General features: G+C 57.4%; 109 protein-coding genes and 1 tRNA gene (2 of these 110 running past the window's edge). 55 read left to right on the forward strand and 55 right to left on the reverse strand.

All coding sequences use genetic code 11. The annotated features are described in order from the left end of the window. The 3 genes from PJL69_RS02200 to PJL69_RS02210 form a co-directional block, all read left to right on the forward strand. A protein-coding gene (locus PJL69_RS02200) for a DsbE family thiol:disulfide interchange protein (RefSeq protein WP_271308194.1) crosses the window boundary here: on the forward strand, positions 1-173 show its final stretch. 367 nt of this gene lie to the left of the window's left edge; 173 of the gene's 540 nt are visible here — the last part of the coding sequence; the start codon falls outside the window, past its left edge; the stop codon is at positions 171-173. A gap of 138 nt (positions 174-311) precedes the next feature. Next, positions 312-1,346 (forward strand): endonuclease/exonuclease/phosphatase family protein, encoded by a 1,035-nt coding sequence (locus PJL69_RS02205; RefSeq protein ID WP_271308195.1) that lies wholly within the window; start codon positions 312-314, stop codon positions 1,344-1,346. A gap of 195 nt (positions 1,347-1,541) precedes the next feature. Then, positions 1,542-2,237, forward strand: a complete 696-nt coding sequence (locus tag PJL69_RS02210) for a DUF1223 domain-containing protein (protein ID WP_271308196.1) — start codon at positions 1,542-1,544, stop codon at positions 2,235-2,237. A gap of 43 nt (positions 2,238-2,280) precedes the next feature. Here the strand turns inward: PJL69_RS02210 and PJL69_RS02215 are convergent, their stop codons facing one another. The 3 genes from PJL69_RS02215 to purB form a co-directional block, all read right to left on the reverse strand. Then, entirely contained in the window at positions 2,281-3,360 is a 1,080-nt protein-coding gene (locus tag PJL69_RS02215; RefSeq protein WP_271308197.1) for a flagellar motor switch protein FliG, read from the reverse strand. A gap of 185 nt (positions 3,361-3,545) precedes the next feature. Further along, positions 3,546-4,082, reverse strand: a complete 537-nt coding sequence (locus tag PJL69_RS02220) for a tetratricopeptide repeat protein (protein WP_271308198.1) — start codon at positions 4,080-4,082, stop codon at positions 3,546-3,548. Positions 4,083-4,233: 151 nt separating this feature from the next. After that, positions 4,234-5,538 carry an adenylosuccinate lyase gene (purB, locus tag PJL69_RS02225; protein WP_209095346.1) on the reverse strand — a complete coding sequence of 435 codons (1,305 nt, stop codon included), beginning with the start codon at positions 5,536-5,538 and terminating at the stop codon, positions 4,234-4,236. Between the two features lie 147 nt (positions 5,539-5,685). Between purB and PJL69_RS02230 the strand changes: the two genes are divergently transcribed. Continuing rightward, complete coding sequence (locus PJL69_RS02230; protein WP_271308199.1) at positions 5,686-6,243, forward strand: hypothetical protein; 558 nt, start codon at positions 5,686-5,688, stop codon at positions 6,241-6,243. A 311-nt stretch (positions 6,244-6,554) separates the two neighbouring features. Here the strand turns inward: PJL69_RS02230 and PJL69_RS02235 are convergent, their stop codons facing one another. After that, a complete protein-coding gene (locus tag PJL69_RS02235) occupies positions 6,555-7,790 on the reverse strand; it encodes a bifunctional alpha/beta hydrolase/OsmC family protein (protein WP_271308200.1) in 1,236 nt (411 codons plus the stop codon). A gap of 169 nt (positions 7,791-7,959) precedes the next feature. Here PJL69_RS02235 and PJL69_RS02240 point away from each other — a divergent pair, with 169 nt between their 5' ends. Continuing rightward, a complete protein-coding gene (locus tag PJL69_RS02240) occupies positions 7,960-8,721 on the forward strand; it encodes a heme-dependent oxidative N-demethylase family protein (protein ID WP_271308201.1) in 762 nt (253 codons plus the stop codon). 53 nt (positions 8,722-8,774) lie between these two features. Here the strand turns inward: PJL69_RS02240 and PJL69_RS02245 are convergent, their stop codons facing one another. Next, positions 8,775-9,821, reverse strand: a complete 1,047-nt coding sequence (locus PJL69_RS02245; RefSeq protein WP_271308202.1) for an ornithine cyclodeaminase — start codon at positions 9,819-9,821, stop codon at positions 8,775-8,777. A 60-nt stretch (positions 9,822-9,881) separates the two neighbouring features. Continuing rightward, the gene (gene rocF, locus PJL69_RS02250) at positions 9,882-10,808 is read right to left on the reverse strand and encodes an arginase (protein WP_271308203.1); all 927 of its coding nucleotides are present in this window, start codon (positions 10,806-10,808) and stop codon (positions 9,882-9,884) included. Positions 10,809-10,925: 117 nt separating this feature from the next. Between rocF and PJL69_RS02255 the strand changes: the two genes are divergently transcribed. Next, positions 10,926-11,351 carry an Lrp/AsnC family transcriptional regulator gene (locus tag PJL69_RS02255; RefSeq protein WP_209095359.1) on the forward strand — a complete coding sequence of 142 codons (426 nt, stop codon included), beginning with the start codon at positions 10,926-10,928 and terminating at the stop codon, positions 11,349-11,351. A gap of 17 nt (positions 11,352-11,368) precedes the next feature. On the opposite strand, the gene PJL69_RS02260 is transcribed toward PJL69_RS02255, so the two are convergent. Beyond that, positions 11,369-11,830 carry a disulfide bond formation protein B gene (locus PJL69_RS02260; protein ID WP_271308204.1) on the reverse strand — a complete coding sequence of 154 codons (462 nt, stop codon included), beginning with the start codon at positions 11,828-11,830 and terminating at the stop codon, positions 11,369-11,371. Between the two features lie 3 nt (positions 11,831-11,833). After that, entirely contained in the window at positions 11,834-12,412 is a 579-nt protein-coding gene (locus tag PJL69_RS02265) for a YqaA family protein (protein WP_209095362.1), read from the reverse strand. Positions 12,413-12,592: 180 nt separating this feature from the next. Between PJL69_RS02265 and PJL69_RS02270 the strand changes: the two genes are divergently transcribed. Further along, positions 12,593-12,678, forward strand: a tRNA-Leu gene (locus PJL69_RS02270). A 108-nt stretch (positions 12,679-12,786) separates the two neighbouring features. On the opposite strand, the gene PJL69_RS02275 is transcribed toward PJL69_RS02270, so the two are convergent. After that, positions 12,787-13,428, reverse strand: a complete 642-nt coding sequence (locus PJL69_RS02275; protein ID WP_271308205.1) for a hypothetical protein — start codon at positions 13,426-13,428, stop codon at positions 12,787-12,789. Positions 13,429-13,638: 210 nt separating this feature from the next. Between PJL69_RS02275 and PJL69_RS02280 the strand changes: the two genes are divergently transcribed. Continuing rightward, the gene (locus PJL69_RS02280; protein ID WP_271308206.1) at positions 13,639-14,031 is read left to right on the forward strand and encodes a BlaI/MecI/CopY family transcriptional regulator; all 393 of its coding nucleotides are present in this window, start codon (positions 13,639-13,641) and stop codon (positions 14,029-14,031) included. Next, positions 14,021-15,133 carry a M56 family metallopeptidase gene (locus PJL69_RS02285; RefSeq protein WP_271308207.1) on the forward strand — a complete coding sequence of 371 codons (1,113 nt, stop codon included), beginning with the start codon at positions 14,021-14,023 and terminating at the stop codon, positions 15,131-15,133. The genes PJL69_RS02280 and PJL69_RS02285 overlap by 11 nt, the downstream gene beginning before the upstream one ends. A 692-nt stretch (positions 15,134-15,825) precedes the next feature. On the opposite strand, the gene PJL69_RS02290 is transcribed toward PJL69_RS02285, so the two are convergent. From PJL69_RS02290 to PJL69_RS02315, 6 genes are all read right to left on the reverse strand, one after another. Continuing rightward, complete coding sequence (locus tag PJL69_RS02290) at positions 15,826-16,104, reverse strand: DUF2160 domain-containing protein (RefSeq protein WP_209079048.1); 279 nt, start codon at positions 16,102-16,104, stop codon at positions 15,826-15,828. A 1-nt stretch (position 16,105) separates the two neighbouring features. Further along, entirely contained in the window at positions 16,106-16,903 is a 798-nt protein-coding gene (locus PJL69_RS02295; RefSeq protein WP_209095367.1) for a carbohydrate ABC transporter permease, read from the reverse strand. Between the two features lie 15 nt (positions 16,904-16,918). Further along, a complete protein-coding gene (locus PJL69_RS02300) occupies positions 16,919-17,782 on the reverse strand; it encodes a carbohydrate ABC transporter permease (RefSeq protein ID WP_271308208.1) in 864 nt (287 codons plus the stop codon). Continuing rightward, positions 17,779-18,882, reverse strand: a complete 1,104-nt coding sequence (locus PJL69_RS02305; RefSeq protein WP_271308209.1) for an ABC transporter ATP-binding protein — start codon at positions 18,880-18,882, stop codon at positions 17,779-17,781. Before PJL69_RS02305 ends, PJL69_RS02300 begins: the two co-directional genes overlap by 4 nt. A gap of 11 nt (positions 18,883-18,893) precedes the next feature. Next, a complete protein-coding gene (locus tag PJL69_RS02310) occupies positions 18,894-19,955 on the reverse strand; it encodes an ABC transporter ATP-binding protein (RefSeq protein WP_271308210.1) in 1,062 nt (353 codons plus the stop codon). Between the two features lie 143 nt (positions 19,956-20,098). Further along, positions 20,099-21,835: an ABC transporter substrate-binding protein gene (locus PJL69_RS02315; protein ID WP_271308211.1), complete on the reverse strand. Its 1,737-nt coding sequence runs from the start codon at positions 21,833-21,835 to the stop codon at positions 20,099-20,101. 315 nt (positions 21,836-22,150) lie between these two features. Between PJL69_RS02315 and PJL69_RS02320 the strand changes: the two genes are divergently transcribed. Both PJL69_RS02320 and PJL69_RS02325 read left to right on the forward strand, forming a co-directional pair. Beyond that, entirely contained in the window at positions 22,151-22,852 is a 702-nt protein-coding gene (locus PJL69_RS02320; protein WP_271308212.1) for a fumarylacetoacetate hydrolase family protein, read from the forward strand. 70 nt (positions 22,853-22,922) lie between these two features. Beyond that, on the forward strand, positions 22,923-26,135 hold the full coding sequence (locus tag PJL69_RS02325; protein WP_271308213.1) for a 2Fe-2S iron-sulfur cluster-binding protein: 3,213 nt from the start codon (positions 22,923-22,925) through the stop codon (positions 26,133-26,135). Between the two features lie 68 nt (positions 26,136-26,203). On the opposite strand, the gene PJL69_RS02330 is transcribed toward PJL69_RS02325, so the two are convergent. From PJL69_RS02330 to PJL69_RS02340, 3 genes are all read right to left on the reverse strand, one after another. Next, positions 26,204-27,361 (reverse strand): acetate/propionate family kinase, encoded by a 1,158-nt coding sequence (locus tag PJL69_RS02330; RefSeq protein WP_271308214.1) that lies wholly within the window; start codon positions 27,359-27,361, stop codon positions 26,204-26,206. Then, the gene (locus PJL69_RS02335) at positions 27,358-28,302 is read right to left on the reverse strand and encodes a bifunctional enoyl-CoA hydratase/phosphate acetyltransferase (RefSeq protein WP_271308215.1); all 945 of its coding nucleotides are present in this window, start codon (positions 28,300-28,302) and stop codon (positions 27,358-27,360) included. Before PJL69_RS02335 ends, PJL69_RS02330 begins: the two co-directional genes overlap by 4 nt. 154 nt (positions 28,303-28,456) lie before the next feature. Further along, positions 28,457-28,969, reverse strand: a complete 513-nt coding sequence (locus PJL69_RS02340; protein WP_271308216.1) for a flavin reductase family protein — start codon at positions 28,967-28,969, stop codon at positions 28,457-28,459. A 302-nt stretch (positions 28,970-29,271) separates the two neighbouring features. On the opposite strand from PJL69_RS02340, the gene PJL69_RS02345 reads away from it, so the two are divergent. Further along, on the forward strand, positions 29,272-29,985 hold the full coding sequence (locus tag PJL69_RS02345) for a trypsin-like serine peptidase (protein WP_271308217.1): 714 nt from the start codon (positions 29,272-29,274) through the stop codon (positions 29,983-29,985). A 9-nt stretch (positions 29,986-29,994) separates the two neighbouring features. Here PJL69_RS02345 and PJL69_RS02350 read toward each other — a convergent pair whose 3' ends face one another. From PJL69_RS02350 to PJL69_RS02380, 7 genes are all read right to left on the reverse strand, one after another. Beyond that, positions 29,995-30,417, reverse strand: a complete 423-nt coding sequence (locus PJL69_RS02350; protein ID WP_271308218.1) for a bleomycin resistance protein — start codon at positions 30,415-30,417, stop codon at positions 29,995-29,997. Positions 30,418-30,423: 6 nt separating this feature from the next. Further along, a complete protein-coding gene (locus tag PJL69_RS02355) occupies positions 30,424-31,029 on the reverse strand; it encodes a LysE family translocator (RefSeq protein WP_271308219.1) in 606 nt (201 codons plus the stop codon). A 144-nt stretch (positions 31,030-31,173) separates the two neighbouring features. Further along, the gene (locus tag PJL69_RS02360; protein WP_271308220.1) at positions 31,174-32,367 is read right to left on the reverse strand and encodes an HlyD family type I secretion periplasmic adaptor subunit; all 1,194 of its coding nucleotides are present in this window, start codon (positions 32,365-32,367) and stop codon (positions 31,174-31,176) included. Beyond that, on the reverse strand, positions 32,364-34,640 hold the full coding sequence (locus tag PJL69_RS02365; RefSeq protein WP_271308221.1) for a type I secretion system permease/ATPase: 2,277 nt from the start codon (positions 34,638-34,640) through the stop codon (positions 32,364-32,366). Before PJL69_RS02365 ends, PJL69_RS02360 begins: the two co-directional genes overlap by 4 nt. Beyond that, positions 34,637-35,908, reverse strand: a complete 1,272-nt coding sequence (locus tag PJL69_RS02370; RefSeq protein WP_271308222.1) for a TolC family protein — start codon at positions 35,906-35,908, stop codon at positions 34,637-34,639. Before PJL69_RS02370 ends, PJL69_RS02365 begins: the two co-directional genes overlap by 4 nt. A 132-nt stretch (positions 35,909-36,040) precedes the next feature. Continuing rightward, a complete protein-coding gene (locus tag PJL69_RS02375; protein WP_271308223.1) occupies positions 36,041-38,734 on the reverse strand; it encodes an Ig-like domain-containing protein in 2,694 nt (897 codons plus the stop codon). A gap of 174 nt (positions 38,735-38,908) precedes the next feature. Beyond that, positions 38,909-39,304: a hypothetical protein gene (locus tag PJL69_RS02380; protein WP_271308224.1), complete on the reverse strand. Its 396-nt coding sequence runs from the start codon at positions 39,302-39,304 to the stop codon at positions 38,909-38,911. A 242-nt stretch (positions 39,305-39,546) separates the two neighbouring features. On the opposite strand from PJL69_RS02380, the gene PJL69_RS02385 reads away from it, so the two are divergent. From PJL69_RS02385 to PJL69_RS02400, 4 genes are all read left to right on the forward strand, one after another. Beyond that, the gene (locus tag PJL69_RS02385) at positions 39,547-40,659 is read left to right on the forward strand and encodes a porin (protein WP_271308225.1); all 1,113 of its coding nucleotides are present in this window, start codon (positions 39,547-39,549) and stop codon (positions 40,657-40,659) included. Between the two features lie 342 nt (positions 40,660-41,001). Further along, complete coding sequence (locus PJL69_RS02390) at positions 41,002-42,126, forward strand: porin (RefSeq protein WP_333781861.1); 1,125 nt, start codon at positions 41,002-41,004, stop codon at positions 42,124-42,126. Between the two features lie 171 nt (positions 42,127-42,297). After that, positions 42,298-43,632: a trigger factor gene (gene tig, locus PJL69_RS02395; protein WP_271308227.1), complete on the forward strand. Its 1,335-nt coding sequence runs from the start codon at positions 42,298-42,300 to the stop codon at positions 43,630-43,632. Between the two features lie 184 nt (positions 43,633-43,816). Beyond that, positions 43,817-44,230: a DUF1330 domain-containing protein gene (locus tag PJL69_RS02400; protein ID WP_271308228.1), complete on the forward strand. Its 414-nt coding sequence runs from the start codon at positions 43,817-43,819 to the stop codon at positions 44,228-44,230. Positions 44,231-44,249: 19 nt separating this feature from the next. On the opposite strand, the gene PJL69_RS02405 is transcribed toward PJL69_RS02400, so the two are convergent. The 8 genes from PJL69_RS02405 to rpsF form a co-directional block, all read right to left on the reverse strand. Then, entirely contained in the window at positions 44,250-45,272 is a 1,023-nt protein-coding gene (locus PJL69_RS02405) for a GlxA family transcriptional regulator (RefSeq protein ID WP_271308229.1), read from the reverse strand. 316 nt (positions 45,273-45,588) lie between these two features. Next, positions 45,589-46,824 carry an HlyD family secretion protein gene (locus PJL69_RS02410; RefSeq protein WP_271308230.1) on the reverse strand — a complete coding sequence of 412 codons (1,236 nt, stop codon included), beginning with the start codon at positions 46,822-46,824 and terminating at the stop codon, positions 45,589-45,591. Between the two features lie 3 nt (positions 46,825-46,827). Beyond that, positions 46,828-47,211 carry a hypothetical protein gene (locus PJL69_RS02415; protein WP_271308231.1) on the reverse strand — a complete coding sequence of 128 codons (384 nt, stop codon included), beginning with the start codon at positions 47,209-47,211 and terminating at the stop codon, positions 46,828-46,830. A gap of 157 nt (positions 47,212-47,368) precedes the next feature. After that, positions 47,369-47,845 (reverse strand): lytic transglycosylase domain-containing protein, encoded by a 477-nt coding sequence (locus PJL69_RS02420; RefSeq protein ID WP_271308232.1) that lies wholly within the window; start codon positions 47,843-47,845, stop codon positions 47,369-47,371. A gap of 112 nt (positions 47,846-47,957) precedes the next feature. Beyond that, positions 47,958-48,596 (reverse strand): CatB-related O-acetyltransferase, encoded by a 639-nt coding sequence (locus PJL69_RS02425; protein WP_271308233.1) that lies wholly within the window; start codon positions 48,594-48,596, stop codon positions 47,958-47,960. Between the two features lie 110 nt (positions 48,597-48,706). Next, a complete protein-coding gene (gene rplI / locus PJL69_RS02430; RefSeq protein WP_209095417.1) occupies positions 48,707-49,327 on the reverse strand; it encodes a 50S ribosomal protein L9 in 621 nt (206 codons plus the stop codon). A 12-nt stretch (positions 49,328-49,339) separates the two neighbouring features. After that, on the reverse strand, positions 49,340-49,567 hold the full coding sequence (gene rpsR / locus PJL69_RS02435) for a 30S ribosomal protein S18 (protein WP_009805008.1): 228 nt from the start codon (positions 49,565-49,567) through the stop codon (positions 49,340-49,342). Positions 49,568-49,592: 25 nt separating this feature from the next. Next, complete coding sequence (gene rpsF / locus PJL69_RS02440; RefSeq protein ID WP_271308234.1) at positions 49,593-49,949, reverse strand: 30S ribosomal protein S6; 357 nt, start codon at positions 49,947-49,949, stop codon at positions 49,593-49,595. A 310-nt stretch (positions 49,950-50,259) separates the two neighbouring features. Here rpsF and PJL69_RS02445 point away from each other — a divergent pair, with 310 nt between their 5' ends. Next, the gene (locus PJL69_RS02445) at positions 50,260-50,754 is read left to right on the forward strand and encodes a hypothetical protein (protein WP_271308235.1); all 495 of its coding nucleotides are present in this window, start codon (positions 50,260-50,262) and stop codon (positions 50,752-50,754) included. Between the two features lie 193 nt (positions 50,755-50,947). Then, positions 50,948-51,529, forward strand: coding sequence for a YceI family protein (locus PJL69_RS02450; RefSeq protein ID WP_209095422.1), 582 nt, complete (start codon positions 50,948-50,950; stop codon positions 51,527-51,529). Between the two features lie 318 nt (positions 51,530-51,847). On the opposite strand, the gene PJL69_RS02455 is transcribed toward PJL69_RS02450, so the two are convergent. Next, positions 51,848-53,050: a cytochrome b/b6 domain-containing protein gene (locus PJL69_RS02455; RefSeq protein ID WP_271308236.1), complete on the reverse strand. Its 1,203-nt coding sequence runs from the start codon at positions 53,048-53,050 to the stop codon at positions 51,848-51,850. Between the two features lie 194 nt (positions 53,051-53,244). Between PJL69_RS02455 and fabD the strand changes: the two genes are divergently transcribed. The 24 genes from fabD (at position 53,245) to cysE (ending at position 75,004) form a co-directional block, all read left to right on the forward strand. Then, positions 53,245-54,183: an ACP S-malonyltransferase gene (gene fabD / locus PJL69_RS02460; protein ID WP_271308237.1), complete on the forward strand. Its 939-nt coding sequence runs from the start codon at positions 53,245-53,247 to the stop codon at positions 54,181-54,183. Beyond that, on the forward strand, positions 54,180-54,782 hold the full coding sequence (locus PJL69_RS02465) for an alpha/beta hydrolase (RefSeq protein WP_271308238.1): 603 nt from the start codon (positions 54,180-54,182) through the stop codon (positions 54,780-54,782). The genes fabD and PJL69_RS02465 overlap by 4 nt, the downstream gene beginning before the upstream one ends. 13 nt (positions 54,783-54,795) lie before the next feature. Next, positions 54,796-55,533: a 3-oxoacyl-[acyl-carrier-protein] reductase gene (gene fabG / locus PJL69_RS02470; protein ID WP_271308239.1), complete on the forward strand. Its 738-nt coding sequence runs from the start codon at positions 54,796-54,798 to the stop codon at positions 55,531-55,533. A 236-nt stretch (positions 55,534-55,769) separates the two neighbouring features. Then, a complete protein-coding gene (locus PJL69_RS02475) occupies positions 55,770-56,003 on the forward strand; it encodes an acyl carrier protein (RefSeq protein ID WP_058240599.1) in 234 nt (77 codons plus the stop codon). A gap of 154 nt (positions 56,004-56,157) precedes the next feature. After that, positions 56,158-56,901, forward strand: coding sequence for a 1-(5-phosphoribosyl)-5-[(5-phosphoribosylamino)methylideneamino] imidazole-4-carboxamide isomerase (locus tag PJL69_RS02480; RefSeq protein WP_271308240.1), 744 nt, complete (start codon positions 56,158-56,160; stop codon positions 56,899-56,901). Between the two features lie 227 nt (positions 56,902-57,128). Next, positions 57,129-58,388 carry a beta-ketoacyl-ACP synthase II gene (fabF, locus tag PJL69_RS02485; protein WP_209095429.1) on the forward strand — a complete coding sequence of 420 codons (1,260 nt, stop codon included), beginning with the start codon at positions 57,129-57,131 and terminating at the stop codon, positions 58,386-58,388. Beyond that, on the forward strand, positions 58,388-59,539 hold the full coding sequence (gene mltG, locus PJL69_RS02490) for an endolytic transglycosylase MltG (RefSeq protein WP_271308241.1): 1,152 nt from the start codon (positions 58,388-58,390) through the stop codon (positions 59,537-59,539). The genes fabF and mltG overlap by 1 nt, the downstream gene beginning before the upstream one ends. Before the next feature lie 809 nt (positions 59,540-60,348). After that, positions 60,349-61,704 carry a DNA-packaging protein gene (locus PJL69_RS02495; protein WP_271308964.1) on the forward strand — a complete coding sequence of 452 codons (1,356 nt, stop codon included), beginning with the start codon at positions 60,349-60,351 and terminating at the stop codon, positions 61,702-61,704. Between the two features lie 135 nt (positions 61,705-61,839). After that, on the forward strand, positions 61,840-63,039 hold the full coding sequence (locus PJL69_RS02500) for a phage portal protein (RefSeq protein ID WP_271308242.1): 1,200 nt from the start codon (positions 61,840-61,842) through the stop codon (positions 63,037-63,039). After that, positions 63,032-63,259 (forward strand): GTA head formation protein, RCAP_rcc01685 family, encoded by a 228-nt coding sequence (locus PJL69_RS02505; RefSeq protein WP_209095432.1) that lies wholly within the window; start codon positions 63,032-63,034, stop codon positions 63,257-63,259. The genes PJL69_RS02500 and PJL69_RS02505 overlap by 8 nt, the downstream gene beginning before the upstream one ends. A gap of 30 nt (positions 63,260-63,289) precedes the next feature. After that, positions 63,290-63,841, forward strand: a complete 552-nt coding sequence (locus tag PJL69_RS02510) for an HK97 family phage prohead protease (RefSeq protein ID WP_271308243.1) — start codon at positions 63,290-63,292, stop codon at positions 63,839-63,841. A gap of 102 nt (positions 63,842-63,943) precedes the next feature. Next, positions 63,944-65,056, forward strand: coding sequence for a phage major capsid protein (locus PJL69_RS02515; RefSeq protein ID WP_441347456.1), 1,113 nt, complete (start codon positions 63,944-63,946; stop codon positions 65,054-65,056). A 140-nt stretch (positions 65,057-65,196) separates the two neighbouring features. Next, the gene (locus tag PJL69_RS02520; protein WP_271308245.1) at positions 65,197-65,796 is read left to right on the forward strand and encodes a head-tail connector protein; all 600 of its coding nucleotides are present in this window, start codon (positions 65,197-65,199) and stop codon (positions 65,794-65,796) included. Next, complete coding sequence (locus tag PJL69_RS02525; protein ID WP_271308246.1) at positions 65,793-66,143, forward strand: head-tail adaptor protein; 351 nt, start codon at positions 65,793-65,795, stop codon at positions 66,141-66,143. Before PJL69_RS02520 ends, PJL69_RS02525 begins: the two co-directional genes overlap by 4 nt. Next, positions 66,140-66,556 (forward strand): DUF3168 domain-containing protein, encoded by a 417-nt coding sequence (locus PJL69_RS02530; protein WP_271308247.1) that lies wholly within the window; start codon positions 66,140-66,142, stop codon positions 66,554-66,556. The genes PJL69_RS02525 and PJL69_RS02530 overlap by 4 nt, the downstream gene beginning before the upstream one ends. Positions 66,557-66,572: 16 nt before the next feature. After that, positions 66,573-66,986, forward strand: a complete 414-nt coding sequence (locus PJL69_RS02535) for a phage major tail protein, TP901-1 family (RefSeq protein ID WP_271308248.1) — start codon at positions 66,573-66,575, stop codon at positions 66,984-66,986. A gap of 1 nt (position 66,987) precedes the next feature. Then, positions 66,988-67,335 (forward strand): gene transfer agent family protein, encoded by a 348-nt coding sequence (locus tag PJL69_RS02540; protein WP_271308249.1) that lies wholly within the window; start codon positions 66,988-66,990, stop codon positions 67,333-67,335. Further along, a complete protein-coding gene (locus tag PJL69_RS02545; RefSeq protein WP_441347447.1) occupies positions 67,316-67,525 on the forward strand; it encodes a rcc01693 family protein in 210 nt (69 codons plus the stop codon). The genes PJL69_RS02540 and PJL69_RS02545 overlap by 20 nt, the downstream gene beginning before the upstream one ends. Next, a complete protein-coding gene (locus PJL69_RS02550) occupies positions 67,518-68,171 on the forward strand; it encodes a phage tail tape measure protein (RefSeq protein WP_271308250.1) in 654 nt (217 codons plus the stop codon). Before PJL69_RS02545 ends, PJL69_RS02550 begins: the two co-directional genes overlap by 8 nt. Positions 68,172-68,179: 8 nt before the next feature. Further along, positions 68,180-68,812 (forward strand): DUF2460 domain-containing protein, encoded by a 633-nt coding sequence (locus PJL69_RS02555; RefSeq protein ID WP_271308251.1) that lies wholly within the window; start codon positions 68,180-68,182, stop codon positions 68,810-68,812. Next, a complete protein-coding gene (locus PJL69_RS02560) occupies positions 68,812-69,696 on the forward strand; it encodes a DUF2163 domain-containing protein (RefSeq protein WP_271308252.1) in 885 nt (294 codons plus the stop codon). The genes PJL69_RS02555 and PJL69_RS02560 overlap by 1 nt, the downstream gene beginning before the upstream one ends. After that, positions 69,693-70,160 (forward strand): NlpC/P60 family protein, encoded by a 468-nt coding sequence (locus PJL69_RS02565; RefSeq protein ID WP_271308253.1) that lies wholly within the window; start codon positions 69,693-69,695, stop codon positions 70,158-70,160. The genes PJL69_RS02560 and PJL69_RS02565 overlap by 4 nt, the downstream gene beginning before the upstream one ends. Continuing rightward, positions 70,148-74,074, forward strand: coding sequence for a baseplate multidomain protein megatron (locus PJL69_RS02570; RefSeq protein WP_271308254.1), 3,927 nt, complete (start codon positions 70,148-70,150; stop codon positions 74,072-74,074). Before PJL69_RS02565 ends, PJL69_RS02570 begins: the two co-directional genes overlap by 13 nt. 111 nt (positions 74,075-74,185) lie before the next feature. Next, the gene (gene cysE / locus PJL69_RS02575) at positions 74,186-75,004 is read left to right on the forward strand and encodes a serine O-acetyltransferase (RefSeq protein ID WP_209095459.1); all 819 of its coding nucleotides are present in this window, start codon (positions 74,186-74,188) and stop codon (positions 75,002-75,004) included. A gap of 69 nt (positions 75,005-75,073) precedes the next feature. On the opposite strand, the gene PJL69_RS02580 is transcribed toward cysE, so the two are convergent. From PJL69_RS02580 to PJL69_RS02600, 5 genes are all read right to left on the reverse strand, one after another. Continuing rightward, complete coding sequence (locus PJL69_RS02580) at positions 75,074-76,369, reverse strand: pyruvate dehydrogenase complex dihydrolipoamide acetyltransferase (RefSeq protein ID WP_271308255.1); 1,296 nt, start codon at positions 76,367-76,369, stop codon at positions 75,074-75,076. 1 nt (position 76,370) lies between these two features. Further along, the gene (locus tag PJL69_RS02585; RefSeq protein ID WP_271308256.1) at positions 76,371-76,745 is read right to left on the reverse strand and encodes a hypothetical protein; all 375 of its coding nucleotides are present in this window, start codon (positions 76,743-76,745) and stop codon (positions 76,371-76,373) included. Beyond that, on the reverse strand, positions 76,742-78,115 hold the full coding sequence (locus PJL69_RS02590; RefSeq protein WP_271308257.1) for a pyruvate dehydrogenase complex E1 component subunit beta: 1,374 nt from the start codon (positions 78,113-78,115) through the stop codon (positions 76,742-76,744). The genes PJL69_RS02585 and PJL69_RS02590 overlap by 4 nt, the downstream gene beginning before the upstream one ends. 24 nt (positions 78,116-78,139) lie before the next feature. After that, positions 78,140-79,129: a pyruvate dehydrogenase (acetyl-transferring) E1 component subunit alpha gene (gene pdhA / locus PJL69_RS02595; protein WP_271308258.1), complete on the reverse strand. Its 990-nt coding sequence runs from the start codon at positions 79,127-79,129 to the stop codon at positions 78,140-78,142. 118 nt (positions 79,130-79,247) lie between these two features. Further along, a complete protein-coding gene (locus tag PJL69_RS02600) occupies positions 79,248-79,550 on the reverse strand; it encodes an FtsB family cell division protein (protein ID WP_271308259.1) in 303 nt (100 codons plus the stop codon). 536 nt (positions 79,551-80,086) lie between these two features. Here PJL69_RS02600 and PJL69_RS02605 point away from each other — a divergent pair. Next, the gene (locus PJL69_RS02605; RefSeq protein WP_271308260.1) at positions 80,087-81,496 is read left to right on the forward strand and encodes a DUF1266 domain-containing protein; all 1,410 of its coding nucleotides are present in this window, start codon (positions 80,087-80,089) and stop codon (positions 81,494-81,496) included. Positions 81,497-81,589: 93 nt separating this feature from the next. Here the strand turns inward: PJL69_RS02605 and PJL69_RS02610 are convergent, their stop codons facing one another. Then, positions 81,590-82,483: a fructose bisphosphate aldolase gene (locus tag PJL69_RS02610; protein ID WP_271308261.1), complete on the reverse strand. Its 894-nt coding sequence runs from the start codon at positions 82,481-82,483 to the stop codon at positions 81,590-81,592. Positions 82,484-82,635: 152 nt separating this feature from the next. Then, a complete protein-coding gene (locus PJL69_RS02615; RefSeq protein WP_271308262.1) occupies positions 82,636-83,826 on the reverse strand; it encodes a phosphoglycerate kinase in 1,191 nt (396 codons plus the stop codon). Positions 83,827-83,954: 128 nt separating this feature from the next. Here PJL69_RS02615 and PJL69_RS02620 point away from each other — a divergent pair, with 128 nt between their 5' ends. Further along, positions 83,955-84,467 carry a peptidylprolyl isomerase gene (locus tag PJL69_RS02620; protein WP_271308263.1) on the forward strand — a complete coding sequence of 171 codons (513 nt, stop codon included), beginning with the start codon at positions 83,955-83,957 and terminating at the stop codon, positions 84,465-84,467. Next, entirely contained in the window at positions 84,454-85,014 is a 561-nt protein-coding gene (locus tag PJL69_RS02625; RefSeq protein WP_271308264.1) for a peptidylprolyl isomerase, read from the forward strand. Before PJL69_RS02620 ends, PJL69_RS02625 begins: the two co-directional genes overlap by 14 nt. Positions 85,015-85,090: 76 nt before the next feature. Here PJL69_RS02625 and PJL69_RS02630 read toward each other — a convergent pair whose 3' ends face one another. The 7 genes from PJL69_RS02630 to PJL69_RS02660 all read right to left on the reverse strand — a co-directional run bounded on the left by PJL69_RS02630 (position 85,091) and on the right by PJL69_RS02660 (position 91,439). After that, positions 85,091-85,576, reverse strand: a complete 486-nt coding sequence (locus PJL69_RS02630; protein WP_271308265.1) for a lysozyme inhibitor LprI family protein — start codon at positions 85,574-85,576, stop codon at positions 85,091-85,093. A gap of 163 nt (positions 85,577-85,739) precedes the next feature. After that, positions 85,740-86,888: a 50S ribosomal protein L11 methyltransferase gene (locus PJL69_RS02635; protein ID WP_271308966.1), complete on the reverse strand. Its 1,149-nt coding sequence runs from the start codon at positions 86,886-86,888 to the stop codon at positions 85,740-85,742. 260 nt (positions 86,889-87,148) lie between these two features. Further along, positions 87,149-87,838, reverse strand: coding sequence for an aquaporin Z (aqpZ, locus tag PJL69_RS02640; RefSeq protein WP_271308266.1), 690 nt, complete (start codon positions 87,836-87,838; stop codon positions 87,149-87,151). A gap of 206 nt (positions 87,839-88,044) precedes the next feature. Then, on the reverse strand, positions 88,045-88,560 hold the full coding sequence (locus tag PJL69_RS02645) for a bactofilin family protein (RefSeq protein WP_271308267.1): 516 nt from the start codon (positions 88,558-88,560) through the stop codon (positions 88,045-88,047). Next, the gene (locus PJL69_RS02650) at positions 88,550-89,863 is read right to left on the reverse strand and encodes a M23 family metallopeptidase (RefSeq protein ID WP_271308268.1); all 1,314 of its coding nucleotides are present in this window, start codon (positions 89,861-89,863) and stop codon (positions 88,550-88,552) included. The genes PJL69_RS02645 and PJL69_RS02650 overlap by 11 nt, the downstream gene beginning before the upstream one ends. A 284-nt stretch (positions 89,864-90,147) precedes the next feature. Further along, a complete protein-coding gene (locus tag PJL69_RS02655) occupies positions 90,148-90,978 on the reverse strand; it encodes a ferritin-like domain-containing protein (RefSeq protein ID WP_271308269.1) in 831 nt (276 codons plus the stop codon). Continuing rightward, a complete protein-coding gene (locus PJL69_RS02660; RefSeq protein ID WP_271308270.1) occupies positions 90,978-91,439 on the reverse strand; it encodes a peroxiredoxin in 462 nt (153 codons plus the stop codon). The genes PJL69_RS02655 and PJL69_RS02660 overlap by 1 nt, the downstream gene beginning before the upstream one ends. A gap of 188 nt (positions 91,440-91,627) precedes the next feature. On the opposite strand from PJL69_RS02660, the gene PJL69_RS02665 reads away from it, so the two are divergent. The 4 genes from PJL69_RS02665 (at position 91,628) to PJL69_RS02680 (ending at position 98,309) form a co-directional block, all read left to right on the forward strand. After that, entirely contained in the window at positions 91,628-94,987 is a 3,360-nt protein-coding gene (locus tag PJL69_RS02665; protein WP_271308271.1) for an AsmA-like C-terminal region-containing protein, read from the forward strand. Between the two features lie 43 nt (positions 94,988-95,030). Further along, complete coding sequence (queA, locus tag PJL69_RS02670) at positions 95,031-96,077, forward strand: tRNA preQ1(34) S-adenosylmethionine ribosyltransferase-isomerase QueA (RefSeq protein ID WP_271308272.1); 1,047 nt, start codon at positions 95,031-95,033, stop codon at positions 96,075-96,077. A gap of 241 nt (positions 96,078-96,318) precedes the next feature. Continuing rightward, entirely contained in the window at positions 96,319-97,584 is a 1,266-nt protein-coding gene (locus PJL69_RS02675) for an MFS transporter (RefSeq protein WP_271308273.1), read from the forward strand. A gap of 149 nt (positions 97,585-97,733) precedes the next feature. Further along, positions 97,734-98,309, forward strand: a complete 576-nt coding sequence (locus PJL69_RS02680) for a DUF924 family protein (RefSeq protein ID WP_271308274.1) — start codon at positions 97,734-97,736, stop codon at positions 98,307-98,309. 63 nt (positions 98,310-98,372) lie between these two features. Here PJL69_RS02680 and PJL69_RS02685 read toward each other — a convergent pair whose 3' ends face one another. Further along, positions 98,373-98,846: a hypothetical protein gene (locus PJL69_RS02685; RefSeq protein ID WP_271308275.1), complete on the reverse strand. Its 474-nt coding sequence runs from the start codon at positions 98,844-98,846 to the stop codon at positions 98,373-98,375. A 166-nt stretch (positions 98,847-99,012) separates the two neighbouring features. On the opposite strand from PJL69_RS02685, the gene lpdA reads away from it, so the two are divergent. Continuing rightward, complete coding sequence (gene lpdA, locus PJL69_RS02690) at positions 99,013-100,407, forward strand: dihydrolipoyl dehydrogenase (protein WP_271308276.1); 1,395 nt, start codon at positions 99,013-99,015, stop codon at positions 100,405-100,407. Positions 100,408-100,645: 238 nt separating this feature from the next. Beyond that, the gene (gene uvrA / locus PJL69_RS02695; protein WP_271308277.1) at positions 100,646-103,507 is read left to right on the forward strand and encodes an excinuclease ABC subunit UvrA; all 2,862 of its coding nucleotides are present in this window, start codon (positions 100,646-100,648) and stop codon (positions 103,505-103,507) included. 25 nt (positions 103,508-103,532) lie between these two features. Here the strand turns inward: uvrA and PJL69_RS02700 are convergent, their stop codons facing one another. The 6 genes from PJL69_RS02700 to PJL69_RS02725 all read right to left on the reverse strand — a co-directional run bounded on the left by PJL69_RS02700 (position 103,533) and on the right by PJL69_RS02725 (position 110,640). Beyond that, on the reverse strand, positions 103,533-105,110 hold the full coding sequence (locus PJL69_RS02700) for a Hint domain-containing protein (protein WP_271308278.1): 1,578 nt from the start codon (positions 105,108-105,110) through the stop codon (positions 103,533-103,535). Positions 105,111-105,343: 233 nt separating this feature from the next. Continuing rightward, on the reverse strand, positions 105,344-106,216 hold the full coding sequence (gene mmsB / locus PJL69_RS02705) for a 3-hydroxyisobutyrate dehydrogenase (RefSeq protein ID WP_271308279.1): 873 nt from the start codon (positions 106,214-106,216) through the stop codon (positions 105,344-105,346). After that, complete coding sequence (locus tag PJL69_RS02710; protein ID WP_271308280.1) at positions 106,213-107,262, reverse strand: enoyl-CoA hydratase/isomerase family protein; 1,050 nt, start codon at positions 107,260-107,262, stop codon at positions 106,213-106,215. Before PJL69_RS02710 ends, mmsB begins: the two co-directional genes overlap by 4 nt. A 20-nt stretch (positions 107,263-107,282) precedes the next feature. After that, the gene (locus PJL69_RS02715; RefSeq protein ID WP_271308281.1) at positions 107,283-108,422 is read right to left on the reverse strand and encodes an acyl-CoA dehydrogenase family protein; all 1,140 of its coding nucleotides are present in this window, start codon (positions 108,420-108,422) and stop codon (positions 107,283-107,285) included. Positions 108,423-108,643: 221 nt separating this feature from the next. Then, complete coding sequence (locus tag PJL69_RS02720; protein ID WP_271308282.1) at positions 108,644-108,994, reverse strand: hypothetical protein; 351 nt, start codon at positions 108,992-108,994, stop codon at positions 108,644-108,646. A 146-nt stretch (positions 108,995-109,140) separates the two neighbouring features. Continuing rightward, on the reverse strand, positions 109,141-110,640 hold the full coding sequence (locus PJL69_RS02725; protein ID WP_271308283.1) for a CoA-acylating methylmalonate-semialdehyde dehydrogenase: 1,500 nt from the start codon (positions 110,638-110,640) through the stop codon (positions 109,141-109,143). 102 nt (positions 110,641-110,742) lie between these two features. Here PJL69_RS02725 and PJL69_RS02730 point away from each other — a divergent pair, with 102 nt between their 5' ends. From PJL69_RS02730 to PJL69_RS02745, 4 genes are all read left to right on the forward strand, one after another. Further along, on the forward strand, positions 110,743-111,636 hold the full coding sequence (locus tag PJL69_RS02730) for a LysR family transcriptional regulator (protein ID WP_271308284.1): 894 nt from the start codon (positions 110,743-110,745) through the stop codon (positions 111,634-111,636). A 57-nt stretch (positions 111,637-111,693) separates the two neighbouring features. Then, entirely contained in the window at positions 111,694-112,128 is a 435-nt protein-coding gene (locus PJL69_RS02735) for a CBS domain-containing protein (RefSeq protein WP_209095504.1), read from the forward strand. A 118-nt stretch (positions 112,129-112,246) separates the two neighbouring features. Next, positions 112,247-112,744 (forward strand): pantetheine-phosphate adenylyltransferase, encoded by a 498-nt coding sequence (gene coaD, locus PJL69_RS02740; protein WP_209095505.1) that lies wholly within the window; start codon positions 112,247-112,249, stop codon positions 112,742-112,744. Between the two features lie 268 nt (positions 112,745-113,012). Next, a protein-coding gene (locus PJL69_RS02745) for a DUF808 domain-containing protein (protein WP_271308285.1) crosses the window boundary here: on the forward strand, positions 113,013-113,653 show its 5' portion. 346 nt of this gene lie beyond the right edge of the window; only the first 641 of its 987 coding nucleotides appear in the window; its start codon is at positions 113,013-113,015; its stop codon lies off the right edge, out of view.

A 113,653-nucleotide genomic window follows, 5' to 3' on the forward strand; every position in this document is an offset into this window, starting at 1 on the left:
AGGCCGTGGGCGCTGATAGCGCGGGCCGTATGGCCCTGAACTGGGGTGTCTATGGCGTGCCGGAAACCTATTTGATTGATGGTCAGGGCAATGTGGTGCTGCGTATCGCAGGCCCCGTAACGCAGCGCGAACTTGATGAGCGGCTGCGGCCTGCACTTGAGAGCTTGAAATAGCCTTCCCCACATACGTTCTATGACCAACCCACGCTTCTTGGCGTGGGTTTTTCTTTGTGAGTGCGATTTGGTGATCAGGCCGATTTGGTCTACCACTAAAGGGATTTTACAGAGTGATTATCTTTTGGAGTGAGAGTGATGCGTTTTGCCGCCTACAATATCGAACATTTTGATCGCGCCTTTACCAATCAGAACGCGCTTGAATTGGATCACAAGCGTAAGAGCCGGGATCCTCTGCCGCAAATTGAGGCCGTAGGCGCTGTGCTGTCAGAAATCGATGCAGATCTGATTGGCATCACCGAAGCGCCCAACACAGCCAAAGGGCGCGACGCGGTAAAATCCACAGTGACTTGTTTGGAAAATTTCGCGGCTCATGCGGGGCTGCGCGCACGCAAATGTCTGTTTGGTTTCAACGCAGGTACGCAGGAAATCGCGGTGCTCTATGATCCCGATACGTTGGAAGTCAGCCACAAGCCCAGTGGTGTCTCGGGGAGTGCGAAGAGCCCCAGGTTTGATGAAGCTTTTCTTTATGACGCAGACGAAGATGGTTTGCTTGAGTTACACCGCCATGATCGGCCACCGCTCGAAGCACGTGTTCTGCGCAAGGATGGCGGCGCAGACATCAATCTGTTTGTGGTTCATGCCAAATCCAAGGGGATTTTCAATAGTGTTGATCTGGTAAACTTGGAGCGGACGTCGCGCAAAAACCGACTTCGTTTGTTTGCGCAAGCTGCCTCTATTCGGGAACGCGTCGAACGCTTGCTGCAAGAAGAGGCACATGTTGTTGTAATGGGGGATATCAACGACGGGCCAGGAATGGACGAGCATGAGGCCAAGTTTGGACGCTCTGCTGTTGAAATCATCATGGGAGATCTTTTCGAGCCAGAAAAGATTTTACGCTGTTACGCCGGACGCCCAAAATGGAAACGGTTTGGTTGGGAGCCATCCACCACGCGGTTTTATGACCAGATCACGGAAGATCCGATCAATGCAATGATCGACCTTATACTGACAAGTCAGTCTATACGTCCGTTCGGCGGAGCGGCATATAAGATTTGGAACCCTTATGAAATGTGGACAAAATCCGAACGAGAGACAGACCAAAACCAAATGCTGAGCAAGGCTCTCAAATCTGCAAGTGATCATTTTCCGGTTAGTTTCGACTTTCAATGACACGTTAGGTGTTTGCAGGGCAGGGGCGCTGTGGACCGTTCACGGTCATCCAGTAGACGCCTGTTCATCAAACTTGTGGTTCATATGTCTCATAGACTGTTACTTCACCGATTTCTCGCGAAACCTTGATTGGCAAGTGAGCCGTCGCAGGCATAAAACGATGTCTGGGACACGCTCTAGGGGATGACTGTGACTATGATCCGAACAACAGCTATTTTTGCGACTCTGTGGCTTTCACTTGCTTCAACAGTTGCCGCACAAGAGTCGCCTGTTGTCGTGGAACTATATACATCTCAGGGGTGTTCTTCTTGCCCACCGGCAGATGCTTACTTGCGGGAGCAATTGGCGGGGAGAGAAGATGTTATCGCCCTCGCGCTGCACGTTGATTATTGGGATTACATTGGCTGGAAAGATGAGTTTGCCAACCCTGCTTTCACCCAACGCCAACACAGCTACGCCCGCGCTGCGGGGCATCGCTCAGTATATACGCCTCAGATGATCGTGAATGGACAAGATCACGTGGTTGGAGCGCATCCGAACAAAGTTGAGCGGTTGATTGAGGCGCATAAGGCTGCGCCAGAATTGGTTGACCTGCAAGTCATCCGGAATGGCGCTACAGTGAGTATTGCCGCTTCGACAGAGTTAAGCACGCCGATGAATGTGCATGTCGTCCGATATCGGCCTGCTGAGAAGGTTTCGATCAAGCGCGGAGAGAATGCAGGTAAGGTGTTTTCTTATGCCAATATTGTGGATGATTGGCAAAATGTGCGTCGCTGGACTGGGCGGAGTGATCTTGCCATGGAAGTTTCGATTGATGGCTCCGCGCCGTTGGTTGTGTTGATCCAACGCGAAAACGGCGGCCCCATTGTTGCCGCCGCTCGTTTGAAGTGAGGTTCTCCTAAAGCGAACCCGCATTGGTCACGAGGGTAGGGAATTAATCCTCGTCGTCGTCCTCGTCGCTGATCAGTTCAATCTCGCCAAGTTCAACCAACTCACGCACGCCAGTGGTGATTTCTGACATCGCGGCTTCGGCCTCTTTGGTTTTGACTTCACCGCGGTCTGTGATGCCTTCGCGCAGCTGATCAGCCATACGCGCCGACATGTTGTTGAGAATGAATTCGGTCGCGATCCCAAAGTCACCTTCTGTGGCGTAGGCCATTGCGGTGATCAAAGTGCCTTCATCCAGATCCCGCACAAGCCGCGGAATATCCAGTGGTTTCACACGTGTCGCGATATGGGCGTACGTAAAGATGCGTCGGCGAACGGCAACTGCGAACTCGGCATCTTTCTCATCAAGAGACTCAAGCACATTGTCGCGTGTCGCAGTTGTGGCATTGTTGAGGATGGCGCCAAGGCGATCCTCTGGGCCTTGTTTGAACGCCTTAGGAGGACGGTCTTCGATTTGGCAGGCCAAAGTCAGTCCGATGCGGTCCACGGCCTCTGGTGTGATGCTTTCGGTCATGGACATCGCGTATGTGATCCGGCGCGCCTTCTCACCTGGGAGCTTAGCCAGCACGGTCGCGGCCTTATCGACCGGCAGTTTTGACATCAGAACAGCAGACACCTCGATGCTTTCGCTATCAACCATTTTGACCAGTTCGGGTACAGTCAGATCCTTGATGCGTGACCAAGGGTTCCCAATCATACGAACGCCGGCCTCTTTGCGCAGTCGCGCCTCCGTGAGCGGACTGATTTGCCCCTGCAGAACGCTGAGTGCGCCTGATACTCCATTTGGGAAGAACAGGCCAATAGACTCCAATTCTTGGGCAAACTCCATGAGCACTTCAGCGAGCGTGTCGCGGTCGATATAGCCCATGTCGCCCATCATGTAGGTCAGATCGGCTTGGTGTCCGTCTGACAGCTCTCCCAAAGCCAGTTCTGCGCCTTCGTTGAGAAGAAAGCGCACAATGATCGCAGCCTTTTGTGGACGGGTGAGAGTGGGTTTGCCGAGGTTGCCAAAACTGGGCATATCAGTGGGGCCGCCCAGCGGCGCCAGAGGAATCGGACTGCTCATCAATGTCTCCATAGATCTTGGGCAGCAATCTCTCACCCAACCCTAAATAAACTCTGAACAACTTGCTTAAAGCGTCGTGGTTTTTTCTGACAGTTGCGGGCGACAGCACTGTCCAAAACTGATCGCGTTGCGTGCGCTTAAGGTGCGGTTGGGGCAAACATGGGTGTCACGTTTGCCCCAAAAGATCAGTAATTAAACGTGTCGCCGGTTTGAATTGCCTTGGCAAGAGCAACCTCGGGCCAGCTGCCTTCGCCGCCACGGTCCCTGATTTCTTTCAACTGAACACGCGCAAGATCAAGTCTACCTGCTTCGACATGGGCCTGCCCCATGTAGGATCTCGCCAGAATGTTGTCTGGGTTCTGTACCAGCGCCTTGTTGTAATAGCGCATGCCTTCATCAACATTGCCCAACCGACGGTGTGTGAACCCCCAATAGGTCAGGACGCGATCAGAATTTTGGTCTGACATCATTGCCAGCAGGTTCTGAGCCGCAGCGTTTTCACCAGCATAGGCCAGGCTGCGCAGGCTTTCAAAATAGTCATCGTCGGTCAGTGAGCTGTCTTTTTGCACCACACATTTGCCGGCGCTTTCGCTGTAGACCTTGCCACTGCTGCAATGAACAGTTTTCGGCTTGGGTTCAGACGATCCGCTGCCAGCAGCCCAGACCGGCCCGGATAAAGCAAAAACAGCAACAGACGCGACTGCGAAGGATTTGAATGACATCTTTTTCTTCTCCAAAAACTTTCTGTGCTAAGCATTACGCTAACACGCGGTATTGAGATGTCGTAGTCACAGCCCTGTTAGTTCAAAAAAAGTTTAAAAAAGGCGCAGCCAATGGCCGCGCCCTTCTTAGATTAGTTTCGCAATCCGCGTCTTAGTCTTTGAAAACGCGTGCGAAAATCGTGTCGACATGTTTGGTGTGGTAGCCCATGTCAAACTTTTCGTTGATGCCATCTTCACCAAGTGCAGCCACGACCTCTGCATCGGCGAGAAGCTGCTCTTGGAAATCCACGCGTTCTTCCCAGACTTTCAAGGCGTTGCGTTGTACCATCGCATAGGCATCTTCTCGGCTCACACCAGCTTGGGTTAGAGCGAGAAGCACCCGTTGTGACATCACCAGCCCGGGGAATTTGTTCATGTTGTCAAGCATGTTCTCTGGGAAGATCAGCATTTTGTCGATGACACCGGCCAGACGATTCAACGCGAAGTCCAGCGTGACGGTGGCGTCAGGGCCGATGCCACGCTCCACAGAAGAGTGGGAGATATCGCGCTCATGCCACAAGGCAACGTTTTCCATCGCAGGGATCACAGTCATGCGGACCAGACGGGCCAGACCGGTCAGGTTCTCGGTCAGAACCGGGTTCTTTTTGTGCGGCATCGCAGACGAGCCTTTCTGGCCCATTGAGAAGAATTCCGCTCCTTCCAGCACCTCGGTGCGCTGCATGTGACGGATTTCAACCGCGATGTTCTCTATGGAGCTTGCAATCACACCCAGCGTGGCGAAGAACATGGCGTGACGGTCACGTGGGATCACCTGTGTGGAGATTGGCTCTGGGGACAGGCCAAGCTTTGCGCATACGTGCTCTTCGACCGCCGGATCAATGTTGGCAAAAGTGCCAACTGCGCCGGAAATCGCACCGGTTGCGATCTCTTCGCGCGCTTGTTGCAGGCGTGCTTTGTTGCGGTCCATTTCGGCGTAGAAACGCGCAAAAGTCAGCCCCATGGTGGTGGGTTCCGCGTGGATGCCGTGAGAGCGACCAACGCGCAGAGTGTCTTTGTGCTCGTAAGCGCGCTTTTTCAGGGCTGCGAGGACTTTGTCGAGATCGGCAAGCAGAATGTCAGCTGCGCGCACAAGTTGGACGTTCAGACAGGTGTCCAGAACGTCAGAAGAGGTCATGCCCTGATGCACGAAGCGGGCTTCTTCGGAGCCGACATGCTCTGCCAGGTGGGTCAGGAAGGCGATGACATCGTGTTTGGTGACTGCTTCGATTTCATCGATGCGTGCCACGTCGAATTCCACATCTTTGGCTTTCCAGACGGCATCCGCGTTTTCCTGCGGGATAACGCCCAAATTGGCTTGAGCGTCGCAGGCGTGCGCCTCGATTTCGTACCAGATGCGGAACTTGGTTTCAGGCGACCAAACGGCGACCATCTCGGGGCGGGCATAACGCGGGATCATATCTCAGCCTTGTTTTTAGCGTGGGGTCGAGCGTCGTTTAGACGGCAAAGTGCCAAACAGCAAGGGAAGGTGCGGTATACGGTGTATATTGCTTGTATTTTGCACGCTTTGGGTGTCCTAATGCGCGAAATTTCAATGGAGGCATTTATGAAAGTTTGGTCCAGCCTTGTCGCTTGCGCAGCGGCGGGCGCTCTTTTTGTTATACCGCATGTTGCGCATTCCGAAACGGAAGTGACCTACGCCGATGCGGGGCGCAATGTGTTCGAAGTGACTGTGCCCGACTTTTGGACGCTGCGTGTGGGTGGAGAGCGCGAGATTACACCGCCGTCCGAAGACGCTCTGCGCCCAGTTGCGCGTGTCTTTGGTTTGTCCCCGGAAAGCGCCAATGGCGTTTGGGTCGGCCTGATGTCGCCGCCGCAGTTGAGATCTCTTAAGGATGCACGCGATTATGCCAAAAGCCTGAGTGGGCAACTCGCGAAAACAACCGAGATTGTGCGTACAGAAGAGCGCACGGTTGCGGGATATCCAGCTTTTGTCATCGATGGTAAGGGGCGCCGCAACGGGCGGTCAGTCAACTTTACGGCCGCAGTGCTTGAGTTGCCGCGCAACCGTGTTGTCGTGGGCCTCACCGTGCTTGAGAGAGGCTATGATCCGGATGCCTTGAGTGATGTTAACGCAATTTTGCAATCCATTCAGGCGCGGTAAGGGGCTGATATGTTGAAGAAAAGATCTTTGAAGGCAGTGTCTGGTCTTGGGCTGGCAGCAATGGTTTTGGCCGCTTGTGAAGGGGGTAGCACAAGTGGGTATGTCAGCACTGGTGCTTATTATGACTCGATGATGTGGAATGACTACTATCACCCATATCCGGTCTATCCCGACCGCCCAGATCGTCCGGACAGACCAGACCGCCCAAACAGACCTGTGCACCCAATCGCCCCAGCCCCGCCAGTTGCCCGTCCGCCGGTTGCGCGGCCACCGGTTGCCCGGCCTCCAATCGCAAGACCGGGACCAAGGCGTTAATCTGAGGCGTTCTCTGCAGGGCTGGCGAGGGTTGTGCGCACAAGGGATGACTGTTCCAATGTGCGATGAACCGGGCAACGATCTGCGATTTCGAGCAGTCGTTGCCTTTGCTCCTCGCTAAGGTCGCCCTCTAGGTGGATGTTGCGCAAGAACGTATCCACCTTTTGCCCCGCAGGCGCTTCGGCATCACGGGCGTGCACCTTGTCGTGGCTGACATCGACCCAGACATGTGTAAGCGGCCAGTCTTTGCGCCTTGCGTACATGCGAATTGTCATGGATGTGCAGGCGCCGAGTCCGGCAGCCAGAAAACCGTAGGGCGTCATACCCTGATTTGTACCTCCGTACGCCAGAGGTTCATCGGCCAGGGCGTGATGGGAAGGACCGGCATTTACGTCTTGTAGAAAACCTGCGGGATCGGCTTCTGCGACACGTACGATACCTTCTGGCGCGCCGGGAGGCGGGGCGGGGGGACGCAGATCCAAATACCGGGCGGCCCATGACGCTATTACCTCCGCAGCATATTCTGCATCCCTCGGATTGGAAATCAAATGATCTGCGTCATCCAGTGTCACAAAGCTTTTCGGGTGCTTTGCTGCTTCAAAAATACGTGCGGCGTTCTCTATGCCCACGGTGCTGTCGCGAGGGGCGTGCAGGACCAATAGGGCTTTGTTCAGTCCATTGATACAAGGGGCGAGGTTTTGCGCGGAGATGTCTTCCAGAAACGCCCGCGTGATCTGAAAAGGTCTTCCTGCGAGCTGCACTTCGGCTTGCCCGTTCCTATCGATTTCGGTGATGGCTGTGCCGAATTGATGGCTGACATGCTTCGGATCAAAGGGCGCTCCCAGCGTCACCACGGCTTTAGAGCTGGCAATACGCGTCGCTGCTTTCAACACTGCCGCACCGCCTAAGCTATGTCCGATCAGCAGACTGGGGGCCATTCCACGGCTCTTAAGATAGGCTGCGGCTGCCTCAAGATCTGCAACATTCGAGGAGAAATGCGTATTTGCAAATTCGCCCTCTGAATGCCCAAGGCCCGTGAAATCAAATCGCAGAACGGCGATGCCCATGGCGGCCAATCGCGACGCGACACGGCGAGCGGCTGGAATGTCTTTGGAACAGGTGAAACAATGAGCAAACAAGGCTGTCGCGAGATGGGGACCATCTGGCAAATCAAGGCGTGCGGCCAGCATTTCGCCGCCGTGGCCGGGGAAAGTGATACGTTCGATAGGCATTTTAGATCTCCTGCGCCGATGGTCTCAATGTGTGTTCAAGTGCTGCCAAGGCAAAGGAAGATTTCGCTTGGTCACGCCAAGGTGACTGAATGGGAGGTAGTTCTTTCGAACAATGGCAAGACCTGTTTTTGTGCGTGCCTCAGGCTCGTGCTTTGGATAGGCATGAGGCATGAAGCCGATTTTACAAAGCCACATCCCCTATGATGCGCTTGCCGAGAAGGCGCTCCCAGGTATCGCACCGCTTCCTTTGGAGGAATGGTTGCTCATAGATGAAGCTTATGCCGCGCAAATGGCGTTGCGCCGTGACCTGCTTGCGCAGCGCAAGGACGACGTGACGCGTTTGGATCCGGGCGCTTTGGTCGCTGCCCAGGAGGTGTTGCAAAACGTTTTGGATGTTTTGGCGGGTCGCACCGACTTTGGCGTATCCGCAGGGCAGGTGGTGTGCCCAGATGGACGTGTGGTGATCCTCGACTGGGACAACCCCATGGAGACGCTTGGACAGCTCATCCAAGAAGATATCTGTCTTTTGCAAAAGCAAGGGGATGAGCACGTGCTGACAGGGGCGGTGTTGTGTTTTCCTGCAAGCTGGACGCTGGCTGAGAAAATTGGGAAGCCGCTGATTGGTATTCATACACCCGTACCAGAATATGATGCCAATATCGCCAAACGTGTGCAGCGCCTTTTTGATGGCGTGCGCGTCGGGCGCCCGCTGTGGCGCAAGAACGCGCTTTGGTATGACGATCCGACGTTGTTCACCCCACGTTCTGAAACGGCACCCCGCAGTCCGGTGACAGCCAAAACGGGCGCCTATCTCAGGTCCGAACGCCAGAGCATATTGCGATTGCCAAAGAGCGATGCGGTTGTTTTCGCCATCCACACATTCGTTGTGCGACGCGCAGATGTTTTGGGTGATGACTGCGCGCCCAAGTGAGGGAACGCGCACCTGAAAGGCGCGCGCTTTCCGCGGAATGTTCCGCTGAGACCTTACGCTTTGGCGCGCTGGAGCATGCCAAAGAGGTCACGCGGATCATCGGGATCAGCCAGCATGTCCAGATCCTCATGGAACGGTGTTTCGGCAACTTTGTCGCGCACGTAGCGCAGAGCTGAGAAGTCTTCGATGGCAAAGCCAACACTGTCAAAGAGCGTTGTCTGGCGCGCATCCTGACGGCCTTGTTTGGTGCCGGTGATGACCTGCCAAAGTTCTGTAACGGCAAAGTCTTCGGGCATTTGCTGAATTTCGCCTTCGATGCGGGTTTGTGGTGGAAACTCCACAAATACGTCAGAGCGATCAAGGATGCCTTTGGCCAATTCGGTTTTGCCCGGGCAGTCGCCACCAATCGCGTTGATGTGGACTCCTGCGCCAACCATATTGTCGCTCAGGATGGTCGCGTTCTGTTTATCTGCTGTGCAAGTTGTCAGGATCTGCGCGCCTTCAATCGCCTGTTCAGGAGACGTGCAGCGCACCACAGTCAAACCGCTGTTGGCCAGGTTTGCGGCGCATTTTTCTGTGGCTGCTGGATCTTTGTCATAAAGGCGTACGGTCTTAACTCCCAGAATGGCTTTCATTGCGAGGGATTGAAATTCGGATTGTGCCCCGTTTCCGATCATTGCCATCGTGTCTGAGCCTTTGGGGGCCAGATATTTCGCCGCCATCGCAGAAGTCGCCGCTGTGCGCAGTGCTGTCAGAATGGTCATTTCAGTCAGCAGCACTGGGTAGCCAGTATAGACATCTGCCAGCAAGCCAAAGGCGGTTACGGTTTGCAGACCTTCTGCGGTATTCTTGGGGTGACCGTTTACATATTTGAACCCATAAGCCTCGCCATCGGAGGTCGGCATCAACTCGATCACGCCCACGTCGGAGTGGCTTGCCACCCGTGGTGTTTTGTCAAACAGTTCCCAGCGGCGGAAGTCCTCTTCGACATAGCGGGTCAGATCGATCAGCATCTGCTCGACGCCGATGTGATGGACGAGACGCATCATGTTGTCGACAGACACAAACGGGACAAGGGCTTTTTCTGAAGGTTGGGTCATGCGGGATTGGCTCCTGAGGAGAAATTGGGGATCTGGGCAGCGCGCTGCCCGAATGTATTGTCAAGTGAAGCTACGTGTTGGACGATCAAACACGCGTCGTCCAAGCGCTGAGGCCGCAAGATCGACCATGAGCTTTGCAGTGCGGCCGCGCTCATCCAGAAAGGGGTTCAGCTCTACAAGATCCAAAGAGGTGACGAGTTCACTGTCGTGTAACATTTCCATTGCGAGATGGGCTTCGCGCACGGTTGCGCCGCCGGGAACAGTTGTGCCGACTGCGGGCGCGACAGAGGGGTCGAGGAAGTCAACGTCGAGCGAAACATGCAGCAGTCCTTTGTTTTGGGCGACATGTTCGAGAAATGCGGCCAGCGGGCGTGCGATGCCATTTTCATCAATATCGCGCATGTCATGCCGGCGGATTTGCGTGGCTTGCAGCGTTTCCCGTTCTGCCAGATCCACGGAGCGCAGGCCGATCATACAGATATTTTCCTCTGGCACTGGGTTTTGCATTTTTGGAAATCCGTCAAACCCCTCACGACCAGCGAAGTAGGCGACAGGTGTACCATGTAGATTTCCACTGTCGCTCGTGAGCGGCGTGTGAAAATCTGTATGGGCATCCAGCCAAAGAACATAGAGGGGCCGGTTTACTTTCGCCGCATGGTTGGCAATGCCTGCGACTGTGCCTGCTGATAGGCTGTGATCTCCGCCCAGAAAAATGGGGAACCCTTTGCTGACAGCGGTTTCAGCCACGTCGGCCAGTGCGCGCGTCCAAGCAATGGTTTCGTTTAGGGCGTAGGAGGGTGTGTTTGGCGCGTCAGGTTCAAATCCACGTGGTGCGACATTGCCAAGATCTTCGACCGTGTGGCCAAGATCCTCTAGGCTTTCGCGCAATCCGGCTGTGCGGAAAGCATCCGGGCCCATCAAACACCCACGTCGACGTTTGCCGCTATCCACTGGCGCACCAACCAGCAAACATGTTTTTTCAGTCATGTGTTTATCCATCTGACGATTTTCTTCGCAAGATGTTTCCGAAATGTATTGAATTATACCCAGCAATTTGCACATAACGCCAGAACATTGGTCAATTTGGATAGTGGAGCCGTCAAAATGGATGATGTGGATCGCAAGCTGATTTCTGCGCTGCGCAATGATGCCCGGGCTTCGCTCTCTGATCTTGCGCTGACTTTGGGCGTTTCTCGCACAACCGTGCGGGGGCGGATTGAACGGCTCCGTCAACGAGGCGATATTGTCGGTTTTACGGTGGTTTTACAGGATGATGTAAAAACGGATCCGGTACGCGGTTTGATGTCTATTGAGATCGAGGGCAGGGGGACTGACCGGATTGTGCGCCAGCTCAGTGGATTTACACCCGTGCGTGCAATTCACAGCACCAATGGGCGGTGGGACCTTATTGTGGAACTGGGCACCGACACTCTGGCCACGCTGGATGAAGTGTTGGCGCAAATCCGACGCTTGGATGGGGTGGCAAACAGCGAAACCAGTTTGTTGCTTTCCACCCGGAAATCCGGGTGAAAAGTGCTTTGTCATAATCAGGCCAAACGCTTGATCGCATAGACCCAGAGCAGGGCTGCACCGAGCGACAGCAGCGCGTTGTAATTTGCCATCGAAAGGCCGAGCATCTGCCATGGGATTTCATCGCACCGCACCAATGGGGCATTCATGATCTGATTGAAAAGATCGTCGGCGCTCATGCCAGTGATATCGCCACTTGTGCAAGTGGAAGGTCCTTCCCACCAGCCGCGCTCGACGCCGGAGTGGAACAGGGCCAATGCGCCCGAGATCGCGACACCCAATGCCGCCACATAAGCAAGTAGCGTGACGCCGCTTACAAGTGCAAGCGCACCTGCGCCCGCTGCGACCCAATGGGGATAGCGCTGGTAGTAGCAAAGCTTACAAGGCGGTAATCCACCAATGAATTCAAAAGCCCAAGCTCCAAGGATCATGCTGACCGAAAACCCGGTCAGCAGCAGAAAGAGGTATTTGCGTATCATGTTTTAGAGATATCTCACTACGAGGAAGCCGCCGAAAAGCAGCAACAGAAAGACGGTCGTCACGAGGCCCAGACGGTTTTCAATAAAGTCGCGGATGGGTTCGCCGAAAGCACGCAATAGTCCCGCGACAAGAAAGAAGCGGATTCCGCGCGCCAGGATCGAGGTTGCGATGAACGTACCCAGTGGCATGCCTGTGAAACCGGACATGATGGTGATGACCTTATATGGGAAGGGTGTAATCCCTGCACCAAGCACGGCCCAGAACCCAAAGTCATTAAAGCGTGTCGAGAACTCAGCCACGGCATCTGCCTTGCCAAGCGACATCAAGATCGGCTCGCCAATCTGTTCGAAAGCAAAATGCCCAATGGCATATCCAAGCATGCCGCCCAGAACCGATGAGACGAGCGCCACCAAAGCGATGAGCCATGCGCGCGACGGTGCGGCCAGAATCATCGGAATCATCAAGATATCCGGCGGGATTGGAAACACGGAGCTTTCAATAAAGCTGATAAAGGCGAGCGCCCAGAGGGCCCTGGGATGATCTGCCAGATCCATGGTCCAGCGATAGAGGCGTTGAAGCATACTTCGGTCTCTTAAGCCTTATTTTCCACCTTTCTCTTGCGTAGGGCATTGGCATTTAAGTGCAAGCAAATAATCATGGAATGGGCATAAGTGCGCCGAGAGTGGATCTTTGAAACTCTGTCAGAAAGTTGCGTTTTGTGGGTGGACCTTCCTTTGAAGCTTGGCTAAATGGAGAACGTGGCCCAAGTGGCGGAATGGTAGACGCAGGGGATTCAAAATCCCCCGCCTTCACGGGCGTGAGAGTTCGAGTCTCTCCTTGGGCACCACATTATCTTTCTGCTAAGCGTATGGTTTTTCACTCTTATCAAGAGGGGCTCTAAATCCGCCAAAGCGAAGCATCGAAAGTGTGGATCAGCACTTTACGGGTTTGTCGCTTAGAAGCTGAAGCCGATGCCGACTTTCACAAAGGGCGCGATCGGCAGGTCTTCCAGCGTTTCGTTGATATCAGAAAGCTCTGCATCAATGTCGGACTGAGAGATTGTATTGGTTGGATCGCTGCCTATTGCGGAGGCACTTCCAGTATACACCACTCCCAAATCGCCCGTGAATACAAACCTGCTGTTGCGGATCGGGGTTTGGACTCCCATGGAGATCATCGGCGCGAGGGAGCGATTAAAGCGCGCGTTCACATTTAAGGGTGCAGTGTAGGCAGTGCCATTCACGATTGTGCTGCCAGTTGTTGCCCCGTCAAATCTATGATCCAGAGTTATCGCGCCTGCGCTCAGGCGGAACGCATTGCTGTTCGTGTAGTAATCGAAGATCAGCCCGAAGCCGCCTAGAGCGACGTCTCCGTCGTAGGTGTTGCCTTCAATGCTCGTATCAATTGATGTTGATCCGTTTCCGTACATTCCTCGCATGCCGAAGCGGTTGTTAAAGCGGTAGCCTGCTTCGAGCGTATGGCCCAAGACCGACTCTCCTACGCTGAGAGTGAATGGCCGCGTGACGTCCTCTGCATCGGAAAACGCAGGCAGGCTAAATAACATAGCACTAATGGCGAGGGCGAGGCAGCGGTTCATATCAAGCTCCTGTTGTTCGCTCCGCGTAAAGGGGGCATGGGAACGGCCGAAGTCTGAAAGTTTGATCCGCTAACGTAGCGCAAGTTTCCTTTGGGAATGGTTAATTGCGATTTTGTGAGGCCTTGTGTTGCCTGTGTTGTTAGAAAATCCTTTGAGATGAGAGGCATCTGCGTTACTAATTCCCTAGTAATTTAACCACGGAGTGGCCTATTGGCACGTCGACGCAGTGAAATGCTCACGGATGTTGAGCTTGAGTTTATGATCGCCCTTTGGGACATTGGATCGGGCTCAGTGCGCGATATTATGGCGGTGCTGGATGATCAAAATCCGCGCGCTTACACATCGGTTGCCACCGTGATGAAGATTCTCGACGAGAAGGGATTTGTCACCTCGGCCCGAAAGGATCGAGCGCTGGTGTATACCCCATCTGTTGCGAAGCGCGACTATGAAGGTCGCAGCCTGAAGAACCTGTCAAAAACCTTGTTTGGAGGAACCCCGACAGCGCTGGTTGCGCGACTGGTGGATAATGAGGATCTGACAGATGAAATGATCCAGGAAATCAAAGAGATCATTGAAACGAGGATCAGAAAGGATGACTGTTGATCAAGTCGTAGGGGGGGCGATCTGGATACAGCTTGTGATCCTTTTGGCCGCGTTGGTTTTCGGTGCTTTTGAGGGCATTTTGATACTCTCAGGGCGACGACGGAGCTATTATACGCGGCGTCGGATGGGGATGGCTGTGATCGCTTGTCTTGCGGTGCTGCCTTTGGTGGCGCCTTATCTTGTGTCCTCTCCTTATGCGGCGAACGTTAATGCAACGGACGCTTTGGTTTCGCATGTTCTGAACGGCAATATCGACATCAGCGCCTATCAAATGCAGCAGCTTCTGGTGATGAAAACCGATTGGTTGTCACAGATTGCCAACGCAAGCTCGCTGATTGCCCAAGTGGTGATTGCGGCGTTTCTGGCTGCCTTGATTGCGCGCAGTGGCTACCTGCTGTTGAACGTTGGGCGCATTCGCCATGCGATCCGCGAAGGCTATGTTCTGCATCACACAAAACGCTGCCGCATTGTGGCCAGCCCCACCGTGAGTGTGCCGTTCTCGACCCGTGGATTGTGGCGCTATTATGTGGTGCTGCCACAGGCGATGCTGAAGGATCGCACGGCGGTGCAAATGGCGCTTGGTCATGAGCTGCAGCACATCCGCCAAGGCGATGTGGACGCTGAGGTTTTGCTGTCTCTGATCTCTCCCGTTGCGGTGCTCAATCCAGGTTTCTGGTTTCTTTCCAGTCGCTTGCGCAAGCTTGGTGAACTGGCTTGTGACCGGGCGTATCTGTCGCGCAAAGGTTTCGATGCGCACACTTACGCACTGCGCCTTTTGGAGATTGCGCGGCGCAGCAGCAATGCGACGCAACAACCTGCAGCCTTTGGCGTGCCACTGGTGGGGCGGCGGGTGCCATTTCTGTCGCGTCGTTCGATGCTGAAGGACCGCATTCTGGAGATTGCACAAGATCAGGACGCCCCGGCTAAAGAGGCGGTTCTGTTTGGTGCGCTCCTGTCGGTCGTGATGGCCGTGTGTGTGCTGGTAGGTGCGGTTGCGCTTGCAGAGCCAGAAGACTGGAGCCACGAGCGCATAATGTTGAGTACGGTGGCCAATCTGGATCGGCTGAACCATCTGAACACTTTGGCGCAGCGCACCTGGTAAAACAGACAGCAATTTACGCCAAAAAGTTAACGTAAAACGCCCCGCTGTGAGAGGATCACAGCGGGGCGTTAACCATTTGCAGGCACGTCGGTATTGCGTCGGTATCGCGACTGTATTGCGTAGGTGCCATTTTCCGACATGCCGGCAGCGTTAACTTTTGAGTCGTTTGCTCTTTGCAGCCGTGAAACCGTTGCGTGTTGCGTGAGAAGAAAAACTGTGTCGGCGGGCTGTTCTTTGTTGAGGCGGCTACTGGAAGGATGCAATCTAAGCGTGCGTTTTTGATGTCGCCGAAAGGGGAGTGCCTTGAAACAAAATATGCCTGTAGTTGTCTGGCTTCCAATCGCTACGGCACCGTTGGTGGGCGGCGCATATTACCTTCTGCGCGCATCAAGCGGCAGCAGCCATCCTGTTGGTGAAGCCATTCTGTTTGCTGCGTTGATGATACCGGGGGGGATGTGGGCAATGCGGCGCGTTGACAGACGGATCCGCGCGCTGAAGCGTTAAGGGATCTTCGGTTTGGGTTGAAATGCGTGGCTCTTGCGAGGCGTAATCCGCCTTAAAGGAAAAGGTCAGGCAGGATTTCTGACATTGCTTGCATTGGTTTGCTGTCGCTGAAAACGGCAGGCAACTGTCGGGAAAAGAAAAAGGCAGACGCGGTGAGCGTCTGCCTTTGGTTTTTCTGTGACTTGGGATCAGACCTTCCAGAAGCAGAAGGTGCCCCAGCCGATTGCAAGACCCAGTGGCCACCAGAGCGGTTCGCCCATCAGACCCAGCCACGCAAGGAAGATGAAGCTGCCACCCAAGCAGGTGAGGAACAAGCGGTCACCGCGGGTGGTGACAAGGCCCAGTGCGCCTTTGCGCTCGTCCCCGCCGGGGCGCTTGATCTCCAGCACAATCAGCAGACCGATTGTGGAGAACAACACGATGAAGATTGCGGCCGTGGGCCAGGTCCATGCCATCCAGCTCAGCATATCAAACTCTCCCCATCGCGAAGCCCTTCGCGATGTAGTTGCGGACAAAATAGATCACGATGGCGCCCGGGATGATGGTGAGCGTGCCGGCGGCAGCCAGCAGGCCCAGCTCATACCCCGCAGAAGAGGCGGTTTTGGTCATCGTTGCGGCGATTGGCTTTGCGGCAACAGCGGTCAGGGTTTTGGCCAAGAGCAGCTCCACCCATGAGAACATGAAGCAGAAGAAAGCAGCCACACCCACACCGGCTTTGATCGTCGGGATGAAGATCGTCAGGAAGAAGCGTGGGAAGGAATAGCCATCCACATAAGCGGTTTCATCCAGTTCCTTTGGGACGCCGCCCATGAAGCCTTCCAAGATCCACACAGCGAGCGGGATGTTGAAGAGGCAGTGCGCCAGCGCCACGGCGAGGTGCGTGTCAAACAGGCCCACAGCGGAGTAGAGCTGAAAGAAGGGCAGGGCGAACACGGCCGCTGGTGCCATGCGGTTGGTCAGCAGCCAGAAGAACAGCTGCTTGTCGCCCAGAAAGCGATAGCGGCTGAAGGCATAGGCAGCTGGCAGCGCCACCGCGATGGAGATCAGCGTGTTCAGTGACACATAGATGATCGAGTTGATGTATCCCCAATACCAAGAGGGATCGGTGAAGATCGTGACATAGGCCTCCAGCGTGAAGGTCTGTGGGAAGAGCGAAAACCCAGAGAGAATCTCATTGGTGGTTTTGAAGCTCATCGCCACCAGCCAGTAGATCGGCAGCATCAGGAAGAAGATATACAGGATGGGGACAAGGGATCGTTTTTGCATGATCGTTGCCCTTTCTTAATTCAGGTCATCTTTGGTCATGAGTGTGTAGAACAGCCAGGACACAAAGAGGGTGATTGCAAAGTAGATGAGGCTCATCGCGGCGGCGGGGCCGAGGTCAAACTGACCCAATGCGATTTTCACCAAGTCGATGGACAGGAGCGTGGTCGAGTTGCCGGGGCCACCCCCTGTGAGCACGAAAGGCTCGGTGTAGATGTTGAAGCTGTCCATGAAGCGCAGCAGGATTGCGATGGTCAGAACGCTTTTCATCTTGGGCAACTGGATAAAGCGGAACACTGACCAGTTGGAGGCACCGTCGATCTTGGCAGCCTGATAGTAGGCATCCGGGATCGAAACCAGACCGGCGTAGGCCAGAAGCACCACCAGTGAGGTCCAGTGCCACACATCCATGGTGATGATGGTCACCCATGCGGCCACGGGATCTTGGGTCATGTCATAGTTGATGCCCAGCACGTGGTTGAGGAAATAGCCCAGAAGGCCAATGTCTGGCAGGGCAAAGATGTTCCACATTGCACCAACCACGTTCCATGGGATCAGCATGGGCAGGGCCATCAGCACAAGGCAGACCGGCACCCAGAAGCCTTTGCGGGGCATGGACAGGGCAATTGCGATGCCCAGTGGGATCTCGATGATGAGGATCATGAAGGTGAAGAAGAACTGACGGCCAAGCGCTGCGTGGAACCGCTCTGAACGCAGGATCTGTTCAAACCAGGTCAGGCCTTCCCAGAAGAAGAGGTTGTCGCCAAAGGTTTCCTGTACGGAGTAGTTCACCACGGTCATCATCGGGATGATGGCGTTGAACGCCACAAGGATCAGCACCGGGGCGACGAAGAACCAGGCTTTTTGGTTTTCGGTTTTCATGCTGCGCTCTCCTTTTGCGCGGGCTCAGAAGCGATCCAGCCGTCGGCATAAAGACGGGTGTGCTCTGGGGTGAAATGCAAATGCACCGCGTCACCTTTCTGCGGCGCAGGGCCGTTTTGAATGGCGGCGACTTTGTGGCCGTCAACAGTGGCTTCGACCACGGTGTGGCGGCCCACATCAGCGACACGGGTGACGGTGCCCGGGATTGCGCTGGCGATGCTGCTGTCAACAAGGCTGACAAACTCTGGGCGGATGCCGATTTCAAGCTTGCCTGATGCGCCGGCTTTGATCGGGCCTTCCAGTGCCACGGGGCGGCCCGCAAAATGCGCCTGACCGTCTTTGACTTCCGCAGGCAATACGTTCATGCCGGGGGAGCCGATGAAATGTCCGACAAAGGTGTGGGCGGGGCGTTCAAACAGCTCTTCGGGCGTGCCGATTTGCACCACTTCGCCCAGCTGCATCACCACCACCTGATCGGCGAAGGTGAGCGCTTCGGTCTGGTCGTGGGTGACGTAGATCATGGTCTGGGAGACGCGCTGGTGCAGCTCTTTGAGCTTGGTGCGCAGTTTCCATTTCAGGTGCGGGTCGATCACGGTGAGCGGCTCGTCAAACATGACGACGTTCACATCATCGCGCACAAGGCCACGGCCCATGGAGATCTTCTGCTTGTTGTCTGGCGACAGACCGGCGGCTTTGCGATCCAGCATGTCGGTGACTTCGAGCATCTCGGCAATCTCGGCCACGCGCTTTTCGATGATCGCCGGATCCACGCCGCGGTTCTTCAGCGGGAAGGCGAGGTTGTCGCGCACGGTCATGGTGTCGTAAATCACCGGGAACTGGAACACCTGCGCGATGTTGCGCTGATCGGGGGGCAGGGTGGTGACGTCTTGGCCGTCAAACAGGATCTGGCCCTCAGACGGCACCAAGAGGCCCGAGATGATGTTCAGAAGGGTGGATTTGCCGCAGCCGGAGGGGCCAAGCAGGGCGTAAGCGCCGCCATCTTGCCAATCCAGATCGACTTCTTTCAGGGCAAAGTCCTGTGGCCCCTTGGGATCGGGGTAGTAGCTGTGCCGGAGGTTTTTAAGTGTGATTTTCGCCATTCTGTCTGCCCTCAGCCGACGCGGGCGCCATCGGGCGCGAAGTAAAAACAGGTGGTCGGATCAAGGAAGAAGTCATGTTCTCCGCCAATCCGATAGGGGTGGGTGCCATGGGCAAGACTGACCCAGCTGTTGCCGTCAAAGTCAAAGTGGGCCGAGCTTTCAGAACCTGAGAGTTCGGTCACGCCAACATGGCCTTTGAGCGCAACATCTGAGCCGTCATGGGCATGGGGCAACACGTGGTGTGGGCGCACAGCCATGATGTAGTCGCCATCTGTCAGACCTGCGGCCTCACCGGATGCGGTCCAGCTTAGCGCACCAAGGTGCATGGCATCGCCGCGTTTGGTGACAGGTGCGTGGTTGATCGGCGGATCAGAGAAGATGCGGGCCGCGGTGAGGGAGGCCGGGGCGCGGTAGATGTCAGCGGTGGGGCCAAACTGCGCCACGTTGCCGTCTACCATCAGCGCGGTTTCCCCGCCCAGCAGCAGCGCTTCTTCGGGCTCGGATGTCGCATAGACCACAACCGCGCCACGACCGGCAAACAGCTCTGGCAGCTGCTCGCGCAGCTCTTCGCGTAGTTTGTAATCGAGGTTGGCCAGCGGCTCATCGAGAAACACCGCGCGGCTTTCTTTGGCAATGGCGCGCGCCAGCGCACAGCGCTGTTGCTGACCACCGGAAAGCTCATGCGGGCGGCGGTGCAGCATCGGGCCAAGCTGAAGAATATCGGCGGCTTCGGCCACGCGGTCTGCGATCTCCGACTTTGCCATGCCTGCCACTTTCAGCGGGGAGGCAATGTTTTCAAACACGGTCATGTGCGGGTAGTTCACAAAGAACTGGTGCACGAGGCTGATTTTGCGTTTCTGAGTGGTCAGCGCGGTGACGTCTTCGCCTTCCATGATGATTTGGCCGGCGGCGATTGGGTCGAGCCCGGCCATCATCTTAATCAGAGAGGTTTTGCCAGCGCCGGTTTCACCCAGCAGAACGTTGAAGTGGCCTTTCTTCAACGTCAGGGTCGTTGGCTTGATGTGTGTTACACCCTGCACGACCTTGGAAATGTTCTTTAGTTCAAGTGCCATGGATGCACCTTTGATCCTTATGGAGTCGGCCCAAGAGGTTGGGCAATGGAGGAGGGGAGTGTGTGTAAGGTGGCCGGGGCTTTAAAAGTAAGCCCCGGCCGGTTCGACCATGAACACGGGGAGTGTCAGGTCAGGAGGAACAGTTAGTTCTGGTTCCAGCGGGCAATCAGAGCGTCATAGTTGACGGTCTCGCCCTGTGGTTTTTCGTTGTCCAGCTTTGGCTTTGCGCCGCCGTTGGCGAACCACCACTCTGCGTCTTTTTCCTCATTGAGGCGTGGACCACAGCCGCCATAGACATTCTGAGCTTCGTCTGCGCGCTGCATACGAGCCATGGTGATGTCCATTTCTTCGGCCAGACGGTCCATCGCTTCCTGTGGAGTGAAGGCGCCGGAGTTCACGTCACCGATCTGCTGCCACCAGATTTGAGCCAGCTTCGGATAGTCAGGCACGTTCACGCCAGTTGGGGACCAAGCCACACGATCCGGGGAGCGGTAGAATTCTACCAGACCACCCAGTTTCGGGGCGCGCTCGGTGAAGCTTTCGTGGTTCACAGAGCTGTCACGGGTGAAGGTCAGACCCACGTGGGATTTCTTCACGTCAACCGTTTTGGAGGTCACGAACTGTGCATAGAGCCATGCGGCCTGTGCGCGCTCAGATGGGGTGGACTTCAGGAAGGTCCAGGAGCCAACGTCCTGATAGCCAACCTTCTGACCTTTTTCCCAGTATGGGCCGTGCGGGCTTGGGGCCATGCGCCACAGTGGGTTGCCTTCGGCGTCCACGGTGTTGTTGCCTTCAGACTGAGGCTTCACCATGTCTGCGGTAAACGCGGTGTACCAGAAGATCTGCTGTGCCACGTTGCCCTGTGCCAGTGCTGGCAGAGACTGGTAGAAGTCATAAGATGCCGCACCGGGAGGCGCGTAGTTGCGCAGCCATTCATCCCATTTGCGGATCGCGTAAACCGCCGCTGGGCCGTTTGCTGCACCACCGCGGGTGACGGATGCACCAGCTGGGTTACAGGAACCGGCTTCCATGCGGATGCCCCATTCGTCGATTGGCACACCGTTTGGCTCACCCTTGGAGCCTGCACCTGCCATTGACAGCCAAGCATCGGTCATACGCCAGCCAAGGTCTGGGGCGCGTTTGCCGTAGTCCATGTGGCCGTAGATGTCGACGCCATCGATGTTTTTGACATCTTTGGAGAAGAACTCTGCGATGTCCTCGTAGGCAGACCAGTTTACAGGCACGCCGAGGTCATAGCCGTATTTGGCTTTGAACTGCTCTTGCAGGTCTGCGCGGTCAAACCAGTCTTTGCGGAACCAGTAGAGGTTGGCAAACTGCTGATCTGGCAGCTGGTAAAGGTCGCCATCCGGGCCCGTGGTGAACTGGGTGCCCATGAAGTCATCCAGATCGAGCGTCGGAGAGGTCGTTGCCGCCCAGTCACCCGCCATCATGTCGGTCAGGTTGTAGGCCAGCTGCAGGCGGGAGTGCGTGCCGATCAGGTCGGAGTCATTGACGTAGCCGTCATAGAGGTTCCGCTTGGTCTGCATCTGAGTTTGCACCGCCTGAACCACTTCGCCTTCGCCGAGGATCTGGTGGTTGACTTTGATGCCGGTGATTTCTTCGAACGCTTTGGTCAGAACTTCGGCTTCGTAGCCGTGGGTTGGAATGCCTTCTGACAGAACGTTGATTTCCATGCCCGCGTAGGGCTGTGCCGCAGTGATGAACCACTGCATTTCGCTCATCTGCTCATCTTTGCTGAGCGAAGATGGCTGGAATTCTGCATCGATCCAGCGCTTCGCCGCCGCTTCGTCGGCATAGAGCGATTGAGTGCCCGCAATTACGGCAGAAGCCGCAACGGCGGAGATAAGATACTTCCGCATCTTTTCCTCCCGATTGGTTGTATCCCCGACCGTGAAAGGTCGGATGCCCTACGTTGTCAAAAGAGGATTTTTTAGTCAACTAATAAATTAGTAGGTCAGAAAATTCGGGAAAGGCATTTCCGATAAGTAACTGTAGTTACGACTAATTCACCTAAAATGGCCTGTTTGCACCCGCGCGTCAATTGCAAATAAACCTTGACTTTGAACCATTGTTCAGAGCGGTTTCTGCCAGAAATTGTTGGCGCTATCGTTGCGGGCTTAGCCTCGTTTCATGCTGCTGTGTCATAGATGCGGCCTGCGCCAGAGGGAGGATCCATGGCTGAATATCTGTTTGACGCTCCGGAGGTGTTTTCAATCCCGGTGGCTGGGGAAAGTGCTGGGTACGCCGTGCGGCGCATCTTTTGTGTGGGGCGGAACTATGCCGCTCATGCGGCTGAGATGGGCGGAGAGGTTGATCGCGAGGCGCCGTGGTATTTCACAAAATCCGTGGCGCATGCGGTGCTGAGTGGTGCCGAGGTTGATTTTCCTCCGGGCACCGCGAACTACCATCACGAAATGGAACTGGCCTTTGTGCTGGGGGCATCGGTGTTTGAAGCCACTGAGGCGGAGGCCGCAGCGGCGATCTATGCCTATGGCTGTGCGCTCGACATGACGCGGCGGGATCGGCAGCAGGATGGCAAGGACCATCGCAGACCTTGGTCGCTTGGCAAAGATGTGGAAGGCTCTGCTGTCTTTGCGCCGCTGACACAAGCCGCCGATTTTGGTGCGCCAGCGGCACAGGCGATCCATCTGGAGGTGGACGGGGCGACCCGTCAGGCCGCCGATCTGAGCGAGATGGTCTGGTCGCCCACAGAAATCGTCATGCATCTGTCGCGCTATTACCACCTGACCGCCGGGGATGTGGTCCTGACAGGCACGCCCGCCGGTGTGGGGCCGGTGGCGGCCGGGCAGGTGATCACAGGTGGGATTGAGGGGCTCGCGCCGATCCGACTGACGTTGAAAGTTACAAAAAGCTGAGGCTTATCCAGAGCGCAAGCAGTTAAGCCAGCCAAGAAGGGCAGGCCGAATGGCCTGATATGGGGAGCAGATGGGGATAAAGTTTTTTTCGGATAAGGCGCGGCCGGTGCATCTTGGCTCTTATCCGCTGGAGCGATTGGTGCGCGGCGCGATGCCTGAGGTGGCGGGGATGCCACGGGATCGCGCTCTGAGTTTCCATCGCCCGGAGCGGCCTGAGAGCATCGTCAACGCCATGGGCGAGTTTCAGGCGATGCTGGATGCGTTGCGCGACGGGTTGGTGAACCCGGTGCGCTCTGCCATTCCAGACGACCCAAAAGAGCGCGCCAATCATCTGAAAGCCTTTGGCTATTTCAATGATGCCTCGATGGTTGGGATTGGGCCTGTGCCAGCAGCGGCGCGGCTGGCCACGCCACGGCGCAATCCCGATATTGATCGTCTGTCCGAAGATCTGCGCACGCGCCAGATCAAGTCTCTGGCGGCGGGGATCGACCTCATAATGGCGGATCTCAAGGACAGTATGGAGGCGCCGCCCAGCAGCATTGAGAGCCACGAGAATGCGCTGGTCTTTCTGATCGAGCATCATCGGGATCCGGAGCGGGGCGAGCCGGGCAGCGACTGGATTTTGGACGCACAGGACCAACGCGCCTGTTTGCGGGCCACCGAGGTGGCGGTGGTGATTGCCAATTACATCCGACTTCTGGGCTTTGGCGCAAAGGCGCACACGGCCACCTCTACCGATGTGGATCTGGGACGCGTGGGTGTGGCCGCGGGTCTGCTGGCGCTGGAAAATGGCGACCTGGTCGCGCCCTGGCTTGGCAAACGCTATGGGCTGGCGGTGATCACCACGGATATGGATCTGGCGCATGACGGGGCGCTGGCGCCGATGCGGGCGCAGCCCTGGGCCCAGACGCAGGGTCCGGCGTGGTGGCTGGGCACGGGCTCGGCCAAATCGGCGCTCAATCAGGATCCTTACCGGAACCGGGATTATGTGAACGGCGCACATCCCTTTGAGCGGCTGAAGCGGGTGGACAGCCCGACCACCTATATTGACGAGGCCCATGTGGCGCGGGTGCCCAAACGCGCGGATATGTTTGCGCGGGTGCAGTTTGGCGATATGGGCAAGCCGCTGCAGGATGCGGCCAAGGGGGGCTATTACGTGCGCAAGTCAGCGCCGAGCATGGCGCAGCGCCGTGCGCTTGGCGCGTTTGTTCTGTTGCAGGATGGGGCCAGCGCGCAGGTTGCAAAACCGACTGATGCTGAACGCAACGCAGCCAATTTGAAGGCAGCGAGTTATTTTCTGGGTGTGGATGCCGTCGGGTTGAGCCGGTGTCCGGAGTGGGCCTGGTATTCCCATGATGCTACCGGCACAGAGATCCATCCCGAACATGATCAGGCGGTGAGCATGATCATTGATCAGGGTTATGAAACCATGGAAGGGGCCTCCGGCGATGACTGGATCAGCGTGGCGCAATCCATGCGGGCTTATCTGCGGTTTTCGCTGTTGGGCGGGGTGATCGCGCAACAGATCCGCAACCTTGGCTATAAGGCCAAAGCCCATACGGTGATGGACGGCGAGGTGTTGCAGCCACCTCTGTTGCTGCTCTCGGGGTTGGGCGAGGTGAGCCGGATTGGCGAAGTGATCCTGAACCCTTATCTGGGGCCACGGCTGAAATCCGGTGCGGTCACCACAGATATGCCCATGGCGCATGATCTGCCGATTGATTTTGGCCTGCAGGACTTTTGTGAGAACTGCAACAAATGTGCGCGTGAATGCCCGTCTGGGGCGATCACCGCCGGGCCGAAGCGCATGTTTAACGGCTATGAAATTTGGAAATCGGACAGCCAGAAATGTGCAACCTACCGGATCAGCACGCCGGGTGGTTCGATGTGTGGGCGCTGTATGAAAACCTGCCCGTGGAACCTCGAAGGGCTGTTTTCAGAAGCGCCGTTCCGCTGGGCGGCAAGCAATTTCCCAAGCCTTGCCAAGCCTTTGGCCAAGCTTGATGATGCGGTTGGCAATGGCGGGCTGAATGACGTCAAGAAGTGGTGGTGGGACATCGAGCTTGAGGACGATGGCGCCTATCGGCCCACCAAACACCCGCTCAACCGCCGTGATCTGCAGAAAGATCTGGACCTGAAATATGAGGATCAGACGCTGGCGGTATATCCGGCGGCGCTGGCCCCGCATCCGTGGCCTTATCCGTTCCCGATGGATCGGGAGGCTGGGATCCAAGCCTATGAGGCGATGATTTCAGCGGATGAGTATAAGCTGCGGCTGGCGGCGGGGGATACCTCGGTGATTGATCGTTATGTGGTGCCGGATGCGGCGGATGCGCCGGTGGTGCAGGTGCAGATTTCTCAGGTCGAACCGATGACGGCGGATGTGACCAAATATGAGTTCACCTCGCTGGATGGCGCGCCTTTGCCGGAGTGGACGGCCGGGGGGCATCTGGATGTGCTGGTCGCGCCGGAGTTTCTGCGCCAATACAGCATGTCTGGTGATCCCAAGGACCGCTCCAAATACCAGATTGGCGTGTTGCGTGAGGATCAGGGGCGCGGCGGCAGCGCCTTTCTGCACCGGATTTTCCGCGAAGGGCGCAAGGTGTTTGTCTCCAAGCCGATCAACCACTTTGAACTGGTTGAGGAGGCGACAAAGAGCTTCCTGATGGGCGGCGGGATCGGGATCACGCCGATGATCGCCTTTGCCCATCGGCTGCATGATCTGGGGCGCGATTTTGCGCTGCACTACTCCGCCAGCCGAGAGGACGGAGCAGGCTATATTGCGGATCTCAAGGCGATGCCCTGGGCGGATAAAGTGGTGTTCCATTTCTCTGACAAAGGCACGCGCGCGGATCTGGATGAGATCCTTGGCGGCTATCAGGAGGGTTGGCATGTTTATACCTGCGGGCCGGACCGCTATATGGAAGGGGTCATGGCGGCGGCAGAGCGGCAGGGCTTCCCCGAAGAAGCGCGGCATCTGGAATACTTCAATGTGCCTGAGCAGCCGGAGTATGAGAATTTCGACTTTAAGTTAAAGTTGAAGGATGGGCGGGAACTGTTTGTTCCGGCTGATAAAATCGCGACCGATGTGCTGCTTGAAAACGGTGTGCATGTGGATGTGAAATGCGCCGATGGCATTTGCGGCGTGTGCAAATGCGGGCTGATTTCCGGCGAGGTGGAGCACCGGGATTTTGTGCTCTCCAACAAGCAGCGAGAGACCTCGGTGATTCTGTGCCAGAGCCGGGCCAAAGAGGCGGGCGGTGTTGTGGAGATTGATCTCTGAGGGCGTCAGCCCCCCGGGTAAGGGGGGCTGTGCCGCAGTGTCGGTGGCTCGTTGGTCCGGGGCCGTGTCTAGTTTGCGACCAAGCGCTGTGTTTCGCCCGCGATGATGCCTTCTTCATCGGTGGGGATGACATGGGCTGCGAGGCGGCTGGTTTCGCTTGTGATGCGGCTGGCACCGGAGGTGTTGGCCTCAGCATCCAAGTCTGCCCCAAGCCATGCACATCCTTGCAGGATACGTGCGCGTATGGGCGCTGCGTTTTCGCCAATGCCGCCGGTGAAAACGATGGCGTCAAGCCCGCCAAGGGTGGCGGCCAAGGCGCCAATCTTCTTGCAGGCCTGATAGACAAAGAGATCCACCGCCTCAGCGGCTGCAGGGCTGTCTGAGGCCAAGAGGTCACGCATGTCAGAGCTGAGACCGGAGACCCCAAAGAGGCCGGACTTGGTCCCTAAAGTCGTTTCGATTTCTGCCACGCTCATGCCGCGGTCACGCATCATGTGAAAGATCACACCGGGGTCGAGTTCACCGCAGCGGCGGCCCATCACCAGCCCATCAAGGGCAGTGTATCCCATTGTGGTGGCGACACTTTTCATGTTTTGCATGGCACACATAGAGGCGCCGTTGCCCAGATGCGCAACGATCACCTTGCCGTTGGGCGTGTCCAGATGGTGCGGCAGTTGGGTGGCGATGTAGTGGTAGCTGAGCCCGTGAAAGCCATAGCGCAGCACACCGTCATCTGACAGCGCGCGTGGGATCGCAAAGAGCTGCGCGATGCGGGGCTGGGTGCGATGGAAGGCGGTGTCAAAGCAGGCGATCTGTGGAATTTCGGGCCAGCGACGGGCGACTGCCTCAATGCCTGCGAGGTTGTGGGGTTGATGCCCCGGGGCAAGTGGGGCGAGGGTGCGCAGCTTCTCGATCACCTCATCGGTCACACGCGCAGGCGCGGCAAACTCCTGTCCGCCATGCACCACGCGGTGGCCCGCGCCAATGATGTTGAAACCCCTTTCCAGCCCCATGATGTGGGCCAGCAGCCAGTCAAGAATTTCGGCGTGGGTTGCGTCTTTGGCGACGGGCAGGTCGATGTCGCGTGCGCCGCCATGATAGTGCGGTCCCATGCCGATGCGATCCACCTGGCCTGAGAGTTGCACCGCCAAGTTGGTGTCATAGACCGCATATTTGATCGAAGAGGAACCGGCGTTCAGGATGAGATAGGCGTCTTGGGCGCTCACATCAGATCCTTTCCGAGGCTGTGGTGCACCAAGAGTTGGGCGAGCGCGGCAGAAACGAGGCGCGACAGGGTGCCATCCGCACGGGAGGTCAGCATGATGGGCACACGTGCGCCCAGAACGATGCCGGCGCTGTCGGCTCCTGCCAGATACATCAGCTGTTTGGCGATCATATTGCCGGCCTCAAGGTCTGGCGCGACGAGGATGTCGGCGTCTCCGGGGACTTCGGATTTGATGCCTTTGGCGTCGGCGGCGCGGCGGGAGATGGCATTGTCAAACGCCAGCGGGCCATCGAGCACACCGCCGGTGATCTGGCCACGATCCGCCATTTTGCAGAGCGCTGCGGCCTCAACGGTGGACGGGATCTTGGGATAGATGGTTTCCAGAGCGGAGAGGATGGCCACTTTGGGCGTATCGACTCCGATGGCTTGTGCCAGCCCGATGGCGTTTTGCACGATATCGGCTTTGGCCATCAGATCGGGGAAGATGTTGATCGCGGCGTCGGTGATCAGCAGTGGCTTGGGATAGGCGGGCACGTCGAGCACGAAAACATGGCTCATGCGGCGCTCTGTGCGCAGACCCTGGGTTTTGTGCACAACGGCGCTCATGACCTCATCTGTGTGCAGCGCCCCCTTCATGATCGCCTGCGCACGGCCCTCGCGCACCAGGCGCACCGCTGTTTCGGCGCTGTCATGGCTGTGGGGGGCGTCGACGATCTCGCAGTTGGATATGTCGAGGTTGTTTTCCTCTGCTGCGGCTTTGATGCGTTCGGTTGGGCCCACAAGCAGGGGGGTGATCAGCCCTTTTTCAAGCGCGGCCAAGGCGCCCGCGAGCGAAGCTGCGTCAACAGGGTGGACAACCGCAGTGACGATGGGCGCGAGGGGCGCGGTGGCCTCCAGCATGTCGTCAAAGCTGTTTTTATGGTGAGGGGCAGAAAGATCCACGGCAGACTCCGAGCGTTCGTGTTGTGATGCGCGTCTTGTGGATATCTAGGGTGTCTCGCGGCGCCTTTGCAACAGAAAGCGGATGACAAAGCGAGAAACCCGCTTTGCCGGATATGCAAGGCTGCATTAGGAATTGGTAAGGTTTTTTGGAGGGTTAGACTTCGGGCTGAACGGTGCCGTAGCTGCGCTGTGCAAACAGCAGAGGGCTGCCTGACCCTTCAGCTGCGCGCAAGACATGGCCAACCATAATGTCATGATCGCCTGCTTCATGCACCGCATGGGTGGCGCATTCAAACCGGCTCAGACAGTCGTTGAGGACCGCAACGCCCTCTGCGTTTATTGCATAATCTACCAGGTCGAAGGCATCGCCGCGTTGGGCAAAAGCCTGCGCGAGATCTTTCTGATCGGCGCGCAGCACGTGGATGGCAAAATGGGTTGCGGGCGCAAAATGCGCATAGCGCAGAGAGCTTTTGGCGATGGACCAAAGCACAAGCGCCGGGTCGAGTGACACGGAGGCAAAGGAGTTGGCTGTCATACCTATCTGGCCGTCGGCTGTTTTGGTGGTGATCACGGTCACGCCTGTCGCAAAATTGCCAAGCGCATTGCGATAGGGGCGTTGTGTTTCGACGGAGGGGACGAAACTGGTCAGAGAGGTGTCAGAGGACATAAAAGGCCTGTTCGATTGGTCTTGCGCGTGGGCGCAGAGATGGGCCGAATTTTAACGACTTGCAAGGGTTGAGTAACCTTCAAGGCCAGAATGTGGCGCGTAAGATGTATCATAAATCGTTTGTAAATTACGCGATGTGGCATAAGAATAAGGGCATGTGGCGGATTCTGCCCCGCCATGTGACTGCCGAATTCGATTTAAAATTCAGAAACTTGTATTAATGGGGCGGTAAATAGCTTCGGTTCTGCCCGATTGCTGCCCTGATCGATTGCTCCAATGGGGCATCGGTCAATGGAGGTTCCATGCGGAGCATCAAAGTTCTTGCCTTCGTCGCAGCGTTGCTGCCGTCGGTGGCACTGGGGGAAATAGGAAATAAACCGCTGAGCGGCAGCTTGCCCGGGGAAAGCGCTGTGGGGCGTTTGGTGGTGGCTGGCAAAGCGATGTGCACGGGCGCCCTGATTGCGCCTGATACGGTCTTGACGGCGGCACACTGTCTCTATGATCCGCGCACGGGAAAGCGTGTGTCAGACAGTACCGTCGAGTTTCAGGCGGGGCTAAAGGGGGGCTTGGCCAAAGCCGTGCGTCAGGTGAAACGTGCAACGGTACATCCTGAGTATGTGCATCGCCCGAGGGCAAATGCGCAACTGGGATATGATCTGGCCGTGCTGAAGCTCAGCAAGCCGATTTCCAAGAATACAGTGATTCCGGTAAAATACGGGGCACGGCTTTCGGACGGTGATTTGCTGGGCGTGGTCAGCTATACGATCAACAATCGTAATGATCCGATGATGGAATACCCGTGTCGCGTGTTGGCACGTCAGGATGAAACGCTGGTGATGAATTGCGAAGTCACCTCTGGCGCGTCTGGTGCGCCGGTGCTGGCGCTGAGCAAGAACGGCCGCACGCCTTTGCTTGTCTCTGTGGTCTCTGCCAAGGCTGCAATGGGGGGGCAGAGTGTGTCAGTTGGCACGGTGCTGAGCGCAGATGCCATGCGCTGGATGATCGCGGGCGGCTAAAGGACTGATCTAACCGCCTGGGCGTTCTCCCAAATCCTCGAAGAACCGCAACAGATAGCCATCTGGATCGGCAACCATGAATTGGTGGTTGCCGAATTCGTTTTCCCCGACCCGATACCATTTTTCTTCTAGAGGTAGGAACAGTGGATACTTCGCTGCCTCTAGATTTATCAGAAGCGGCCTAACTTCAGGCACTTCAATCTGAACATTCACCCCACGCCCAAACGGATAGGCTGTCGGCAGATGGCCATCGTCAAATGTCCGCCCGGTCCCAATTTCATCAATCATCAGCTCGGCGCCACCGAGTTTGAGATAGGCGAAGCCTTCTTCTGGACGCGCGTAATCACATTCGAAGCCGAGCAGATCACAATAAAACGCAAGAGACTGCTTGTAGTTGCGAACGGCAAACTCCGGCACCAACGCGTTTGGCATTTCTTGTCACCGACCAAAAAGCAGGCGTAGGCCAAGGGCACCCAGCACCACGGCGGCGACGCGATCGATGTGGGCTTTGGCGCGCAGATAGGCATTGCGCGCGGCTTTGGTGCTCATGCCGAAGGCAAGCGCGCCGTAAAACACAACTTCAAACACCAGTTGATTTGCGGCGATGAAGGCTTTTTGTGCAAGACCCATATCAGGCGGGAAAATCACAACCAGCACAGCGGCGGCAAACAGCACCGATTTCGGGTTCATCATGTTGATCAGAATGCCCTGCAAAAAGGCGTGACGCGCAGGCTTTAGCGTGCCTTCCTCCAGCGGTGTGCGGGCGCCTTTCCACATGCTGTAGGCGATATAGAGCAGATAGAGCGCACCAAGCGTTTTCACCGCGACATAGGCCCACGGGAAAGCTGTGAAAACGATTTGCAGCCCCATGAGCGCGGATAGAGTCCAAATCGACGCCATGACACCCAATCCAATCCCCATCGCTAGGCCCGCGCGCCTGCCGGCGCTGAGGGTGGTTTTCACCGCAATCAGAAAGGCGGGGCCGGGGCTTGCGATGGCCGCGGCAAGCGCGAGGTTGAAGGCGAGGATGTGGGCGAGGTCCATTTGGGGGGCTCCGATTGATGCTTGCGGCGACGCTAGGGCAGATCAGAAGGGGTGTCACCTGTTTGCGCAGTTTGAGACGCGGGGAAACAACCAAATGACAATGTACTAAGCGCTATGGCTCAATGAAATGGGCCGTGAGAGCGCCTACGGCTCCCGGAACGCCTCTTTGCTTTTGTAGAGCGGCTTGAGCAGGTAGCGCAGGATGGTTTTGGAGCCGGTGTGCAATTCCACTGTGGCGCGCATGCCGGGGCGGATTTCGATGGCTTTCTGTCGCTCTGTGAGCGCATCGCCGTCCACGGTGACTGTCACGCGGTAGAAGGGCAGTGCGGCGGGGTCGCGCTCGTCCTCAAAGGTGTCGGCGGAAATGAAATCCACTTTGCCTTTGAGGGTGCCATAGATGGTGTAGTCGTAGGCGGTGAGCTTGATGGAGGCGTCTTGTCCGGGTTCGACATTGGCGATGTTTTCTGGGCGCACGCGGGCCTCGACAAACAGTTCCTCACCCAGAGGGATGATTTCAAAGATTTCCTCGCCAGGGCGCACCACGCCGCCGATGGTGGTGACGGCCAAGTTGTTCACAATGCCGCGCATGGGGGCGGTGATCACGGTGCGGGAGAGCTGATCCTGCGCAAGGCGCATTTCCTGACGCAGCGAGGTGATCTCTTTCAGGGTTTCTGAGTATTCTTCCGCCAGCACCAGCTCGGCTTGGGTGAGGATGTCCATATAGCGGATCTCAGCCTCGGAGGCTTTTTCGCGGGCTTTGTTGACCTCCAGCAGGGCGACAAACTCTTTTTTATAGAGGCTCTCCATGTTGGAGAGTTCGTCCTGCGCCTGTTCGAGCTGCGTGAAAGCACCTTCGCGGCGGCTGTCGATGTCGGTCTGGCGGGCGGCGAGCAGGGCGCGCTCGGAACTTAGAATGCGCGGGGCGCGGGCTGCAAGCTCATCAGACACCGCAAACTCGAACTTGCCGTCTATCTCTGCCTCCAGACGCAGGCGACGGATTTCAAGCGCGTCGATTTGATCTTGCAGGTCATCAAAGGCGGAGCGGAAGCGGGTGTCTGACAGGGTGGCGAGGACTTGACCGGCCTCCACAAGGTCGCCCTGTTTGACGGCGAGATCGGCGAGTATGCCGCCCTCGAGGTTTTGCACCGATTGGGAGCGAGAGGAGGAGACAACTTCGCCATCTGCACGCACGATTTCGTCCACCCAAGCAAAGGCCGCCCAGAGGACAAACAGGCCCACCGCGATGGCGATCAGGCGGATGGTGAGGCGCGAGGCGCGGAGCTGATCATCTAGACCGGCATCATATCCTGCGCCGCTGTCATCGCTTGTGGCGCTCATGTGCGGTCTCCGGCGGCGAGATGGGCGAGCACCTGTTCGCGCGGGCCATCCACCACAAGGCGGCCGTTTTGCAGGATCAGCGTGCGCGTGGACAGCGACAGGATCGGCGTGCGGTGGGTGGCGATCAGGGCGGTGCGGCCCTCAAGCCAAGTGGACAGGCGGCTGACAAGGGTGCGCTCCAGCGTTTGATCCAGCGCGGCTGTGGGTTCATCTAGCAGCACGATCTGCGGGTTTTGCAGCCAGAGGCGGGCCCAGCCGATGGACTGGCGCTGACCAATCGAGAGGCCCTCGCCGCCGTCGCGGATTTGCAGGTCGAGTCCCTGCGGGTGGTTGCGCAGGAAGGGGCCGAGGCCCGCGAAATCCAGCGCTTCCATCAGGCGGTCATCATCGCGTTCAAGCTGGGTCAGATTGAGGTTGTCGCGCAGGCTGCCGGCAAACAGGCGCACGTCTTGGGACAGGTAGCCGATGTTGCGGCGCAGGTCGCGCTGGTCGATCTGGCTCATGTCGGTGCCGTCGAGTAGCAGACGGCCTTTGGTCGGGCCGTAAAGGCCTGCCATGAGCTTCAGAAGCGTGGATTTGCCGGAGCCATTGGCGCCGAGAATGGTGACACGCTGGCCGGGTTTGATCACCACGCCGGGCACGTCGAGTGTGGGCGCGCCTTCTGGATCATAAGCGAATGACAGCTCGCGCAGTTCGAACTGGCCGGAGAGCTTTTCACGGCGCAGGTATTTGCGCTCTCTGTCTTTCTCCTGCTCAGAAAGTGCAATGGCATCAAGGCTTTCCAGCGCGCCTTTGACGTTCGACCAGCGCGCTAGGGTGCCTGCAAACTGGGTGAGTGGCGCAAGGGTGCGGGAGGTCAGAATGCCGGTGGCGATGATGGTGCCGACGGTAAATTCACCCGCAAACACCAGATAAGTGCCGATCACGACGGTGGCGATGTAGGTGGTTTGCTGCACGCCTTGGGACCAGTAGGTCAGCGCGGAGCTGAGGCGGCGCTGTTCCGCGGAGGAGAAAGAGGACACCGCGTTGAGTTCGTCCCACAGACGCAGCACGCGGTCTTCGCCGCGCTGGGTCTTTACCGTGTCGAGTTCGGTGATGACCTCCTGCAGAAGGCGGCCCACTTTGGCGGAGGCGCCTTGGGTTTCGCGCGACAGGGCAATCATGCGCTTTTGCAACACATAGGCGGGCAGAACCATCAGAATGCCGCCAAAGATCAACAGCCATACAAGGTTGCCCGCAATAGAGGCGACCAGTGCGAGGAAAATCACGATGAACGGCATATCCGCCAGCACGGAGATCGTGGTGGAGGTGAAGAAATCTCGCACCGCACCAAAGTCGCGCATCGCAGCAAAGAGGCCTGAGGGCGGTAGGGGGCGGCGGTCAGAGCGCATGCCGAGCAGGCGCTTCATCAGGCGGTGCTGGATCGACAGCTCCATACGGCGGCCAGCGGCGTCGCTCATCTTGGCGCGCGCGAGCTTCAGCATGCCTTCAAGACCGATGGCAAAGATCGCGCCAATGGCGAGCACCCAGAGCGTGGCCTGACTTTGATGCGGGATCACGCGGTCATAGACCTGAAGCGAAAACAGGGCGACGGCCACGGCAAGCAGATTGGCCACCAGAGAGCCAAGCATGATCTCGCCCATATGGCGGCGGTATTTGGTGAACTCGCCCCAGAACCAGTGGCCTGACATGCCATCCGCGACCTGCGGAATGTGGCGTTCGGCCAATTGGCGCAGGGAGACTTTGGCACGCAGGGCTGTGCCCGAAAAGAACGGTGCAAACTCGGAAAGCGGTACTTCTGCGCGGTTGTCTGGCTGACTGTCATCAAAGACGGTGAGCGTCTCTTCTTCCTGTGACAACACCAGCACCGCCTGACCGTTGGTCATCATGGCGATGGCGGGCCATGCGGTCGGCGCAGGAGCAAGCTTGTTGTGCACCTTTGGCTCCACTCCGGCCTGTGCCAGCGCGTTTGCCAACGCTTTGACAGAGACATCGCCCGGGGCAGAGGTCCACATGTGTTCGGCCACGTCGGTGACGGGCACGTCTGACCCATTGAAGGCGGCAAGCGTGGAGATCAGCGTGGCGCGGTGCTGAATTCGGGTGGCAGTTGCTTCGACCAGATCGTGGATTGCATCTGTGGGCTTGGCTGGTTCAGGAGCGTTTGCGTTTTGAGGGGCGTTTGCGGGCGTGGCATGATTGGCAGGCTCCGCCGCTTTGATCGACGCAATGGAGAGCACCACCGGGGCTTTGCCTTGGGGGCTGTCGGCCGTCAAATTTCGTCTCCATCTGCCAGAATGCCAAGATCGCGGGCCAGTTCCAATTGTGCCAGCAGGCGGTCATATTTGGCGTCTACCCGATCCAGATCACGCAGGACCGATTGTTCGTAGACGTCGACAACCTCCAAAACAGAGCGCTGCCCGGCGCGAAATTGCGCTTCAAACAGTTTGTAGGTTTCACGGCCCTCTTTGGCGAGATTCTGCGCCTCTGCTTCTTGACGGGCGAGGCTTTGGATATTGCTTTCGAGCCGTTTGCGCAGGCGTGCGCCATCTTCGCGGGCCTCATCGACCTGTCGTGCGGCGATGTCTTTGGAAGCCTCAATCGCGCGCAGGCGTGCCCCGGTGCCAAGGCCAAGCCCAACATCGTTTCCTACGGTCAGGCTACCTGCATTGCCGTCGGTTGTGAGGCTTGCACCAGCGGTGAGGCCGGGAAGTTGGCGAGCGCGTTCAACCGTGGCCAGAGCGACAGAGCGGTCAGCTTCGGCGCGGGCTTTGACCACTTCTAACGGCTCGACTGCCGGATAGGTCTGATTGGGCAGGGGGCCTGCTGGTGTGAGAGTGAAACGCGTGCCAGTCATGGCCTGCAGTTCGCCCACGGCGGTTGCGGCGTCTTCGCGGGCTGTATCGTTGCGGGTGTCCAGCGTCTGGATCTTGCTGCGCACCATGCGCAGATCCCCTTTGTTGGAGACGCCGCCGTCGATGCGGCCCTGCACAATGCGTTCAAAGTGTTTCAGCTGTTTGTGGCCACGTGCGCCTACTTCGGCGCGTTCCTGACCACGCAAGCCTTTGATATACAGCGCCAAAGCGGTGAAGCTGCGCTCGTTCAAATCTTGGGAGAGCGTCACGGCGGCGACTTCTACATCGGCGGCGGCAAAGGCGCGCTCGGCTTTTTTGCGGCCATGGTCATAGAGCACCTGCTCAAGCACCAGCCCGGCAATCACATCGCCCAGCGATGTCAGCGAAATTTCTGGGCCAATGGTGGGGAGCCAGTTTTTGTCTTCGGCTTCGGCGCGCAGACGGGCGGTTTGCAGTTCTGCCTCTGCGGCGCGGCGAGAGGAGGCCAATGCCACGTCAGAGACTTCGTTCAGCGCGCTGTCTGCTGGAAGAACGGAGCGACGGGCCAGCAGGGTGTTGAGAATTTCGCTTTCGGCTTTGGCCTCATCTTGAGCAAAGCTGCTGCGTTTGGTGACCTCTGGTGTGGGGGCGGCAGCGGGTTTTTTCTGAAGCAAGCCAGACGCCGATTCCAGATGAGGGACAGAGAACATGCAGCCGCTCAGAAGCGTTGCCCCAAGGAGGGGGGCGAGGATTTTATGATGCGTGCGGCCGAGCATGTCGCGTGCGTATACCCTTGGGAGACGGGGAGAGAAAGGGCGGCCATCAGCCGCCCCTCTGATCTGTTAGATGATCACTTTGATGTCTTGATCGACCACGAGGGTCACACCGTCGTTGCCAACGGTGTAAACATCGTATGTCTGGCCATCAATCGTCTCTGTCTGGTTGGTTTTTACCGCACCGTTGACCGTGATCTGATCGTTCTCCGAAGGATCGCTGTCACCGCCATGGATGGTCAGTGTGTCTGAGGTTTCAGACAGATCTTTGATCTGCTGCTCGGTCAGAGTGAGCTGCGCACCGGCGGCGTAATCGAGCTCAATCGCTTCGATATTGAACCCACCCAGCGCCGCGTGATCCAGCGTGCCCGCATTTGTGGCGTTGTCATCCAGCACGATGAGCGTGTCGGATTTGTTGCCTGCGTTGTCTTCGGAGGTCACCACCAGATGGGTGCCATCCGGGGCAGGGGTGTCGAGTTCAAACTCGGTCCGGTTGCCGCTTTTGGCGTATTCCGTGGTGGCCACATCGGTTGTCGTGCCATCTGTGTTCAGCGCGTGGATGTCGTAGGTCTGTGACTCGGTATCAAGCACCAGAGAGGAGACATCCGTACCCGTGAAGGTTACAGAATCCACAATGGGGTTGGTGATTTCGGTGTCGACCTGGAAGGTTGCGCTTGCATTGGCTGTGTTGCCTGCGGTGTCCGTGACTGAGAGGTTCACATTCGCAGTGTAGGTGCCTTCAGCCAGCGATCCTGGTTCGTAGGACACAGACCAGTTGCCATCGCCATCTGCCGTTGTGCGGCGGAAGACGCCATCCACATCAACCACCACCTGGGCGTTGGCCTCTGTTGTGCCTTGCAACACCACACCGCCTTGCATCTGGGCAGCGTTGACCGGGGCGGCAAAGACGCCAGCAGAGATGTCGACATTGACCTCGGTGGATGTGTCAATGCGCAGCGTGCTTGACGAAGATGCGCTGTTGCCTGCGGCATCGGTGGCTGTGACCCGTACAGCGGCATCGTATTGACCGGGAGGCACATCCGCTGCGTTGAAGGTGGCATACCAGGTGCCATCTGCGCCAGCGGTGACGGTACGGCTCGCGCCCGCCAATTGTACGACAACCGTGCTGCCAGCCTCTGCTGTGCCTGTGAGGTCAAAGCCTGACAGAACTTCAGTGGCGTTGGCCACATCATCGCCACCAACCTGATTGGCATCAATACCGGCAGAGATTTCGGTATCCACATCAACACGGGTGGTCGAGGTCGTGGTGTTGCCAGCCGCGTCTGTGGCGGTGATGGACACCGTGGTGTCATAGGTTCCCGAAGAGACTGCGCTGGACACAAAGCCTGAGGACCAGTTGCCATCTGCGCCCACAGTTGTGGTCTGGGTGATGCCGCCAAATGTAATAGACAGAGAGCTGCCGGGTTCGCCTGTGCCAGAAAGGACAACGCCGTCAGAGGCTTCGCTCGCGTTGATAACGTTGTCCCCTTCCACGGCATTGAGTGCAACGGGAGGGGCGACTGTGTCCACCTGCAGCGCGTCTGTCACGGTTGTGACGTTGCCACGCGCGTCTGTGGAGGTGATGGTCACATCGGTGGTGTATTCGCCGGTGATGATCTCACCAGAGGCAAAGGTTACCGACCATGTGCCATCCGCCTGCACCGTGGTGCTGTGGGTGGTGCCGTTGATTTCAACGGTGAGGGCCGCGCCTGCCTCGCCGGTGCCAGAAATCTCATGACCCGCCGTATGTTCCGCTTCGTTTACAATGTCACCAGTCGCGACAGTGCCGTCCTGAACGCCCACATCCGGGGCCGTGGTGTCGATGTCCACCGATGGCCCAGACAGATTGTAAGTGGTGGCGTCAGGCGCCACGACATTGACCGTGCTGCTGTAAACGCCATCGGCTGGCAAAGCGCCCGCATCAAAAGACACGGAGTAGGTGCCGTCATCTGCAATTGTTGTTGTTCCGGTTTGCGTGCCTATGGTGACCGTGACAGTGGAGCCTGCTTCGCCGGTGCCAGTGATGGTCACGCTGCTCGCAGCTGTACCGCCGACAATGCGCGATACGTCCGGATCATCGACAGTTGGGATGATAGGGTCGCCACCACCGCTTCCGCCGCCGTCGCCACCACCGCTTCCGCCGCCGTCACCACCACCGCTTCCGCCGCCGTCACCACCACCGCTTCCGCCGCCGTCGCCACCACCGCTTCCGCCGCCGTCACCACCGCCGCTTCCGCCGCCGTCACCACCGCCGCTTCCGCCGCCATCACCATCGCCGCTTGCAATGGCAGTGGCTGCCACTGCCGCGCCTCCGAGGCCGAGCAGGCCGGGAGCAATGCCAGCGAGTGGGGCGATCAGTGGTGCTACGACAGGTTCGACGCGCTCCAGATCAAGGAAAGTGAGCTGGTCGTAGGCGCTCCATTTCTCTGAGGTTGAGAGGTCTTGATATTGAGCAAAGTACTGGTCGACGACGGGCTCACCAAGATCAACCTGCTGGAAGGCACCGTTCTTGGAGATGAAGAGTGCGCGTTCTTCGCCGTTGACGGATTGAAAGTAGTTTTCAAGTGTCAGCGTCTCGCCCGATGCCAGGTGGATCACCAGATCATTGCCCTGCTGGACGTAGCCTGAAATTTCGTCCGGGGTTAGGTTTAGTGATACGTCTTTTGCCTGACCAAGAAAGACAACATTTCCCGCGCCGTCCGCTGTTTGACCGCGAACCACTACTCCATCCGACCCGCGGATGGCGTAACTCAGTGTACTCATATTTATATTACCGCTCTAAGTTGATCGGGCTTTGGCCCTTGTTCGATTGCGATAACTATAGCTTGCGACCCCTGAAAATCTAGCATTTTTCCGCGAATTAAGGCAAAATTGGGGCGGATTGTGGCCTTAAAGCCAGACTTTTTTTGCGTGTCTGCGTCAGCTCTTAACGCTTTTTTAGTGGCTTATGGGTGGCGCGCTTTTGCGTTTGGTAAAATTCGGTGCGGCCTCCTTTTGAATTTGAAGACAGCTCTGGTTTGACTTGGCAACAAGGAAGGCAATTTCGCCTGAGGGTTGTTGTTCGTTCGGGGTTCCGCTGATCGCTGTTGAATTGATGTGCGAGCGGTTTTGATCTGCTGGCTCTGAGTAGCGGATTTTGGCTTTCCTCGCGGGGATTTCGGCGGTTTTTCGCTGCTGTTGACGCCTTGATTTTCGGTTTTGACGTGTGATTTTTTTAAATTGCTGAAAACAATTGTAAATATCGGATTCACAATAAAGTGAACCTGTTAATTGAAGTGCTGTAAGCGGTATAATTGGGTCAAAGGCGACGCTATATCCTAGAAAGCGACGCACCTTTCGATTTTCGTAAAATTAAAAAGAAACCGGATTTGCCAAACCAAAGACCGAGGCGTAGACGGCGCGCCTCATCTGAGCCGAGAGCCACTTGCGGGCTTTGCAAAGCAGCTATGCGCAAAGCGCTTTGGCTCACGACTTTTGATGTCGGGAATACTGGCTATATGCCCATCTAGGGGCATTGGCTGCGCTCTTACACGACAGCCCCTTTGGATTGGCCAAAGGGATCTAGGAGAAAAAGAATGACTGGATTGAAACAATCCGTGTGGATCGCCCCAGCGGCGATGATTGCAGGCACCGTGGCGATGAGTTCCGCCGCACAAGCAGAAGATGGCTTCCGCTTTTACGGGCATCTGGGTGGCGCGATCACTCAGGTCGATGACGGCGTTGACTCTCGCACCGAGTTTAACGACCTGTCCGCATCCTCCAGCCGTATTGGCGCATGGTACGAGCGCGGCGTTGCTGGCGGCACGCTGAAGTTCAACTTTGAGACCTCTCTGGGTCTGCGCGGCACAGACAGTGTCAGCCAGACATCAAACGACGACTTTGTTGATTGGCAAAAAACCAACATCCGTAAGGTCGAAGCGATCTATGAAACCGAGCGTTTTGGTACGTTCTACCTTGGTCAGGGCTCCATGGCGTCTGACGGTTCTGCTGGCGCAGGTGACCTGTCTGGCACCGATCTAGCCGGCGGTGTGGCCGTTGCAGATACGGCGGGTGGTTATTTCTTCCGCGATGCAGCTGGCAACCTGACGACGGTGTCCATCGCGGACATCTTTGATGGTCTGGACGGCAGCCGTCGTGGCCGTGTGCGTTATGACACACCAACCTTCAACGGCTTCACCGTGTCTGCGGCGGCAGGTAGTGACATCCTGAACGATGGCGTTGACACCGAATTCTACGATCTCGCTGTGTATTATGAGAACACATTTGGTGACTATGAGGTCGCCGGTGCGGTGTCTTATGAGCAGACTGCCAAGTCTTCCAATGACGCGGAAACAGTTGTGGCCTCTGTCGGTACGCTGCACACGCCAACTGGTCTGAGTGCCAACGTTGCGCTGGGTTCAAGCGACCGCGAGACAGGCGTGGACAGCGACTACGTTTACGTAAAGCTGGGTCTGCAGCGCGACTGGTTTGCGGCGGGCCGCACCTACCTGTCTGTTGACGCATACCGCGGCAATGATTTCGACAGCGCGGGTGATGAGAGCACCTCTTATGGCATCGAAGCTGCGCAAGACATCGACAAAGCCAACATGGAAGTGTTCGCAAGCTACCACCAGCACCAATACGATGCGGCAGGCGCGACCTTCCAAGACGTAGATGCCTTCCTTGTGGGCGCGCGCTGGAAGTTTTGATTTCCGACCCGTTCAAAAAGACATGAGAAAGGCGGTCGGGGTTCCGGCCGCCTTTTTTGCTGTGCGTCATGTGCGTGAGCAGCACCGTTTGAGGTGGTGCAGGGTATGCGGTTTTCGGCGAGGCGGTGCTTGCGCCCGCCGCTGTAGCACCGATTTCGTGAATTCTATTTAAATTTGCGCTATGCTGACGTTGCAGCGCGCTTTTTTCATTTTTTGAGCGCGTCCAAAGCCCCTTGCGCAGCGATTTTGCGCACATGAAACGCCAAAATTCTCGGGCGTGAATGGGGCTTCCTACCAGACTTTAAGACGCATTTTGAATTCACGACCGATTGGAGCAAAGTGATGAATAAGACTGTCTTAGGTACTATTTTTTGTAGGGGTTTTGGCGGTGCTTTGGCGTTGGGGATATCCAGCACACCGGCATTGGCACAAAACAATGCGGAGCTTTATGGCCATCTCAACTATGGGTTTATTGTGGCGGATGACGGCGACACGACAACGAGTGAGTTTGCTGACAACTCCAATGCGGTGAGCCGGTTTGGCGTTCGTTACTCCATGCCGGTTGGTCAAGGCACGTTTAAGTTCAATTTTGAAACCGCGCTGGGATTGGCGGGCAGCTCTGACTGGAGCCAGATCAATGATCCGGAGTTCTTGGAATGGGAGCGCACTGATATCCGTAAGGTCGATTTCAGCTATGAGGGCAGTTTTGGTAAAGTTTATCTGGGGCAGGGCAGTATGGCCTCTGACGGGATAACGGGATCTGATTTTTCTGGAACCGACGGCATTGCCACCAGCGCTGTGGCTGACGTGGGCGGCGGGTTTCATTTTAGCGACGGCATGGTTGACGGCAGCGAGCCCACGGTGAAATCGGTTTTCAGCGACTTTGATGGCGGGCGGTTGGGGCGTGTGAGATATGACACGCCAGCGCTTGCGAATGGCGCGCTCACCCTGAGTGCTGCGGTGGGGGAAAATATCCTCGCGGAAGGCGTGGACGATACGGTTTATGACCTTGGTCTGGTCTATAATGGTGATGCTGGGGACATTCAGTACAGCGCTCGTATCGGCAGCGAATGGACGGATTTTGATGGCGGAGGAAGTGCAAACTCTGTTTTTGGATCGGTTGCGGTGTTGCACAAGCCGACCGGGCTGAACGGCAAAATCGCAGCTGGGCGGCGCGACAGTGATGCCAGCGCGGTGGACAGTGACTACCTTTATACGAAGATCGGGAAACGCGATTTTTCCTGGTTTGCCTGGGGCAATACCCATTTGTCGGCGGATTTCTTCTGGGCCAATGACTCCCGGCTGGGGGGCGATGATGGCTTTGCCTGGGGGCTTCAGGCGACGCAGGAAATCGACACCTATAATGCGGAACTCTATTTTGCGTATCGACAGTACCAATATGAGGAGCCGGGGCTGGATTATCAGGACATCGATATCTTTATGGTCGCGGCCCGCTGGAACTTCTGACAGTTTCGGGCAACCCCATTTTTGGTTTCGAACCGGTGCAGGTGGCTGAAAGCCAGCGCTTGCGCCGAATTGGCCTTGCGTAGCGGCGCGGGGGCCACTAGAAGAGCACAAATTTTCTCGACTGCGCGCGGACTCTCATGTGCCGCGCGCCGCTACTTATGGGGACTCCTGATGCAGGTTACCGAGACTCTGAATGAAGGTCTGAAACGCGGCTATTCCATCACCGTAACAGCAGATGAGCTGGACGCGAAAGTGAATGAAAAGCTGAAAGAAGCACAGCCGGAAATCGAAATGAAAGGTTTCCGCAAAGGAAAGGTGCCGATGCCTCTGCTGAAAAAGCAGTTTGGTGAGCGTCTGCTCGGCGAAGCGATGCAGGAAACCATCGATGGTGCGATGAACGCGCACTTTGAAGAGTCTGGCGACCGTCCGGCGCTGCAGCCAAAAGTCGAGATGAAAAACGGCGAAGAGTGGAACGCAGGCGACGACGTAGAAGTCGAAATGTCCTATGAAGCGCTGCCAGAGATCCCTGAAGTGGACCTGAAAGGCATCAAGCTGGAGAAGCTGGTTGTCAAAGCAGACGACGCAGCCGTTGACGAAGCACTGGGCAACCTTGCGGAAACAGCGCAGGACTTCAAAGCACGCGGCGAAGGCGACGCGGCTCAGGATGGCGACCAGGTTGTTATGGACTTCGTTGGCCGCATCGACGGCGAAGCCTTTGACGGTGGCGCAGGCGAAGACTTCCCACTTACCCTCGGCTCTGGCCAGTTCATCCCCGGCTTCGAAGAGCAGCTCGTTGGCGTGAAAGCTGGTGAAGAAAAAGACGTGACCGTGTCCTTCCCTGAAGAGTACGGCGCAGAAAACCTTGCCGGTAAAGAAGCTGTGTTCGCTTGCACCATCAAAGAGGTGAAAGAGCCGGTTGCCGCGGAGATCAACGACGAGCTGGCGACCAAGTTTGGCGCAGAAGACCTCGCAGGTTTGAAAGCACAGATCACTGAGCGTCTGGAAGCAGAATACGCCGGTGCGGCACGTGCCGTCACCAAGCGCGCGCTGCTGGACGAGCTGGACAAGCTGGTATCCTTCGAGCTGCCACCATCCCTGGTGGAAGCAGAAGCAGGCCAGATCGCGCACCAGCTGTGGCACGAAGAAAACCCTGAAGTTGAAGGCCACGATCACGACAAGATCGAGCCAACTGACGAGCACAACAAACTGGCAGAGCGCCGCGTGCGTCTGGGCCTGCTGCTGGCAGAGCTTGGCCAAAAAGCAGAAGTTGAAGTGACCGACGCTGAGATGACTCAAGCGATCATGAACCAGGCGCGTCAGTACCCTGGTCAGGAGCGTCAGTTCTTCGAATTCATCCAGCAAAACCAGCAAATGCAGCAGCAGATGCGCGCGCCGATCTTTGAAGACAAAGTAGTCGACTATGTCTTCGAACTGGCAGAAATCAGCGAAAAAGAGGTCTCCAAAGACGACCTGCAGAAAGCTGTTGAGGCGCTGGACGACGAATAAGTCGACCCGCTTTCAGTTTAGAGAGGCCGCTCCGATGGAGCGGCCTTTTTTGTTTCAGTTTGGATCTGAGCGAGATGGCGAGGACGGCGACGTCTCGTCCGGTTGATTGACAGCGGCGTCATTGGGCTTGCTTTGTTTCTTGCGGGTCTGTTCTCTTTGGTTTCAGACAATGGGAGAGAGACACATGGGCTACACCACATTTGACAAGGCCGGATATGAGGCTTTTAAAGCCAATGATCGTGACGGGCCTGTGCACATGCTGAACCTCATAAAATTGCGCGCAGAGGCGGTTTATGAGGATGGGCGACAGGCGACTGGTGCTGAAGCCTATGCCGCATATGGGCGGGAGAGTGCGGCCACCTTTGCCAAGTTGGGTGGCAAAATTATCTGGCGTGGCGGCATGGAGCAGATGCTTATTGGGCCAGAGAAAATGTGGGATCTGTGCTTTATCGCAGAGTATCCAAGTGTACAGGCGTTTGCCTCTATGCACACATATGCCGAGTATCGTGCGGCTGTTGTGCATCGGCAGGCGGCGGTTGAAGACAGTCGACTGATCCGGATGGCCCCTCAGGCACTTGGCGGGAACTTTGGCGAATAGTTCAGGATCGTTGTGACACTCAGATCATGTCGTGTTTTTCAGACCACCCACGCCGGAAAGAGGTCGGAGAGGCGCCGTAGAGCTTTTTAAAGCGCGACGTGAGTTGGCTGGCGCTGCCAAAACCGGTCGCGGCGGCAATATCGGCAACTGACATTTCCGTCTCGCTGAGCAGGGCATAGGCACGCTGGACCCGGAGTTTGATGTAAAATTGTACGGGTGAAGTTTCGACATACTTCTGAAACAGCCGTTCGAGCTGGCGGCGCGAGACCGCTATCGCGCGCGCGATTTCAGTGATTTCGAGTGGGTCCTCGAGGTTTTCATGCATGATCTGGATGGCATTTATGAGGAACTGGTTGCGGCTGCCCAGGGCGACAGAGAAGGCAGATTTTTGCAGTCGCTTTCGGTTGTTGGAGCGAAAGTGGATGCACATGTCTGACACGATGACTGCAAGATCGGTACCAAAATCAGACTCGATCATATCCAGCATCATATCCGTTGCGGCGCTTCCGCCGCCACAGGTCATGAGGTCTCCGTCGATTTCATAGAGGTTTGCAGAGGGGTGCAGGTCGTTGAAATGCTCCACAAAGGCGGGGTGATTTTCCCAATGCAGCGTGAATGTTTTGTCCGTCAGAACACCCGCTTTGGCCAAGGCAAAGGCGCCTGTGCAAATACCACCGAGTTTGCAGCCAAACGCCTTTTGCCGGCTGATCCACGACACCACTTTGGGAGACGCGCTCGCAGCGGGCTCAATGCCCGCACAGACAAACAGACGGGCGGCACGTGAGAGGTTTTGCAAGGCAAAATCTGGCGTGATGTTGACACCGTTTGAGCACGTCACTGGCTGACCGTCTTCTGAGATCAGATACCATTTATAGAGTTCTCTGTTGGTCACCTGATTGGCGATGCGCAGCGGTTCCACCGCAGCGCTGAAAGCCAGCATGGTCAGCTTGGGGAGCAAGAGAAAATTGATGTCTTTCGCAGGCCCGTCATAGTCGAGACCAAAGGTGGCAGCACCCTTTGGGATGAAATTTCGCGATGTCATGGGCGTGGCTCCGAGAGATCCCAGTGTGGGGGCAGGGCTGGGGCATGCTGTTGGGATGCTGGCATGTTTTTCAGTCCTTCTACCACGGGTTTGCCTGATGGTCTGTTGGTTTCAGAATAGGTGTTTGCCGCACAAAGGCAAAGTTCAGTGGTTTGGCGAAGACAGCAAATTTTACCACCTAACAGCGCCTAGTTGAGCGCCCATTCGTTTGCGGTTTGCGACATTGCGGTTTGGTGGAGACATGATAGCCCCAAAAAGAGAAGCCCCGGCGTGGGGCCGGGGCTTGGTATGTTTTATTTAGGGGCTGTGCTGCCGATCAATGATGGCCTGCGAAAACAAGCACTCTGAACGGCATCAGAATGGCACGGAACCGCAGGATCAGAGCGTGGGCATAACCGACCGTGTCAATCACATGCAGCGCGACAAATTCGGCAGTGCCTATGTCAGGATCTTGCAGGCGCTCGTGGTTGTTGGTGTAGGCATTGACCTCGCATTGGCTGCCGGGGGGCAGATGGTCGATCCCGCCTTCCCAGAGGGGCTCCAGAAAGGCAATGACTGTGCCTGGGGCCTGCAAGTTCTGCGGGTCACGCAGGGTGTCTGACGGGCGGACCTGACCTGATGGGATGACATCCTGCACATCAACAATCACCATGGGGGTCACCCGCATCGGCGCTGTGGCGCAAGACATTTCCGCCATCATGCCGGGGTGCAGGACCTGCGCGGTCAGCTGATTGAAACCGGCTTGAAACCGCGCGCGCCCGGTGTCAGAGGGGACAAGAATGCCTGCTGGGCGCAGGATCGGGTTGATGTAGTCCCCGGGGCGCAGATCGAATTGTTCGATGCGGCCCGCTTGCCCGGCGAAGATCTCCATCTTGGCGAGTTCCACCTCTGCCTGCGTAAGTGCGGCCATGGCGCTGTCCTTCTGGGCTGGGATCTGAATGTCCAAACGGTGTTTGGCGGATTCAAGCGCAGAATGGGCTGCATCCATCGCGGCGAGACGTTCTTGGATCAGGTTCTCTAGGCGCTCCACTTCGCGCTCGGTAACGGCGGGAGAGTTTTGCTGATAAAGCGTGTTCTTGCGTTCAAACTCATCTTTGGTCTGCTCAAAGGCGGCTTCGGCAGCGTCAAAGTTGGCTTGTGACACACGCACATCGTCCTGGGCGATCAGGGCCGCTGCATCGACCTCTACCACTCCGGCACGGGCCGTTGCGACGGCGGCGCGCTGACGGCTGTCATCCAGTTTGAAGATCAGATCGCCTTCTTTCACGTCCTGATTGTTTTTGACAAAGACCTCTGTCACGCGGCCGCTGATTTCAGGCAGGATCGTGACGGTGCGGAAAAAGGAGGTCGCATTGCTTGTTGAAGGGTGGAAGTAGAAGATCAGCGTGATCAGGCTGACAGTGAGGATGAAGCAGGAGCTGAGACCGTAGCGCAGCTCATACCACATCGAAAAGAGATTGATCTCTTTGCCGAGGCGTTTGCCTTGTGCAAAGCGACGAAACAGGAAATCCGGCAGGATCGTGAGCATGGAGCAGCAGATGAATTCGAGCATCGGTTATGCCTTCTTTTCCGGGATCGCGTCTGCGCTTTCGGCGACATCGGACACTTTGAGATATTCTGTATGTGGATCGGGGACTGGAAAAGGATCTGGTGGAGCGGGCTTGCGCGCCGGTTGTTCGCGTATCTTTTCGAGTGTGTCGGCGATGCGCTGCAGCGGTGTCTGATAGTCCGGGAACTGGATCAACGCCAGAAGCAGGGCAGCCACCCAATAAAGATTGTTGTGGGTAAACAAGGCGATGAGCGCCAGGACCCCAACAATTTGCAACTGGTTCGTGCCAAGCTCATGGGCGAGCTTCTCTGGCAGAGAATGCAGATGCAAGAAAAAGGTCAGCAACAAAAAGACCATGACAATGGCAAAGATACCGACGTTGGTCAGCATCGGGTCATAGCCTGTCGCGTCAGAGATGAAGCTTGGAAGATGGTGCGGCGCCAACGGATGGGGGGCGACTGCGGTTTCGGTGCTCACGATGTGGCCTCAAATTAGAGAAAGCAATGAGGCACAGGATAGAGTGCGCTGAGGCTGGTGCCAAGATGCGTCAGGGGGCCAACCCGGTTTCTTTCAACAATCCTGCACGTTTGGCCTCGGGATAGTAGCCTTTTGCGTATAGAAAGACAGATCTGTCATAATTGCCGCCTGCCACCAGATAGGCACCGCGCAGGTATTTGACCGCATAGGTGAGATTGGTTTCTGCATCCAGAAGCCCCTGACGGTCTCCCGTGTAGCCCATGCCGCGCGCTGTGGGCAGTTGGATTTGCATCAGGCCGATGTTGGGCCCGTTGGTGGCCCAGGGGCGATGCGTGCTTTCGCGAATGACGACCCGTTGCACAAGATCACGCGGTACTTCGTAGAAATCGGCATATTGGTTGATCAGCGCACGCAATTCCGGTGTTTCGTTTGGATAGAGCGGAGGATCAAATTCGGGTTCCGAAACCGCCTCATTTCCAGAGCAGGCCGCCACAACAGAGGTTGAAAGCGCCATCAAGAAGAATTTTCGACGTGATGTTAGCGACATAAGGGGCTCCTAAATTCAATAAGGTGAGCATGACGTCGAGTGGGATAAAGGCAAGAGCAAAGGCGCGTTGCTCTGTTGGTCGGCTGTCCTTTGCGCAGGCTGCTTTGCTGCGTCATGCCTGAAATGGGGTCTGTTTTGGTGTGGGTTCGGGAAGCGCTTCGAGTTGGTCCAGTGCTTTGTGGATGTCATCAAATGTGATGCCGGACAGATCCTTCAGGGGCCGATTCCACCATGCCACAGAGAGCAGGCGCTGGATGGTTTTCGGATCAAATCGGTATCTTATGATTTTTGCCGGGACACCGCCCACGATTGCATAGGCTGGCACATCTTTGGAGACGACGGCGCCAGCAGCGATGATGGCACCATGACCTACGGTGACACCGCGTAAAATGGTGGCGTGTGTGCCAATCCAGACATCGTGACCCACGGTCGCGCCGGACGGTGCGTTAAAGGGGACGCGCTGAATGTTGTCCCATTCGGCTTGCCCTTTGAAGTGGTGTTGGGAGTATTGGAAGGGATGGGTGCTGAGAAAATCGGTTGGATGTTCAATTGCGCCAATCTCGACAAAACGCGCCACCGAACAGAAGCGCCCCAACGTGGAGCCACGTGCCAAAACGGCGTTTTCAGACAGATAGCTCATACGGCCGATCGCGCAGTCTTCAGCGATATGAGAAAACCGTTCTGTCCGGATCGGTGCTTCGATCTTTGCGCGCCGCGATACGAAGCTGCGACCACTGATTACATTTTCCATGTCAGCCTCTTTTTGAGGAAAATGCTATAAACAACGGTGGTTTGCCAGAAAAAAGCCGCGCCCAGGTGCACCCGGACGCGGCTCTCGCGAATTCTTCGCGGGTAAAGCGTTTACTGCTCTTCGGCAGGTGCTTCCTCGGATGGTGCGTCAGCACCCATGTCATCGTCGTCAGAGGCTGCAGCACCGATATCGTCGAACAGTTCGGCGATTTCGAATTCTGCTTCTGCTTCTGCTTCGGCTGCCAGTTCCTGAATGGATTTACCGGAAGCTTGCAGCTCCGCTTCTTCCTCAGAACGGGCAACGTTCAGGTTGATGGTGATCTGAACTTCAGGGTGCAGGTTCACGTGAACCGCGTGCAGACCCAGCTCTTTGATCGGAGCGGCCAGAGCAACCTGTTTCTTGTCCAGAGAGAAGCCTGCTTCGGTGGCTGCTTCTGCTGCGTCACGTGGGGTGACGGAGCCGTAGAGCGCACCAGCATCGGACGCGGAACGAATCACGATGAACTGTTCGCCATCGAGCTTCTCGCCCAGTGCTTCTGCTTCTTTCTTGGTTTCCAGGTTGCGCGCTTCCAGCTGAGCTTTCTGCGCTTCGAAAGATGCGATGTTGGCTTTGGACGCGGTCAGCGCCTTGCCCTGTGGCAGCAGGAAGTTACGAGCATAGCCCGGCTTCACGTCCACAACTTCGCCCATTTGGCCCAGCTTGGCCACACGTTCCAGAAGGATAACTTGCATGTCAGGTTCTCCTTACTTCACGGCGTATGGAAGCAGTGCAAGGAAGCGCGCGCGTTTGATTGCACGGGCCAGCTCACGCTGTTTCTTGGCGGACACGGCTGTGATGCGCGAAGGCACGATTTTGCCGCGCTCAGAGATGTAGCGCTGCAGCAGCTTGGTGTCTTTGTAGTCGATTTTCGGCGCATTTTCACCCGAGAAAGGGCAGACTTTGCGACGGCGGAAAAATGGTTTTGCAGCCATAACTTAATGTCCTCTCTTAAGGTGATTAGGAGCGGCGCTCGCGGCGGTCGCCACGCTCGTCACGTTTCTGCATCTGAACCGAAGGACCTTCAGCGTGCTCGTCAACCTTGATGGTCAGAACGCGCATCACGTCATCATGCAAGCGCATCAGGCGTTCCATTTCCTGAACCGCTGCGGAAGGCGCGTCGGTTTTCAGGAAGGCGTAGTGGCCTTTGCGGTTCTTGTTGATTTTGTAGGCCATGGTTTTCACGCCCCAGTACTCGCTCTCAACAACGGAACCACCGTTGTCAGACAGAACTGTACCGAAGTGTTCAACGAGGCTTTCTGCTTGCGCGTTGGACAGGTCCTGGCGCGAGATGAAAACATGCTCATAAAGCGGCATGTGCTCTCCATTCATTTTACAGGCGCATTTCAAAGAGCGGGGCATCTTAGCCTTTCGCACCCCACCCACGAGAGACTGCGCGGTTCAAGCTTTTGCGAAAGGATGGCGCTGTATAGCCGAATTCGCCACGGAAGCAAGGGGTGAAAATCTGCGTTTGGCCAAGATTTATTGACCGCGAGCAGGGCGTTGCCGAAAGCACAGGGTTTTCGTCAATCCGCCCCATTCTCGCCTGAATTCACGTTGAAGTTTAGCGCAATGGCGGGACAACCGCAAAACCTGCAGCCCCAGCGGCGCATAGGAGACCGGGACAATGATGGCGATGACGCAAATCGCAAATGAGGCACGCTCTCGCGTGGCGATGGTGGAGGGCAAGCGCCCATCGCTTTCTGTAAGAGCCTGTGCGGGGGTTTTTGGATGTGCGTTTATCTGGGCGGGCATCGGTATTTGGTTGGTGCCCGGGCTTGATCTGACCGCAATGATTTTGCTTTCCAAGATGGGGCTCTCGTTGCTTTTGGTGACGGCCGGGGTCGGTTTGACACAGATTGCGACACAAAAACCGCGGCAGGAAATGCATTTTGATCAGCGCAATCGCCAGCTGTTGGTTTTTGAGGGGCTGCCACGCGCGCGACAGCATGTTGTGCGGTCAATCAACTATGAAGATATCGGTCGTGTGGATGTGAGTGACACTCGGTTGACTGTTCTTGACGCGGTCGGTTCTGAGATTGTGGCGTTGCCTTTGGATGGTCAGCACGCACGGTTGGATGTGATCGCCCAGTTGCGTGGACATACGACTCTGCCGCTTTAGGCTGAAAATCGCCGAGGTCGCAAAGGCCTTATTTTATTGGGAATGGCCGCCGTTTGGGCGGCCAAAGGTGTTTGTGCTCACAGAAATGTTCACAAAAGCACAATGGTTGTGGGTTTACGTAGAATTGCGATTGGGGGATGTCTCAGCACATTGCTAGTATCACATCGTTATTGATCCTTTTTGGAGAGACCCCATGAAACGCACCCTTTTTGCTGCCGGCCTTGCATTGGCTGCTGTCACCGCAACCTCCGCTGTTGCTGCGCCTGAGAAATATGTTCTGGACGCGTCCCACAGCCAGATCCTGTTCTCCTATAATCACCTTGGCTACTCCACCACCTGGGGCATGTTCTCTGGCTTTGAGGGCGAGATCATGTTTGACCAAGAAGACCCAGCGGCGAGCTCGGTGACTGTTACCATGCCTGTGAAATCGATGTTCACCGGCTGGGAAAAGCGCGATGCGCACTTCATGAGCGGCGATTTCTTTGACGCAGCGGATGATGAGCTGGTGAGCTTTTCCTCAACTGGTATCGAAGTGACCGGTGACAACACAGCGCTGATCACTGGCGATCTGACCCTGAACGGTGTCACCAAGTCTGTTGTGTTGGACGCGCAGCTGAACGCGGCCAGCGAACACCCAATGGCGAAAAAGCCATGGGCGGGTTTCAACGCGACCACCACGCTGAAGCGCACCGACTATGATGTTGGCAACTTCGCGCCATTCGTCAGCGACGAAGTGGAAGTGCAGATTTCTGTTGAGGCGATGAAAGCCGAGTAAGCATGAGGTCCGAATATGAGGGCCTAAAACCAATCACTCACGGAAGGGTCGCCCAGTAGGGCGGCCTTTTTTGTTGCGGGTGGTGTTGGGTGGCTTACGGAGCGGGGCCTGTTGCAGGCTGTCGATCACGGTCCAACAAATCGGGCCAACACGCTTGCAACGGTTGAAACGGGTCACATAGACCAGCCCGCGACCCTGGGTGGGGGTGAAGCCCCCTCCCTTGGGGAGGGTCGGGGGCTGGTCGGCTTTGCCTCCTGCCAGACGGCAGCCAGCGCGCGCTTCAGGTTTCAAGGGCGACGCCCTCAAGGATTTTGCGCGTCATTCGCCGCGCGTGGCGGTGAGATTGACACGGACTGCGACGCCAAAACCCAATGAGCTTTCATCTGTCATTGTGTCGCCCACATGGAAGCTGCGGCGGTCGAGCTCCAGTGCGCCGGTCATTTCGGCGCTGTCGCCTTCCAGTGTCAGCTCAAAGGGCAGGGAGGTTGCCACTTCGTTGCCGTTGAGCGCCAGCGTGCCTTCGGCGATGTAGCCGGTTTCGGCGGCCAGCAGATCGGCGGTGAACGTGGCGGTTGGGTTGGCACTGGCGTTCAGGTAGTCCGCGCCGAGGGCCTGATCGGTGACCGACCCAAGGGTGAGAGAACCGATGGCGATGGTCACAGTCACGGTGCCATGTTTGCCATCCGTTGCGGTTTCATCAAAGGCGATCTCTGCAGTCCAATCGGCAAATTCGCCTGAAACTTCGCTACCAAATTGTTGCACCGCGATCCCCAAAGTCCCGGATTGCACCTGCCATTCAGAGCTGACCTCGGCCAATTCGGCCACAGGCTCTGCGGCATGACTGGGGGCAAAAATTCCCGAAAACGCGCCAATGTAGAGCGCAGCAGCCCAGACGGTCACGGCGCCCAAGAAGGGCAGGGCGTGGCCGGGTTGTTTGGCTGGCGCTTCTGGCAGGTCTGGGCGACCTGGCAGCATGCGTTGCAGGGTTTTGTCTTTGTCCACAATCGCGTGTTTCAGGGCGCCGCCTATGTGGGCGAGCAGGGAGAGCACCAGCAGAAGCATGAAGACGTAGTGCAACGTGCCGAGGGTTTCAGCGAGCGTGGGGTCTTTGGGGATAAAGAAAAGCGACTGCCCAAAGGGCCACCAGATCGGGGCAAAGCCCGTGGTGGCGGCGTGGTGCATCCAGCCTGTGAGAGGCACCAGCACCATCGCGCCATAGAGCACCCAGTGGGCGGTTTCTGCGGCAAGTGCCTCTAGACGGTGGTCGCCATTGAGCAATTTGGGACGTGGCTGGGTGAAGGCCCAGAGAATGCGCAGCACCGCGACCAGAAAGGCGGTGAGGCCAATGGTTTTGTGCAGGGAAAACAACGTCGCCTTGAAGGCAAGCTGTGCGCTGTCCTCATAGGGGGCGCGGTAGGCCACAAAGCCCAGTAGGAGTGCTGTGAGAATCAGAAGGGCGGTCAGCCAGTGAAATGTCTTGGCGACGCTGCCATAGCGGGTGGCGGTGTTGGAGCGCGACATAAATAACCTCTTGTGTGTCTTGCCCTTAGAGTGACCTGTGCCTTGCTTGTAGGCAACCGGCGCTCATGCACATGTGAGGTGCGGTGGTGCGCATGGGCGGCGGCGGAGGCTGCAGATGTGTCTAAAGTCCTAATGACGTTGCGTCGTCGCGCCCTGCGGGGTATGCCGGTTCAAAGACTGCAAGGAGAGCCATAATGAGCCGTGCATTTGTATTTCCGGGCCAAGGGGCCCAGACCATTGGGATGGGCAAGGCGCTGGCCGATGCCTACCCCGAGGCGCAAGCTATTTTCAACGAGGTGGATGAAGCGCTTGGCGAAAACCTGAGCAAGCTCATCTGGGAAGGCGATCAGGAAACTCTGACGCTGACACAGAACGCGCAGCCTGCGTTGATGGCCACTTCCTTGGCCGCAATGAAAGCGCTCGATGTCGAAGGTGTCACGGTTGCGCGTGCGTCCTGTGTGGCGGGTCACAGCCTTGGGGAATACTCGGCTCTGGCTGCAGCGGGCGCGATCAGTGTTGGTGATACCGCGCGTTTGCTGCGTACACGCGGCGAAGCAATGCAGGCGGCTGTGCCTGTTGGGGAAGGCGCGATGGCGGCGATCCTTGGTCTGGACTTTGCAGCGGTGCAGGACGTGGCTGAGGCCGCAGCACAAGGCGAAGTCTGTCAGGCTGCCAATGACAATGATCCGACGCAGGTGGTTGTGTCCGGTGCCAAGGCGGCGGTCGAACGTGCTGCTGAGATTGCTAAGGAAAAGGGTGCACGTCGCGCTGTGATGCTGCCGGTGAGTGCGCCTTTCCATTGTGCCTTGATGCAGCCTGCTGCGGATGTGATGGCGGAAGCGCTGGCAAATGTAGAGATCAAAGCGCCGAAGGTGCCGGTGATCGCCAATGTGCGCGCTGCGGCTGTGACGGACCCGGATGAGATCCGCAAGTTGCTGGTTGAACAAGTCACTGGATCCGTGCGGTGGCGCGAATCGGTGGTGGCCATGACCACAAGCGGTGTGACCGAGTTCTGGGAAATTGGCGCTGGCAAAGCGCTTTCCGGGATGATCCGCAAGATCGACCGCGCCAATGGTGTGCGGGCTGTGGGCACACCTGAGGATGTGCGCGCAGCTGTGGAAAGCCTCGCGTGAGACGGCGCTTTCTGGCGGGGGTGGCAACGCTTGGCGTTGCCTTTGTGGCGGGCTGCACCGGTTTGCAGGTCGCCTACCTCAATTCCTATGACAGCATTTCGTTTGAGCCTTCCGGCACGGATCTGATGGTTTCGGGGACGCTAAACCAGTACAGCCTGTCTTCGTTTGAGGCGGCGATGGCGGCGCACCCTGACACCAAACGGCTGGTGCTGTTAGAGGTGCCTGGATCGGTGGATGATGAGACCAATCTCCAACTTGGCAACCGCGTGCGGGATCTGGGGCTGAACACCCATCTGACGGCTGATAGTGAGGTGCATTCTGGGGGCACGGATCTGTTCCTTGCGGGCGTTGCGCGCAGCATGGAAGAGGGCGCCATTGTTGGTGTGCATAGCTGGGGAGAAGGCAACCGCGCTGGGGCAGATTTCCCGAAAGATGACCCTGTGCACACAGCGTATGTGCGCTATACCGAGCGCATGTTGGGGAGTGCCGACTTTTACTGGTTCACGCTTGAGGCGGCGCCAGTGGAAGACACTTATATCATGACACCGGCAGATATTGCCGAATACGGGCTGTTGACCAAGCCTGTGGTGAAAAACTGAGAGAGACAGAAGTATGTTTGATCTGACTGGAAAAACCGCTCTGGTGACGGGGGCCTCTGGTGGCATTGGTGGCGCGATTGCCAAAGCGCTGCATGAAGCGGGCGCGACAGTGGGCCTGTCTGGCACCCGTGTGGATCCACTTGAGGCATTGGCGGCTGAGCTGGGAGAACGTGCGCATGTGCTGCCGTGCAACCTGAGTGATGCAGAGGCGGTGGATGCCCTGCCAAAACAGGCGATCGAAGCCATGGGCAGCGTTGATATTCTGGTGAACAATGCCGGTATCACCCGCGACCAGATCTTCATGCGGATGTCGGATGAAGAGTGGCAGAGCGTGATTGATGTGAACCTGACCAGCGCAATGCGGCTGTGCCGTGGCGTGATGCGCCCGATGATGAAAGCGCGTTGGGGCCGGATCATCAACATCAGCTCGATTGTGGGGGCCACTGGCAACCCGGGACAGGCGAACTATGCGGCCTCCAAGGCGGGGCTGGTTGGGCTGACCAAATCCATCGCTTATGAAGTGGCGAGTCGTGGAATCACGGCGAACGCGGTAGCACCGGGTTTCATTGGCACGGCCATGACTGAAAAGCTCAACGATGAGCAGAAAGACAAAATCAACGCGCAGATCCCGGCGGCCCGGATGGGGACATCTGAAGAAATCGCAGCGGCAGTGCTGTATTTGGCAAGCCCGGAAGCAGGTTATGTGACCGGTACCACCTTGCATGTGAACGGTGGCATGGCCATGTTGTGATCGCGCGCGGCCTGTGTTAGCGGGCCGCAGCTGTCGCTGGGGAAAGCGTTTGCGTTGTGAAACGGATGTGCTATAGGCGGCGAGTATTTTCCGGGTGCCACCAAATTTTCGGGGGCGGACGGAGACCTTCCGGGACCACCGGACCAGAACCGTCCCGGTTGGGGCACAAATCAGACCCATCCAAAGTGGTGGGAATTCAAACGGGCCAACATGCCCAACACGAATGAGGAATTGACATGAGCGACGTCGCAGACCGCGTGAAAAAGATCGTTGTAGAGCACCTGGGTGTGGAAGAGGACAAAGTTGTTGAAGCAGCGTCCTTCATCGACGATCTGGGCGCAGACAGCCTCGACACCGTGGAACTGGTGATGGCTTTTGAAGAAGAGTTCGGTATCGAGATCCCGGACGACGCAGCCGAAACCATCCAGACCTTCGGCGACGCGGTCAAATTCATCTCCGAAGCTTCCTAAGCTATCTGAGATAACTATCGTGAAACGGCGCTTCCCCTCAGGGAGGCGCCGTTTTGCTGTCGTGTCTGCAAGTTTGCGCGGCGTTTTTTATGCCTTGCGGTGATCTTTGAGTGTTAAGCTGACTTTATAAAGCTTGCTGGAGGAGATTTCCGCAATGATGATTTATCCCACAATGGAACTTCTGGACGGTCGCTGTGTGACGTTGGACAAGGGCGATCTGGACAGCCCGCAGATCTGGCATGTGGACCCAGTGGAAACAGCCAAAGGGTTTGCCGCATCTGGCGCAGAATGGATGCATTTGACAGATTTCAACGCGGTTCAGGGAAGCGATCAAAACGCCGAGCTGGTTGAAGAGATTATCCGCGGGGCGGGGCTGCCGGTGCAATTGGGCGGTGGTATGCGCTCCCGTGAGCAGGTGGAGCACTGGATCGAGAAAGGCGCGGGGCGGATCGTGCTGGGCACGTTAGCAGCCTATGATCCCAACACGGCGATTGAGCTGGCGCATGCCTATCCGGATCAGATCGTGCTAGCGGTAGATGTCTGGCAGGGGCAGGTGATGACCGAAGGCTGGCGCAAGGCGGGGGCCTTTGATCCGATTGCCTATGTGAATGCCTTCTCAGAGGCGCCGTTTGCCGGCATCGTTGTGACCGATATTGACAGCGACATGAGCGACGTTGAGGCGCAGCTTAGTCTGATCTCCGGGATCGCAGAACAAAGCCGCTGGCCGGTGACCGCAAGCGGCGTGGTGCGTGGGGGCGACGATATTGCGCGTCTGAAATATGATCCGAACATTCAAGGGGTTCTGATTGGGCGCGCGTTGTTCCGCAAGTCGCTGACTGTGCAAGAGGCCCTGGACGTGGCCAAGCCGGAACCAGAGGCCGTGGCGGAGTTCCTGTAACTTCTGGCTCTGTCTTTGAGCACTTTGCGTTTTCACGGATTGCGCTGCCCGACCGCTTCCTTCCTTCTCTCTGTGGTCTCAAGAGCAGTGTAATTCGGCCCCTTGCGGCCGGCGCAAAGTGCCTAATGACGCGATATCAGCAAAAGCCAGCGCACGCGCTCTTGCACGCCAAGGGCAATCCAAGCTATTTGGATGGGCAAATTGCCAAAGGCTAGGAGAGCAATATAATGCGTCGAGTAGTAGTCACCGGTCTCGGTTTGGTCACTCCGTTGGCTTCCGGGGTGGAAGAAAGCTGGACCCGTATTCTGGACGGACAGTCTGGTGCAGGCACCATCACCCGTTTTGATCCTGAGCGTGTGACCACCAAATACGCTTGCGAAGTGCCTTATGGCGACGGCAGCGATGGCACCTTCAATCCCGATGATTGGATGGCCCCAAAAGAGCGCCGTAAAGTGGATGACTTCATCCTTTATGGCCTTGCTGCGTCACAAATGGCGGTTGAGGATTCCGGCTGGAAACCAGAAGACACGGAATCGCTTGAGCGGACAGGTGTTATGATCGGCTCCGGCATCGGTGGTTTGCAGTCGATTGAGCAGACCACGCTGCTGCTGAACGAAAAGGGCCCACGTCGTGTGTCGCCGTTCTTCATTCCCGGCGCATTGATCAACCTGATCTCTGGTCAGGTCAGCATCCAGTACGGATTTAAAGGCCCCAACCACGCGGTTGTGACTGCCTGCTCTACTGGCGCACATGCGATTGGTGATGCGGCGCGTCTGATTGCTTCTGACGACGCAGATGTGATGGTTGCAGGTGGCGCGGAAGCGGCGATCTGTGAGATTGGCATTGCGGGCTTTAACGCCTGTAAGGCGCTGTCCACCAAATACACTGACGATCCCAAGAAAGCGTCGCGCCCTTATGACGCAGACCGTGATGGGTTCGTTATGGGCGAAGGTGCTGGCATCGTGGTGCTGGAAGAATATGAGCACGCCAAAGCGCGCGGTGCGAAGATTTATGCCGAAGTGCTGGGCTACGGCCTGTCTGGTGACGCATACCACATCACCGCACCATCGGAGACAGGTGAAGGCGGTGAACGCTCCATGCGTGCGGCGCTGAAAAAAGCCGGACTTGAACCGAAAGACCTAGACTACATCAACGCACATGGCACCTCCACTATGGCCGACACCATCGAACTCGGCGCGGTTGAGCGCTTGATGGGCGAGCATGCGAGCAAAGTGACCATGTCTTCGACCAAGTCGATGACGGGCCACTTGCTGGGGGCTGCAGGTGCGATTGAGGCGATCTTCTCGATCCTTGCGATCCGCGATCAGGTGGCTCCGCCCACCATCAACTTGGACACGCAGGCCGTAGAAACCCCGGTTGACCTTGCGCCAAATGCAAAACGTGAGCGTGAGATCAATGTTGCGCTGTCCAACAGCTTTGGCTTTGGTGGCACGAACGCATCGGTGATCTTCGGAAAGGTTGACTAATGTGGCGAGCCGTCGCGTCTAACGCGCTGACGTTGCTGATTGTGGCGCTGTTCCTTTTGGGCGGCGTCATTCTCTTTGGACAGTCGACATATCGTGCGGAGGGCCCGCTTTCGGAGCCTGTGTGTCTGCGCGTGCAGAGTGGCTCAAATATGAGCCGTGTTTCTCAAGATCTCGAAAACCGTGGTGCGATTGCAAATGGCATGCTGTTTCGCATCGGTGCCGATTATGCCGACAAGGCGGATCAGCTGAAAGCTGGTGCTTTCCTTGTGCCTGCAGGCGCGTCGATGGAAGAGATTGTCGATATCGTGACCCGTGGCGGCGCGAGCACCTGCGGCACCGAAGTGGTGTATCGTGTGGGTGTGACCCGCAAACTCGTGCAAGTGCGTGAGCTGGATCCGGCGACAGGCAGCTTTGTGGAAGTTGCGTCTTTCAACCCGGCAGAAGAGGAAGCCCCTGCCGCCTTTGACCGTGTGCGGGCGGAAGCAGACACGCGCTATCGCATTGCCGTGGCCGAAGGTGTGACCAGTTGGCAGGTGATGGATTCGCTCAAAAACATCGACTTGCTGACCGGTGAAATCGCGCGCCCTGAAGAAGGTAGCCTTGCGCCAGACAGCTATGAGGTCCGTGTGGGCGACACCCGCGAAAGCGTGATCACGCGGATGCAGAACGCGCAGGAAGTGCTTTTGGCGGCTGCGTGGGAAAGCCGTGCGGATGATGTGCCGCTCAACAGCGCGGAGGAGCTTTTGATCCTTGCGTCGATCATTGAGAAGGAAACCGGGGTTGCTGAAGAGCGCCGTCAGGTGGCCAGCGTGTTTGCCAACCGTCTGGATCGGGGCATGCGTTTGCAGACAGACCCGACGGTGATCTATGGCGTGACCGAAGGCGTTGGCGTGCTTGGGCGTGGATTGCGCCAGAGCGAGTTGCGCGCAGCGACGCCGTGGAACACCTACGTGATCGAAGGCCTGCCACCGACGCCGATTGCCAATCCGGGGCGTGCGAGTCTTGAGGCTGCGGCCAATCCTGATGAGACGCCGTATATCTTCTTTGTGGCGGATGGCACTGGGGGGCATGCGTTTGCCACAACTCTGGCGGAGCACAATCAGAACGTCGCCAGATGGCGGCAGATTGAAGCAGAACGCGCCAATCAGTGATGTGATGAAACAGAAACGCGGCTCCAATCGGGGCCGCGTTTTTCTTTGGCAGATAGAGACATTTGTCTGTCAGTCGAGATTTGTGATCTCAATCGCTGGCGGGTGTTGGAATGTGGTGCTGGCGGCGTCGGTTGCAGGGCCCTGCTGGACTGTGCCCAGGAGCCATAGTGCTGAGAAGGGCAACAGCCAAGCAGCGTGTCGCAGTGCTTTGCGTTTCCTCAATTGGCTCATGCGATCCGCCCCAACTACAGCGCTCCAGTTTTCATACCTTTGCTCCAGAGCGTATCAGGGGATCCTGGCGGGAATGTGGTGTCTTGTCAGTGCACTGGAAACAGAGTGTTTCTGGGGGATGTGTCGCGCGCAACACATCGCGTTCGCCTCGTTAAATTATTGTAAATATTAAATAATTTGACTGATTTCATGACGTGAATTAGCGTTTTGTGGTGCTGGAGTACCGATGATTGGCCCAATGCGCGTAGCTGACTTGGGTGATCTGGATGACACATGCGGAGGGGATCACTGCGCATAGAGGTAACGAGCATAGATGACACAACATTTTTCGCCAGCGGATGAGCGCGCGCTGGACCCAGAGCTGCGTGTATTGAAGCGAACTTTGTTTGACTTAAACCAAGACCTGCTGCGGCTTCATGCGGCTTTGCGGGCGGAGGATTTGGGCAAACTTCGCGATACAGCAGCGCTCTTTGGGCATTTGCGCCAGTGCATTCGACTGGCCCTTTTGATGGAGACCGACCTTGAAGAACGCGATGCAAGAACGGGCCATGCAGCCCGAAGCAACCCCCTCGATCTCGATGCGGCACGAACTGCGATCCGGTGCCGCTTGGATCGCCTCCGAACCTGCCGAGGTGCAGGCGGCGTTTCTGGACAGTTTGAGTGAGGGGGAGCTTCTGGCGCTCCCTTTTTTGTTTGATTTCTGGGCGTTGCCACATCAGTTGCCGCCGGAGAGCGACTGGAAGACCTGGGTGATCCTTGGCGGACGCGGCGCGGGGAAGACCCGCGCCGGTGCGGAGTGGGTGCGCAGCATGGTGGAAGGGGCGCAGCCGCAGGATTTGGGGCAGGCACGGCGGGTGGCGCTGGTGGGGGAAACCATCGACCAAGTGCGCGAGGTGATGATTTTTGGCGAGAGCGGATTGATCGCTTGTGCGCCGCCTGATCGTCGCCCCGTGTGGGAGGCCGGGCGTCGCAGGTTGGTGTGGCCCAATGGCGCGATTGCGCAGGCGTTTTCTGCCCATGACCCAGAAAGTTTGCGGGGGCCGCAGTTTGATGCGGCTTGGGTGGATGAGTTGGCCAAATGGCGCAATGGGCAGGAAACATGGGATATGCTGCAGTTTGCATTGCGCTTGGGGGACAATCCGCAACAGGTGGTGACAACCACACCGCGCAATGTTGGTGTGTTGAAGACACTTCTGAAAGCTGACAGCACAGTGCAGACCTCTGCGCCTACCGAGGCCAATCGGGCCTATCTGGCGGAGAGCTTTCTGCGAGAGGTGGAAGCGCGCTATGCCGGCACACGACTTGGGCGGCAGGAGTTGGCAGGAGAGCTGCTTGAGGACACAGACGGTGCCTTGTGGACACATAGCCAGATGGATGGGCTTCGGTGCGAGGCGTTGCCTGAAATGGATCGCATTGTGGTGGCGGTGGATCCGCCTGTGAGCGGTCATGCTGGCTCTGATGAATGTGGCATCATCGTGGTTGGCGCGCAGACCAAAGGGCAAGTGCAGGATTGGCGTGCCTGGGTGCTGGATGATGTCAGTGTGCGGGCGGCAAGCCCCGATGCCTGGGCGCGGGTGGCGTTGACAGCGATGGAGAGTTGGGGCGCAGATCGTCTGGTGGCAGAGGTCAATCAGGGCGGTGATCTGGTGCAGTCGGTTATCAATCAGATTGATCCGCTTGTGCCGTATAAAGCGGTGCGCGCCAGCCGGGGGAAAGTCGCACGGGCGGAGCCTGTGGCGGCGCTCTATGAGCAGGGGCGCGTGATGCATATGGCCGGGCTTGAGGCGCTGGAGGACCAGATGTGTGAAATGACCACACAGGGGTTCGTAGGCCAGGGCAGCCCGGATCGCGTGGACGCGCTGGTCTGGGCGTTGCATGAACTGATCATCGCACCCTCTGCGCATTGGCGGCGGCCGCGCCTGCGTGAGTTGTGACATACGCAACATCCACCGTGCGGTCGAGAAGTCTCAAGTTAAGACAAATTTTAGATACCTAGAGTTGTCCAAAGCGTCTGGAGCGCTGCGGGCAAAGATAGTTGCAAAAGCCTTGATGAGTGGGAGCTGCAGACAATGCTAGGAAAGATCTTTCAGCGTGATACAGAGCAGGGCGCAGGCGTCGCTGCGGCGCCAAAGACAAAGGCGAGCGCAACGGGGAAGGTCGTGGCCTGGCACAGCGCTGGTCGCATTGCCTGGAGTCCTCGGGACACGGTGTCGCTGACCCGCACGGGGTTTGCGGGCAACCCGGTTGGGTTTCGCTGTGTGCGCATGATTGCAGAGGCGGCGGCGGCTTTGCCGTTGGTGCTGCAGGACAAAGATCAAAGATTTGAAACACATCCGGTCCTTGCGCTGTTGGCACACCCCAATGGCGGACAGGGTCATGCGGAGCTGTTTGAAGCGCTTTATGGGCAGCTGTTGTTGTCTGGGAACAGCTATCTTGAAGCTGTCAGCAGCGCGGCGGGTTTGCCGATGGAGGTGCATGTGCTGCGCTCTGATCGGATGAGTGTGGTCCCGGGCAGCGATGGCTGGCCGGTTGGGTATGAATATGCGGTGGGGGCGCGCAAACACCGCTTTGCCGTGGGGGAGCTTTCCCCGATTTGTCATATCAAGATGTTTCACCCGCAAGATGACCACTACGGGTTGTCGCCAATGCAAGCCGCAGCCACGGCTTTGGATGTCCATAACAGCGCGTCGCGCTGGTCCAAAGCTTTGCTTGATAACGCGGCGCGGCCTTCTGGTGCAATCGTTTATCAGGGCCACGACGGGCAGAGCAGTTTGAGCAATGATCAATATGATCGACTGGTCAGCGAGATGGAAAGCCATCATCAAGGCGCGCGCAATGCGGGGCGTCCCATGCTGCTAGAGGGCGGGCTGGATTGGAAACCTATGGGGTTTTCGCCAAGTGATATGGAGTTCCAGAAAACAAAAGAGGCGGCAGCGCGTGAAATAGCGCTGGCCTTTGGGGTGCCTCCGATGCTGCTGGGTATTCCCGGGGACGCGACCTATGCAAATTATCAGGAAGCCAATCGGGCGTTTTACCGTTTGACGGTGCTGCCCTTGGCCAGCCGGGTTGCGGCGGCTGTGGGCAGTTGGCTGGCGCAGCATTTTAGCGAAGCGGTGCAACTCAAGCTGGATTTGGATCAGGTCCCGGCACTTGCCCCTGAAAGGGAGGCTCATTGGGCACGCATCGCTGGTGCGGATTTCTTAAGCGATAAGGAGAAACGCGCGATGCTTGGTTTGCCGGCGCGTGACGATGGGAGTGCAGATGCGTGAGCCGCGCTATGGGTTTGAGCACTTTGAGTGCGCGCCTGGGCTGAGATTAGAGGCGCATGAACGGGTGGCGAAGTTGCAGTTTGATAGTTTGAACCGCCGATTGGACAAGATTGAGCAACTTATCGAGAGGCTGGAGCGGCGGTTGTGGCTGACGGTTTATGGCGTGGTCGGTGTGATCCTGTCGCAGGCCATCCAGTCGTTGATGAATGTGTCGCCATGAGGCGGGTTCGGAGGCGTGAGAGGGAAGCAGATGCAGCAAGAGACGGAACTTGAAACCAAATTCGTGCAGGTCGGGCAGGGGCTGACGGTAGAGGAGGGCAATGTGATTGCCGGATACGCCAGTCTCTTTGGTGCATCTGATCAGGGAGGCGATGTGGTGCAGCGCGGTGCCTATGCAAAGTCATTGAAGGCGCTTCTGGACAGCGGACGGCAGGTCAAGATGCTGTGGCAGCATGATCCGCGCATGCCCATCGGTATCTGGGATGAGGTGTGCGAAGACAGTAAAGGGCTTTGGGTTAAAGGGCGTCTGCTTGAAAGTGTGGCCAAAGGGCGCGAGGCGGCGGCTTTGATCGCAGCAGGTGCCATTGACGGATTGTCCATCGGCTATCGCACGCAGAAGGCAACGACAGGATCCAAGGGGCACAGGCTTTTGCAAGAGCTCGAACTTTGGGAAGTGTCGCTGGTGACATTTCCGATGCTGCCGTCTGCACGATTGACGACCAAAGATGAGGGCACCACCTGTGCTTTACGCGCGATGGTGGCGGCCTTTGAAGAAGCCAGCCGGGTGATCGCTGTGCGCTAGAGCGCGCGGAACAACAGAAGTGAGAACAGAGCGATGAGCAAAACCGAGAGTGAGTCTCGGGTCGGAGAAGATGTGCCTTCGATCCAGGGTGTGACCAAAGTCATGAAGGAATTTGTGTTTAACTTCAGAGAGTTCACGTCCGAAATTCATGCAGATCTGAAACAGCAGAAAGAGCGATTGACCATGTTAGAGCGCAAATCCATTTCCGCGGCGCGGCCGCATCTGGCAGCAGCAACCGATTTTGACGCCCCTCACCAGAAGGCCTTCGATGCCTATCTGCGAACAGGCGACGATGATGGATTGCGCGGGCTGGAGCTTGAGGGCAAGGCGATGTCAGCAAGTGTGAACAGCGATGGCGGATACCTGGTGGATCCGCAGACGGCAGAAACCATTCAATCGGTGCTCAATAGCACAGCGAGCATTCGCGCGATTGCCAATGTGGTGACTGTGGAAGCAGGCTCCTATGATGTGCTGATTGACAGTTCTGATGTGGGTGCAGGCTGGGCGGATGAGACCAGTGCCACTGCTGAGACCGGCACGCCAAATATCGAACGTATTGCCATTCCGCTGCATGAGTTGTCTGCTTTGCCCAAAGCATCACAGCGGTTGTTGGATGACAGCGCCTTTGACATCGAAGGATGGCTGGCTGCGCGGATTGCCGACAAGTTCACACGCGCAGAGGCTGCGGCCTTTATCACAGGGGATGGCGTGGACAAGCCCACGGGCATTTTGACCCATCCTGCGGTTGCAAATGCCAGTTGGAGCTGGGGCAATATTGGCTATGTTGCGAGCGGGTCAGACGGCGCTTTCAATGGCCCGGACGCGCTTGTAGAGCTGGTGTATGCGCTGGGGGCGCAGTATCGCGCCAATGGCAACTTCGTGATGAATTCGAAAACCGCAGGTGCTGTGCGTAAGCTGAAGGACGCGGACGGGCGTTTCCTGTGGTCAGATGGTTTGGCGGCGGGCGAGCCAGCGCGTCTGCTGGGGTATCCGGTGTTGATTGCCGAAGATATGCCCGACATTGCGAGCGGCGCAGATGCAATTGCATTTGGCGATTTCGCAGCGGGCTACACCGTGGCGGAGCGGCCTGATCTGCGGGTGTTGCGCGACCCCTTTAGCGCCAAACCGCATGTGCTGTTTTACGCCACCAAACGCATTGGCGGAGATGTGAGTGATTTCGCTGCCATTAAGCTGCTGCGGTTCGCAAGCGCGTAATTTGTGGGTGGGATCGAGGAAGATCCTCTGATCCCCGGGCGCGCGTCGGACTGCATCACGTTGTCTGGCTGACCCCCTCCGTTGCAACAACGTGAGGACGCGCGCCTTTCTTGCGGAAAGCGAAATTTTGGAGTTTTTCCATGATGTTAATCGAAGAAGCTACGGTGCCAGTTTCGGCGTTGCCGGTGAGCGCTTTCAAAGACCACCTGCGGCTTGGGAGTGGTTTCACTGAGGACAGTCTGCAGGATGATGTTCTGGAGAGCTTTCTGCAGGCCGCGATCAGCGCAGTTGAGGCCCGCACGGGAAAGGCGTTGTTTCGGCGTAGCTTCAGCTGGACGGTATATGGATGGCGTGATGGGGTGGCGCAGGGGTTGCCGGTTGCACCAGTAAGCGACATTTCTGAGGTCACGCTGACCGACACGCAAGGTGCGGCTGTGACGGTGGCTTCAAGCGCCTATCAGTTGGTGCAAGATATGCATCGCCCTTGCGTGCGCGGCGCAGCTGGTGGGCTGCCAAACATTCCAACCAACGGCAGCGTCACCTTGCGCTTTGAGGCGGGATTTGGTGCGACGTGGGAGGAGATTCCCGCAGATTTGCGTCAGGCAGTGCTGCTTTTGGCGGCGCATTACTATGAGTTTCGACAAGAAACCACGTTGAGCGAAGGCTGCATGCCCTTTGGGGTGACGAGCCTTCTTGAGCGCTATCGCGCGGTGCGTCTTGGACTGGGGGCAGATCAATGAGTCCTGTTGTCAAAGCAGTGACCTTATCGCGCAAACTGGTGCTCGAACGTCCGCTCGCTGCGCCAGATGGGGCAGGTGGATTTGCACGTAACTGGGAAACGCTGGGAACGGTCTGGGCCGAGGTGCAGCCACGCGGCGGGCGGGCTCGAGATGGCGGTGAGATGTCGCTCAGTAGTGCGCGTTACAAGATCACTCTGCGTGCGACGCCGGTCGGATCAGAGCAGCGCCCGACCCCTGAGTGCCGTTTTCGAGATGGCGACAGGATTTTCACCATTGAGGCGGTGACAGAGGCGGATGGGGTGGGCCGATATCTGGTTTGCCATGCCACTGAGGAGGTGGCGCAATGAGTTATGCAGCGGGAGCGGCCCTTCAGGAGGCGGTGTACCAGGCGCTGGTGGCTGACACTGAGCTGAATGCGCAGGTGGACGGTGCGATTTACGATGCCATGCCTGCAGGGCAGGTGCCCGCGCTTTTTGTTTCACTGGGCGCTGAAACAGTGCGGGACAGATCAGACAGTGATGGCGGGGGCGCTGAGCATCGGTTTGTTGTTTCGGTGATTTGTGAAGCCACAGGGTTTGCCCGCGCAAAATCTGCGGCGGTTGCGGCGAGCGATGTGTTGGTGGGCAATGGGCTCCCCTTGGCGCGCGGGCGGGTGGTGTTTCTGGTTTTTGACCGCGCCACGGCCCGGCGCGACACACAGAAAAACTTGCGCCGGATCGATTTGCGTTTTCGCGCGCGGATCGAAGACGATCAGAGCTAGGTTTGGGAGAGAGATGATGGGTGCACAGAGCGGCAAAGATCTGTTGATCAAAGTGGATCTGACCGGGGGCGGTCAGTTTGAAAGCGTGGCGGGGCTGCGTGCGACGCGGATCAGTTTTAACGCGGAAAGCGTGGATGTGACCTCGCTGGAAAGTCAGGGCGGCTGGCGGGAGTTGCTGGCAGGGGCTGGGGTGAAATCGGCGGCGTTGAGCGGCTCTGGCGTGTTTAAAGACGCAGACACGGATGAGCGTGCGCGCCAGATTTTCTTTGATGGGGAAACCCCGGATTTTCAAGTTGTGATCCCGGATTTTGGCATTGTGGAAGGTGCGTTTCAGATCACTGCCATTGAGTATGCCGGCACGCATGACGGTGAGGCGACTTATGAAATCTCGATGGCCAGCGCCGGCGCGCTGAGTTTTGCGGCAGCGTGATATGGCCAATCCTTATGCCGGCGAGGTGTCGCTGACGCTGGATGGGCGACGCCATGTGCTCAAACTGACGCTGGGAGCGCTGGCAGAGCTTGAGGCGCAGCTTGGCGATGACACGCTGATCGCGCTGATCACACGTTTTGAGAGCGGGAAATTTGCCAGTCGTGATGTGTTGGCCCTTGTCGTCGCTGGGTTGCGTGGCGGGGGATGGTCCGGTGATGCGCGGGATTTGATGCAAGTGGAGATTGCGGGTGGGCCGCTGGAGGCGGCCCGCGTGGCGGCACAGCTGTTGATTGGCGCCTTTGGAGCCCCGGAGGACGAAGGAACGCGTGGTGAAAAACGCACGGTTTGATTGGCCTGCTTTGATGCGTGCCGGGATTGGAGGTCTGAAGTTGAAACCGGCAGAATTCTGGGCGCTGACACCAGCGGAACTGGCGCTCTTGCTAGGTGCGGGACCCGCGCAGAGTACTCTCAGTCGGGCAGGCCTGAATGCGTTGCTGCGCAGCTATCCAGACAAGAACGCGGAGGCAGAAGATGGATGATTTTGACAGTTTTGACGGTCAGATAGAAGCGCTTGAGGGCAGTCTTGGCGACGCGGCGGCGATGGTCGCTGGCTTTGATGGTGCATTGCGACGGATGCAGCAGTCTTTGAACGCAACGGGCCAGGATGCTGCGGCGCTGGAAAAGAGCATGAACCGGGGCCTGCGTCGGGCGTTTGATGGTCTGGTTTTTGATGGGGCCAAATTGTCGGATGTTATGAGCAATTTGGCGCAGAACATGGTGAATGCGGCGTATCGCAGTGCGGTGCGCCCGGTTCAGGATCAACTGGGCGAGGTTCTCGCGGGGGGCGTGGGAAACCTTCTGGGGGGACTCTTGCCGTTTGCAGATGGTGCTGGCTTCACGCAGGGCCGGGTGATGCCCTTTGCCAATGGGGGCGTGGTCAGTGGACCTGTGAGCTTTCCGATGCGCGGGGGGCGTGGGTTGATGGGGGAAGCAGGGCCAGAGGCAATCCTGCCGCTTTCACGTGGGCCTGATGGCAAGCTGGGGGTGCGCAGCGCGCAGCAAGCCGGCCCGGTGCAGGTGGTGATGAATATTTCAACCCCGGATGCCGAGAGTTTTCAGCGCTCCAGAGGGCAGATTGCAACGCAAATGAGCCGCGCTTTGGCGCGAGCGCAGCGCAACAGATAGGGGGCGGCATGAGTTTTCACGAGGTGCAATTTCCAACCACACTGAGCTTTGGCTCGGTTGGCGGTCCGCAGCGACGCACAGAGGTGGTGACGCTTGTGAATGGGTTTGAAGAACGCAACACCCCCTGGGCGCATTCACGACGCAGCTATGATGCAGGGTTGGCGATGCGCTCGGTAGACGATTTGGGTGTTTTGATCGCGTTTTTTGAGGCGCGGCAGGGACAGCTCAATGGGTTTCGCTGGAAGGATTGGGCTGACTATAAGTCTTGCCCAGTGTCGCAGCAGGTTGGGTTTGAGGATCAGGTGATCGGGTTGGGAGATGGAACCACCACCACGTTTCAGCTTCAGAAAACGTATGAGTCGGGCGCGCAGCAATATGTACGGCCGATCCACAAACCTTTGGGCGGGACGGTTCAGATCGGCATGGATGGCGTGTTGCAAGCGCTTGGGCCGGATTTCACGGTCGACAGTGCAACTGGGATCGTGCGCTTTGAAGGCGCGCCTGCTGATGGCGCTACGATCACCGCTGGTTTTGAGTTTGATGTGCCCGTGCGGTTTGACACGGACCAAATTCAGACAAGCGTTGCCAGCTTCAAGGCGGGAGATGTGCCCAATGTACCGATTGTAGAGGTGCGGGTCTGATGGCGTTTCAGCAGGAGCTATTGGCGCATCTACAGAGCGGTGCCACAACGGTCGCGCGGGCATGGGGGATTGTGCGCAAAGATGGTGTGCGTCTGGGCTTTACGGACCACGATAGGGATCTGAAATTTGAAGGATTTGAGTTTCGTGCCTCAACTGGTTTGACGGCCAGTGCGCTTGAGCAGGGCACGGGGCTTGCGGTGGACAATAGCGAGGCTGTTGGCGTGCTAAGTGACGCGTCAGTGCGATCAGTAGACATCGCGGCAGGACGCCTTGATGGTGCCGAGGTGGTCTGCTGGCTGGTCAACTGGGCACAGACCTCTGAGCGCAGCGTTCTGTTTCGTGGCGCGCTTGGAGAGCTGCGGCAGGCTGGCGGCGCTTTTGTGGCGGAGTTGCGCGGATTGTCTGAGCGGCTGAATATGCCGCGTGGGCGGGTCTATCAGCGGGCGTGCTCCGCTGTTTTGGGGGATATGCGCTGTGGCATTGATGTGCGCGATCCGGCCTTTTCCGCGGAGGTTGCGTTGGTCTCTCAAGCGGATCGACGGGTGTTTCGCTTTGATGAGTTAGGGAATTTTGCGTCGGGGTGGTTCACCCATGGGCAATTGCGTGTGTTGAGCGGAGAAAGCCTCGGGCTGACCGGTTTGATAAAGCGCGACGTTTCTGAGCCAAACAGCCGGGTGATCGAGTTGTGGGAGGCCCTGCCGCTTGATGTTCTGGCAGGAGAGCAGCTGCGCCTGATTGCGGGCTGCGACAAGCGATTTTCGACCTGTGGCGCAAAATTTGACAATCGTCTGAATTTTCAGGGCTTTCCTGACATTCCCGGAGAAGATTGGATCACCAGCTATCCCACCAAGACTGGCAACAACCGTGGGGGGAGCTTGCGATGAACACAGCAGATGGAGCCCAGGTCGTGGCCATTGCGCGGCGTTGGATTGGCACACCTTATCGCCATCAGGCGAGTGCCTTAGGTGCAGGCGCGGATTGTCTTGGCCTGATACGAGGTGTGTGGCGCACGCTCTATGGGCAGGAGGCCGCTTTGGTGCCGCCTTATACGCGTGATTGGTCTGAGGCGCGCGGTCAAGAGGTGCTTTGGCAAGCTGCCGCGCGCTATTTGATACCCAAATCGCTGTCGGAGGAAGCTGCAGGAGATGTGCTGTTGTTTCGGATGAAATCAGGCGCTGTGGCCAAACATTTGGGCATCGTGGCGCGTTTGGGCGACATGGCCAGCGTAATCCATGCATACGGCGGCCATGCGGTTGTCGAAAACGCGCTGAGCTTACCCTGGCGGCGGCGCATTGTGGGGCGATTTGCTTTCCCGGCGCCTGAGGAGGGCAACACATGGCAACTGTGATTTTGGCCGCTGCGGGCGCAGCGATTGGGGGCTCTATCGGTGGCACTGTTGCGGCAGGGATCACAACAGCGGCAGTGGGCCGCTTTGCAGGCGCAACGGTTGGCAAGCTGATCGATCAAAGTTTACTTGGGGGCGGTGCTGATGTTGTTGAAACCGGCAAAGTTGAGCGCTTTCGTCTCACAGGATCTGCTGAAGGGGCCGCGCAGGCGCGGGTCTTTGGACGGGTGCGCCTGCCGGGTCAAGTGATCTGGGCGACGCGGTTTCTGGAAACGGTCACAGAAACCGAAGGGGGCGGAGGTAAGGGGCGGCCAAGCCAGCCAAAGACCGTGAGCTACAGTTATTCCGTGTCTTTGGCGATTGCGCTTTGTGAAGGGGAAATCGCGCGGGTTGGGCGTGTCTGGGCGGATGGCATTGAAATCTCGCCCAATGATCTGACATTGCGTGTGCACTATGGCACGGGAGATCAATTGCCGGATCCTAAAATTGAAGCTGTCGAAGGCAGCGGGGCTGTGCCTGCTTTTCGTGGCACTGCCTATGTGGTGATTGAAGATCTAGAGCTCGCGCCTTTCGGCAACCGCGTGCCTCAGTTCAGTTTTGAAGTTGTGCGCCCAACGCCGAAATCGGTTCCAAGTCATGTGTCCGATTATGCAGAAACTGTGCGGGCTGTGGCCCTGATGCCGGGCACGGGGGAGTATGCTTTGGCTGAGACGCCGGTTTACCTGCAACGGGACGGCGGGGAAACGCGCGCAGCCAATGAGAATACGCCGTCAGGCAAGGCTGACCTTGTGACATCCATTGATGCGCTCACCGAAGAGCTGCCCAAGTGCAGAGCGACGTCGCTGATTGTGAGTTGGTTTGGCGATGATCTGCGGGTGGGGCACTGTACGCTGCGCCCCAAAGTGGAGCAGAGCGATGTGGATGGGGACGCGATGCCTTGGCGGGTCGCAGGCGTGAGCCGCAGTGTAGCGCAGGAGGTTGCAAAGCTTGATGGGCGGCCTGTCTATGGAGGCACACCATCAGACGCGTCGGTGATCCAAGCGATCCGCCATTTGCAGGGCGCTGGGCAGGAGGTGATGTTCTACCCCTTTATCCTGATGGAACAGCTGTCGGGCAATGGGCGCGCGGATCCTTGGAGTGATGACCCGGATCAGCCTGTTCTGCCGTGGCGGGGGCGGATCACTCTGTCCAAGGCGCCAGGGCAGACAGGCTCGCCGGATGGAACCGCGCCAGCGGAGGGAGAGGTTGCCGCGTTCTTTGGAACCGCACGCGCGGCGGACTTTCAGGTTTCCACAGAGGGCGTGAGCTACGCTGGTCCTGATGAATGGTCCTACCGGCGGTTCATTTTGCACAACGCTGCGCTGTGCGCCGCTGCTGGTGGTGTTGATGCGTTCTGTATTGGTTCGGAAATGCGGAGCCTTACGCAGATCAGAGGAGCCGCCGGATTTCCAGCAGTGGCCCAGTTGATCGCGCTGGCTGCAGAGGTGCGTGCCTTGCTTGGTCCGTCGGTGAAGATTGGCTATGCCGCCGATTGGTCAGAGTACTTTGGGTATCAGCCACAGGATGGCAGTGGGGATGTTTATTTCCATCTTGATCCGCTTTGGGCGGATGATGAGATCGATTTTATTGGGATCGATAACTACATGCCGCTGTCTGACTGGCGCGATGACGTTGACCATATCGACGGAGCAATTCGGGATGCGGTACACAACATTGAATACCTAAAGACCCAAGTGGCTGGAGGGGAAGGCTATGACTGGTACTATCCGTCACAAGAGGCGCGGGATGCGCAGGCTCGCAGCCCCATAGAAGATGGCGCCTACGGTGAACCCTGGGTGTTTCGCTACAAAGATATCAAAAACTGGTGGTCCAATCCCCATCATGACCGTGTTGCTGGCATGCGACAAACGTCTCCGACGGATTGGATCCCAGGATCAAAGCCCATCTGGTTTACGGAAATAGGCTGTGCCGCGATTGATCGGGGCACCAATCAGCCCAATAAGTTCCTGGATGAGAAATCTTCGGAGTCTGCGCTTCCATATTATTCGCGTGGCATTCGGGATGACTTGATGCAGCAATCTTACTTGCAGGCCTTGCACGAGTATTGGAATGTTGAGGCGCATAACCCGGTGTCAGACATTTATAATGCGCCAATGCTGGATACGGCACGCATGTTTGCCTGGGCATGGGATGCGCGTCCGTTTCCTGCGTTTCCCAATGAGCGCGACTTGTGGACCGATGGGGGAAACTACGCCAAGGGGCATTGGCTGAATGGGCGCGCTACCAATCGCACGCTTGCAGCAGTTGTTGAGGAGATTTGCCTGGCCTCCGGTGTCGCGCATTATGATGTTTCTGGTCTTTACGGGGTTGTGCGCGGATATGTGCAAGCTGATGTGGCTGATGGCCGTGCGGCATTGCAGCCTTTGATGTTGCGCCACGGGTTTGATGCGTTTGAGCGCGATGGGGTTCTGCATTTTGCGATGCGGGGCTTGCGAGATGACAATGCGCTCACAGAAGACAAACTAGCGCTTTCAAGCGATATAGATGGGGACTGGGAGCTTAGTCGTACTGCGGATGCAGAGTTGGCAGGACGTGTGCGGCTGAACTTCACATTGGCTGAGCGGGATTTCGATGCGGCCACTGAGGAAGCGATCCTGCATGATGAGGCAAGCTTTGCTGTCTCTCAAAGTGAAGTGCCAGAAGTGATCACACGTGGTGAGGGACGCCAGACAGCAGAGCGTTGGTTGGCAGAAGCGCGCGTGGCACGGGATCGTGTGAAGCTGGCTTTGCCGCCCAGCCGAATGGATCTGGGCGCCGGGGACGTGGTTACCCTCGCTCAGACAGATATCGCGCGACAGAGTTTCCGACTGGATCGGGTGACGCTGCAGGACGCGCAGGTGCTTGAAGGGGCCAGGGTTGAACGCGCGATCTATGCAGTGTCAGACGCTGAGAGTGATCCGCCGCGCGGAAATGGGTTTCTGCCGCCTGTGCCTGTGCGTACTTTGTTTCTTGATGTGCCACTGATGACAGGTGATGAAGTTCCGCATGCGCCTCATATCGCCTGTACGGCCAATCCATGGCCGGGGCGCGTGGCTGTCTATGCAAGCGATACAGAGGATGGCTATGCCTTAGATCAACTGCTGGAAAGTCCGGCAACAATCGGGACTACGCGGTCTCCGCTTTTGGCAGCCTCAGCTGGTCGCTTGGACAAAGGCGCTGGGCTTGATGTGCAGTTGATCCACGGCGCCTTACAGAGCGTGTCTGGCCTTGGGCTTCTGAATGGTGGCAATCTCGCCTTTGTCGGGGATGGGGCGTCAGACAATTGGGAAGCGATCCAGTTTCAGCACGCCGAGCTGATAGGCCCGAACCGCTTTCGGCTTTCGGGACGGTTGCGAGGCCAGTTGGGCACCGAAGGCAATATCCAAACCGAATGGCCAGAAGGCAGTTACGTTGTGTTTGTGTCTGAGGCCATCGCGCAACTCAATTTGCCGCGCAGATATCGGGGTGCGTTGCGGAACTATCGGGTGGGACCGGCGCAGCGTGCGCTCTTTGATGCGACATACCGGCGGTACACAGAGGCGTTTGATGGCGTTGGGTTGCGTCCCTATGCGCCTGTGCATCTTCGTATAACACAAGCCGCAAATGGCGCGCTCGCTGTGCGATGGATCAGACGCACGCGGATTGATGGGGACAATTGGGACGGTCTTGAGGTGCCGCTGGGGGAAGAAACAGAGGCGTATCTGCTGCGTGTCTATGCTGGCGATGCGCTCATCCGCGAAGAACAGGTGTCTGCTCCGGCATGGACATATGCGCAAGAGATGCAGAGCGCAGATGGCTTTGGGGCTGAGGGCCGTATCGAAGTGGCGCAGATCTCTGCTGTGTTTGGTCCGGGGCGTTGGGCATCAATTTCTGTTTAATCGCCTGAAATGGGGTGTTCCATTCACGGTGGTTTTATGCGCAATCACACCTTTGAATTTGGCGCTGGGCAACTACCTAGTGTAAACTGGCGGGAACAGAAAGGTGTGACCATGGCTGAGATGCAACCCAAAGTGACCGAGCTAGATCCGGTTTGGCAGCAGATCACGCGTGAAGCCCAAGAGGCGGTGCGTGAGGAACCCCTGATGGGGGGATTGGTGCACGCCTGTGTGTTGCACCATCAGACGATAGAACGCGCACTGAGCTATCGTTTTGCGGCAAAGCTGTCGTCTAATGAGATGTCGATGGTGATTTTGCGAGAGATTGCCGATGAAGCTTTTGCTGCGGATCCGTCATTGTCTGCCGCAGCGCGCGCCGATCTTATGGCGATCTACGAGCGAGATCCGGCCTGCCACCGCTTATTGCAGCCAATCCTTTACTTCAAAGGCTACCAGGCTGTCCAAGCCTACCGTATCGGGCATTGGCTGTGGAAGCAGGGGCGCTTTGATCTGTCCTATTTCATTCAGATGCGCACCAGCGAAATCTTTGGTATCGATATTCACCCTGCCGCCAAGATCGGCAAAGGCATCATGATTGACCACGCCCATTCCATCGTGATCGGCGAAACCGCGGTTGTGGGCGACAATGTGTCGATGCTGCATTCGGTGACACTCGGCGGCACCGGCAAAGAGGAAGAAGACCGTCACCCCAAGATTGGGGACGGTGTTCTTATCGGCGCTGGAGCAAAGGTTCTGGGCAATATTCGTATTGGCCATTGTAGCCGTATTGCCGCTGGCTCAGTGGTGCTGCAAGAGGTGCCGCCCTGTAAGACCGTGGCCGGCGTGCCTGCGAAAGTTGTTGGTGAAGCTGGGTGTGACCAGCCCGCTGTGAGCATGGATCAGGTTTTGTCAGGCGCTGGCAAGGCAAAGTAAATGCCTGATCAGATTTATGAAAAACGGCCTGGAACCCAATAAGTTCCAGGCCGTTTTTCGCTCGTTATCTTAGGCCAGCATGGTCATTGGGTTCTCAAGGTTGTCAACAATCGCCTGCAGCAGTTGCGCCCCTAAAGCGCCATCAATCACGCGGTGGTCGACAGACAGGGTGACTGACATCACGGTGGCCACACTGATCTGACCATCTTCGTCAACAACCGGTTTCTTTGTACCAGCACCAACGGCGAGGATTGCGCCATGCGGGGGGTTGATCACCGCGTCAAAATTGTCGATGCCAAACATGCCCAGGTTGGAAATTGCAAAACTCCCGCCCTGATACTCATGTGGGGCCAGTTTTCGGTCTCGGGCACGGGCGGCGAGGTCTTTCATCTCCGCTGATAGGGCGGACAATGACTTCATCTCCGCGTCTTTGAGCACCGGGGTGAACAGGCCACCTTCGATGGCGACCGCAACGGCCACATCGGAGGGTTTGAGTTTCAAAATCCGGTCGCTCGCCCATACGGCATTGGCATCCGGCACTTCTTGCAGGGCCAAAGCGCAGGCTTTGATGATGAAATCATTGACCGAGAGCTTCGCGCCGCGTTTTTCCAACTGTTTGTTGAGTTGGCTGCGGAAGGCCAAAAGCGCATCCAGTTTGATGTCACGCCGCAGATAGAAATGCGGAATCGACTGTTTGGCCTCTGTCAGGCGGGCGGCGATGGTTTTGCGCATGCCATCAAGGGCGACTTCTTCAAAATCGCGGTCTGCATACATGCGCAGGACGGTATCCGCTTCGGGGCCGCTAGCCAGTGGAGCGGCTTTTGCAGCTGGCGTCGGTGTTGCAGGTGCTTTGGCTGCGGCGGGTGCGGCGCTTGCGCCTTCTACATCAGCTTTCACGATCCGACCGCGCGGGCCGGAGCCTGTGAGTGTGGCCAAATCAATGCCTTTGTCAGCCGCTATTCTGCGTGCCAGAGGGGAGGCAAAAATGCGATTGCCATCGGAGCTGACAGTAGCGGAAGGCGCAGGGGCGCTGGCAGCGGGCGCTTTCGGGGCCTCGGGTTCCTCTGTCGGCGCTGCAGCTGGCGCAGCGGCAGGTGTAGCGCCAATATCTTCCGCGCTTTCGCCATCTTCGAGCAAAATGGCGATGACCGCGTTGACCTGGACCCCTTCAGAGCCTTCCGGGACCAGAATTTTGCCGACAATCCCGTCTTCGACGGCTTCAAACTCCATCGTGGCCTTGTCGGTCTCGATTTCCGCCAGCAAATCACCAGAGGAGACTTCATCGCCTTCTTTGACCAGCCATTTGGCCAAGGTGCCTTCTTCCATTGTAGGGGAAAGCGCGGGCATGAGGATTTCTATGGGCATTTTAGCTCTCTCCCTTGAGCTTGCAATCTTCGGTTACAATCCGAGCGCAATGAGTACGAACACCGACAACTATGCCGTTTTCTAGACTCAAGAAAACGGGACCAGCGGCGATACCCGTGTCGCCTTTCTCGAAATCGAAAACTTCTAGGTCCTTGAGGCGATCAGCGGCATTTCTTTTGGAAAGACCCAACCAATGGGGTTCGGCCATTGCTTTCAAAACATCACTTTCTTTGCGCAAGGTGTCTTGCTCAGAAATAGCGTAAGTAAGCGATATACCATGGTCCAGAACCTTATAGCCGGTATTCAGCAGGGTATAGCACCCGATCACTGCTCCACCTACGAGGCTCCCCAATACAAAGCTACGCCAATGTATCATCTGCGATAGGTCACTTGTTTCACCGCCGCGATGACCTCATCAGTGGTCGTCAACGCCAGTTTTTCGAGGTTTGCGGCGTAAGGCATGGGCACATCTTTGCCGGTGCAGTTGATCACCGGGGCGTCCAGATAATCAAAGGCGCGCTGCATGATGGTGGCCGCGAGGTGGTTGCCGATGGAGCCGACAGGCCAGCCTTCTTCAACCGTTACGCAGCGGTTGGTTTTCATCACCGAGGCAATCACCGTGTCATAATCAATTGGGCGCAGGGTGCGCAGGTCGATGACTTCTGCGGAAATGCCGTCTTCAGCCAGCTTATCCGCCGCCTCAAGCGCATATTGCATGCCGATGCCGAAGCTTACGATGGTCACATCAGAGCCTTCGCGCCAGATGCGCGCCTTGCCAAAAGGAATGGTGAAGTCGTCGATGTCTGGCACGTCAAAGCTGCGGCCGTACATGATCTCGTTTTCCAGAAAAATCACCGGGTTTGGATCGCGGATCGCGGATTTCAGCAAGCCTTTGGCATCTGAGGCAGAGTAGGGCATTGCCACCTTCAAGCCCGGGATTTGGGCATACCATGCTGCATAATCCTGACTGTGTTGTGCACCCACGCGGGCAGCGGCACCGTTGGGGCCGCGGAACACCATTGGTGCGCCCATCTGACCGCCGGACATATAGAGCGTTTTGGCCGCTGAATTGATAATTTGGTCAATGGCTTGCATTGCAAAGTTGAATGTCATGAACTCAACGATTGGCTTCAAGCCGCCAAAGGCGGCACCGACGGCAATACCGGCAAAGCCATGTTCGGTGATCGGCGTGTCAATCACACGTTTGCCACCAAATTCATCGAGCAGACCCTGACTGACCTTATAGGCACCTTGGTATTCGCCGACCTCTTCGCCCATGAGATAGACGTCCTCATCGGAGCGCATTTCTTCGGCCATGGCGTCGCGCAGGGCTTCACGCACGGTCTGAGACTTCATGGGGGTGCCTTCAGGCCAATCGGGGCTCAGATCAGGCGTGGGGGCATCTGGAGCTGCGACAGAGGCGGGGGCCGCGCTGCCGGCCTCAACCGCAGGTACAGCGGTCTCAGCAGAAGCTGCGGCGGCTTCCAGAGTGCTGACGTCTTCGCCGTCTTCGGCAAGGATCGCGATGGCGGTGTTGACCGCGACGCCTTCCGTGCCCTCAGCCACCAGAATTTTGCCGATGACCCCTTCGTCAACGGCTTCAAATTCCATTGTGGCTTTGTCGGTTTCAATCTCGGCCAAGATGTCGCCGGATTGTACGGTGTCGCCTTCCTTGACCAGCCATTTGGCCAGGGTGCCCTCTTCCATGGTGGGCGACAGGGCTGGCATGAGAATTTCAGTAGCCATGATAAATGTCCTCTCGTCCGGGGCTTAGGCGTAAATATCGGTCCAGAGCTCAGCCTCATCGGGCAGCGGGCTCTCTTTGGCAAAATCAGCGGAGGCGTTGACGATGGCTTTGATCTCTTTATCGATCGCCTTCAAATCTTCCTCGCTGGCGTGCTTGCCGGTCAGCAGCATTTGACGCACGTTTTCAATGGGATCACGCTCCTCGCGCATCTTCTGCACCTCTTCGCGGGTGCGGTATTTGGCGGGGTCAGACATCGAGTGGCCACGATAGCGGTAGGTTTTCACCTCAAGGATGTAGGGGCCCTTGCCCGCGCGGCAGTGTTTGACAGCGCGTTCGCTGGCGTCTTTCACCGCCAAGACATCCATGCCATCTACCATCTCGCCGGGGATGCCAAAGGCTTCGCCGCGTTTGTAAATATCCTGAGAGGAGGTGGAGCGCGCCTGTGCGGTGCCCATGGCGTATTGGTTGTTTTCGATCACAAAGACCACGGGCAGATCCCAGAGGGCGGCCATGTTGAAGGTTTCATAGACCTGTCCCTGATTGGCGGCACCGTCCCCGAAGTAGGTGAAGGTCACGCGGCCGTTGTCTTTGTATTTGTCTGCAAAGGCGAGACCTGCGCCAAGTGGCACCTGTGCGCCGACGATGCCATGACCGCCGTAGAAATGTTTTTCCTTTGAAAACATATGCATGGAGCCGCCTTTGCCTTTGGAATAGCCGCCCTCTCGCCCGGTGAGTTCGGCCATCACGCCATTGGCATCCATGCCGCAGGCCAGCATGTGGCCGTGATCGCGATAGGAGGTGATGCGTTTGTCGCCATCCTCTGTCGCCGCCTCCAGACCCACCACAACGGCTTCCTGACCGATGTAGAGGTGGCAGAAACCGCCAATGAGGCCCATGCCGTAGAGTTGACCAGCCTTCTCTTCAAAGCGCCGGATCAGCAGCATGTCGCGATAGTATTGCGTGAGCTCTTCGCCCGAGACATTGGGCTTCTTTGCAGCACGTTTCGCCGCCATCGTGGTTCCTCCCAAGTGCTGGATGGTTTAACTTTAAACCATACTTGCCAAAATGGTAGCGGAAGCCCGGAGCGGTGGCGAGTGAAAAAAGCGTTTGATTTTCAGGGAGCTGACGGGATCAGCGGATCACCACTTCGTCAGCGCGGATCATGCCAAGCACGTCGCGCACCTGTTGATCAAGCAGATCCAGATCCAGATAGCTGTCTGACAGGCGACGTGTGAGGTTTTCCATATGGGCAACCTCTGCCTGTGCAAGTGCGAGCTCTGTTTCGAGCTGCTGCTTTTCTGCGAGGATTTCGACACGACGGAACAGACCATAGTCGCCCTGAACCGCGGCAAAGGTAAAATAGATCGCCAGCGCAAACGCCAAACCAAAAAACACAACAGCACCTAGAGCTGGGCGGGGAGATGTACCTGTCATTTTTGCCTCTACTGCGCCGTTTGCGGCGTCTTTGCACCAATATAGCCTAGGTGATTCGCGCTGTGAATTCCTTAAACACTTATTTAAGCATTTTTATAAAATGCGTTGTTTTAAGACTTCGAATCACGTGATGCGTGCGGGATCAGCCTAAACCCTATCTGTTAATGACTGGCAACTACTGCGTTCTTTTGATATTTTTATTTTAATTTCAGTGACTTGTTCGCAGCTGCTTTTTTTCGAATTTCTTTTGCATCAGGGCAGTGGCGTTAACTATTGTTGTGATCTCAAAATCGAGGGTTTCGGTATTGCGTCGGTATCTCGTCTGTATCGCGACGGAGCCAAATTTTGACAGTCTTGTGGGCATGGAGGATGTGACCACAACGCGCGCCATCGAAAGATAGCCTTAAGGTACGCGATGTTCCGCAGGGGGGGTTACCCTTTGGTCACGCTTTCCCCAACTGATGTTGGGACATGTTTTGCATTCGCCTTAAAGCTATGACATTGCATGACGAGTTTTCAATTTCAGTTCGACCAAAATGACCAATACTTTCCTGTCTGACAATGTTCAGAACCTAGCTGGGACACGCATGGTCCCGCCTCCGAAACAACCTTGGGGTAAAGTCATCTCCGAGCAGTTTATCCAGTCTCGTCTGATTGTTGTTGGGGGATCGGCGGTGCCTGCGGCGCTGTGCTTGCTGCTGTTTGGGGCGGGCATATTGTTTTGGGTCTTGCTTATTTTCCCGGCAATCATGGTGAATTCGTCTTTCAGTCGCAGTCGATATGCGGCTAAGCGTGAAATCAAACGCTACCACAAGGGGCGTGATAATGCGCTCTTGAGCGAAGATGAGATTCAGGCGCTCAATCTATGTGCGCGATTCACTTATCGCGACAAGGGGTGGTATAACACCTACGAAAACTATCCGTTCTGGGACCGTAAAGCCGGCTATGATGACCCAGCTTTCTCTGAGACTCGCCCATACCAGCATCAGAACTTTGACTACTCAGAGCACCTGATGCATGCGCTGAAGCGGGATTGGGGGATTTCATCCAAACAGGCCGCGCTGTCTATGATCCATGATCTTCGGGATGGCAGGGTGCATCGCACCGCGGTAGTGACCCTGTTCAATCAAGAAGGGTTCGACATTGTCTATGACCTCTTGGCACAACTGAGCGGTGCGCCGCACAACAGCTTTCATCCGGTGTTTTTCCCAGAAGAGGAGATCGCAGATTCGGAAGGGATACTGGGGCAGTCGATGGCTGCCGCGCTGGATCAGTTTGGTCTGGATGAGGCGACTTTCTTTAAGGCAATCGCAGACAAATGTGCTGAACTTGACGACCCTGAGACGCTGAAGCCGCATGGGGATGCGCGCGATCAGATGTTTCAGATTGTGCGCCACATTGGGCGTTTGGCGGTGCGCAACGATGTGCGCAATATGTTCTTGTTTGACATGGATACCATTGATCGCGTGCTCTATCCGCAGGGAGAGCTTGATCTGTTGTCGCTGGGGTGGGGCTTTGATCTGAGCCGGGGGATGTTCTTGCTGCGGCGCGCCTATGCGGCTGGTTTCCTGACCCGCGAAGAGCTGCAACATGAGCTGCCAGCTTATCGGAAGATCGCCAGTGCAGCGTTTCCAGACTGGAAGGCGTATTTCTGCAGTGAAGCCATCGGCTTTCTGTCGTGGAAAGTACAGAAGGAGGACACCTCAGATGCCTACGCCGCCGCTTCGAAAGCGGCAGAGGAATGCCATGGGGCGCTGCGGCAGCAATTTCCGATCGACAATCAGGTGTCCTGGCCCAAGGCAGATGACGCTGCGCAGGAAGAGCTTAAGCGACTGTTTGATGGCGGAGAGGTGAACCCGTTCTTCATGCCGCAAACTTTGGGAGCCAAGGCGATGTTGCCATCCCTTGAGGAAATCCACCAGCCTGACGGGGCGATGTTGCACTAGAGGCGTGTGCCTTTGCGGTTTTGATCACACGCATTTGGCAAAAAAAGGTGCGCAGAGACTGCGCACCTTTTTGTTTTGAATTGACCGCGTCGCTTACCCGGCGATGGAGGCCTGATAGATCGTGTCGATGGAACCTGCGATCATGCCGTTGAACTCGTCTTCGGTCTGCTGTGCGGAGAGACCTTCGGTCAGCGCGCGGGAGAAGCTGGCAATCATGCCGGTGTTTTCAGACAGGCGCGCGTTGGCTTCTTCGCGGCTGTAGCCACCGGAGAGAGCCACAACTTTCATAACACGTGGATGATCGACCAGTGTTTTGTAGTGGTTGGCCGCCTCTGGCAGGGTCAGCTTCAGCATGACCTGCTTGTCCTCTGGCAGGGCGTCGAGCTCTGCGGTGAGGGCTGCGAGCAGCTTGTCTTCGGCTTCAGACTTGTCCGCGATGGAAATGGTCACCTCTGGCTCGATGATCGGCACGAGGCCGTGGCCGAGGATCTGCTTGCCCACTTCAAACTGCTGCGCCACAACCGCTTTGATGCCAGCGTCGTTGGCCGCAGAAATCACGGAGCGCATTTTGGTGCCAAACACGCCTTTGGCCGCAGCGCGCGCGCACAGCGCGTCGAGCTCTGGCATTGGCTTCATCACCTGACAGCCGTTTTCTTCGTCTGCGAGACCTTTGTCGACTTTCAGGAAAGGCACAACACCGCGCTGTTCCCACAGAAAGGTCGGGGAAGGCTGGCCATCGATGTCGCGGTCCATGGTCATTTCAAAGAGGATCGCGCCGACCACTTTGTCACCGGTGAAGGCAGGAGCCTGTGCAATGCGGGAGCGCATGGCGTGGATCATGTCGAACATTTCAGCATCAGAGCTGTAGGCGGTTTCCTCAACGCCGTAGAGGCGGAGCGCTTTGGGTGTGGAACCACCGGATTGATCCAGCGCGGCGATGAAGCCGTTTCCGGCGGCAATCTTTTCAGCTTGTGCTTGATTAGACATTGGTGTCCTCAGTCAAAATCTGTTGAGAATAAAGGGTTATTGCCCCAGTTGGCCTCGCTATAGTTTAGCGGGCGCGGGACTTCAATTGTGGTGGCGCTATCGCTATTTAATTTGAGGTGCGACTTAAATAGGTCGCACCTCTCTATTGTGCATTATTGGTTTAGCGCTGCAACACCTGGCAGCTCTTTGCCTTCCATCCACTCAAGGAAAGCGCCGCCTGCGGTGGAGATATAGCTGAAATCTTCAGCAGCGCCGGAGGCGTTCAGCGCGGCCACGGTGTCGCCGCCGCCAGCGACAGAAACCAGTGCGCCGGATTTGGTGAGCGCGGCGGCCTGAAGCGCGGCGGCATCGGTGGCTGCGTTAAATGGCTCGATCTCAAACGCGCCCATGGGGCCGTTCCAGATCAGCGTTTTGGAGACGGCAAAGACCTCCGCCACTTTGGCCACGGTGGCCGGGCCTGCATCGAGGATCATCGCATCTGCGGGGCAGGCGTCAGAAGCAACGGTTTCATTGGCGGCATTGGCGGCAAATTCGCGCGCGACCACAACATCGGTTGGCAGCACGATGTTGCAGCCGGCCTCTTTGGCTTTGGCGAGGATCTCTGACGCGGTGTCGGTCATGTCGTGCTCGGCCAGGGATTTGCCCACGTCGATGCCTTGGGCGGCGAGGAAAGTGTTGGCCATGCCGCCGCCGATCACGAGGTGATCCACTTTAGAGACAAGATTGCCGAGCAGTTCAAGCTTGGTGGAGACTTTCGCGCCGCCGACAACAGCTGTGACCGGGCGCACCGGGTTGGCGAGCGCGCCTTCCAGCGCGGAAAGTTCGGCCTGCATCAGGCGACCGGCGCAGGCGGGCAGGGCGTGTGCCAGACCGCAGGTGGAGCTGTGCGCGCGGTGGGCGGCGGAAAACGCATCGTTGCAGAAGACATCGCCAAGGGCAGCCATCTGCGCGGTCAGCTCGGCGTCGTTTTTGGTTTCGCCCGCGTGGTAGCGGGTGTTTTCCAGAAGCAGCACCTGACCTTCGGGCAGGGCGGCCACGGCAGCCTCCGCCGCGCCGCCAACGCAATCCGCGGCAAACAGCACGGAGGTGCCAAAGGCGGCTTCAAGTGCAGGCACCAACTGTTGCAGGCTCATTTCTGGCACACGCTCGCCTTTGGGGCGGCCAAAATGCGCGAGCAGGATCGGTTTGCCGCCAGCGGCCAGAATGTCGCGCACGGTGGGCACGATGCGGTCAATGCGGGTGGTGTCGGTCACAATGCCGTCAGCCACAGGCACGTTGATGTCCACTCGGGTCAGCACCCGTTTGCCGTTCAGATCCATTTGATCGAGGGTTTTCCACGCCATGATCGAAATCTCCAAAGAAAATATGTTGTGGTCTACCTAGCGTACTGGCGGGCTGGGTCAACGATCACTTGGCATTCTCGTGTCAGATGATTAACTAGCGCCCAAGAATTCAGATGAGGAGCGCCCCAATGGCCGATATCAAAGATCCCGAAAACACCATCCTGATGGAACTGAAAGACGGCACCGTCGTGATTGAGCTTCTGCCGGATGTGGCACCGGGGCACACCGAGCGTATGAAAGAGCTGGCGCGCTCTGGTCAGTATGACAATGTGGCGTTCCACCGTGTGATTGATGGCTTCATGGCGCAGACCGGCGACGTGGCCAACGGCAACATGGAAAAAGACTTCAACATCCGCATGGCGGGCACTGGCGGCTCTGATCTGCCAAACCTGAAAGCGGAATTCTCCAAGCTGCCACATGACCGTGGCACATTGGGCGCGGCGCGCAGCCAGATGCCAGATTCTGCAAACAGCCAGTTCTTCATCAACTTCTCTGACAACCACTTCCTGAACGGTCAGTACACTGTTTATGGTCGTGTGACCTCCGGCATGGAGCATGTGGACGCCATCGTACGCGGCGAGCCGCCTGCCAGCCCAGATCGCATGATCAGCGTGAAGGTGGCTGCTGATGTCGACGCTTAAGCTTGCAGCGACTTTCGCTTTGCTGGCCAGCCCTGCGCTGGCCACGGGGCTGAAGATCGAGGTGGCTGGCGAAGGGGCCAATGGCACCATCGTGGTTGACCTGTTTGAAGATGTGGCGCCGCAGCACGCGGCCCGCATCACCGATCTCGCGACCAAAGGCGAATACGACAATGTCGCGTTTCACCGGGTGATCGAAGGCTTCATGGCGCAGACCGGTGATGTGCAGTATGGCGACACTGCTGCTGACTATGATGCGCGTTATGCGGGTCGTGGTGGCTCTGATCAGCCGGATCTGCCTGCGGAGTTTTCCGATCTGAACTTTGACCGTGGTGTTGTGGGTATGGCACGCAGCCAAAACCCTAACAGCGCGAACAGCCAGTTCTTCATCATGTTTGATGAAGGTGCTTTCCTGAATGGTAACTACACGGTTGTGGGCAAAGTGACCGAAGGCATGGATGTGGTGGACGCGATCAAACGTGGCCACCGACAGAGCGGCGCCATCACCGGCGCACCGGATGTGATGAAAAAGGTCACTGTGACGGAGTGATTTTCGTTGCGACGAAGAAGACCGACACCTGCGTGTCGGTCTTTTGCGTTCGAGCTAAAGTTTGCTAGAAGTTTCTTTAGTCTAGGAAACCCCCGATTTCGGTTTGTAAATCCCGAATGCGGCGTATGGATAGTCTACCTTCGCATTCCGCGATGTCAGCATCTGCACCACTATTCACTGCGCCAAACTCACCAGACAATTGACAAGTTGCGTCGCGCATCTCAATCCACGCTCTTTGTGAAGCTCTCAAGAGCTGCTCCTGATCCTGCCACGCTGTGTTTCGCAGTTCGTATTTGGCGTTTCGAGCCGCTTGAATCGCGCTTTGATAGTAGTCGTTCAGCTTGTCGTCTGCCTCTTGGTAGAATTGGTTCTGACATCCGCGTTGCTCCAATCCATAGTTGCTGACCGACATGCATGCTTCGAGTTCTAGTTCAGTGCAAGCCTCGAATTCTTGAGTGAATGGGCTGCAATGCGTCAGATCTAATAGTTCGTAGGCCTCCAGCGCATTTGATGTTGTTGCCGATGCCAGAAGCAGCGCTGCGATGGTCAATTGCATTTTCATTAAATATTTTTCCTAGCTATCAAGTGATTGATAGCTGAAATAATATTCAACTTTGGCGATAGTGTGGAGCAAAAACGCCCATCATGTGTGAGCACATATTGGGCGCCTTTGTTGCTTTAGTAACCGCATCACAGAGAGCTCTGTGGTCGGCGTTTTTGTTTGGTTATCCGGCGGAGTGCGCGCGTATGGCGGGCGCGGGGGTCCAGCCGGTTTGCAGCGTTGGCGATGTGCCGTTGTTCACAATCATGGCCGGGCGTTCGTGGATGGAAACGCTGAGTTTGGTCGCGTCATGCTGGGCGGTGATCGTCAGGCGTGCACCTTTGTGGGCGGGCACGGCGCGGTCCAGCAGATAGGCGGTGCGGCCCCAGTGGCCATCGGTGTCATCCTCTGTCCCAAGGCCGTTGGTCACCGAAATGCCCGGCGCAAGTACCATCTCAAAGCTGAGGCAGACTGCGTGGATTGTGCCGGAGCCTGCGCTCATCAGTTCGGTGGTGATGCGATCCGCATCAATGCTTGGGTTGGCAAAATCAAACTGGAACAGATCCGTGGCGGGGCCGAGCGGGCGCAAGCCGCAGGCGGTGAAGTCATTGGGGGTGACTTGTGCCACAGAAGCAAAGTGGTGGAAGGCGCTGAGATCAAAGCCTTCTGCCTCCTGAGGACGCCACAGATTGACGAGCTTGTCGCTTTCCACCAGTTGGGCGCGGACGGTGCCGCTTTCGGGAATGGCGCGGGCGCCGGGTTTGGCCAGGGTGGCCATAGCGTGTGCCAGCGTGGCCAATGCGCCTTCGCCCAGCAGGTTGCTGTCGACAATCTCAGAGAGCACCACATCGGCGCGCTCCGGGATGTCCTCGCCAACAACGATGTTGTGGGACCATTTTGAAATCACGGTGATCTTATCGCTGAGCCCATTGGCGGCGATCACGCGTTTGGCCGCCTCGGCGATCAGGGGCTGCTGTTCGCAGGCGTAGACGTGTTTTGCACCCGCACGTGCGGCCAGCATGGCGGTGAGCCCTGCACCGGAGCCGATGTCGAGCACGATGTCGCCGGGCTTTACTTTGGCGGCGATGGCTTTGGCATAGGCAGTGTTGCGGGTTTTGTCAGCGAGCATCGGGAAGTGCCAGCGAGGCACAAACATCTGAAAGAGTTGTTCGCGCAGAAGCTGGGCTTCGTGGTGTTGCGGATCAATTTCAAGCGCTTGTGACAGCAGTCGGGAGGCCTCTTGCCCTCCGTCGCCAAGTGGGGCGTTTTGCGCGAGCGACACCAACGTATCTGCTTGTTGCTTGGTCTGCTCTGGATCGTGGGAGAGGGGCACATTCTGTGCGGTCGCGGCGGGCTGATTTTCCAGCAATTTGTCGGTTCCCGATTTTAATCAAAACTGACTTAACGGGTAGCGACACGTGGTTAAGGATCAGTGAAACTCGCTTGATAAAGGCGCCAAACCGGTTTTTATGCCTTTCGGTGTGGCGGACCGCACCAAAGGGGGATGGGGCGCAGAGGAGAGTGACTGTCAGGCGGAGCGAGCGGCAACGCCGAGTGCTCGCGCCCCGCCAGACAGTGCATTTTGCGCGTGTTTTAAGCTTCAGAACTTGTTAGTTTCCAGAGCAGAGCCCCAATCGCGGCCCCAACCAACGGGGCCACCCAGAACAACCAAAGTTGGGCCAAGGCCGGACCGTCGGCAAAAAGCGCAACGCCGGTGGAGCGGGCTGGGTTCACGGAGGTGTTGGTGACGGGAATGGAGATCAGGTGGATCAGCGTCAGGGCAAGGCCAATCGCAATCGGGCCAAAGCCGATGGGCGCGCCATGGGATGTGGCGCCCAAAATCACCAAGAGAAAGCCTGCCGTGAGTACGATTTCGATGATCAGGGCAGACATCATGGAATAGCCTTGTGGGGAGGCTGTGCCGTAGCCGTTGGAGGCAAAGCCGCCGGGCCCTGCGAAGTCTGGCGCGCCAGATACAATCAGATAGAGCAGCACAGCAGCAGCGATCGCGCCCGCGAGCTGTGCAATCCAGTAGGGGATCAGGTCTTTGCCTTCAAAGCGCCCTGCGATCATCAGGCCGAGGCTGACCGCGGGATTAAAATGGCCGCCGGATATATGCCCCACGGCATAGGCCATGGTGAGCACTGTCAGGCCAAACGCGAGGCTGACACCAAGCCAGCCGATGCCCACATCAGCCACCCCAGCGGCCAATACCGCGCTGCCGCAGCCGCCAAAAACAAGCCAGAACGTGCCAATGAATTCTGCTGATAATTTGTTCAACATTTCTACCTCCTAAAATCACATGGGGTGACGGTAGAAGGCGTATCTTTGAAAAGAAAGGATTTTTGGGTGTGGTCATTGGGGCAACCACGCGCAGTGGGGGGAGATACAGGTGTTGTGGGCGGAGGTATTTGCATAGAAAAACCGCCGCAACCCAGAGGCTACGGCGGTTGGAAATCAAGATCGTAAGGCGACGATCAGACTGTGATTTAGCTGCCGGCCTTGGCTGCGGCAGGGGCCGCCTGTGGTGCTGCGACAGGCGCAGCGGTTTTGCCGCCGGTGAGCGGGTCATCCTGACGCTGCACAGAGCCTTCAAAATGCGCACCGCTTTCGATGGCGATGGTTTTGTGGATGATATCACCCTCAACACGCGCAGTGGAGGTCAGGCGCACTTTCAGGCCACGTACACGGCCCACGATGCGGCCGTTGACCACAACATCATCCGCGATCACTTCGCCTTTGATGGTGGCGGTTTCACCCACGGTCAGCAGGTGCGCGCGAATGTCACCTTCGATGGTGCCTTCGACCTGAATGTCGCCGGTTGTTTTCAGGTTGCCCGTGATGTGCAGGTCAGAGGACAGCACAGATGCGGGCGGCTTTGCCTTAGGGGCGGATTTGAAGTCGCTTGCTTTTGCCGGTGCCGCAGGAATCGCAGATTCGGCAGCAGGAGTGGCCGGAGCGTCGGCTTTCGGTGCGGGGTCGTTGATTTTGCTCTTAGAAAACATCTCTTCCAGCCTTGATAAATGTCATCGGGTTCACCGCGCGTCCATTGACACGCACTTCGTAGTGTAGATGCGTGCCGGTCGAGCGTCCAGAGTTGCCCATATCACCTATGCGGTCACCGCGCGAGACTCTTTGGCCAACTTTTACGCGGATTTTTGCCAGATGGGCATATCGTGTCTCAATTCCGTGCTCATGGCGGATTTTCACCAAACGACCATAACCGGATTGCCAGCCCGCGTGCACCACCACACCGTCGGCGGTGGAATGGATCGGCGTGCCATAGCGCGCGGCAAAATCGGTGCCTTTGTGCATCCGGCCCCAGCGCATGCCAAAGCCTGATGTGTAGCGGAAGGCAGATTGCACCGGATTGGCAAAAGGCACGGTTTCGGCGGCGATGCGGTACATGTTCAGTTGATCCAGCTGATCAAGAAGCCGATTGGCGCGCAGGGTCTCTGCGGTGAGCTCGCCACCTTTGGTAGAGAAGCTGAGCGGCATCATCGGACCACCCTGGCCGCTGTAGCCGCGGCGCACCTCATCGAGCAGGTTTTTGGGATCCAGCCCAGCTGCTGTGAACATCTTGTTGAGAGGCTCCACAGAGACGGTCATCGCGTCTTCGAGCTGGCGGAAGATCTGGTCGTTTTTCTCTTCCATCAGCAGGAGTTCGCGCTCCATTTCATCAGCGGCTTCTGAGGCAGCGCGTGCGTCTGCCACCAGTTGATCGCGTTCTGCGGCTGTTTCTGTGAGGGCGGTGGACAGCACGTCGAGCATGTCATTGCCCAGAGGGGATGCGCCAATGAGGGCGGTCTGGGTTTCGGCCTGTGCCACGTCGCGGGCGACGACTTCGGCGCGGGCCGCTTCGCGCTCCTGCATGGTGCGGCGCAGGGTGGATTGGATTACCTCGATGCCGGTTTCCAACTCACGTCTGCGGATCTCGGATTCAAGCAGCTGTGACTGCATCTGGGAGACCTGCGCAAGTGCGGTGTTGAAGCGGGCCTGTGCCGCCAGCGCTTCGTCGGTGCGCGCGTCACGTTCTGCGGACAGATCGTTGAGACGCTGCTCATAGGTCATTTGATCGCGCTTGGCCTGCTCACGGAAATTGCCGGACCCGATGCTGTCCATCAGCAGAATCGCGGTGGCGATGATCGTCCAGGCAACAATGGCGGAGGCGCCGAGGAAAGCGACCAATTGCGTGCTTGGGCGAAGGCGGATGAAGCGGGTGTCGGTGTCCGATCTCAGGAAGAGACGTCGTTCCGGAAAAAAGCGTTCTAGCACCGAGTGCATTCGGATCGCGAGGCGTGTTCTCACGTCAGTATCCTTCGTATAGTCCCATCCCCAGAGCCCCTTTGGTGAGGCATCCGTGCCTTGACATCTGTTAACCGATATCTTGAGGCGCTGTTGTAACGGCGGCTTTTGGACACGGCAAGGATTTTGACCTTCTACTGCAGGGTTTCGCGCGTACGCCCCAAAACATCGGCGAATTGTCGCCGAACGGGTTAAAGGCGCGGCGGCACGCCACGCCTTTAACCATGACTTCTCAGTCGGTGGCCGCCGTAGGGCGCGCTTATCTCGCGATCGCTGATTTCACGCGCTTAGCGGGCGTATGCCGGGGGCTCTTCGTCGGCGAGAGGCCAATAAAAATCAGGGGGCAGCCCCGCATCTGCGCGTTTGTCCTCGTTAAATGGCGGCTTGAGTGCCCCGTGGAAGTATTTTTGTACGAGACGGTGAAATTCTGCTTTGGGATCGAGCTCATGGCGGCCGCAGAGGAAGTTAAACCACTTGGATCCATAAGCCACGTGGCCGACTTCTTCGGCGTAGATGATGCGCAGGGCTTCCAGTGTTTTGTCGTCTTTGGCGTTCTCAAAGATCTTGATCATCCCGGGGGTGACATCCAGTCCGCGCGCCTCAAGCACCATTGGCACAACAGCGAGCCGACCGAGCAGATCCTCTGCTGTGTCTTCGGCAGCGCGCCACATGCCAGCATGCGCTGGCAGGGCGCCGTAAAAGCTGTCTTTGGATTCAAGGCTGTCGCACACCATATTGAAATGATTGGATTCTTCCGCAGCGGATTTCACCCAGTCGTCATAAAATCCAAGCGGCAGATTGGTGTCGGTGAAGCGTGCGATGATGTCCCAGTGCAAATCGACGGCATTGAGTTCGATATGGGCAACGGCGTGCAGCATGGCGATGCGGCCTTGCGGGCTGCCGGGGCGGCGACGGGGTACATCGCGGGGATCGCGCAGCTCAGGTGCGGCGGGGCGGGCCGGTTGCATTGGCGGCGTGGCTGTGCCGATGGGGGGAGGCGTTCCGGCCTCCCGCGCAGCAAACCATGTGGCGGCATGTTGTTTGGAAAGCGCTGTCTTGGCGCGCCCATCCGCGGTGGAGAGGACCTCCACCGCCATTTCAGCAAGAGTTTTGGTCATCAGAGGGCTTTCACCGCGTCCAGCACCTCTTCGGCGTGACCGGGCACTTTGACCTTGGGCCAGCTGCGCGAAATCTTGCCTGTGGCATCGATCAGAACCGTGCTGCGCACGATGCCCATGAAGGTTTTGCCATACATTTTTTTCTCTGCCCAGACGCCATAGTCTTCGCAGACAGAGCCATTTTCATCACTTAACAAAGGCACGTTAAGATTTTGTTTAGAAATGAATTTATCGTGGCTGGACAGGCTGTCTTTTGAGATGCCAAACACCTTTGCGCCTGCGGCTTCAAATTCTGGCAGAAGCTCTGAAAATGCGATCGCCTCTTTGGTGCAGCCTGAGGTGTTGTCACGGGGGTAGAAAAACAGCACAACCGGCGCAGGGCGCAAGGCAGAGAGAGTCACCTCTATGTCGCCTGTGGACGGCAAGGTAAAATCGGGGGCCATTTCATTGACGTCAATCATGGTCACACTCCTTGTTGAGGGCCGACTTTTGTGCGTCGGCAAATTTTGGATGGCAGGGCAAGGCCTGCCGGGCTTGGGTCGATGTGAGCGAAGCGTTATAGTCTGATGATACAGGTCCTCGAATAACAGAACACACAGAGGCATCAACCCTGACGAATACCAGTCCGGATACCGCCCCACGCGGGGATGTGCCTGCGCAGGCGCAGGACGACGCCAAAGTCCTTGACCACGCCGCAGAGGATGCCGCGCGGGCAGAGACGAAGGAGGCGTCGCCTGCGGAGGCTGTGCCGCCGCGTCGGGTGCGTCGGTTTGGGATCTTGGCTTTGCTGAGTGTGGCAGTGCCTGCGGTGTTGTTGGCGCTGGCGGTGGTTGCTTTAAGCGGGCGCCCCATCGTGGCCCCGGATTGGCTGCGCAATCGGATCGAAGCCGAACTGAGCAAACAAATGACCGCAATCGATGTGCGTGTCGGTGAGGTTTCGCTGGTCTTTGAAAGTGACTGGGATCCCAGCATTTTGATGCGCGGGGTTCAGGTGCTGCCGGCAACCGGGGGCGGCGCCGTCGCGGTCGAGCGCATCAATGTGCGTCTGGCGATGGCGCCTTTGCTGGAACGCAGAGTGTCGTTTCGCGAGGTGCTGGTGTCCGGGGTGACGCTGACAGGGCTGCGGCAGGCGGATGGGCGTTTGCGGATTGCTCTGGGTCAGGCAATGAGCGCAGGGGCGTTGCAGACTGACACGGATATGTTCACGTTTGGCGAACAGTTGGAGGGCTATCTGGAGCGGCCCACGTTGGCGCATTTGACATCCTTTGTGATTGAGGATGTGACCTTGCGCCTTGAAGATCTGCGGGCGCGCCGTGCCTGGACGGTGGACGGCGGAGAGGTGGCGTTGCGGCGAGACGGCGACACCGTGCAATTGTCATCCCAGCTGACGGTGCTGGGGGGGCGCAGTTACGCAAGTTTTGTGGAAACATCGCTGACCACGCGATTTGGCACGTTGGCCACTGATTTTGGGTTGAGCTTTCAGGATATTCCAAGCGAGGATCTGGCCTCTCAGATCACGGCGATGCGCTGGCTGGAAATTCTGCGTGCGCCGATATCTGGCGCCCTGCGTGCCAGTCTGGATGATGCGGGGAATCTGAGCGATGTGCATGCCACGCTGCAGATTGACGAGGGTGTTTTGCAGCCCGAGGGCGAGGTGCGTCCGGTGCCTTTTGATGGGATGCGCAGCTATCTGACCTATGATCCGGCGCGGGGGGCAATCCGGTTTGATGAGCTGTCGGTGACAAGTGACATGATCCGGGTGTCTGCTTTTGGGGAGGCGTTTCTGCGCGGCCCGGATGGGGGCTTGCCGGATGAGTTTCTGGTGCAGCTGACGTTGAATGAGTTCCGCGCAAACCCTCGTAATTTGGAAGACGATCCGATTGCACTGGAGCGCAGCTTTGCTGATTTCCGTTTGCAGCTGGATCCGTTCTCTCTCGATCTGGGGCAGCTGGTGGTGCGTCAAGGCGGCAATCAAGTGGTCTTGGATGGGCATCTGGGCGTCGATGGGGCGCATTGGGATTATGCGCTGAATGGGCAATTGGATGCGGTGCAAGCGCGCAATGTGCTGTCGGTCTGGCCGAAGAGTTTTGAACAGAAGCCGCGAAAATGGGTGTCGGAGAACTTGCGACAGGCGTTGGTGACAAATGTGGATCTGGCGGTGCGGTCGCGTGGTGCGGCGCTGCCGGATCTTTATGTGGGCTTTCAGTTTGAAGACGCGGTGGTGCGTGCGGTGAAAACCATGCCCCCAATTCAGGGCGGCGTTGGTTTTGGCATTGTGAAAGACAACAAGGTTCACATCGCGGTCGAAGAAGGATTTGTGGAAGCGGACGTGGGGGGGCGTATCAACGTCGCCGGGTCGAGCTTTATCGTAGAGGACATCCGGCTCAAGCCGTCGCCGGGACATGTTGATGTGGTGGCAGAAGGGCCAATCACGGCGGCGTTGTCCTTGCTAGATCGTGAGCCCATGAAGTTGTTCACCAAAGCGAAGTTGCCGGTGGATTTCGCACCCGGTCGTGCGGTGGTGCGCGGAACAATTGACATGTTGTTGAAAGACAATCTGCCGATTGAGGAAGTGATGTATGACATCACCGGCGACTTGTTGGATGTCACCAGCACGCATTTCATTCCGGACAAGGAAATGAAGGGCAATTTTTCGCTTCGTGCGACGCCTGAGCGGGTGGACATCGAAGGGACTGGCACGCTGGCTGGCATTCCTGTCGATGCGCATTGGCACATGTTTGGCGGTAAGGAAAACGAGGGGCGCAGCTGGTTAACGGGCACGGCGGTGCTGAACGCGCAGGCGCTTGAGGTGTTTGAGGTGGGGCTGCCGAAGGGGACGCTGTCGGAGGAGGGCATGCTCAGCTATGATATGGAGATCGTGCGCGACGTGCCGCCTAAGCTGAAGCTGCGTTCTGATCTTGTGGGCGCGCGGCTGTCGGTGCCCCCGATTGGCTGGCGCAAGGCGGCGCGGACAGCGGGCAATCTGGAGGTGGACATTACGGTTGGAGAGCCTCCGATCATTGAGCGCGTGCTGTTTGAGGCACCGGGGCTTTCGCTTGAGGGAGATGTAACTCTGGCGAAAGAGGGTGGACTGGAGGTTGCGCGGTTGAACCGCTTGGCGGTTGGGCAGTGGCTGACCGGCAGGGGGCTGTTGCGCGGGCGCGGCGATGCGCTGCCTGCGCTAGAGTTGACCGGTGGCCGGATGGACATGCGCCAGATGCCGGACACGGCGCGTGGTGGCAGTTCAGGCGGGTCTGGCGCGGCGGCCAGTGGGCCGATCACGGCGCGGCTTGACGAACTGGTGGTTACAGATGGCATTCGCTTGGCGCCGATTTCCGCAGAGCTTTCGACTCAAGGGGGGATCTCCGGTCGGTTTCGAGGCAATTTCAACGGTGGCCCGGCGGTCACCGGTTTGCTTGCGCCGCATGCCAATGGCACACAGGTGCAAGTAAAGTCGCCCCAAGGCGGACAAATCGCGGCCTCTATGGGGGTGATCGCTGCTGCCAAAAATGGCGCGATGACCTTGGATTTGATCCCGCGGGCGGCCAAAGGCGAATATGACGGCACGCTGAGCATGAAATCGGTGCGGGTGCAGCAGGTGCCCGCAATGGCGGCGCTGCTCAATGCGATCAGTGTCGTGGGGCTGATTGATCAGTTGAATGGACCTGGGCTGTTTTTCTCTGACGTGTTTGCGAAGTTTCGCATCACGCCAGGCCAGCTGATTGTTGGCGAAAGCAGTGCCGTGGGACCGTCGATCGGATTGTCAGCCAATGGCACTTATAGCTTTGCCAAGAAGTGGTTTGACATACAGGGCACAATCTCGCCGATTTACGCGGTGAATGTGGTGGGGCGGCCCTTTGCGCGGCGCGGGGAGGGGTTGATTGGCTTCAACTATCGCATGCGAGGGCCCGCAGCGGACACATCAATTTCCGTCAATCCGCTATCGGCCTTGACGCCGGGCTTCTTTAGAGAGATTTTCCGCCGTCCGCCCCCGGATCTGAGCAACTGAGGCGCGGCCCTTTCCAACTGACACAGCACACGGCGCCATTCTGATGCAGCTTTCTGATTTTGACTTCGACCTTCCAGAGGCTCTGATTGCCACGCGACCTGCTGAGCCGCGCAGTTCGGCGCGATTGCTGGTGGCCAAAGGCGATGAGATTATCGACGGAGTGGTGACCGATTTGCTTGAGTGGCTGCAGCCCGGAGATCGGCTGGTGCTGAATGACACCAAAGTGATTCCGGCGCGGCTGTCAGGTTATCGCGTGCGCAGCGGGCCAGAGGGCGAGACGCAGGCGCGCATGGAGGTGACGCTGCTTGAGCCGCGTGCCGGAGGCGCTTGGGCTGCCCTGATCAAGCCGCTTAAGAAAATCCGTGAAGGCGAAGACATTATTTTTGCCGCCGGGCTGAAAGGCACGTTGTTGTCCAAAGAAGACGGGCAGGGCGTGGTGCAGTTTGATCTGCAGGGCGCAGATTTTGATGCGGCGCTGGATGCGGCGGGCAATATGCCGCTGCCACCCTACATCGCGGCGAAACGTGCGGCGGATGAAAAAGACAAGACCGACTATCAGACGGTCTGGGCCAAGCATTCCGGGGCGGTGGCGGCGCCGACGGCATCATTGCATTTTGATGCGCCCTTGCTGGACGCGCTGAAGGCGCGCGGTGTGGAATTTACCCATGTGACATTGCATGTGGGGGCGGGCACGTTTTTGCCGGTGAAGGTGGACAACGTCAAAGAGCACAAGATGCATGCGGAATGGGGACGGGTCACCGAGGCGGCCGCGGCTGAGATTGCAGCCACGAAAGCCGCAGGTGGCCGGGTGATTCCGGTGGGCACAACCGCACTGCGCCTTATCGAGAGCGCTGCACGCGAGGGCGCCATCGCGGCCTGGGAAGGCAATACGGATATTTTCATCTATCCGGGGTTTGAATTTCATGTGGCGGATGCGCTGATGACCAACTTCCATTTGCCAAAATCCACGCTGATGATGCTGGTCAGCGCGCTGTTGGGACAGGAACGGATACGCAATGTCTATGATCACGCGGTGAAAGAGGGCTATCGCTTCTTCTCTTATGGGGATGCCTCGCTGTTGATGCCCTAAGCGGCGCGGGGGGCGGATCCTTTGGGCACGCCCGGCCGCTGCGCGACATGAAATCGAGAAAACGCTTGGCTGAACTTGGCTTGTGCGGCAGCATCTTTAAACGCTGTTGTGCGAAGGCAGGGAGCGTTTCAAAAGCAAAATAAATCTATGAGCGCGCAAAACGACACATGCTTGTCGCGATTGAAAGCGATGAGGGTGCCACGGATTTTGCAAATGAGCGCAAACGTGAGAAGGTCTCAAAATGGTTGAGTTTTTTAAAGGCGCCTGGCCGCTGCTTTTGGGGATGTTGCTGCTGATGGTGGGCAACGGGATGCACGGCACGTTGCTGGGTATTCGCGGCGAAAGCGCTGGCTTCTCGACATTGGAAATGTCGATGGTGATGTCGGCCTATTTTGTTGGCTTTCTGGGCGGCAGTCGCACCACACCGGAGATGATCCGCCGCGTGGGGCATGTGCGGGTCTTTGCGGCGTTGGCCTCGATGATTTCAGCGGTCTTGATCCTGTTCCCGACGCTGGAGCATCCGATTGCCTGGATTCTGGGCCGGGTCATCATGGGGTTCTGTTTCTCTGGCGTGTATGTCACGGCGGAAAGCTGGCTGAACAATGCGGCCAACAATGACACCCGTGGCAAGGCGCTGTCGCTTTACATGATCGTGCAGATGATTGGCATTGTGACCGCGCAGGGGCTGATGACGGTGCCGGATGCAACAGGGTTTCTGCTGTTTGTGATCCCATCCGTTCTGGTTTCGATTTCGTTTGCGCCCATTCTGCTGTCGATTTCACCGACCCCAGCCTTTGACACAACGAAACCCATGAGCCTGAAAGAGCTGTTTCAGAACTCTCCCTTGGGGGTTGTTGGCATGTTCCTGCTGGGGGGCGTGTTCTCTGCGCAGTTTGGTATGTCGGCGGTCTTTGCCACCCGCGCAGGGTTGAGCCTGACAGAGCTCAGTGTGTTTATTGCTGCCTTTTATGTGGGCGCGACAATCTTTCAGTATCCGTTGGGCTGGATGAGCGACCGGATGGATCGACGTCGGTTGATCATGATCGTTGCGGTGATCGGGGCTGTGGGCAGTGCGGTTGGATTTATGGCAGGGGACAATTATCCGATGCTGTTGATTGCGGCGATACTGATCGGGGGGTTCACCAACCCGCTGTATTCCATGCTGATCGCCCATGCCAATGACTTCCTGGATTATGAGGACATGGCGGCGGCGTCCGGCGGGCTTGTTTTCGTGAATGGTGTTGGCGCAATTGCAGGACCGATGATCACCGGTAGTGCGATGGATTTGGTGGGGCCGAGCGGCTTCTTCATCTATCTCGTCTTTCTGCTGGCGGTGCTGGCGGTCTATGCGGCGTATCGCACGACCCGTCGTCCTGCTGCGGCGGCTGAGGACACTGGCAGCTTCACCGCTGTTATGCCGACGTCCTCGCCCGTTGCGGTTGAGGTCGCCCAAGAGGTGGCAATTGAGACCGCCATGGAAGAAGAGCAGGAGGCTGCAGCCGGATAGGACACTGCGCATTGCGACACAGCGTTTGACCCAATCGCGCGCTGTGTCGCATCGTTGCAATTTGTGACTTTTAACTCCGGCAATCTTCTGTGTAACGTTTTTGTAAAAGGGCTCCCACGCGGGGGCAGAAAACGCAAAGGAGAGGGGCCATGGTGCGTCCCGAAGATGTTTTGTCATTTTGGCTTGATGAGATTGGACCATCAGGCTGGTATCAGGCCTCTGATGACCTGGATGAAACCATTCGAAACAAGTTCATGGACACATGGGAGAAAGCACGCGATGGCGGATTGGGGCAGTGGCTGACCTATCCGAGCGGCACGCTGGCTTATCTGATTGTGACAGACCAGTTTTCTCGCAACATGTTTCGGGGCAGTGGCAAAGCCTTTGCAACAGACCGTCAGGCGCTTTGTGCGGCCAAGTCTGCATTGCACAAGAAGTGGGATCAGAAAATTGATGGCCCGGCGCGGCAGTTCTTTTTCCTGCCGCTGATGCATTCAGAAAACCTCTGCGATCAGGAACAATGTGTGCGCATGTTTGTTGATCGTATGGAGGATGCGGACAGCAATCTGTTGCATGCGCAGGCACATCGAGAAGTGATCCGCCAGTTTGGTCGCTTTCCCTATCGCAATGCAGCGCTTGCGCGGGCGTCAACCGAGGTGGAAGCTGCCTATGTTGAAAAAGGCGGATATGGCCACACCATGCGGCTGTTGCAGGCCGCACAGTAAGCGCATCAGAATTCACTTGTCCAAAGGCGGGCTCGCGTCATTGCGGGCCCGCAATACGTTTGATCAGTTGACGGGCGCGGTTTCGACAGTCGCAGCGTCGCCGGGCGTGATGACACTGTCGGGCAAGTGACAGGCGGCCAGTTTGCCCAGCCCTTCGCTGGCACGGGCTGACAGCCGCTCTACACCTTCTGACATCAGGCGGTCTGGCGTTTCTGCGAGGGTTTGCAGATTGCTGTTGATGGCTTCCAGCTCTGCCTGCAGCGCGTCGGCGCGGGTGGCAAGCGCCTGTGTGGCTGGCAAGTTGAGCGCCGCGCTTTCCAGTGACAGATTTTCCAGATCTTCGCGCAGGCCAACAACTTCGGACTGCAGGGACTGGACCCTCTCTTCCATCGGTTTGACGATCTGCAGATTTTCCGCGAATTCAGCGACCACCCGTTCGGCGGTGCCAGACAACTGCCAGAGCAGAAACAGGCAGAGCGCAACCAATATGAGGGTCGCGTTGATCAGGGCGATCAGCAGATCTTTGATGACTTTCATGGGGTACTCCACAGGAGGCTTAAAATTTCCCGCAGTGTGCGCCGAAGTGGGCGCGATCTCCAGTGAGAAAATGCGCGTTTTGCGGGCGGTTGGCTTTGTTGAAGCGGGTGGAGAATCCGACTAGGCTCCTGCTGAAGTAAGACGTGGCAGGCGAGGAGCAGCACCCATGGCAGAGAAAAGCTTTGATATGATTGTCATCGGTGCGGGGCCGGGGGGCTATGTTGCGGCCATTCGCGGTGCGCAGCTTGGCCTGAAGGTGGCCATTGTGGAACGCGAGCATATGGGCGGGATTTGCCTCAACTGGGGCTGTATTCCAACCAAGGCGATGCTGCGTTCTGCCGAGGTGTTCCATCTGATGGAGCGGGCGGCGGATTTTGGCCTCAAGGCAGAAGGCATCGGCTATGACATCGACGCTGTGGTGAAACGCTCGCGCGGGGTGGCGAAACAGCTGAGTTCCGGCGTGGCCTTTCTGATGAAGAAGAACAAGGTTGAGGTCTTTATGGGGGAGGCGACGCTGCCCGCCAAAGGCAAGGTCTCTGTGAAAACCGACAAGGGTGTCGAAGCGCTGAGTGCCAAGAACATCGTGCTGGCCACCGGTGCGCGGGCGCGGGAATTGCCGGGGCTTGAGGGCGATGGCAAGCGGGTCTGGACCTACAAGAATGCGCTGGTGCCGCCGCATATGCCCAAGAAATTGCTGGTGATTGGCTCGGGTGCCATCGGCATCGAGTTTGCCAGTTTCTACAACACGCTGGGGGCGGAGACCACGGTTGTGGAGGTCATGGATCGCGTACTGCCGGTTGAAGATGCGGAGATCAGCGCCTTTGCCAAAAAGCAGTTTGTCAAACAGGGCATGACAATCCTTGAAAAATCCATGGTCAAGAAACTGGATCGTGCCAAGGACAAGGTGACCACGCATATTGAGACTGGTGGCAAGGTCACGACGCAGGAGTTCGACACGGTGATCTCTGCTGTGGGGATTGTCGGCAATGTGGAAAACCTCGGGCTGGAAGCGCTGGGGGTAAAGATCGACCGGACCCATGTGGTGACCGATCAGTATTGCGCCACCGGCGTGGAGGGGCTTTACGCGATTGGCGATATCGCGGGGGCGCCCTGGCTGGCGCATAAGGCGAGCCATGAGGGCGTGATGGTGGCGGAGCTGATTGCGGGCGGCAAACCGCACCCGGTGAAGCCGGAAAGCATTGCGGGCTGTACCTATTGCCATCCGCAGGTGGCGAGCGTCGGCTATACCGAGGCCAAGGCGAAAGAGCTGGGCTATGATGTCAAGGTCGGGCGTTTCCCTTTCATCGGCAACGGCAAGGCGATTGCCTTGGGTGAGCCTGAGGGCATGGTGAAGACGGTGTTTGACGCCAAGACTGGCGAGCTTTTGGGGGCACATATGGTGGGCGCGGAAGTGACCGAGCTGATCCAGGGCTATGTGGTCGGGCGGCAGCTGGAGACCACGGAGGCCGAACTGATGGAGACGGTGTTCCCGCATCCGACACTGAGCGAGATGATGCACGAGAGTGTGCTCGATGCCTATGATCGTGTGATCCACATTTGAGCCGTTATTACGCATGATTTTGATGGCCTCCGCATGGGCGGGGGCGTTTTGCAATGGGCGCGCGTTCTTTGCGGCGAATGGTCATCCGATGAGGGGTTCAAAACGTAACTCTCCCTGATTATGTGTGAGCCTTGCGAACGGGCTTGGCGAATGAATTTGTTCTCTGTATGTTCGCAATAATTGAGGGGCAGTGAGTCCGTTTGGCTTCTGCCTGCTGCCGCAGCCGTTGGGGGTATTGATGGCCGAGCTGAAAAATATCGAGGTGCGCGGGGCGCGCGAGCACAATCTGAAATCCATTGATGTGGATATTCCGCGCGATCAGCTGGTGGTGATCACCGGGCTTTCTGGCTCTGGCAAATCCTCGCTGGCGTTTGACACGATTTATGCGGAAGGGCAGCGGCGCTATGTCGAGAGCCTGAGCGCCTATGCGCGGCAGTTCCTTGATATGATGGAAAAGCCGGATGTGGATCACATCAGCGGGCTGTCCCCGGCGATTTCGATTGAGCAGAAGACGACCTCCAAGAACCCGCGTTCCACTGTCGGCACGGTGACGGAGATTTACGATTATCTGCGTCTGCTGTTTGCCCGTGTGGGCACGCCCTATTCGCCGGCCACCGGCCTGCCGATTGAGGCGCAGCAGGTGCAGGATATGGTGGATCGCATCATGGGGCTTGAGGATGGCACGCGCGGCTATCTGTTGGCGCCGATTGTGCGCGACCGCAAAGGCGAATACCGCAAGGAATTCCTTGAGCTGCGCAAGCAGGGCTTTCAGCGAGTGAAGGTGGATGGCGCGTTCTACGAGCTCGACACGCCGCCGACTCTGGATAAGAAATTCCGCCATGACATTGACGTTGTCGTGGACCGCCTGGTGGTGCGTGAGGGCATGGAGACCCGGCTGGCGGACAGCTTGCGCACGGCGCTGGATTTGGCGGATGGTATTGCGGTTCTTGAGACTGCACCGAAGGAAGGTGACCCGGAGCGGATCACCTTCAGTGAGAAATTTGCCTGTCCGGTCAGCGGGTTCACCATCCCTGAGATTGAACCACGGCTGTTTTCCTTCAACGCGCCGTTTGGGGCCTGCCCCGATTGTGACGGGTTGGGCAAAGAGCTGTTCTTTGATGAGCGGCTGGTGGTGCCCGATGCCACGCTGAAAGTTTATGATGGCGCATTGGCGCCGTGGCGGAAGGGCAAATCGCCGTACTTCCTGCAGACCATTGAAAGCCTCGCCAAACACTACGGCTTTGACAAGAACACCCCGTGGAAGGATCTGGACAAGAAGGTTCAGCAGGTCTTTCTCTATGGCTCTGGCAATGAAGAGATCGAATTCCGCTATGACGAAGGCGGGCGCGTTTATCAGGTGACGCGGGTGTTTGAAGGCGTGATCCCCAATATGGAACGCCGCTATCGGGAAACCGACAGCAACTGGATCCGCGAAGAGTTTGAGAACTATCAGAACAACCGCCCCTGTGGGTCCTGTCGAGGCCACCGTCTGCGCGAAGAGGCGCTGGCGGTTCGAATTGCAGAGAAACATGTGGGCCATGTGGTGCAACTGTCGATCCGCGAGGCGCTGGCCTGGATTGAGAGTGTGCCGGAAAACCTGACGCCGCAGCGGCAAGAGATCGCGCGGGCGATTGTGAAAGAAATTCAGGAGCGGCTTGGCTTCCTGAACAACGTGGGATTGGAATACCTTACGTTGTCGCGCAACAGTGGCACCCTGTCGGGTGGAGAGAGCCAGCGGATCCGACTGGCCAGCCAGATCGGCTCTGGCCTGACCGGGGTGCTTTACGTGCTGGATGAGCCGTCGATCGGTTTGCACCAGCGCGACAATGACCGGCTGCTCACAACGCTGAAAAACCTGCGTGATCAGGGCAATACGGTGATTGTGGTTGAGCATGACGAAGAGGCGGTGCGCGAGGCGGACTATGTGTTCGACATCGGCCCGGGCGCCGGGGTGCATGGCGGGCAGGTGGTTTCCAAAGGCACGCCTGAGGATATTGCCGCCGATCCCAAATCGCTGACCGGGCAATATCTGTCAGGCGCGCGCGAGATCGCGGTGCCGACCGAGCGGCGCGAAGGCAATGGCAAGATGGTGAGCGTGGTGAAGGCCACGGGCAACAACCTCAAGAAGGTCACGGCGGACTTCCCGCTGGGCAAATTTGTCTGTGTGACCGGGGTGTCCGGTGGCGGCAAATCCACGCTGACCATCGAGACGCTGTTTAAAACCGCCTCCATGCGCCTGAATGGCGCACGCCAGACGCCTGCGCCTTGTGAAACCATTAAGGGGCTTGAGCATCTGGACAAGGTGATCGACATTGATCAGCGGCCCATCGGGCGCACGCCACGGTCAAATCCTGCGACCTATACCGGGGCGTTCACGCCGATCCGGGACTGGTTTGCCGGGCTGCCGGAGGCCAAGGCGCGCGGCTATAAGCCGGGGCGGTTCAGCTTCAACGTGAAAGGCGGGCGCTGTGAGGCCTGTCAGGGTGACGGGGTCATCAAGATCGAGATGCACTTCCTGCCGGACGTCTATGTGGAATGTGAGACCTGCAAAGGCGCGCGCTACAACCGTGAGACGCTGGAGATCAAGTTCAAAGGCAAGAGCATTGCCGATGTGCTGGACATGACCGTGGAAGAGGCGCAGGAGTTCTTCAAAGCGGTGCCAAGCATCCGTGACAAGATGGATGCGCTGATGCGGGTGGGGCTAGGCTACATCAAAGTGGGTCAACAGGCGACGACCCTGTCAGGTGGTGAGGCGCAGCGGGTGAAGCTCTCCAAGGAATTGGCGAAACGCTCCACTGGCCGCACGCTCTATATTCTGGATGAACCGACCACGGGTCTGCATTTTGAAGATGTGCGTAAGCTCTTGGAAGTGCTGCATGAGTTGGTGGATCAGGGCAATACTGTTGTGGTGATTGAGCACAATCTGGATGTGGTGAAAACCGCAGATCACATCATTGATATTGGCCCGGAAGGCGGCGATGGCGGTGGTAAGATTGTGGCCAAAGGCACGCCTGAAAAGGTCGCCAAGGTCGCGGCCAGCCATACGGGGCGGTATCTAAAGGACATGCTGGCTCCGAAGAAGAAAGTGGCTGCGGAATAAGGCAGGCAAGGTGCGTCAGGCGGCGCTAGGCCGCCATCAACGCGCGCGCCTCATAGCTGCGCAGGCTCAGACGAGCGGAAATGTCGCTCAGGGCGATGCCGCGGCGGTTCATCACTGCGCGCAGAGAGCGGTTGGCGATCGGATCAAAGCTGCGCAGCGTTTGCATGCCGGGTTGAAAACTCTCGCTCCATTGGCCTTCGGAGAGGAGCAGCTCATGCTGGGACATGAGAATGTGGAAATAGGTGACGGGTGTTGTGCCTGCGCAGATGGTGACATCACATCCGTCGACGAGGTCTTTGGCCTTGATAAGGACTTCGCCGCAGCCAAACAGCAGTTCGGCGCGCGCGCCACAGATCAGCACACGATGTTGCGGCGACACCACCAGATCGCGGTGATTGTCCAGCACACCGGCCTTGATGCGGATCGGCAAGGACTCCAGGCGAGGCGGCATTTCGGACTTTCCAATCCAGGCAATGGGTTGAAGGCCGGAATCTAGTGTTTCAACCAGCATGCCGGCGCGCAGATTTTCGACCAGAACATCGCCCTCTGCGGTACGTATCAGGGTGCCAGGTGTGAAACAGGGAGGGCGCTGTTCAATTTCCACCAAAGCGGTGTCGGTTTTTCCGGCGGAATCCTGAATGGTGTAGTTGAAGTAGACGGTTTCTGTATCGGTGTCGGCATCCACTGTGAGGGTGCCATCCGGGTTCAGGGTCACCTCCTGACCTGTGTCCAGTATCACGCTGTCGGGCAGGCCAGAGCTGGGATCTGCGCTGACGGGAATGCCATTGATATGGGTGATGGTCAGGGTGGGGCCAGCTGTGGAGTTGTCATTGCCCAGCACGTTGAGGGTTTTGCTGCCGCCAAATTTGATCGAAACCTCGTCGTCCTGTGCGACGATGGCGGTCTGCACCGAGCCACCAGCGATCAGGAGATTGGAATCATAGCGGCTGTCAGTGGCATCGGCGATGCCGATGATCAGTTGGTTGAGCCCATCCTGAAGCGGGGCCACAAAGGTCAGCGTGACGGTGAAGCCGTCCATTTCAGTGTTGAATTGATCGCCGCTGTTGTCGACGTAGATGTTTTCATTGGCGTCATTGATATTGCCCACGGTGGCAGAGCCGTCGCCGACAGAGATCTGCGCCTCAACCCCGTTTATCCAAACACCGATGGCGTCATTGTAGCTGAGAAATTCCGGGTATTCTTCGGAGGAGAGCACAAAGTCGATGGTGAGCAGTTCGCCAGCGGAGCCATTGAAGTCAATGACCATGTAGGCGGCATCAAAGGTGCTGGTGCCTGCGGCGGCGTTGAACAAAGCGTTGTTGTCCTGTCCCGTGGTGTCGGTGGAGGTGTCTGAACGCTGGTTTGTGTTTGTGCTGCCGTCGCTGTTGGTGAAGTCGCTGGCATAGCCGGTAGAGAGGATGACTCCGCTGTCAGCCGGTGCGACGCCGGGACTGGTGCTGTCGGCGCCGGAATAGATGCCGGAGCTGAGCGTGTCACCGAAGTACTGCGAAGAGACGATGCGAGATGGATCGCCAAAGATTTCGGCGGCCATGGCATCGGGCGATGCCGATGTGTTGATGTTCAGTTCCGTTGCGATCGCCATGGCTTGCCCCTTTCGATGGTTTGCTCTTGCGCCGGTGCTGTCTTTGTTTCCGAACTGGCAACAACTGGTGGCGTTCAAAAGCGGCCTAAAAGGGGCAAAGGTGAGGTGATATTAACCAAAAGTAGGTGCAGAATGCGCATTCTCAGCTGTAGCGATGTGGCTGTGAGACAAAGAAAAACCGCGCCAAAGAGGCGCGGCAATTAACTTTATTGTTTCTGGTCGGGTGGGTTCTGTTAACCACGGCTCCGTTTCTCAAAGCGGGGCAACATGGCAGAGAAATCGGTGCCAAGGCCGCCTTCGTTTTCCACAAATTGCTCATACAGTGCGGCGGCGGCCTGACCCATGGGGGTGTCTGCATCGGCGCTTTCGGCGGCCTGTTGTGACAGGCGCAGATCTTTGAGCATGAGCTCTGAGGCAAAGCCGGGCTGATAGTCATTGTCGGCGGGCGACTGTGGGCCGACGCCGGGGGCCGGGCAGTAGGCATTCATCGTCCAGCTGTAGCCGGAGGAGGTGGAGACAACATCAAACATGGATTGGCGATCAAGACCGAGCTTGTCGGCCAGCGCGAAGGCTTCGCAGGTGGCAATCATGGTCACACCAAGGATCATGTTGTTGCAGATCTTGGCGGCCTGACCGGCGCCAGACTCGCCACAGTGCACGGCTTTTTGACCCATGATGTCAAACAGCGGATTGGCTTTGGCAAAGGCCTCTTTAGCGCCGCCTGCCATGAAGGTGAGCGTGCCGCCAGCGGCGCCGCCGACACCGCCAGACACTGGCGCATCCACAGGCAGCAGGCCAGCGGTGGCGGCGTGGTCGGCCACCGCGCGGGCGCTGTCCACATCGACAGTTGAGCAATCCACAAAGGCGGCACCCGGGGACATCACCGGAATGATCTCTGCTGCGACGCTACGCAGTATGGTGCCGTTGGGCAGCATGGTGACGACTACATCCGCGCCCGTGGCGACTGCCGCTGCGCTGTCGGCCATGGTGACGCCCTCAATCGCAACATCCGCCATGTCAAAGCCTGTGACCTGATGGCCGGCTTTGGCCAGATTGGCGGCCATTGGCCCGCCCATGTTGCCCAGTCCAATAAATCCGATTTTCATGGCGTTGGTTCCTCTTTTTCAAATGTCAGCCTGTCTGTGCCGAGTGGCAGCACCATATTGGTGACAGCCATGGGCGGCAGGGCGTCCAATGTATGTTTCCATTGGGGATTGCGATCTTTGTCGATGATTTGCGCGCGAATGCCTTCCAGAAAATCGCCGTGCTCCATGGCGCGGAAGGTGAAGCGGTATTCCTGATCGAGTGCAAAGCGGATCTCTGGCGTGCCGCGCACACGGTGAATGAGCTCAAGCGTGGCGCCCATGGCGATGGGGGAGTTGCGCGACAGTTTCTTCAGCGTGCCTTGGGAAAAGGCGCTGTCATCGTTTTGCAGAGAGGTGAGAATGTCGCTCAGGCGCTCGCCGCCAAAATGGGCGTTGATCTGGGCGCTTTGTTGCGCCAGAGCGCCGGGGGCGATGTCTTGGGCGGCGGTGTCGATCAGGGACCAATCGCCGGTTTCCTCTAACTGCACAATGAGGGCGGGCCATTTTTCCTCGGGGATGTAGTAGTCCGCAAAACCGGCGTGGAGCGCATCTGCCGCGCTCAGGCGGGCCGCGGTGAGGCCGAGGTATTCGCCAAGACGCCCCGGCGCCTGAGCCAAGATCAGAGAGCCGCCCACGTCCGGCACAAGGCCGATGCCAACCTCGGGCATGGCGATCTGGCTGCTGTCACCCACAACCCGGTGGGAGCCGTGACAGCCGACGCCCACGCCGCCGCCCATGGTGAACCCCTGCATGAAGCTGGCCACGGGTTTGGGGAACTCAAACAGTTTGGCGTTCATGCGGTATTCATCGGCCCAGAACTTACGCCCATATGCGTAGTCCCCGTTCATCCCGGTTTTGTAGAGTTCGGCAATGTCACCGCCCGCGCAGAAGGCTTTGTCGCCCACTGCATCAATCACGATCATCTTGATGGCGTCATTTTCGCGCCATGCGTCGAGCGCATTTTCGATGGCGATGCACATGTCATATGACAGAGCGTTGAGCGCCTTGGTGCGGGTGAAGGTGATGCGGCCGGTGTGGCCCGCGATGCGGATGTGGATGTCAGACACGTCTGCGCTCCGTCTTTGCCTTACGCCGCAATCATCTGGCGGGAGATGATCAGGCGCATGATTTCGTTTGTGCCTTCCAAAATCTGATGCACGCGCAGGTCGCGGACGATTTTTTCGATGCCGTAGTCTGCGAGATAGCCGTAGCCGCCGTGCAGTTGCAAACAGCCGTTGGCCACTTCAAAGGACACGTCGGTGACCATGAGCTTGGCCATGGCGCAGAATTTGGTGGCGTCGTGATCGCCGTTATCAAGTTTCCATGCGGCCTGGCGCAGGAAGGTGCGGGCGGCTTGCAACTTGGTTTCATATTCAGCGAGGCGGAACTGCAGCGCCTGAAACTGGTTGATGGATTTGCCGAAGGCTTTGCGCTCTGACATGTATTGCACGGTCATATCGAGTGCCTTCTGCGCGCCGCCAAGGGCGGAGGCCGAGATATTGAGGCGACCGCCATCCAAGCCGTTCATGGCGTAGCTGAAGCCTTTGCCTTCTTCGCCAATCAGATTGTCCGCGGGCACTTTGCAATCGTCAAACTGAACTTGAGATGTCGGCTGGGCAAGCCAGCCCATTTTCTTTTCCAATGCGCCAAAAGACAGACCGTCGGTGCCGTCTTCTACGACCACCGTAGAGATGCCTTTGGGGCCGTCCTCGCCGGTGCGCACCATGCAGACATAAGCATCAGAATAAGAGCCGCCAGAGATGAAGGCTTTGGTGCCGTTGAGCACATAGCCCTCATTGCTGCGCTCCGCGCGGGTTTTCAGGGCGGAGGCGTCAGAACCTGAACCGGGTTCGGTGAGGCAATAGGAGAAGACTTTGTTCATGGCACAGAGATCAGGCAGCCATTTCTGTTTGGTCTCCTCAGAGCCAAATTTGTCGATCATGCCGCCACACATGTTGTGGATCGACAGGAAGGAGCCGACAGAGGGGCAGGACATGGCGAGGGCTTCAAACACCAGCGTGGCGTCAAGGCGCGAGAGACCGGAGCCGCCGTAGGCCTCAGACACATAGATGCCGCCCAGACCCAGCTCTGCGATCTGCGGCCAGAGGGTTTTGGGGATGGTGCCTGCGGCTTCCCAGTCTTGGGCAAAAGGGGCGATGTGCTCTTCGCCAAAACCTTTGGCCATGTCAAAGATCAGGGTTTGTTCTTCGGTCAGTGCAAAATCCATGTCTCTTCCTCTGCGCGCAATATCGGGCGGCGTAATGTGACGGCAAAGCAGGCTGAAGGCGCGATGAAAGGGCGCGCGCTTCGCGGCCTCCCTTCCGCGAATTGAACAGGTGTTAAATTAACACCGTTGCCGCGTCATTGCAAAGGAAGAAAGCGGCAAAATCGCCCGGATCACACCGCGATTATGCAGAGTGGTTTTGCAAAAATGTCTGAACTGATGTGTCAGGCCGTTCGGCTGAGAAGCTGGCTGATGGAGTCATGCGGGATGCCCAATATAGACAGAGCGGGTTGTTCACTTTCTTGAACCATCGGGACAACGGCGGGGAAAGGCTCCCAACTGCGCAGCGCGATGCGCGCGAGTTTCTGGCCAACCAACGTTGGGGCGAGATAGACGATGAGGGTCTGCGCATTCTGGCCGGTGAAGGCTTCGGCCTTTTGCGCCTGTGCCTGCATGAGTTGCACATAGTCTTCATCCCAGCCGGTCAGCTCTGTGAGATCGACCAATTGTTTCTGTCCGGGGCGAAACTCTGGGTGGCTTGCATATTCAGCAAAGGCGGTCAGCGTGTCTGACATGTTCGCATGTCCCTGATATCGCACATAAACCACGCCAATTGAGGACAGAATTCTGAAAGAGACCGACATATTTTCCTCATGTTACCCCAAAAAAAGGGGCAGCAATGCCGCCCCTTTCGGTACATGAGCACAAGTTGGATTGTGGATCAATCCATCGCTTTGAAGTTCAGCGCCGCACCGTCCTTGATGCCGGAGAACCAGCGGGAGGTGACCTTTTTGGTCTGGGTGTAGAACTTGAATGCGTCGGGGCCGTATTGGTCCAGATCGCCAAAGCCAGATTTTTTCCAGCCGCCAAAGGAGAAGTAAGACAGCGGGACCGGGATCGGGAAGTTCACGCCAACCATACCGACGTTTACACGGTTCACAAAGTCGCGGGCCACGTCACCGTCACCGGTGTAGATCGCCGTGCCGTTGCCGTATTCATTGTCCATCACCAACTGCAGCGCGTCTTCGTAGTTGTCCTGACGCACCATTGACAGAACTGGGCCAAAGATCTCTTCTTTGTAGATGTCCATGTCTGGGGTCACGTTGTCAAACAGGGTCGGGCCAACAAAGTAACCGTCCTCATAGCCCTGAATGTTCAGACCACGGCCGTCTGTCAGCAGTGTCGCGCCCTGATCAACACCAGAGGTGATCAGACCCTCGATGCGATCTTTGGCCTGAGCGGTGATCACCGGGCCGTAGTCCACATCGTCGCCACCGGTATAGGGGGCCACTTTCAGGCTCTCGATTTTTGGAACCAGACGCTCGACCAGTGCGTCAGCAGTGCCTTTGCCAACTGGAACCGCAACAGAGATCGCCATGCAGCGTTCGCCAGCTGCGCCAAAGCCTGCGCCGACCAGCGCGTCTGAGGCTTTGTCCATGTCCGCGTCGGGCATGATGATCATGTGGTTTTTCGCACCACCGAAACACTGTGCGCGCTTGCCGTTTGCTGCGGCACGACCGTAGATGTATTGCGCGATCGGGGTGGAGCCCACAAAGCCAACAGCCTGAATGGTTTCGTTGTCCAGGATCGCGTCAACGCATTCTTTGTCGCCGTGGACAACTTGCACAACACCATCGGGCAGGCCCGCTTCTTTGAACAGTTCGACCAGACGCATCGCGGTGTTTGGGGTGCGCTCAGATGGCTTCAGGATGATGGCATTGCCGCAGGACACAGCGGGTGACATTTTCCACAAAGGGATCATCGCTGGGAAGTTGAACGGGGTGATGCCCGCAACAACGCCCAGAGGCTGACGGATGGAGTAGAGGTCGATGCCGGGGCCTGCGTCGCCAACAAACTCGCCTTTGTTCATGGCTGGTGCGCCCATGCAGACTTCAACAACTTCCAGACCACGCTGGATGTCGCCTTTGGCGTCGGGCAGGGTTTTGCCGTGTTCTTTGGACAGGATTTCTGCCAGCTCGTCCATGTGTTCGTTGATCAACGCGCCGAACTTCATGAAGATGCGTGCGCGACGCTGCGGGTTTACCTTGGCCCATTCCTTTTGCGCGACAGCGGCTTTTGCGACAGCTGCGTCCAGTTCAGCTGGGGTTGCCAGTGGCACCTTGCTGATGATTTCGCCAGTGGCAGGGTTGCGGGCTTCGGCAAAGCGGCCGGATGTGCCTTTGACGTGCTCGCCGTTGATGTAGTGAGACAACTCTTGCATTGCTTCCTCCAAAAAAGATTGGGGTGACAATAGGCTTGCAAAAATGTGTGGAAAAGAGACAAGTGTTCAAAACTGTTTTGCAAAAATGCAGGAGTGTGCGCGATGGTGCAGTGGGATGACATGCGGGTTTTTCTGGCGGTGGCAAGGGAGGAAAGCCTGTCTGCGGCGGGGCGGCGTCTGAAGGTCGATCCCGCCACGGTGGGGCGGCGGGTTGCGCGGCTTGAAACCGTGTTTGAGGCGCCTTTGTTTGTGAAGTCGCCAACGGGATATGCGCTGACTGATGCGGGGCAGCGAATGATGGGGCATGCGCTGCGTGTGGAGCAGAGCCTGCAGGAAGCCACTGAAGAGATGGTGGGGCAAAGCACTGGATTGTCAGGGCAAATTCGCATTGGTGCACCGGATGGGGTGGCAAACTTTCTGTTGCCACAGGTGTGCGCGCGCATTGCCAGGGACAACCCTGACCTCGACATTCAGATTGTGGCGCTGCCCCGTGTGGTGAGCCTGTCACGGCGTGAAGCGGATCTGGTGGTGGCGGTCAGTGCGCCAACGGCCGGTCGGCTGACCGTACAGAAAATCACAGATTACAAATTGCACTTGGGAGCAGCAGAAGCCTATCTGCGCAGCCAGCCTGTGATCACCGAGGTCTCAGATCTGAGCGCGCATCTGGTGACGGGGTATATTCCGGATATGATTTTTGACAAAGAGCTCGACTATCTGAGTGAAGTCGGGGTGGAGCGGGTGCGGCTCGCCTCCAACTCTGCCTCTGTTCAGTTCAATTGGGTGCGCACAGGATCCGGCATTGGCGTGGTGCATGATTTTGCCATTCCTTCGGCGCGCGGCGTGGTGAAAGTGCTCCCGGAACAGATTTCTTTGACGCGCAGCTTTTATTTGATCCGGCATGCAGATGATCGCCGCTTGGAACGGCTGAACCGTTTTTCCGAAGCACTCTGTGAGGGCATGCGCGAGGAGGTGGCTCGTTTGGAAGCGCAAACTTGACATGAGCGGAGGCAGCGGCAACGCTGAGACTTATTTAAGCGCTTTCGGAGGGTTCGTATGCTTGTTCATCAGATTTTGAAGTCAAAAGGCTCTGAAGGTGTGTTGACGGTCAAACCGGGCACATTGATATCTGAGGCGGCGAAAATCCTTTCAGATAAAGGGATTGGCACGGTGATTGTGTCTGAAGACGGGGCGGTGCCGCTGGGAATATTGTCAGAGCGAGACATTGTGCGGGAGCTGGCGCGGCGCGGCATTGAGTGTTTGTCTGCGAAAATTGATGACTATATGACCACCGAGCTTGTGACCTGTGGGCGCAACGATGACGCGGTGACTGTGCTTGAAAAAATGACAACAGGTCGGTTTCGCCATATGCCGGTGCTGGAAGATGGTGCGCTGGTGGGGCTGATTTCCCTTGGCGACACGGTGAAAGCCCGACTGTCTGAACTGGCCATGGAGAAGGAGGCCCTTGAAGGAATGATCATGGGGCATTGAGGCCCTGTTCTTGTTGTGCCGCGACGTCTCTGCACCGCAGAAATACCCATCCGTCAAACTCTGCTTGCAAATTGCTGCGCAATAATGTTGCGTGCGCCCAAGACTACGGGAGACTGTCATGCGCACCGCTCTATATCCAGGCACGTTTGACCCTATCACATTGGGGCATATTGATATTATTCGTCGCGCCACGCAATTGGTGGACCGGCTAGTGATTGGCGTTGCGATCAATCGCGACAAGGGACCGTTGTTTTCGCTCGAAGAGCGGGTCGCGATGATCGAAGGCGAATGCGCGCAGTTGGCGGACGAAACCGGCACCGAGATTGTTGTGCATCCGTTCGAAAATCTGCTGATCGATTGCGCCAAAGAAGCGGGCGCGCAGATCATTGTGCGCGGTTTGCGGGCGGTGACGGATTTTGAGTATGAATATCAGATGGTTGGCATGAACCGGGCTCTGGACAGCAGCATTGAGACGGTGTTTCTGATGGCTGACCTGAAGCATCAGGCGATTGCCTCAAAGCTGGTGAAAGAGATCGCGCGGCTGGATGGGGATGTGTCAAAGTTTGTGACACCTGCGGTAAATGAGGCGTTGCTGGAGCGGCTTGGCAAGAGCTGACGTGTTGCCGCATTAACGGATTTTCTCTCAAAAACTTAGCGTCTGTATTGCGTCTGTTTCCCGTCGGTATTGCGTCGGTGCGTTTGCGGTTTTGCCTGATCTTTAAAACGTCTAATGCAGCGCGCGCAGCAACGGGATGTTTGGCAACATCTGGAGTTCGTGGCCGATGTTGCGCCTGCTGAAGAGTTGGCTCTAGGAAATTCCCTGCAGATCGGGCATCAATCAACAAACACCCCAAAGCAGAGTTGGGGGCAAAGGAGAGGTGCAGATGGCTGGTGGATTGCTTGCGTTGTTGGATGATGTGGCGGGCATTGCCAAAGTGGCGGCGGCCTCAATCGATGATGTGGCGGCAGGTGCGGCCAAAGCGAGTGCCAAAGCCGCGGGTGCGGTGATTGATGACGCGGCTGTAACCCCCAAATATGTGCACGGGTTTGAAGCCAAACGCGAGCTGCCGATCATCTGGAAGATTGCCAAAGGCTCAATCCGCAACAAGCTTTTGATTTTGTTGCCAGCGGCTTTGCTGCTGGCCAATTTTGCGCCTTGGGCGATTGCGCCATTGTTGATGCTGGGTGGGGCCTATCTGTGCTTTGAGGGGGCGGAGAAGGTGGTGCATGCCTTTGCGCCCCATGAGGCACATCACGCAGCGGCAGAAGACGAGATCCCCGAGGATGTGGCGCATCTGGAAGAAAAGAAAGCGGCCGGGGCCATCAAGACAGACTTCATTCTGTCGGCTGAGATCATGACCATCATCCTGTCGGGCATTCCGGAGAGCAATTTCTGGATGGAAGCCGCGACTCTGGCGTTGGCCGGTGTGGGTATTACGGTTGCGGTCTATGGCTCTGTGGCGCTGATTGTGAAGATGGATGATGTGGGGCTGGCGATGTATGCGGGCGGGCGGCTGTCGTTGAC

This window comes from Shimia sp. MMG029, from assembly GCF_027947445.1.
Taxonomy (GTDB): Bacteria; Pseudomonadota; Alphaproteobacteria; order Rhodobacterales; family Rhodobacteraceae; genus Shimia.

Bases quoted from the DNA above. Each gene is read 5' to 3' on its own strand.
- PJL69_RS02205 (WP_271308195.1), top strand. From the start codon at position 312: ATGCGTTTTGCCGCCTACAATATCGAACATTTTGATCGCGCCTTTACC.
- PJL69_RS02210 (WP_271308196.1), top strand. From the start codon at position 1,542: ATGATCCGAACAACAGCTATTTTTGCGACTCTGTGGCTTTCACTTGCT.
- PJL69_RS02215 (WP_271308197.1), bottom strand. From the start codon at position 3,360: ATGAGCAGTCCGATTCCTCTGGCGCCGCTGGGCGGCCCCACTGATATG.
- PJL69_RS02220 (WP_271308198.1), bottom strand. From the start codon at position 4,082: ATGTCATTCAAATCCTTCGCAGTCGCGTCTGTTGCTGTTTTTGCTTTA.
- purB (WP_209095346.1), bottom strand. From the start codon at position 5,538: ATGATCCCGCGTTATGCCCGCCCCGAGATGGTCGCCGTTTGGTCGCCT.
- PJL69_RS02230 (WP_271308199.1), top strand. From the start codon at position 5,686: ATGAAAGTTTGGTCCAGCCTTGTCGCTTGCGCAGCGGCGGGCGCTCTT.
- PJL69_RS02235 (WP_271308200.1), bottom strand. From the start codon at position 7,790: ATGCCTATCGAACGTATCACTTTCCCCGGCCACGGCGGCGAAATGCTG.
- PJL69_RS02240 (WP_271308201.1), top strand. From the start codon at position 7,960: ATGAAGCCGATTTTACAAAGCCACATCCCCTATGATGCGCTTGCCGAG.
- PJL69_RS02245 (WP_271308202.1), bottom strand. From the start codon at position 9,821: ATGACCCAACCTTCAGAAAAAGCCCTTGTCCCGTTTGTGTCTGTCGAC.
- rocF (WP_271308203.1), bottom strand. From the start codon at position 10,808: ATGACTGAAAAAACATGTTTGCTGGTTGGTGCGCCAGTGGATAGCGGC.
- PJL69_RS02255 (WP_209095359.1), top strand. From the start codon at position 10,926: ATGGATGATGTGGATCGCAAGCTGATTTCTGCGCTGCGCAATGATGCC.
- PJL69_RS02260 (WP_271308204.1), bottom strand. From the start codon at position 11,830: ATGATACGCAAATACCTCTTTCTGCTGCTGACCGGGTTTTCGGTCAGC.
- PJL69_RS02265 (WP_209095362.1), bottom strand. From the start codon at position 12,412: ATGCTTCAACGCCTCTATCGCTGGACCATGGATCTGGCAGATCATCCC.
- PJL69_RS02275 (WP_271308205.1), bottom strand. From the start codon at position 13,428: ATGAACCGCTGCCTCGCCCTCGCCATTAGTGCTATGTTATTTAGCCTG.
- PJL69_RS02285 (WP_271308207.1), top strand. From the start codon at position 14,021: ATGACTGTTGATCAAGTCGTAGGGGGGGCGATCTGGATACAGCTTGTG.
- PJL69_RS02290 (WP_209079048.1), bottom strand. From the start codon at position 16,104: ATGCTGAGCTGGATGGCATGGACCTGGCCCACGGCCGCAATCTTCATC.
- PJL69_RS02295 (WP_209095367.1), bottom strand. From the start codon at position 16,903: ATGCAAAAACGATCCCTTGTCCCCATCCTGTATATCTTCTTCCTGATG.
- PJL69_RS02300 (WP_271308208.1), bottom strand. From the start codon at position 17,782: ATGAAAACCGAAAACCAAAAAGCCTGGTTCTTCGTCGCCCCGGTGCTG.
- PJL69_RS02305 (WP_271308209.1), bottom strand. From the start codon at position 18,882: ATGGCGAAAATCACACTTAAAAACCTCCGGCACAGCTACTACCCCGAT.
- PJL69_RS02310 (WP_271308210.1), bottom strand. From the start codon at position 19,955: ATGGCACTTGAACTAAAGAACATTTCCAAGGTCGTGCAGGGTGTAACA.
- PJL69_RS02315 (WP_271308211.1), bottom strand. From the start codon at position 21,835: ATGCGGAAGTATCTTATCTCCGCCGTTGCGGCTTCTGCCGTAATTGCG.
- PJL69_RS02320 (WP_271308212.1), top strand. From the start codon at position 22,151: ATGGCTGAATATCTGTTTGACGCTCCGGAGGTGTTTTCAATCCCGGTG.
- PJL69_RS02325 (WP_271308213.1), top strand. From the start codon at position 22,923: ATGGGGATAAAGTTTTTTTCGGATAAGGCGCGGCCGGTGCATCTTGGC.
- PJL69_RS02340 (WP_271308216.1), bottom strand. From the start codon at position 28,969: ATGTCCTCTGACACCTCTCTGACCAGTTTCGTCCCCTCCGTCGAAACA.
- PJL69_RS02345 (WP_271308217.1), top strand. From the start codon at position 29,272: ATGCGGAGCATCAAAGTTCTTGCCTTCGTCGCAGCGTTGCTGCCGTCG.
- PJL69_RS02350 (WP_271308218.1), bottom strand. From the start codon at position 30,417: ATGCCAAACGCGTTGGTGCCGGAGTTTGCCGTTCGCAACTACAAGCAG.
- PJL69_RS02355 (WP_271308219.1), bottom strand. From the start codon at position 31,029: ATGGACCTCGCCCACATCCTCGCCTTCAACCTCGCGCTTGCCGCGGCC.
- PJL69_RS02360 (WP_271308220.1), bottom strand. From the start codon at position 32,367: ATGAGCGCCACAAGCGATGACAGCGGCGCAGGATATGATGCCGGTCTA.
- PJL69_RS02370 (WP_271308222.1), bottom strand. From the start codon at position 35,908: ATGTTCTCTGTCCCTCATCTGGAATCGGCGTCTGGCTTGCTTCAGAAA.
- PJL69_RS02375 (WP_271308223.1), bottom strand. From the start codon at position 38,734: ATGAGTACACTGAGTTACGCCATCCGCGGGTCGGATGGAGTAGTGGTT.
- PJL69_RS02385 (WP_271308225.1), top strand. From the start codon at position 39,547: ATGACTGGATTGAAACAATCCGTGTGGATCGCCCCAGCGGCGATGATT.
- PJL69_RS02390 (WP_333781861.1), top strand. From the start codon at position 41,002: ATGAATAAGACTGTCTTAGGTACTATTTTTTGTAGGGGTTTTGGCGGT.
- tig (WP_271308227.1), top strand. From the start codon at position 42,298: ATGCAGGTTACCGAGACTCTGAATGAAGGTCTGAAACGCGGCTATTCC.
- PJL69_RS02400 (WP_271308228.1), top strand. From the start codon at position 43,817: ATGGGCTACACCACATTTGACAAGGCCGGATATGAGGCTTTTAAAGCC.
- PJL69_RS02405 (WP_271308229.1), bottom strand. From the start codon at position 45,272: ATGACATCGCGAAATTTCATCCCAAAGGGTGCTGCCACCTTTGGTCTC.
- PJL69_RS02410 (WP_271308230.1), bottom strand. From the start codon at position 46,824: ATGCTCGAATTCATCTGCTGCTCCATGCTCACGATCCTGCCGGATTTC.
- PJL69_RS02415 (WP_271308231.1), bottom strand. From the start codon at position 47,211: ATGCTGACCAACGTCGGTATCTTTGCCATTGTCATGGTCTTTTTGTTG.
- PJL69_RS02420 (WP_271308232.1), bottom strand. From the start codon at position 47,845: ATGTCGCTAACATCACGTCGAAAATTCTTCTTGATGGCGCTTTCAACC.
- PJL69_RS02425 (WP_271308233.1), bottom strand. From the start codon at position 48,596: ATGGAAAATGTAATCAGTGGTCGCAGCTTCGTATCGCGGCGCGCAAAG.
- rplI (WP_209095417.1), bottom strand. From the start codon at position 49,327: ATGCAAGTTATCCTTCTGGAACGTGTGGCCAAGCTGGGCCAAATGGGC.
- rpsR (WP_009805008.1), bottom strand. From the start codon at position 49,567: ATGGCTGCAAAACCATTTTTCCGCCGTCGCAAAGTCTGCCCTTTCTCG.
- rpsF (WP_271308234.1), bottom strand. From the start codon at position 49,949: ATGCCGCTTTATGAGCATGTTTTCATCTCGCGCCAGGACCTGTCCAAC.
- PJL69_RS02445 (WP_271308235.1), top strand. From the start codon at position 50,260: ATGATGGCGATGACGCAAATCGCAAATGAGGCACGCTCTCGCGTGGCG.
- PJL69_RS02450 (WP_209095422.1), top strand. From the start codon at position 50,948: ATGAAACGCACCCTTTTTGCTGCCGGCCTTGCATTGGCTGCTGTCACC.
- PJL69_RS02455 (WP_271308236.1), bottom strand. From the start codon at position 53,050: ATGTCGCGCTCCAACACCGCCACCCGCTATGGCAGCGTCGCCAAGACA.
- fabD (WP_271308237.1), top strand. From the start codon at position 53,245: ATGAGCCGTGCATTTGTATTTCCGGGCCAAGGGGCCCAGACCATTGGG.
- fabG (WP_271308239.1), top strand. From the start codon at position 54,796: ATGTTTGATCTGACTGGAAAAACCGCTCTGGTGACGGGGGCCTCTGGT.
- PJL69_RS02475 (WP_058240599.1), top strand. From the start codon at position 55,770: ATGAGCGACGTCGCAGACCGCGTGAAAAAGATCGTTGTAGAGCACCTG.
- PJL69_RS02480 (WP_271308240.1), top strand. From the start codon at position 56,158: ATGATGATTTATCCCACAATGGAACTTCTGGACGGTCGCTGTGTGACG.
- fabF (WP_209095429.1), top strand. From the start codon at position 57,129: ATGCGTCGAGTAGTAGTCACCGGTCTCGGTTTGGTCACTCCGTTGGCT.
- mltG (WP_271308241.1), top strand. From the start codon at position 58,388: ATGTGGCGAGCCGTCGCGTCTAACGCGCTGACGTTGCTGATTGTGGCG.
- PJL69_RS02495 (WP_271308964.1), top strand. From the start codon at position 60,349: ATGCGGCACGAACTGCGATCCGGTGCCGCTTGGATCGCCTCCGAACCT.
- PJL69_RS02500 (WP_271308242.1), top strand. From the start codon at position 61,840: ATGCTAGGAAAGATCTTTCAGCGTGATACAGAGCAGGGCGCAGGCGTC.
- PJL69_RS02505 (WP_209095432.1), top strand. From the start codon at position 63,032: ATGCGTGAGCCGCGCTATGGGTTTGAGCACTTTGAGTGCGCGCCTGGG.
- PJL69_RS02510 (WP_271308243.1), top strand. From the start codon at position 63,290: ATGCAGCAAGAGACGGAACTTGAAACCAAATTCGTGCAGGTCGGGCAG.
- PJL69_RS02515 (WP_441347456.1), top strand. From the start codon at position 63,944: ATGAAGGAATTTGTGTTTAACTTCAGAGAGTTCACGTCCGAAATTCAT.
- PJL69_RS02520 (WP_271308245.1), top strand. From the start codon at position 65,197: ATGATGTTAATCGAAGAAGCTACGGTGCCAGTTTCGGCGTTGCCGGTG.
- PJL69_RS02525 (WP_271308246.1), top strand. From the start codon at position 65,793: ATGAGTCCTGTTGTCAAAGCAGTGACCTTATCGCGCAAACTGGTGCTC.
- PJL69_RS02530 (WP_271308247.1), top strand. From the start codon at position 66,140: ATGAGTTATGCAGCGGGAGCGGCCCTTCAGGAGGCGGTGTACCAGGCG.
- PJL69_RS02535 (WP_271308248.1), top strand. From the start codon at position 66,573: ATGGGTGCACAGAGCGGCAAAGATCTGTTGATCAAAGTGGATCTGACC.
- PJL69_RS02540 (WP_271308249.1), top strand. From the start codon at position 66,988: ATGGCCAATCCTTATGCCGGCGAGGTGTCGCTGACGCTGGATGGGCGA.
- PJL69_RS02550 (WP_271308250.1), top strand. From the start codon at position 67,518: ATGGATGATTTTGACAGTTTTGACGGTCAGATAGAAGCGCTTGAGGGC.
- PJL69_RS02555 (WP_271308251.1), top strand. From the start codon at position 68,180: ATGAGTTTTCACGAGGTGCAATTTCCAACCACACTGAGCTTTGGCTCG.
- PJL69_RS02560 (WP_271308252.1), top strand. From the start codon at position 68,812: ATGGCGTTTCAGCAGGAGCTATTGGCGCATCTACAGAGCGGTGCCACA.
- PJL69_RS02565 (WP_271308253.1), top strand. From the start codon at position 69,693: ATGAACACAGCAGATGGAGCCCAGGTCGTGGCCATTGCGCGGCGTTGG.
- PJL69_RS02570 (WP_271308254.1), top strand. From the start codon at position 70,148: ATGGCAACTGTGATTTTGGCCGCTGCGGGCGCAGCGATTGGGGGCTCT.
- cysE (WP_209095459.1), top strand. From the start codon at position 74,186: ATGGCTGAGATGCAACCCAAAGTGACCGAGCTAGATCCGGTTTGGCAG.
- PJL69_RS02580 (WP_271308255.1), bottom strand. From the start codon at position 76,369: ATGCCCATAGAAATCCTCATGCCCGCGCTTTCCCCTACAATGGAAGAA.
- PJL69_RS02585 (WP_271308256.1), bottom strand. From the start codon at position 76,745: ATGATACATTGGCGTAGCTTTGTATTGGGGAGCCTCGTAGGTGGAGCA.
- PJL69_RS02590 (WP_271308257.1), bottom strand. From the start codon at position 78,115: ATGGCTACTGAAATTCTCATGCCAGCCCTGTCGCCCACCATGGAAGAG.
- pdhA (WP_271308258.1), bottom strand. From the start codon at position 79,129: ATGGCGGCGAAACGTGCTGCAAAGAAGCCCAATGTCTCGGGCGAAGAG.
- PJL69_RS02600 (WP_271308259.1), bottom strand. From the start codon at position 79,550: ATGACAGGTACATCTCCCCGCCCAGCTCTAGGTGCTGTTGTGTTTTTT.
- PJL69_RS02605 (WP_271308260.1), top strand. From the start codon at position 80,087: ATGACCAATACTTTCCTGTCTGACAATGTTCAGAACCTAGCTGGGACA.
- PJL69_RS02610 (WP_271308261.1), bottom strand. From the start codon at position 82,483: ATGTCTAATCAAGCACAAGCTGAAAAGATTGCCGCCGGAAACGGCTTC.
- PJL69_RS02615 (WP_271308262.1), bottom strand. From the start codon at position 83,826: ATGGCGTGGAAAACCCTCGATCAAATGGATCTGAACGGCAAACGGGTG.
- PJL69_RS02620 (WP_271308263.1), top strand. From the start codon at position 83,955: ATGGCCGATATCAAAGATCCCGAAAACACCATCCTGATGGAACTGAAA.
- PJL69_RS02625 (WP_271308264.1), top strand. From the start codon at position 84,454: ATGTCGACGCTTAAGCTTGCAGCGACTTTCGCTTTGCTGGCCAGCCCT.
- PJL69_RS02630 (WP_271308265.1), bottom strand. From the start codon at position 85,576: ATGAAAATGCAATTGACCATCGCAGCGCTGCTTCTGGCATCGGCAACA.
- aqpZ (WP_271308266.1), bottom strand. From the start codon at position 87,838: ATGTTGAACAAATTATCAGCAGAATTCATTGGCACGTTCTGGCTTGTT.
- PJL69_RS02645 (WP_271308267.1), bottom strand. From the start codon at position 88,560: ATGTTTTCTAAGAGCAAAATCAACGACCCCGCACCGAAAGCCGACGCT.
- PJL69_RS02655 (WP_271308269.1), bottom strand. From the start codon at position 90,978: ATGACCAAAACTCTTGCTGAAATGGCGGTGGAGGTCCTCTCCACCGCG.
- PJL69_RS02660 (WP_271308270.1), bottom strand. From the start codon at position 91,439: ATGATTGACGTCAATGAAATGGCCCCCGATTTTACCTTGCCGTCCACA.
- queA (WP_271308272.1), top strand. From the start codon at position 95,031: ATGCAGCTTTCTGATTTTGACTTCGACCTTCCAGAGGCTCTGATTGCC.
- PJL69_RS02675 (WP_271308273.1), top strand. From the start codon at position 96,319: ATGGTTGAGTTTTTTAAAGGCGCCTGGCCGCTGCTTTTGGGGATGTTG.
- PJL69_RS02680 (WP_271308274.1), top strand. From the start codon at position 97,734: ATGGTGCGTCCCGAAGATGTTTTGTCATTTTGGCTTGATGAGATTGGA.
- PJL69_RS02685 (WP_271308275.1), bottom strand. From the start codon at position 98,846: ATGAAAGTCATCAAAGATCTGCTGATCGCCCTGATCAACGCGACCCTC.
- lpdA (WP_271308276.1), top strand. From the start codon at position 99,013: ATGGCAGAGAAAAGCTTTGATATGATTGTCATCGGTGCGGGGCCGGGG.
- uvrA (WP_271308277.1), top strand. From the start codon at position 100,646: ATGGCCGAGCTGAAAAATATCGAGGTGCGCGGGGCGCGCGAGCACAAT.
- PJL69_RS02700 (WP_271308278.1), bottom strand. From the start codon at position 105,110: ATGGCGATCGCAACGGAACTGAACATCAACACATCGGCATCGCCCGAT.
- mmsB (WP_271308279.1), bottom strand. From the start codon at position 106,216: ATGAAAATCGGATTTATTGGACTGGGCAACATGGGCGGGCCAATGGCC.
- PJL69_RS02715 (WP_271308281.1), bottom strand. From the start codon at position 108,422: ATGGATTTTGCACTGACCGAAGAACAAACCCTGATCTTTGACATGGCC.
- PJL69_RS02720 (WP_271308282.1), bottom strand. From the start codon at position 108,994: ATGTCAGACACGCTGACCGCCTTTGCTGAATATGCAAGCCACCCAGAG.
- PJL69_RS02725 (WP_271308283.1), bottom strand. From the start codon at position 110,640: ATGCAAGAGTTGTCTCACTACATCAACGGCGAGCACGTCAAAGGCACA.
- PJL69_RS02730 (WP_271308284.1), top strand. From the start codon at position 110,743: ATGGTGCAGTGGGATGACATGCGGGTTTTTCTGGCGGTGGCAAGGGAG.
- PJL69_RS02735 (WP_209095504.1), top strand. From the start codon at position 111,694: ATGCTTGTTCATCAGATTTTGAAGTCAAAAGGCTCTGAAGGTGTGTTG.
- coaD (WP_209095505.1), top strand. From the start codon at position 112,247: ATGCGCACCGCTCTATATCCAGGCACGTTTGACCCTATCACATTGGGG.